This window comes from Saccharothrix obliqua, from assembly GCF_019375475.1.
GTDB classification, from domain to species: domain Bacteria; phylum Actinomycetota; class Actinomycetes; order Mycobacteriales; family Pseudonocardiaceae; genus Actinosynnema; species Actinosynnema obliqua.
In genome coordinates, this window is record NZ_JAHXGQ010000002.1 from 746,774 (window position 1) to 860,069 (window position 113,296).

A 113,296-nucleotide genomic window follows, 5' to 3' on the forward strand; every position below is an offset into this window, starting at 1 on the left:
GCGCAGCGGGGGTGGTCCGCCTGGCGTGGCGCGGGTGGCGGGCACGGCGTTGTTCTCCCCGCGCAGCGGGGGTGGTCCCGACCCGGAGCGGTGGGGTGCTCGGCTGGACGCGTTCTCCCCGCGCAGCGGGGGTGGTCCCGACGAGGGCAAGTCGGACCCGGTGGACGTCGGGTTCTCCCCGCGCAGCGGGGGTGGTCCCCGCGTCACGCAGATCCCGGGCCTGCGGCGTGAGTTCTCTCCGCGCAGCGGGGGTGGTCCACCACCAGCGCCGACCCCGACACCGCCCGCATCGTTCTCCCCGCGCAGCGGGGGTGGTCCCCGGATCGTGTAGCCGAGCGCGACCGTGAGCGGGTTCTCCCCGCGCAGCGGGGGTGGTCCGCTGGTCCCCGGGCTGCCCGACGAGCAGGCCCGGTTCTCCCCGCGCAGCGGGTGTGGTCCTCCGTTGGCCCCGATCGACATGGGCGCGCCAGCGTTCTCCCCGCGCAGCGGGGGTGGTCCGAGCGACGACGCGACCGCCCTCGTGGCGATCCGGTTCTCCCCGCGCAGCGGGGGTCCCTTACCGCGTCTACGTCGACAGCGTCGTTCTCCGTTCTCCCCGCGCAGCGGGGGCGGTCCCGTCATGTGGGACTCCGTCCCGTGGTTTGTCGGAGTTCTCCCCGCGCAGCGGGGTAGTCCAAACCGGGCGTGCTTACGATCCGGCTGGGCTCGTTCCCCCTGTGCAGCAGAGGTGGTCCCGCATCCCGGATGATGCGCCGTCCGTCGTCGCCGTTCCCCCGCAGCGGGAGTGGTCCTGCAGCTTTGGGCCCTCCACGGCACCGACCCAGTCTGGGTGGACCCCCGCGTGTTCTCGTGCTGCGTCTGACCGAAGCCGGCCACACGCCACGGGCCGCGGAGAATTGGGCGTGCCGCAGCATTCCCGCCTACAACGACGTCACCGGCGAGCAGCTCGACGCGTTCGCCGCGTACCTGGCCGGGATGTGGAGCTGCTGGGAGGCGGCAAGCTGGGCGAGCCACAGGCACCGTCATCCTGGTGGCCGTACGTGAATGAACACCGCGTCATGGCGGCGTGGCACGCGCACCCATAGCTACCTGTTGGTGTTCTTCGGCAGGTAGGCAGTCGCGGACCAGGTTTCCTCCGTCGGTCTTGGTGGCCTCCAATCACCACCGCTCCGGGGGGACCAGTGCGGGGTTCACGGTGGAGGGCCGACTGAGGGAAAACCTGGCGAACAGACCCGGAGCCGCGGGTCGTCCTGGTATGCCGGACCCGCCCGGTGAGAGCGGTGGCCAGGGGGCGCGGGATGGTGGTGGAGTTCAGGCTTCTCGGCGGCGTGCGGGCGCACCGGGACGGCACACCGGTGGACCTGGGGCACCGCCGGCAGCGCGGGGTCCTGGGTGTGCTGCTGGCCGAGGCCAACCAATCCGTGCCAGTCGAGCGGTTGCTGGACCGGGTGTGGGGTGAACCCGCGCCGCGGCGCGGACGCGACACCCTCTACAGCTACCTGGCCCGCCTGCGCGGAGCATTGGCTGGCCTTGACGGGGTCCGGTTGGAGCGCCACTCCGGCGGTTACCGCCTCAGCCTCGACGAACACACCATGGACCTGCACCGCTTCCGCGACCTGCTCACCCGCGCGCCAGGGCCACGCGGGACGACGAGCAGGCTTCGGCGCTGTACAAGCAGGCGCTCAACCTGTGGCGAGGCGAGCCGCTGCCCGAACTGGACAGCTCGTGGGCCGAGGATCTGCGGGCCACTCTGGAGCGGCACCGCCTGGCCGCAGAGCTTGACCACGCCGATATCGCGTTGCGCTTGGGCCGGCACAGCGATCTCCTGCCCTCGCTGACTGAGCAAGCTGGCCGTCATCCGCTGGACGAACGCCTCGCCGGTCAGCTCATGCTCGCCCTGTACCGCAACGGACGCCCAGCCGACGCGCTGTCCCACTATCAGCAGCTCCGCGCCCGGCTCACCGACGCACTCGGCACCGACCCCGGCCCGTCACTCCAGCGCCTCCACCAGCAAATCCTCACTGCCGATCCCGTCTTGGCTGAACCGACGGAGGTAGAGGACGGTTCACGGGTAGTGCCCCGCCAGTTGCCCGCCTTGCCCGGACCTTTCCTTGGCCGTGACATCGAACTGGCCGGACTGGATGACACCGCCCTGGAAAGCGGACCGGGCGCGAACCCGCCGGACGCGCCGCCCGACGTCTTACAGGCGACAGGGGCGGCGGTGCTCGTATCGGCGATCGGCGGCCTGGGCGGGATCGGCAAGACGTGGCTCGCCTTGACCTGGGCGCACCGCAACCTAGAGCGGTTCCCCGACGGTCAACTGTTCGTCGACTTGCACGGCTTCAGTCCCGCGGGCGATCCGGTGGAGCCCACGGTGGCGTTGCGGGGGTTCCTCGACGCTCTCGGCGTCAGCCCCGACCGCATCCCGAACGACCTCGACGCGCGGGCCGCCCTGTACCGCAGCCTGGTCGCGAACAAACGAATGCTGGTCGTGCTGGACAACGCCGCCACCGCCGAGCAGGTCGTCCCACTGCTCCCCGGCTCGCCGACCTGCACCGTGCTGATCACTGGCAGACACCGGCTCGCCTCCCTGATCGACCGGCACGGCGCCCGCCACCTGCCCCTGGACGTCCTGTCCCACAACGAAGCCTGCGCCCTGCTGACCGCCCGGCTGGGCGCCGACCGCGTCGCCGCCGAGTCCGATGCCGTGGACGAGCTGATCGAGCTGTGCGGGGGCCACCCGCTCGCATTGGCGATCACCGCCCGCATCGGCGCCACCCGCACCGCAGTCCCACTGGCCGAGGTCGCCGCCGAACTTCGTGAATTCGGACTGGAAATGCTCGACCACGACACCGACCTGGCCGCCAGCCTGCCCACCGTCCTGTCCTGGTCCCTACGCCGACTCACCGATCAACAACGCACCCTGTTCGCACTGCTCGGGATCTCACCCGGACCCGACACCACCCTGCCCGCCACCGCCGCCCTCACCGGCCTAGCAGGCCAGTCTGCCCGCAAGGCACTCCTGGCGTTGGAGGACGCCGCACTACTCGACCGGCGGCCGAGTGGCCGGTACGCAATGCACGACCTGATCCGCGCCTACGCCGCCACCACCGCACACAACCTGCCCGAACACGTGCGGGAGGCGGCCCTGGTACGGGTGACGGACTTCTACCTGCACACTGCCCACACCGCCGGGCGTCTCCTCGACCCCAACCGCACGCTGGCACACCCCGAGCCGCCCGCACTCGGCGTCCACCCGCACTCACTGCCTGACGCCGAGTCTGCGATGGCCTGGCTGTCCGCCGAGCACGCCACCTTGCTGGCCACTCAACGTGCTGCCACTACCCTGGGCCTCCACAGCGTGGTGTGGCATCTGGCCGCGGCGCTGGACACCTTCCACTTCCGGCTGGGACACCGACGCGACGCAGTGGCCGTATGGCAGGCCGCGCTGGAAGCCGCCCACCACCTGCCCAACCCCACCACCCGCATCCGCTCTCACCGCAATCTCGGCCGAGCCTGCGACCTGTTGGGTCGGCACGACGAGGCCATCGGCCACCTGGACCGCGCCCTCGTCCTGGCCGAACAGCACCACGACCCCACCGAACAGGCCATTACGCACCGGGCGCTCGCGATCTCCTGGGGGCAATGGGGGGACTACCGACGAGCTTTGAAGCACGCCCGCCACGCCCTCGACCTCCACCGCGCCCTCGACCAGTCGGTAGGAGAAGCCGCCGCGCTCAACCTGGTGGGCTGGTACGCCGCACAGCTGGGCGACTTCACCACGGCCCGCGAACACTGCCACACCGCTCTTGCCCTGCACCGCCACCACCATGACCTCGGCGGCGAGGCGGCCACCCTGGATAGCCTCGGCTTCATCGCCCGCCACACCGGCGAGCACCAGCAGGCTCTCGACTACTACCGACAGGGCCTCACTCTGCTCCGCACCCTCGGCCACTCCTATCAGGTCGCGAACATCCTCGACAACCTCGGCCACACCCACGCCGCCCTCGGTCAACGCGGCAAAGCCCGCGCAGTGTGGCGAGAGTCGCTTCATCTGTACCAGACCCAAGGCCGCGACGACGACGCCGACCGCATCCAACGGCAACTCGACGACCTCGACTCGACCAGAACTCCTTGACCCCGCAACTCGCCGCAGTATGAGAAGAGCGTGATCACCGCGGACAAGGAGGGCGATGTCTACGGACACCGCCCAGAAGTCCGCTGACCACCCGCATGGGCGGTCGCGTGCCAGTGGCGATCATGGGCACGTCGTCGCCCTGGTCGGGCCAGAACCCCTTGCAACACCACGGGCACCGGACGGCAGGCGGACACTCACGGCACCTGGGGGCACGGCTCTCGGCGTCCATGTGCCGGATCCGCTGGGCGAACCTCTTGTAGACGCCCGGATGCCTTCCCTGGCTGCCCTTGCCGTCGCTTCGATCGGTGGCCAGCAACGTGATCGCGCACAGCAGGGCTTCCAACACGTTCATCGCTAGAAACCGGAGCCGCAGCGTGATGCCCGGCGGCGAACGTCGTCAGCGCTGCCCACGGGTACCTGCCCAATTCGCCGATCTCACTGCGCTCGACAACCTCAACGCCGCAGCGCAGTCGCCGGAGATCGTCTCGGTGGGCGGTCACCTCGCTCATCCATCCGGATCAGCCCGGTTCGACGGTGAGCAGGGTCTCGCAACACAGCCGCGCGCGACACCCGCGGGGTGCCCTGCTCGGCTGGTATGGGCAGCCTGGCCGGACTCCGAGGCGCACGTATCGGTCTGCACCATGCCGAAGACTTGTTCCCACCTCCCATTCTCAATACGACTGCCCGCAACAAGGACGGGGTCCGGACTGCCTCGAAGGTGTCGTCACTCCTGCCGTATGCGGGCCGCCGGCGGGAGGGAGTCCATGGCGACAAGCTTTCACGCACCCAGTGCCCCACAGACGTACTACAGCCATTGTCACCGGACTCGCGGCACGAGGAGCCGAACGGCCAGCGGGCGGTCGTGTCAAGCGGCGCGCCGAGCAGGCCGAGCAGGCCGAGCACAAGGCCCCGCGATGTGTTCACCGACTTGCAGGCAAGCGAGTCTGGGTCGACCGCAGCCCGATCCCTTGCCCCTGACCGCCACCTTTGCCGTCCACAGGGGTACCGACCTAAGAGGTCCCCCAACCTGTCCTTCCATGTGATCCTCCATGTGCACCGCCACAGGACCCTCGCTACCGCACTGACCGTCACTTGTGCCGTGATGCGACCAGGTCGAAACGCTTGGAGTACGGAGGACGACTTCACCGATTGGCGCGATAGAAATCGAGACCGCCACTGCGAATGATGGGCGATACCGGCCGTAGCAGCGCACGTCCGCTCCATGGTACCCCGAATGAACTGTCCTGTTTGGACGCTACGAAGCGTATACAAGACAACAATCAGGCTAGGTCCAGGACCCGCTTCCCTTTGGGGGTCTTCATGGCGATCCGTCTTGGAGGGCGGTACCCCGCCGACCGCCGCGTCAGCCGAAGGCTGGGATGGGCAGCGGGCTTATGGCCAAGATGGTTCGGGTGTCTACGGTGGGTCGTGGCGCCGGCATAGCCGCTCGGCGAGGCCGACTGTCTGTGGTGTGGGTCGGTCGTCGAGTTCGGCGAGTCTGGTGGTCAGCAGGGTGAGTGTGCGTGGGACGGCGTCGAGGTGGCCGAGGCGTTCCTGTAGTCGCATGATGTCGCGGTAGATCAGTTCGTTGTGTGGGTCGAAGGCGCGCGCGGTCTCCAGCAGGTCCAGGGTCTGTTGCGGGTCGTGGGTGACCAGGGCGCGGGCGAGTGCGGCGACGGCGTCAATGGCGTCGCGGCGGGTGGCTTCTCGTGCGGTTTCGATCCATTCGGTGTTCATGCCGTCGGCCAGTGGGCCGCAGTAGGTGTCGACGATGCGCCGGTATGCCTCGATTCGCTGGTGGTCGGTGGTCGCGGTGCGGCGGGCGTGCACGGCGGTGGCGAAGTGCCAGTAGTCGACCTGGACCAGGTCGGGGGCCAGGTGGTAGCGGCCTTCGCCGGCGACTACCACTGCGGTGCCTGTGAGGGTGCCTTTGGTCGCGGTGGTGAAGGCGTGGCGTAGGCGGGTGAGGCTGGTGTTCATCGCGTTGGTGGTGCGCTCTGGCGGGCTTGTGGGCCACAGGGCGGCGGTGAGGGCTTCTCGGGTTGTGCCGTGCGGATGTAGTGCGAGGAACAGCAGTAGTTCACGCAGGCGGGGTTGGAAGGCTGCGGTGACCTCGCGTTCAGGGTCTGCCGGGTCGGGGCGCCACCACACTTGCGGCGGTCCCAGGGTTGTGATGCGCAGTGGTGCGGGCGCGGTTTCGCGTTCGGGGACGGCGGTGGTCGGTACGGCTTGGTCGATGTGAGGCGTGGGTTGTCTGGTCGTGGATTCGAGGATTTCCAGGCGGTGCGGGTGATCGCTTTGTCGCCCGGCTTGGTCGTGTGTGGTTGGCTCGGGGTGGGTGTCGCCGGTCGGTTCGTTGACCGTGTGCTCTGCGGTGGGTTCCTGGGCCTGGCCGGCGGTGGCGGGTTCGGCGCTGTGCAGCAGGGTGAGCAGGTCGGCGGTGTGGTCGTCGCCGAGGTGGTAGACGCGGGTGCCGCGCAGTGGTTCGCCGGGGCCGGGGTTGGTGGCGGAGATAACGCCGTCGTCACGGACGTAGGCGGTCACGCCGGAATTCCACTGGCCCAGCAGCAGGCCGGCCACGCCGACGGCCGATCCGTTGTCCAGCACGGCTTGCAGCCGGCGGGAGTTCCCGGTGGGCGTGGCGGTCACCAGTACGAGCGGCTTCCTCTGGCGGCCCGCCGCGGGAGCTTGGCCTATGCGCACGAGGGTTTCGGATTCCAGCATGTCGAGCGCGGTGTCGAGGTCGGTCGTCACGTGCAGGTTCGCTGGACGCGGTGCCTGCGCCGCGCGTCGGCCCAGGAGTGTTGTGAGGTGCTGTGCCGGGAGGACCACCGTGGCGTCTCCGTCCGCGGCGGTCAGGATGGTGACGAGCAGTGCGCGGGTGGCGTCGGTGGCACCCGCGCCGAGCAGTCCCAGGCCGTGTACAGCGGCCAGGTCCAAGGCGATCTCGCGGCCGTCGCGTACTCCGACCGGCAGGACGGGTTCCCTGCCGTCGAAAGTGCTGTCGTCGTGGCCGAGCACGACCGGTGGTGTCGGAACCAACCGCGTGCGCGGCTCCAACTGGTCAGAGTCGGCATCGGGCTCGGGGCATTCGTGGTCGGCGGGCAGGTGCGCCAACCTCAGTCGGTAGACGACTGGGGCGATGGGCAGGTCGCCGCGGTCTCCGCTGCCGGGGCGGTAGCGGCGTCGGTTGTGGTGACGGGCCACGACGAGGGCTGTGCTGACCGCTGCGACCAGGCCGAGGCCGACGAAGAACTCCGTCCCGCCGAACCCCGGCTCTCCGCGCGCGGCCGTGTCCGGCGGAGCGGAAGTGGTGGGCGGTCGTGGGACGACCTGGCTGCTGGGTGGCGGCGTGGTGGCGCGAGGGGGTGTCGGAGGCGGTGGAACGGGTGGTGCCGTGGGAGGAGTGGCGTCATCGGGCAGGGTCAGTTCTTCGCCGGGGTAGATGAGGTCGGGTCGGGTGAGGGTTCCGCCGTCGGGTTGGGGTTTTCCTTTGTTGAGTTCGTAGATTTCCGGCCAGCGGGTGCCGTCGCCCAGGATGCGTTGGGCGATGCGCCACAGTGAGTCGTGAACGCCGGTTTCGGGATCGCGCGGGAGCACCACGGCGGTCTTCGCGTAAGTGGGCTGTGTGTCGGCGGCGGTCTGGGCTGTCCGGTGCGGTCCGTGGTGGATGGTCGGGTAGTCGGATGTGTTGAGCAACGCGGGGATTGCCGCAGTGGCTACTGCCGCGCTGCCAGTCGGGGTGGATGGTGCCGAAGAGTGGATGCGCTGTCCGAGAACGGAGATCAGGACCGCGCCGACGAGCACGGCCGCGGTCCGGTGCACCGGTCCGGCCGCCGTCAGGTTCGGCAGTCTCGTGTCGCGGGCGATGCGGATCGCGCTGCGGACGACGTCGAGGGTGAAGAAGACCCAGGTAGGCCAGGCCAGGCAGGCGAGGACATTCAGTAGGAACGTCGTGGTCATCGGGCTGAGCAGCACGCGTTGGATCTCTGCCGGGGAGGGTGGATGGTCGGGCAGCGGCCAGCCGACGAAGTGCGTCAGTGCCCATGGCAGCCCCGCCAGCAGGGCGGTCAGGACGACGGCGGCCGGCACTCCACGCGCCAGCCGTACGGCGAACCCGAGCACGCGCCTCGCGCGGCGCCGTGCTGCACCGCGCGCTCGCCGCGGCCGGATCGGCACCTGGCCAGGGGGGTGCGTTGCGGCCATGGCGTACTCGTTTCGTTGACAGGACAGCAACCCTCGTGCTCGCCGTCCGAGGGGGGTGCCGGCACGTGGCTTCGCGCAGAGGGTCGACCCGGCGCGGCAACGGACAGGTGGGTCAGTTCACCGGAGCGGCTGTTCAGGCGGATGCGTGCTCCGTACCGGTGGAGTCCCGCTCTACGCGTGGAGCGGGTGTGTGGTCGGGTGTCGCCGTCCGCGGGTTCGTGACTTTCCTGCGTTTGCCGCGGCCGGTCTTGCGGCCCGCGAGCCACGTGGTGAGGTCGGCGGGCTTGAGGTCGGTGAACTCGGCCAGTTCGTCGACGTCGATGACGTCCTGGGCGGAGGCGAGCACATCGCCGAGTGCGCGCTCGACGTTGTCGAGCTGGTCGAGGATGGTGGCGCGGTGCTGGGCGAGTTCACCGATCTGCTGTGCGGCGGCGGCTCTGCGGGCGCTGCGGGCGGTGTCAGCCTGCTCGATGCGATGGCGGATCTCCTCGGGCGTTGCCATGACGCTTCCCTTCTCCTGGCTTCGTTTCGGGTGGGTGGTGTGGTCATGGGTCGGTCGCGGTCACCCCGTGTCGCGGCCGGGCGCTGCCGTGGCTGTGGACCTGGAGGGTGTCGATGCCGACCAGGGCCAGCAGTTGGGTGGTGCGGGTGGTGGTCACGGTGACCGTGACGGTGTCGCCGGCGACGGTCACGGTGCCGGTGGCGTTCTCGGTGGCCAGGTGCGCTTGGGCGTGGGCGATCGCCTGGGCGGGTAGCAGCCGCACGGTTCCGTTGGCGCGGTAGGCGGTCAGGTCGATGGCCTGGGCGCCGGCGCGGGCGGCGGCTTCAGCCTGTCCGGTGGCGCGGGTCTTCGCGGCCAGTGCGAGGCCGCCGTCGAGGGTGAGGCCGGCCAGGGCGAGGATGCCGGTGGTGAGCACCACGACGAACGCCGTCACGGGGTCCACCACCGTTTCGGCCTGCCGCGGCCTCGGGTGCGTCGGCGGGTCATGTCGGGTTCCCGGTGCTCGCTGTGGATCGCCACAGGTCGACGGGTTCGACGGCGGTGGCCTTCAGCGTCGTGGTGGCGGGCACGCCGAGGATGAGGGCGTCGCCGAGGTCGACTTGGCAGGACACGGTCACAGTCACGGTGCCGCCGGGTCGTAGGTCGCCGGTGGAGGTGGTCACGGCCAGGGATGCGCACGTCACGCCGGCGTTGGACAGCGCGTTCGCGGCGGTGGTGTGGGCGGCGGTGGTCGCGGCGGTCGGGGCGCGTTCGATGCCGGCGGCGCGGGCGGCCTGGTGGGCGGCGTCGTCGATGCGGATACGCGCGTCCACGCCGCGGTGGATCAGCACGGCCACGAAGACGAGCAGCATGACGAGGAACGGGGTGGCGATGGTGAGTTCGGCGGCGACGGAGCCGTCGTCGGACCGCCACCACTTCCGCCGTTCCTGGTGGTCGTGGCCGTGCCGAAATGGTGTCGTCGGTGTGGTCATGGGCTCTCACCCGCCTGTCGGGTCGGGGACGAAACGCTCGACCGGTCCAGCGGCCTCGGCGTGCACGTGCAGGCTCAGGAAGGGCACGAGCGAGGTCGCGGTGCCGGTGATGCGCACCGACGCCGACGTCATGCCGCGGTCGGTGCTGACGGTGGTGTCGCGTAGTGGGCCGGCGGCGAGTTGGTCGAGAATGTGCCGGGCGCCCGCCGTTCCCGCCGCCGAGGTCCCGTTCTGTGCTCTGGCCGCGGCCAATCCGTGTGAGGCGGCGGCTTGGGCGATGTGGGTGGCGTGCGACCAGAGCGTGAACTGCACGGTGGTCAGCAGCATCAGCATCAGCAGCGGCGTGGCGATGACCAGCTCGGCGCTGACCGATCCCCGCTCATCGCGCAAAGCCCGTCGAACCCGGTGTATGCGGTGGCCGTTCATGGGGTTCACATGGTGATGCCGTTGGCTTTCTCGGTGATTTTGGCGGCCACGATCGCGATCACCGCGAGCGCGGTCACCACGAGCAGCGCGGTCACCAGGACGGTCTCGGTGGAGTATCCGGCGTCGGGCTGCCGGCGCAGTTGTTCCCACCGGGCGCGCGCGACGGTCCGCAACGTTTCGATCTGCGGGTGCATGGTGTTCTCCTCCAAGGTGTCGGGCCGGGTGTCACAGTCCGGTCAGGACTTGGGTCAGCGCGGGATAGGCGATGAATGCCAGGAAGCCGAGGAACAGAGCCATGACCGGTAGCGACATGCGTTCGGTCGCGGCCTGGGCGCTGCCCTCGGCTTCGAGGGTCTGGCGGGTGCGCAGGGTGTGTGCCTTGGCGGCCAGCGAGCCGCGGACCCTGGCGCCCTCGGTGCCGGCCAGGCTGATCGAGGCGGCAAGTTCGGTCAGCTCGGTGACGTCCAGTTCCTCCCCGAGCCGGCGCAGGGTGGACCAGGGTGTCGTGCGGGTCAGGCGTGCGGTGTCCAGGGCGCGGTGGATCTGCTCGAACGCCGCACCGTGGCCGATGTTCGCCGCGTCGCCCAGGGCGCTGTCCACTCCGGCGCCGCCGGCCAGCGAGATCCACACCAGGTCGAGATAAGCCGACAGGGCGTGGCGGACTCCGACGCGCAGCCTGGCGGCGGCGGAGCGGGCCCGCAGGTCCGGTAGGGCGAATCCGACGGCGGCGAGCACCAGGCCGGCGACGGCGGGCAACTCGACGCCGGGACCGGCGCCGGCCACGGCGAGCACCACGACCGGCAGGGCGGGCACGAGCAGTCCGGCGACGGCGAGGGCGGCTTTTTCAGCCAGGTGGGTCGAGGTCGCCTTCCCGAGGACGGCGAGGTCGCGAGCCAGGCGCGGTCCGGGCAGGCCGAGCGCCCACAACAGCGCGACCGCAGGACGACCCAGCCGCGCGGCCCGGCCGGTGGCGTCAGTGGCGAGGATCGGCACGGGTGTCGGGGACGCGGTGGCACGGGCCAGGGCCTCGCCGAGGGCGGGGCGCGGTGGGAACAGGGAGACCGCCAGTGCCCACATCCCGATCCCGAGCCCGGCCCCCAGGGCGACGACGGTGATCACGATGCCACTCCTGCCTGCCGGTCACCCGGGAACGCCTTCCGCCCGTCGAGGGAAAGGAACCGGTCGGGCTGGGCGACGTGGGCGATGCGGGCCAGCCAGGCGAAGCCGACGGCGAACAACGCTCCGATGCCCAGCAGCACGAGTTGCCCGGTCGCGCTGTCGTAGGCGGCCATGTAGGAGCGGTTGAGCAGCACCACGGCGGCGGCGAAGACGAGGGTGGTGCCGACGATGACCCGCACCGAGGTGCGGGTGCGGGCACGACCCGCTTCCACCCGCATCCGCATCGCGGCCTGGCCGCGGGCGGCATCGGCCAGCGAGCCGAGCAGGTCGGCCAGCCGGCGGGTCTGCTGCTCGGCGGCGAGCAGCAGGGCGGCGATGACCAGGTCGCCGACCGGGTCGTCCAGGCGCTCGCCGAGGCGACGCAGGGCGGGCGCCAGGCGCTCGCCGTTCTCGATCCCGGCGGCGAGGTCGTCGATCTCTCCGCGGATCACGGCGGGGGCGAGCGGGACGGTGGCGAGGATGGCCTGTTCCAACCCGGCGGCGGCCGACAAGGTGTCGCGCAGCATCTCGGTCCAGGTGGCGACGGCCTCGGTGCGCGCCACCCGGCTCGCGTGCTCGGGGTCGCGGCCCAGCACCCGCGGCAGCGCCCAGGCGGCGAGCCCGGCCAACACCGCGCCGACGACCCACCCGGTCAGCAGACCGGTCACCACGGCAGCGGCCACCGTCAATGCCAAGCGCGGCGTCCGGTGCCGGCCCACCGCGCCGGTGCCGCGCGTGCGGGGCCGGTTCGGATCGGTGCCGCGCCGGCCGAGAACGACCAGCAGCAGGCCGATCCCGGTGCCCACGCCGAGCAGGGCAGCCACAGCAGTGGTGGTCTCCAGAGCGACGTCCGCCGTGGAGTTCATGGGGCCCACCAGCCTTCGGGGTTTTCCAGCACGGCGGGGTCGAAGCCGACGTCGACCAGGTCGTCGAGGGTGTCGCCACGCAGGGCCCCGGCCACCGGGCGGGCACGCCGGTCGGGGCCGGGGCGGTAGACCTCGTTGGAGATCACCTGGGGGCCGTCGGCACCCACCACCTCGCGGATCGAGGACACCACCCGGGTCCGGCGGTCGGCGGCGCGGGCCAGGTGCACCACGACGTGCACCGCCGAGGCGACCAGCAGGTTCGTCGCCTCCACGGGCAGCCGCTCGACACCTTGTGCGGCGTAGGACGCCAGCCGCGTGAACGCGATCCGCGAGCTGCTGGCGTGCAGGGTGGACATCGAGCCGTCGTTGCCCTGGCTCATGGCGTTGCACATCGGAATGACCTCGGGGCCGCGGATCTCGCCGACGATCACCCGGTCTGGGCTCATCCGCAATGCCCATCGGACGAGATCGGCCTGGCTGATAGCGCCGTGGCCCTCCACGTTGGGTTCGCGGGCCTGGAACGCGGTCACGTCGGCATGGATGTCCGGGTCGTGGTCCAAGCCGAGTTCGAAGGCGTCCTCGACGGTGACGACACGTTCCAGCGGATCCATCTCCGAGGCCAGCGCACGCAGCAGGGTGGTCTTGCCCGCGCCGGTTCCACCGGTGATCACCACGTTCCTGCGGGCCTTCACCACGGCCCGCAGGAACGCCTCCACACCAGAGTCCAGGGTGCCCCGGCACCGCAGCTCGGGCAGGGTAACGGTGAGGTAGCCGTGGCGGCGGATCGACAACGCCGTCACCCCACCCGCTGTCACGCCCATGACGGCGAACAGCCGCTCACCGCCGGGGAGCTGGAGGTTGACCGCCGGGGACCCCTGGTCGAACCGCCGCTCCTGGCTGCTCGCGCGGGCGGCGAGCAGCCTCACCAGATCGGTCAGCTCCTCGTTCGAACCCGCGATCGGCCCGACCCGGACGCGGCGGCCGTCGTCGTACTGCACGAACACCCGGTCGTACCGGTTGGCGTTGATCGTCTCCACGGACGGGTCGTCCAGCAGGGGCTGCAACCCGGCCATGCCGAACACCTCGTTGACGACCTCGCTCACGACCCGCTGCTCGGCCTCGTGGAGCAACAACTGCCGACCCGCGGCCAACTCGTTCTCGGTGTGCACCCGCAGCGCCTCGTCCAGGACGTTCCGCGCCAACTCCCGGCGGGCCTCGTGGGTGACGGTGACACCGCCGCGCTCCCGCTGGTCGGCCACCTGCCGCGGAAGATCGTCGGTCAGCCGCTCACGCAGGTACCGACGCAACCGCGTGGCGGCCGAGCGGTCGGCCTCGTCCTTGTTGTCGAACGGACCGGGCCCGTCGAGCCGCCGACGGACGTCCAGCGGCTGCTCGGCCACCGGGTGGTGACTGATGGGGTGTGTCATGACGCACGACCTCCCTGCCGTTCGTGAGGGTGCTGTGCCGACGACGCGGTCGGTCGGTCACACGCGGCGAGTCGGGTCGCGACCCGGTACGCAAAACGACCCAAGGCCGAGTGGGAAGGCGCGCCGCGGCGGAGCCTGTTCAGCCGCCCGCACAGCACGGCCGCGCCGACCGGGTCGTACGGCACACGCCCCAGCGGTGCCACACCGAGTTCACGAGCGACCTCGGCCTCGCCGTACCCCTCCCCCACCAACAGCAGCACGCAGTTCGGGCACCACCGGCCGACCGCGGGCAGCCTGCGCGGCAAGTGCGCGAGATCGTCGGCATGAGCCCGCGACAACAAGACCACCACGTCGCTGGACCGCACGAGCGGCGAAGCCGGTGACCCCGGATCCATTCGCCCGCAGTCGGCGATGACCACGACGCCTGGCTCACCGGCCACCGCGCGCAACACCTCCGGCTTACCGGTCGGATCATGGGCGAGCGCGGACAACGCCGCCCTGGCCTGCTCGGCATCCGGCGGTGCGACGACCACCGGCACACCACCGGGCAGCGGTTGGGCGTGCCGCCACACCAGACCGGCGTCGCCACCGCGACGCGCGGCGGCGGCCATGCTCACCAGACCGGGCGCCGAGGACAAAGAGAACCGCAGACCGAGATCTCCACCGGACGGGTCGGCTTCCACCACCAGCACACGGGCGGGCACCGGCCACACGGCGGCCAGCGCCACCACGAACGTGGTCACACCAGGCGACCCCTTCAACGACACCACCGACACCAACATCAACGACCTCCCGCAGCGGTGGAGAGCAACACGATCGCCAACTGCCCGACGGACACCGCGGCGACCTGCCGTGCGGCGGCCTCCGCCATCTGCACTGACACCACAGCGGCCTGCCCGTTCACCGCCGCGGTCACGCCGGTCACCACAGCGGGCCACGCCATGCCACCGCCGGCGGGTGGACCGGTCGCGGAGCCCGCCTGACCGGGGACGAACACCACCGACACCCGCGCACCCGCGGTGACCTCGGGTGGGAACTGGCCCGGTTTCAGCGCCAGCGCGGCGAGTGCCTGACCCTCGACGGGAACAACCGCACCACCCACCGCACCCGGCGTGAGCAGCGTCCCCGCCGACAGGCTGGTGGCCAACGGCCTGCCCACCACCGTGGCCGCCCGGTCGGCGTCTACCACCGCCACACCAGGGTCGACCGCGACGTCGACCTGCCGCAGGTCCTGCATAGCGAGCACCTGCCCCACCGCCACGTCGCGAGCCAACGAAAGCACCGCTCGACGGTCACCGGAATGCAGCGAGATCACCACGAACCCGCCCGCACACGCCAGCACGAGCAGCACCCCGAGCAGGAGGTGGGGAACGCTGCGGTGAAGGGGCAACCGCTTCCTGCCGTTGCCGACCCATCGACCGTCGCCTGCGGTCACGGGGCGGTCTACGCCTGTCCTGGCCGTGGTGTTCGTGCTCATGCCGGAACCTCCTGAAGGCATAGGGGAAGCGCGCCGCGTCGTCGAAGCGTTCAGCGAGCGGTCAAGGGTGTTGCTGCCGTTTGTGTTCTTGGACGAAGGCGAGCCGCCGGTCAGCCGCCGTTGTTCAGGGCCTGCGACTCCACCACGCGGAAACTGGTGCCACCGGTCGTGGTCATGTCCGGGAACGTTCCACCCTGGCCCGCCCCTGACCAGGTCACCACCCAGCGCACGGTCACCGTCACGGGAAACTCCTCTTCCGGTTGCCCTGCCGAGGAACGGTGGTAGACATGTCCGCAATCAGGCGAAGTCGCCCGAGGATCGGCACCCGCTGTGTAGGGCGTTCCCGCACCGGCACACGTCACCGTCGAGCCATCGCCCATCGACCAGGACACCGAGATCGGCTTGGCGGTCGCTGCCACGGAGACACCCGGCACCGACGCCGTCGCTGAGACTTCGCTCCACCCGCTCGACAACCACAACCACGTCGGCAGGTGCACCAACTGGTCACCGACCGGGCTTGCCGCAATGACCACAGAGGGCAACTGCAACCTGCTGCGTGCCGTGTCCGCCAACTCGGCCGGGGAAAACGTTGGAACCTCGTCTTTCTTCACCCAGACCGGCCCATGCGACAACGGGTCCTTGCCATCGGGCGAACACCGCACCATGAACCAATCTCCATCACCGGCATCCCCGCCGGGCGGCTCCTTCTTCACCGGCACGTATCGACAGGCCGCCTGTGCCGGGTCGATCTCGTCGGAGTAGCCGACCTCACCGGGCCGACCGATTACCTGCCCCTGGTGCTGTTCCATGGCGGCGCTCAGGTCACAAGCCGCCGACCCGACTCCGCATTCCACGTTGCCCCACAGGTCGGCCGACGCCGGACAGGCCGCGGCCAGCACCAACACCGTGGCAAAACCCGCTGCCTGCCTCAGCATGAGCCGATCTCCCTCACCACGAACCGGGAAACCTTCCACGACCGATCCGACTGCCTGGTCACCAACGCCTCGATCCGTCGACGCCCGGTCGGGTCGTCGGCCGCGCGTTCGCCGTTGTCGGCCCGGTGCCGGGTCCAGTTCGTCGAGTCCCCGCAGTCCCGCACCACGACCGTCGTCGGCGCCTCGGCGGGCTCGGCAGTGGTGGCAACGGGGGCGAGGTTCGGCTGTCCTCGCGAGACCACTCCTTGCTCATACGCGGCGTGCAAGCCCTGGGTCAGGCTCGTGAGCGCTTCCCCCACCGCGAACTTGCCCAAGGCCGCAGACCGCCAATCCGAGGTCGTACCGGCGTCGGCGTACGCCTGCCACATGCCGCGGTAGACATCCAGTGCCGAGCCCACCTCGTCGGAGGTGGTGGGCACCGGTGTGGACGCCTCGGAGGGGAAGGAGGCGTCCACACCGGCTAGGACGCCCGACGTTGCGGGCGAGTCCACAGTGGAGGGAGCGCAGGAAGCGACGACGAGCGCCGTGACAAGGACCGATGCCGTGCTGTGGAAGATCCTCATGCCTTGCCTCACTCGCTGGTGCACCGTCAGATGTGAAGAACCGTGTGGGCGACACCTGCGATCAGTGCCGGCCCGAGGGCGACGTGGTCGCCACGGCGGATGCGCCCGAAGGAGAGAAGTACGAGGGTCGTGGCGGCTGCGAACACAAGCCCGGTCATGAGTCCGGAGAGAACGTAGTGCCACCCGAACCAGCCGAGGTAGGCCCCTCCCGCGGCGGCCAAGGTGACGTCGCCGAATCCCAGAAACGGCTGTAGTCGCAGGTAGATGATCGAACCGATGATGAACACGAGGAGCGCAGCCGCTCCTGCCCGCATGAACGGCCCTGCGTCGCGCTGAAGGACACCGAGAACTCCGAACTGGGCCATGCCTCCCGCCAGCAGTGCGCCGACGATGCGGTGGGGCAGGCGGTGGCAGCTCCAGTCGATCAGGGCGAGCAAGAGACCGAGGATCACCAGCCAGGCAACGACCGTTGTCATGGTCGCAGGCACCATGTGCGCCACGTAGGTCAGCGATCCGGACAGGAATGCGCTCGCCGCGAGCAGTGGTATCCAGCCGACCTCCGCGACGACCTTCCACGACAGCGCCTCGCTCCACGCGATCGCGTGGCCGAAGATCATGGTCAAAGGACCTACTACCACGCCCAGCAGCCCGTAGAAATACAAGATCGTCACGACAACCCCCGACGGGGCAAGCAACCACTGTGCTCCACATCGGACGGACCGCCACGATCCGACATGCTGAACGATGACTACCGAGACTTGATGGTCGCCGAGACACGGTGTCCCCGATCGCCTGGAGGCCACCCTCAGGCAGCCTCGTCGAAGCAATTCAGGGATCAGCTCGATGGCGACAAAGCCAACCCAATCGGCACTGAGCCGATTGGCCTAGCGTAAGCAGCGATGCCAGACGCGTCAACCCCGGTGCGTGAACAACCCACCGCAGTAGGTCACCACCGCCTGGCCCTGCCCCTCCGACGGCCTCCGAGCAGTCGCGCGAGCGCCGGCACCAGGTCCTGGTAGTGGCCACCCACGACGCGTGCGATCACCGCGACGAGGCGCGCGTCGGAACCCACGAAGACCCGCGCCCGCCTACGTTCGACACCTCGCAGCACGATCATCGCCGCTTGCTCCGGCTCGGTGCGCGCAACCCGCGTCTCGAAGCTCTTCGTGACCGCGTCCGGGTTCTCACCAGCCGCGAAGAGGCCGTTGCGGACGATCGGCGTTCGGACACCGCCGGGGTACACGCACGTCACGGCAACCCGGTGCCCCGAAGAGGACACTTCCTGTCGCAACGACTCACTGAACCCGCGAATGGCAAACTTCGATGAATTGTATGCCCCGTACTTCGGGGCCGCCACCAGACCGAAGGCGCTCGCGAAGGTCACAATATGACCCTGCGAGGCGGCAACGTAAGGCAAAAATGCCTTCACCACGTGCACGGTGCCCAACCAGTTCACCGACATCACCCGCTCGAAATGCGAAACATCCGAATCGAGCAAGCCTCCCCGGTGGATTATCCCAGCGACAGAGAAGACCGCATCGATGCCATCAAGCTCATCGTTCACCACGACCGCGGCACGCTGCACGGCAGCCCAGTCGGTCACGTCGACAGCCTGAGCAAGAACGCGCACCCCGGCCGGTTCACATCGACGAGCGGTTTCCTCCAGTGCCTGATGGTCGTGGTCAAGCAGTGCCACGTGCGCGCCACGCCGCGACAGCTCGACCGCCAGCGCCCGCCCGATCCCGGAGCCGGCACCGGTGATCACGGAAACCTTGTGTTCGAAGCGGTTCATAGTCTCCGGTGCCTTCGCCGGGAGTGCTTCAACCGGGAGCGGTCAACGTCACCAGGGCCGCCGTGGTGTGCTGGTCGAGCAGCATGAGCGACGCCGTGACGACCACCTCCACCCAACTGCCGTCCTCACCGCGAAGACGCAGGGCACCACGGGCCCGCCCGCTGGAGGCAAGCTCCTCGGACATCCTGACAGCGGTGCGGAGATCCATGCGGTGAATCGCCGGGCGGTGCGCGGCGTCGAGCTTCCAGGCGATGCCGGGCGGAGCGTCGTCGAGCCACCGCAACAACCTCATCGTGCGCAGGTCCACGATCGCACGCCATCGACCAGGTGTCGCTTCGGCGGCGAGGACCTGCTGGGCCAACAGCACCGGCATCGACGGCGGAGCGGCCGGCACGCTCTCGGCCGGCCCGATGTCGTGGGTGATCCCGCGAACCACCAACTCGACCCGACCCCTGCTAACCGGAACCTCGACGCAACGACACGCGAAGTGGACTGCGCGTCGCACGCCATCGTCGCGCTTCACCGTCCACGTCGCCTGGTGTTCGGCCCCCGCGGTCGCGTTGACGAGGAGAGCGAGAGCCTTCGACTCGTCCGAGTTCGCCTGCAACCGCCCGTAGGCGAACAGCTCGGCGAGGTCGTGTTCGTTCCTCCAGTTCTGAGCACTTGTCCCATACAGTCGAAGGAGATCATCCGATCGGCTGCTGATGTGCCGCGTGAGGTTGATGTGCCAGGCACCGGCGGGATCTCGCGGCGGAGGTTCCTCGTCTCTTCGCCCCACCCAGACGTAGGCACCGTGAGCGCAGCCGCCATAGGCACGCACGGGATACCCGATCAGACGACGCTTCCCCGTCGAAGTCGCGACCTCCACCCTCTCCCCCGTCTCGACCACACGCGCGATCAAGGCCAAGGAGTCCGCGAGGAAGGGGCCGCGGCCGAGAACCGTCCGGAGCGGGACCATGTTCCTCGGACTGCGCCCCAAGGCCAACACCGATGGTTCGCGACGCTTGCCACCGAACGTCTCCACCAACAGCCAGTCCGTCGCCATCGCTCCACCCCTGGTCGATGATCAGCCCGAACAGGAGTTTATCGCCACTGTGGCGCTCGGCGCCCGTACACCAGGTTCCCCAAGATCGCAATGACGTCCATTTATTCTCCCGAAGGGCAACCCGCCGGGCCGATGGTTCGACCGATCGAGCGAGCCACGGCTCCGTACGACATGCGCCCTAGCTGTTGGACCTGCGTGGGTTCTTGTCGGGAGCACTGTGCGCCAACGCAGCTAGCCGTCCCTAGCCCGTTCGAGCCGCGTCGCCGACTCAGGTCGCAGGAGGCAGAGCCGGGATGGAGGCGACCTTCTCGGCGGGGGAATGCTCCCCTCCGAGGCCAAGGCTGCCTCCTCGCGGCGTCATGCACGTCCCACGTTCGTAGCGGTCGACCAGGCTGATGCTTTCGTCCCTGTTTTAGCAGGCCAAGGTGCATGACCGTGCCGGCAGCATCATCCCCGGCGGGGATCGACGGTTACTTTCCGCGCCCGCAGCTCGTCAGCCTGTTCCCCCGGACGGGTCAGGGCCGCTACCACAACCCGCGCCAACGTGTCTCCGCTTTTCCGGGGAATACAGGCGGTGGCATTGAGTTTCACCCGGATGGCATATCGCGGTTCTGTTGTCACTTCCGCAGGTCATTACCGTTGCCGCCCCGTTGCCGCCCCATCGCCGCCGCGCGCCCGCTCTGGTTCGGCGCGCGTCGCGGACGTTTAGATGCGTGGGCGGGTTTCACAGCGGCTCTACCGGCACCGATGCACCGGAACCCGCAACCCCTCCCGGTCCGACCGACCGATAGCCCAATGCTCGACGCTATGGGAGTAGCAGAAGTTCTGGACAAAAGTAAATCGGGACTCGCTGAGTTACGGAGTAGATGATGACACTCTCCCAGCGATTCGCGGAACCTGCGGTTCCGCGATGCCCACAAACAAAGCTCGCTGTGCCGCGTTTCCTCGCGCAGCCGGTGTGGGTACGGAGTTGGACCACCGCACAAGGCGGTGACGCGCGATGAACGACCGCGGACCGTGGGCGGTGACGTGCCGGGATATCGCCGGCCGCCCTCGGAGTTTGACGGTGCTCGTGCGTGGCTCGGACGTCGTAGTGATGGCTCCTCCGGGTGAGGTGGCCAGGCTCGACGCCGCTGAGACCGAGCAGTTCCGCTCCGTGTTCGCCACGGCTGTCGAGGTGGCCGCCACCCCTGCCCCCGGTAGGACCGGCCTCTCCGAGGAGATCGGCACAGCGAGCACGGTGAAGCAGCACGGCGACGGCGGACCCCCGGCCGTCGCGGGACGCCCTGCTTCGCCGTCATGTCGCGGCGGAACCACGACCCCGATAGCTGGTTCCGCCGCGATCCCCGCCCTGCGAGGTGGGGTGGCGTGATGTCGTTGGCTCTCGTCATCACGGCGATCGCCGCTGTGGTGTTCGTCAGTTGCCTGCGGTCGCGGGCCTTCCGGCGACGGCGCTCCGAGACCACCTCCGGCAGACACAGCCAGGCCGTGTCGTCCTACGTAGGCAGGCATTGGCGCGAGCCGAAGCAGCCACCGTCACCCGTGTTGTCGCACGCGCTGGCGACGGTCGGCACGCACGGCTTGGGCTTCATCAGGGAAAGCGAAGCCGCGTGAGCCGTCTCGACAACCGGCCAACAACCGTGCGCTCCGCATCCGGTCGGCCGGCACAGGGTCAGGGCGGTGCCTGACGTCCCCCTGATTCTCGAACTCGCGCCGACCGTTGATCAGCGCGATCCGCGCGGCCATGAGTGCCGCGTCCTCGATCACGGCGGGGCCGGGTTTTCCCTTGAGGCGCGCCTCGGCTCCGCCGCACCAACCTCTGCACGACGGGAGCCTTTCCATGACCACAGCAACCGCGACCGACCCCGAGCGGCACGACGACATCGAGCCGAGCGTGCTCCGGCGGTACTACACCAACCTGCTGAGCTGGCCGACAACGATCGACTCGCAAACCGGCGAAGTCCGTTTGTGCCTGGGCGAGACGGTCGACGCGCTGGTGATGCGGGCCGGGTTCGGCGGCGAGGTCAACCACGAACTCGTCCAGGCGATGATGCGCGCTCCGATCATCGTCGCGCCCGGCAAGAAGGCAGTCGACTGGGTCTTCCTGACCCAACCGCGCACGCACATGCGCCAGTCGACCCTCGACGACCTCATGGCCGCCCAGATCGGTTGGTACAAGCCGGGCGACACGGTCGCGCTGCCCGCCTTCGGCGAGACCGAGGACGGCCTGCGCTGGTTGCAGCGCCCCGAGGCGGGCGAGGAACTTCCGAGCTGGGGAGCCGTTGTCGGCGCGGTTCGGCGCACCTTCACGCGAGCGTGGTGACCGGCCATGAAGATCGACTGCCTCGAGCACCGCCACCCCGAGCACGCGGTCGTCATCGCCTCCGGCGGCCTGGACTCCACCGTGCTGGCCTACTGGCTGGCCGCCCGCCACTGCCGACTGACGCTGGTCTCGTTCGACTACGGGCAGCGCCATCGCATCGAACTCGACCACGCCGCCGAGATCGCACGGCTGCTCTTGAGCCCGCATCGGATCATCGACCTGACGAGCCTGGGCGCACTGCTGACCGGTTCGGCGTTGACCGACACCTCGGTGGCGGTGCCCGACGGGCACTACACCGACGAGTCGATGGCGGCCACGGTGGTGCCCAACCGCAACGCGATCATGCTCGACATCGCCGTGGCGGTCGCCATCGCCGTGCGCGCGGACGCGGTGGCCTTCGGCGCGCACGCGGGGGATCACACCATCTACCCCGATTGCCGGCCGGAGTTCGTGGAGCGGTTCGCCCGCAGCGTGCAGACAGCCAACGAAGGGCTGCTGGTGCCGGGGTTTCAGGTGCTCGCTCCCTTCCTGACGCTGACCAAGACCGACATCGTGCGCGTCGGCGAGGCACTTCAGGTGCCGTTCGCCCGCACGTGGTCCTGCTACCGAGGCCGGGCAGTGCACTGCGGCACCTGCGGAACGTGCACTGAACGCCAAGAAGCCTTCCGCGACAACGGCATGACCGACCCCACCGTGTACAGGGCCACCTGAGGGGCGTGAAGATCATGGACGCGAAGCCTGCGAACCCTGGGCTTGAACGGGGCCGTCTTTCCTTCGTTCACAGCTCGCGTGTGTTGGGTTGCGAGCCTGTTCTCAGTGATCGAGGGAGCGTGCCTGCCGCTCAAGCTGGGCCCACCCTAGCGCACCCGCGTGCCGTGCCACCAACCCCTGCCCCGCAGGCGCACTCGCTGATGTCGTTGCTGGACGAGAAGCATCTGCGAACCGCGTTGCGGCAGTGCGGACGGCGCACCTCGGCTCCTGGTGCGGATCGGATGACGCTTGGGGAATTGCGTCGGCGTTCCGCCGAACTGCTGCCCCAGCTGGCCGCGCAGTTGGCCGAGGGCACTTGGCAGCCGGGCCCGGTGCGAGAGGTGTTGTTCCCGACTTACACCGGCAAGCCGATGACGGTGTGCGTGCCCACGATGATCGACCGGTTGGTACACCGCGCGCTGCGCAACGCGATCGAGCCGATCCTGGAGACGCAAGTGCTGGCAGACTGGGTGTCCGGCTACCGGCCTCGCCGCAACCGCATCACCGCGCTACGCCACGCCGCGGCTCACATCGCGGCCGGCTTGCGCGCGGTCGCCGACGTCGACGTCGCCTCGGTGTCCGAGAACGCCACGGTCGAGCAGGTCGTCGACTGGTGCGCCCAGCACATCCACGACGGCACCTTCCTCAACCGGGTGCGCACCGCGCTGGCCGCGATGCCGTACCCGCTCGTGCCGGGTTCCGGACTCGCGCCGCTGCTGATCAACCTGCGCCTGTCCAATTCCGACGCCCTGCTGGGCGGGCTACGAGTGGTGCGGTTCGCCGACAACTACGCCGCCTTCGCCGCCGACGAGACCGAGGCCCACGCCGCCTTCACCGCCATCGCCGAGGCCCTCGCCCGATTCGGGTTGCGTCCCAATGAATCCAAGAGTCGCGTGCGGGCACGCGCCAACGTCGAAGACCTGTTCCTGATCGGGGGCTGACCACCATGCAGATCGAGTGGGTCGAGGTACCCGGCGGGACATGCCGGTTCGGCGACGACGCCCGGCCAGTAGAGATCCGCACGCTGCTGTGGACGCGCACCCCGATCACCTACGCCCAGCTTCGCGGCGAGCGCGGTGGTGACAGCGGGCTGCACCCGGTCACCGGGATGACCCATGCCGAGGCCGCCGAGAGCGCCCGCGCCCTGGGCGGGCGGCTGCCGACCTCGGCGGAGTGGGAGTGGATGGCGGGCGGAACCGCCCGGCGACGCTGGCCGTGGGGCGACCAGGACTGGACACCCGAGTTGGCGAACCTGCGCGACCGCGGCCTCGACACCACCAGCCCGGTCGACGCCCACCCCGATGGGGCGACCCCGGAGGGACTACTGGACGTGGCGGGCAATGTGTGGGAGTGGACCGCCCGCGCCAGGATGGGCGGCGGCGTCACGCTGCGTGGCGGCTCCTACGCCTCGCCCGCGCTGTACGCGCGCACCACTTTCCTCAACGCCGCGCCCGCCGAGCTGGCCTCGCCGGGCATCGGGATGCGGGTGGTGCGCCAGCCGTGACTCCCAGCAGCGGACTCGATCCCGAGCAGGGGCTGATCATCGTCTCCTGCAGTCGGGAGAAGCTGGTCACCACGACCCCGGTCCCGGCGCTGGAGCTGTACCAAGGCGCGCTCACGCCCCGCCTGCGCAACCACCTCTCAACCGAACACCGGGCACGGCTGCGCATCCTGTCCGGCGCGCACGGCCTGCTGCACCCCGACGACCTCGTGGGCACCTACGAGCGCAAGCTCCGCACCCGCGGCGAAGCGCAAGGGCTTCAGGCTCGCGTGTCCGAGCGCCTGACCACCGAGCTGCGGGACCAGGCGTTGCGGCACGTGTTGGTGGTGCTGGAGCCGCTGTACCTGACCGCCGCCGAGTGCCTGTTCGACCACGCGCCGCCGCTGTCGCTGACGTTGCTACCCGACCCCGTGGACTGGGCTGGGACGAGCGCCGTGTTGTCCGGCTGGGGCTGGCTGTGACCACGTCCGAGTTCGCCCCCGGCCAGCTGCCACTGCGGGAGGAGTTGCTGCGGCACGGCAACAACCACAGCTCCACCACCCATACGTGGGAGGCCCTCGCCGACGGAGTCGGCTGGCACGAGCCCACCCCGTCGGACTGCCGGCTGGCGTCCGCACGCACCGTCTCGGTGGTCATTCCCGCCCACCAGGTCGGCTACTGCCTGCCCACCGTGCTCGACGCCCTGGACGCCCAACACCATCAGTACGAGTTCGAGGTCATCGTCGTCGACGACGCCAGCACCGACGACACCGCCCACGTCGCCGCTCGGCACCGGGTGGTCGACCGGCTGGTGCGGTTGCCGCAGCGGATGGGCGCAGCCACCGCCCGCAACGTCGGCACCGCCCTCGCCAAAGGGCGAACCGTGCTCTACCTCGACGGCGACATGGTGATCCCGCCGCACGTGATCAACGACGTCGCCACTCGCGCCACCGACACCAGCGTGCTGGTCGGCTTCCGCCACAACCTGCGCTACGAGGTGCACTCGCAGGACGCGGCGATCCTGGGCCGCATCCCGAACCTCGCCGCCGACCACCGGGTCGTGTGGCGACCACCGCCGGACGTCGTGCTGCCCTACAGCGGGATCACGCTGCCCGAACCGCTCGACGGCCGACCGCTGGACGACACCCACGACTTCATCGACCTCGGGTACGGGCAGTCCTACTACGACTGGGACCTGCCCCGCATGGTCGTCACCGCCCTGGTCGCCGTACCCCGCGCCGCCGTGCTGGACGTCGGCGGCTTCGACCCGGAGTTCGGCCGCCTCGGGTGGGGCATGGAGGACACCTACCTCGGCGCGTGCCTGATCGCCGCCGGGCTGCTGGTCATCCCGCTGCGCCAGGCCGTCGGGTTCCACCTCGACCCGCCCGACGCAGCTGAGCAGTGGCAGCACAAGCTCGCCGGCTGGCCGCACACGCTGGCCCGCTACCGCGAGCTGCTGGAGCTGCCCGCGCCGCGAGGCCGCACCCACGCCTTCATCTCATCCATGTCCGAGCTGCTCACCCACTGCGAGGGACGCCCATGACCACGACAACCACGACCACAGGCCGAACCTCGGCGCGCCGGATGGTCGGTTCCGGCACGCGCGGCGGGACCGGTGTCGTCTACGACCCGCTCACCGGTCTGACCCACCGAACCGGCCAGCCGATCCTCACCGGACGCACCGCCCTGGCCCACGAGGGCATCACCTCGCTACCGGAAGTCCACCCCGGCGAGTTGGGCGACGTGATGCCGGTCAGCGTGTGCTGGTCGCCCATCGTGCGCTGCAACCTGGCCTGCCCGCAGTGCCTGGACGACAAGACAGTCCCGGAACTCGGCCGCGGCGAGCGCGCCGAGGTCGCCGCCAGGATCGCCTCTTCCGGTGTACTCGGCGTGGACGTCTCCGGCGGCGAACCGCTGCTCATCCGCGACCTGCCCACCCTGCTCGACGTGCTGGTCGACGGCGGCTGCGCGGTCAGCGTCACCACCAACGGCACCCACCTGACCCGCCGCGCCGAAGCCCTCGCCCGCCGGGTCGACGCCATCCGGGTCAGCTTCGACGGCCCCGACCCCGAGCGGCACGACCGGTGGCGCGGCGAGGGCAGCTTCGCCAAAGCCGTCTCCGGCACCCGCGCCGCCCTCGCCCACGGCATCCCGACCCAGATCCAGACCGTGCTCATGCGCTCCACCGCCGCCGGACTACCCGCGCTGGTCGAGCTGGCCGACCGTCTCGGCGTCCACGGCGTCACCGTCCTGCAGTACCTGCCCTTCGGCGAAGGCGCTCCCCTCGCCACCGCCGAACAAGTGCCCGACGAAGACGCCCGCCACCTGGTCGCCGCGCTCGGCACGACTCCGGTCCCGGTGCGGCTCCGCACCCGCGCCGACGCCGCCGGGTTCACCGTCGTGCGCGCCGACGGACAGGTCTGGCGCAACGCCCAGAACACCACCACCATCGCTGCCCTGCGCCCCCTGACCGGGCCGGTCAGCCTGGCCGTGACCGAACGGGACGGTTCAGCATGAACCGCACCGCACAGCGCGTGTTCGAGCACCAGCGCATCTGGAGGGTCACCCCCGAGGCCCTGAGCGACGCCTGCCTGCTGCTGTTCGCCGCCATCAGCCGCGATCACCCGAAGGTCGACCACGTCATCGGCATCGCCAACGGCGGCGTCGCCCCCGCCCGCATCCTCGCCGGCCGACTCCGCGTGAAACCCAGGAGCGTCCACGCCCGGCACAACGCCGACGACGGCCTCTACCGGCAGGCCACCGGCAGGGTCACCGTCGACTTCGACGCCTTCTGCCGCGACCTCGGCCTCAGCCGCCGCAAGCTCGACGGCACCATCCTCGTGGTCGACGACATCTGCGGCAGCGGCGCCACCCTGCACAAACTCCGCAACCTCCTCACCCCGGTCCTCGCCCCGGACGCCCGCGTGATCACCGCGACGTTGTGCCTGAACACCGGGGCGCAGACCTGCCCGGACTACTCGGTGTGGACCGTGTCGGACTGGGTCAGCTTTCCCTGGGAGAAACGCCCCGATCAGCCGACCACCGACATACCCCTTCCGAAGCGGGCGACCAGCCATGCCTGACGCCGGCAAACCGCTGACCATCGCGTTCGTCCTGGCCTCCTACACCCACGACGCCCCGGCCGGGATGGAACGCGCCACCGCCGCCCTCGCCCACGGTCTCCGCCGGCTCGGACACCGCGCCCTGATCATCACCGCCACCGAACCCGATCACGCCACCGATGAGGAGATGGACGGGGTGGTGCTCAGCTCGGTCGGGGTCACCTTCCCCGCCGACGACGATGAACTGCGCGAGGCGATCAGCACCCACGGCCAGGACGAGATCATCACCGCCGACCTGCGCGCCCTCTACCACCGCCACCGCGTCGACATCGCCGTCTACGTCGACGCCCTGTGGGGGCTGGGACGCCTTGCCCCAGAGTGCGACGGCGTACGCACGGTGCTCGCGATGCACGTCGTCGGCCACGACCAGGACCTCGTGCCCGCACTGCAACGCGCCGAGTTGGTGGTCGCGCCGTCGACCACGGTTCTCGGACAAGCCCACGCCCGAGGCTACGACAGCACCTGCTGGCGAACCGTGCCCAACGCCCTGCTCGACGAGCACAACGCGCCCGACACCCGCCAGCGCGAGGCGTTACGGCAGGGCGGACCCGTACGTGTGCTGGCCCGGCTCGGGCCGGAGAAGAACGTCCGCGCCCTGCTCGACGCAGGCCGCCTCGTCGACCGCGGCATCGAGGTCGTCCTCGCCGAAGCCGGGTTCGAGCACACCGCCGGCGCACAAGCCGCCGAGTACCGCCACTGCGCCCACTCCGCCGCCCACCTGCTCATGGGCAGCGTCCGCGACGACGGCCTGCCCTGGAACCAGGTTCAGCCGTGGCTCGCCAACGCCGCCGTGGTCATCGTGCCCTCGACCAAGGAGACCTTCGGCCTCATCGCCCTGGAGGCCATGAGCGTCGGCACCCCGGTCGTCGCCTTCGACGTGGACAACCTTCCCACCCTCATCGGCACCGACGACGGAGCGGGCGGAATCGTGGTGCCCCGCGCCCACGGCGAGTTCGGGCTCTGGGCTGCCGCCGAAGTCCTCCTCGACGATCCGGTACGCTACTCAGCGCTATCACGGGCTGCGTACTACCGCTCGCGGGACTATCTGCCCACCACAGTCGCCCATGACTTCCTCAAGGCGGTGCGGTGATGACCGATGTCCCACTTCTGCTGGTCGACGGCCACAACCTGCTCTGGCGCGGAGCCTTCGGCTTCCCCGCCGCGATCCACTCGCGCGACAAGACCCGCGATCTGACCGCCGAGTTCGCCTTCTTCGCGCTACTGCGAGTAGCCATACGCGAGGAGTTCACCTCCCCGCCGGAGGTGATCGTGGTATTCGACGGCCAGCACGGCGCTGCCGAACGCCAAGCCACCGACAGCGACTACAAGGCCAACCGCGGCCTCGACGAGGCCGCGCTCAAACCCATCCGCGCCATCCCGCACGTCCAGCAAGCGCTGACCGCCTACGAGCTGGCGTGGATCGAGATCGACACGGCCGAAGCCGACGACGTGATCGCCACCCTCGTCACCCACGTCCGCCGCGACGACCCCGAGCGCCGGGTGTGGATCATGTCCGGCGACCGCGACTTCTACCAGCTCATCGATGACCGCGTCCGGGTGCTCAACACCACCATGAAGCGAGGCCGCCGCCACATCGAGCCCGACACCGTGTTCGACCGCTACCGAGTCCAGGCGGCCCAGTGGGCGGACTTCCGAGCCCTCACCGGCGACCCGGCCGACAACATCCCCGGCGTACGCGGCGTCGGGACGGGTACCGCCGCCAAGCTCCTGGCCGGCGGCCTCACCCTCGGTCAACTGGCCGACGCCGGGCGGCTCACCGGCGCCAAGGGCAAGGCCGTCGCCGAAGCCTGGGACCAGCTCCTCGACTGGCGCGACCTGATCAGGATGCGCACCGACCTCGCCCTGCCCCTGCTGCCCACCGGCCACAGCAGCCGGCCCCTGCCCACGCCCGCCGAGGTCATCGACAAGCTTGGACTGTGGTGACGCCGGTGACCGCGACCGCGTTCATCCCGCCCGGCTCGGTCCTGACCGTGATGGCCCATCCCGACGACGCCGAACTCTGGGCAGGCGGCACGCTCGCCCTCTGCACCGCCGCCGGAGCCGACGTCACCATCGCCGTCCCACGCCACCCCGAGCCGCGTGCCAGTGAGGCCGCCGCAGGGGCCGCGGTACTCGGCGCGGGGCTTCACGAGATCAACGAGCCCACGGCGGCGGCCGTACGCGAACTGCTGCTGGACACCCGCCCCGAAGTCGTGCTCACCCACCCGCTACGCGATGTGCACCCCGACCACCGGCGCATCGCCGAAGCCGTGCTGGAAGCCCTTCCCGAGGTTGTCATCGCCACCGGAAAACCACGCCGGGTCTACGCCACCGACACCTACAACAGCCTCACCCTCGACGGCCCCGTTCCTGCGCACACCACCGTCGACATCACCACCACCTGGACCGCCAAGCAACGCGCCCTGACCGTGCACGCCTCCCAGCCCATCGCCGAACACTTCGGCCCGATGGCCGAGAACCTCGCCCGGCTGTGGGGCGCGCGCATCGGCGTCGACCACGCCGAGAACTTCGTCCCGCTGCCCGTACTCGGACGCCTGCCCGCCGCGGTCACCCTCTGACCTTCGCGGACTTCCGCTGGCTTGATAGTGTCGAATGGGCACGTCAGGTCGGGCCTGCCGTGTTCGACGGTCGGTGCCTGCGGTACTTCATCGCGGCACCGAGGGCTCGTAGACGGCGGCGTTGAGCCGGGTCTCGCGGACCAAGACCCGCTCGACCCTCGCGCCGTCAGCGCGAGGAAGCCCGGTCAAGACGCTCTCGGCGACCCGCCCCAGCAGGACCGCGACGGCCTCAACGGTGGGCCACGGCAGCCCGCGGGCGAACTGCTCGGCAACGTCCGCCGGGCGCTCAACCCCGAAGCAGAACACTCGACTGCCCTCCGCGGTCAGCGGCTCGATCAGCCGGTCGCACGCGCCGAGCATCGTGGCGTGGTCGAGGTGCTCGTCGATCCACCGCCGAAGCCCGACCTTGAGCGCGCCGAACTCCACCACGGTCACCTCGGGACTCAGCTCCGGGGCGGTCACCGTCACTGAGGCAGACCAGGAGTGGCCGTGGAGGCTCACGCACTTGCCACCCAGGTGCGGCAGCCGGTGTCCGGACTCGAACGAGTGCTCGACGGTGATCTTGTGCGCCATCAGCGGACCACCGTGCTCGACCAGTCGATCGACAGGGGCGGTTGCGGCAGTATCACCTCGTGCATCTGCACCGAACCCAGCTCACTTCCCGCAAAGTCAGGCGTCCGTGATCGAGAACGGCCTGCGGTGACCGGTCGTCGGGTGGGCCATCGCAGGCCCGAGGCCAGTCAACGGGCTCGCCCACCGCGATCACCAGAGCGACCGTGCGGCGGCTGCGAGGCGTCCACGGGGCGGCACCCCGCCTGATCAGGGATTTGGGGTTTCCCTGGCGGGTGAGCACGCATGGGCCGACACCGGCCGACGCTGCGGAAACGAACGAGTACCGTGCGCTATGGAGGGACCGGAGGAAAGGGACGCGCGATGGTGGCACGGCTACTCACTCCGCTGGCCGCTGCTCGCGAAGCCGCCGGTTACACCCAGGAAAGTCTCGCCGTCACGCTGAAGGTTGAGCGCACCACCATCGGCAGATGGGAACGCGGCGTCCAATCGCCTCAGCCGTGGCAGCGACCCGGTCTCGCCCGAGCCCTGCAGGTCTCCCTGGACGAGTTGGACGTCCTGTTGCGCCGCACTGCCCGGCGCTCCAGCAAGCCCACCTCGGCTGCGGTCCTGGCCCCAGCACCGATCGGCGTTGAGCTGATCCCGCCGGCACCACCCACCAGCGACAGCCACGAGCGCGAACCCGTCGCCGAGGTCGACGTCATCCACGCCGCGATCCCGCGCCTGCGCCGCGCCCTCGACCGACTGGACCTGCCCGACGACGGGCTCACCAGGACCCCGGCTGACCTTCACGGCGACATCGCCCGCGCCAGCGACGACCGGTTGCAATCCCGCTACGGCAGCCTCGCCCGCCGCCTACCCGCCCTCATCACCGAACTCGCCCGTGCCCGTCAGCTCGGCGCCACCGCCGACCGTCGCCACGCCGCAGCCCTGCTCACCCTGGCGCTGCGCGCCGCCGACGGCGTGGCCTTCAAGTTCGGCTACCTGGACCTGTCCGCACGGCTGATCGACCTGATGCGCTCGGCCGCCCGGCTCGCCGAGGACCCACTGCTGCTTGCCGCGGTGGCGTACGTGCGCACCGAGAACTTCTTCGCCAGTGGAGACCTGGACGCTGCCATCCGCGCCCTCGAACTTGCCGCCGACCGCGTACCCGACCTCGACACTGCCTCGGCCTTGGCCGCCTTCGGCGCCTTGCACATGCGCGCGGCGGTCGTCGCGGGCCGGGCCGGCAAGCCCGATCGCGCCGCCGACCACCTGCGCGAAGCCCGCCGCGCCGCAACCGCCGTCCCCGAAGGCGTCTACCAGGGCACCGCGTTCGGCCCTGCCTCCCTCCGCATCCACGAACTGGCCGTCGCCGTCGAACTGCGCGATCCCCTGGGGATCGAACGGGCGGCGGCCTGGCACCCGCCCGACACCCTGCCCGCCGAACGTCGCTCCCACTACTTCATCGACCTCGCCCGCGCCCAGCTCACGCTCGGCCGTCACGAGGACGCCTACCTGTGTCTGCAGGCCGCCCGCCAGGCCGCGCCCGAACACACCCGCACCCATCCCCAGGTCCGCCATTCGCTGTCGACCTTGCTGCGTACTCACAGCGCCCCGAGCACGGGACTGCTCGAACTCGCCGCCTGGGCCCGTGCTCGTTGATGCCCGACCGAACGCTTAGTGCGGAGCCAGCAGGTCGGGCAGGTCGTGCAGGGAGTCGATCACCCAATCGGCATCGCGACGCACCAGTGGATCGTCAGCCCAGAGGTACCCCCAGGGACCGCGCCGGATCAACGCCGTACGGAACCCCGCCGCCTTCGCCGCCACCACGTCGTTGTCCCGGTGGTCACCCACGTACACGGTCTCACCGGGTCCGTCGGGCACCATCTCCGCGACGCGCGCGAAGAACTCGAGCGAGGGCTTGGCGACACCCCACTCGCCCGAGGTCGCGACCTGGTCCACCGGCAGGCCCAGCGCACGCAGCAGCTCCGCCGCGCGGGAAGTCTGGTTCCCGGCCACCCCCACCCACAAGCCGAGCTCCCGCAGCCGCGCCAAGCCGGGCCGGACGTCGGGATAGAGGTCGCCGTCCTCGATGCGCTCACCCAGTCCGGCCTCTTCCCGTAGCCGCCGTTCGCGGGCGAGGTCGAAGCCCGGCTTGAAGTATTGGAACGTCTCGGCGTTGTCCCGTCCGGCAGCGGTGACCGCACCCAGCACGGTCGAGAAGGTATGACGTGGCACGCCGATCCAGTCGGCCCACGCACCCCACTCGCGCGAGTCGTCCAACAACGTCTCGCCCACGTCGAACACCACCGCGGTCACCATGCTTCTACTCCTACGTCACCCACAAACGCCGCGCCACAGAGGGCCCTATGGCCTGCACAGCTGCTCGGAGGCGGCCGAACGTCGATCGCGCCCAACTCCCAGCGCACCTCGTCGCCGGATTCCAGTTGGCGGGCGGTGAGGTAGACCAGCGTGTCGCCGTCGACCAGCGCCATGCGCCACCATCCCCTTACTGGATCGCACACCTCGGGTGGGACGTCGGCGTGGATCTCGGTTCGGCACACGCGGGTCGGTCACAGTCAGGCGGAGCCAGAGTCCGTCATGAGATTCGGTCCTGCTGATCGTCGTTCCAGACCATGCGGTGACACGCGACTGGTCGAGCACCCCGCGCAGCACATCGAGGTCTACGGGCTGACGCCCTCGCCTTGCTGGGTGCCGGTCTGTCGAGGGTGTTGGTCGCGGATTCCGCCTCGCTTCCGAATTTGATAAGTGGGTGAAGGACGTCAGTAGCGGAGGCTGGTGGTGAGCCCCGGCACGCAAGCTCTGGGCAACCTGCCAACGCAGCGAGGGCGACTACGAGCATCAGGGCGGTCTCAGTCAGGCCCTGGGAACACGTGCCCCCAAGGGACGTCACCGAGGTTGTGGTGCTGGCACTGGGAAACGCCTGATTCAGTGCTCGGTCTGGGAGTCGGTGTCACCTCGCGCCGGTCAGGATGTGCAGGCGGGTGGAGACGTTCCACCCACGTTCAGTGGCCGGGCCGTAGAGCGCGTCCATGCCGGCCAGAACCTTCTCCTGGGTGGTGCCTTCCGGCATCACCCACACCGGAGCCAGCCGGTGCTCCTCGACGAGCTGGGCGATCTCGTCGAAGTCGCGGTCAGGCTCGCTGACCACGAACTTGAACACCGCGCGGTCCGTCGCAACCAACGCCGACAAGGAATCGGCCTTGATTCGGGTGGAGTAGGCCATGCCGGAGTTCGCAAGTTTTGGGCTCACCACCCAGAGATCGACCAAGGAGGCAAGTTCCGGTGTGGGCGCAATCGTGCCGTTGGTTTCGACCTGCACCCGAACATCCGGCAGGCCGCGGGCCAGTGCAGCCATGGCGGGCTGCTGCAACATCGGCTCCCCGCCGGTGATCACCACCATGTCCACGCCGCGCTCAAGCACCCACGACACCAGCTCGGCGATAGGGACTCTGTCGCTGACGTCGGCCGGGTTGTATCTGCTCCAGTCCCAGCTCTCTGGGGTGTCGCAGTAGCCGCACCGGAGGTTGCACCGGGAGAACCGGACGAACACGCAGCGCTGCCCGGCCCACGGGCCTTCGCCCTGGAACGACTCGAACTTCTCCGTGAGAATTGCGGAACCCTCTACACGTCCGGGAGTCAAGGCCAGCGTGTTCACGAGGCATCGCCTCGCTCCCACAGACCGGTGGTCATCCCCGAGTCGACCCGTACGGATACGAGTCGGCCGCGGGTCTCCGGTTCGACGTTGTCGACGAACCATCCAGCCAGGTGGGCCACCAGCGCAGGGCCAGCAGCACGTAGCCCCGCGTCGGCGTCAGACGCCTGGAGGTATGTTTCGAACGGCTTCGAGTCGCCGAAATCGGTGATGAACCCAACCTTGTTGAGCCCGTCCGCCCTAAGAACCAGCGTGACGTCGCTGCGGCTGCTCTTGAAGGTCTTCGAGATCGTGACCTGGCTGGTGACGTCGTCACAGCGTGCTGACGTGGTCGCGGTCTCCGACACCACCATCTCGACCAGCGTGACCGACATCGCCGACTCAACGTTGTCCCGGAACCACCCGGCAAGGTGAGCAGCGAGAAGCTCGCTCGTCGGGTGGAAGGTGACCTGCTCGTTGAGCAACCGGTGGTCAAACGTCGCGGCCAGAAAGTCCCGGAGATGCGACAGATCACCGGGGGCGTCATCGTGCACGAGCGCCGAGGCGGTCACCGTGTAGTTGTGGCCGTGGTTGCGGCGACATTTATGACTGGCCGGCAACTGCATCAGCTCGTGGCTGGCACTGAAGCGGAACGACTGCGAGATGGTGATCTGGCCGTCCGCCATACACTTCTCCTCATTGGCCTTCATATGGCCCTCCTTATCCGGCCATGCCGAACGGCACTCGGACGATCTGCGCTGGCGGCGGAGCCGTCCATGCCGGGCCGGACGACGCAGCGGCCAGAAAGTTCGAGGGTGGAGTGGCACCAGCGGCGATCTGTCGACCAGTCCGGTGCCCCGAGCGATGTTCGCCTCGTGCGGACGATTGCGCATCGAGCGCGCCCACCAGCACGTCCGCGTGAACGGGAAACTCCCCATCGACAGGGAGGGTGGTCTGACCATCGGACATCCAGAGCCGCACGTTCTGGTGAGGCACTACTAGTCACTCGGGCTGTCGCTGGAGACAGCACCCCGCCCAGACCGCAGCGACCTCAGTCAACTTCCAATGATCAACGGCTGCCAGAGCGACGACGCGGCGGCAACGAGGCGGCAACGAGGCGGCACCGCCTCTGACCTGCAGAAACACCTTTTGCGCGGCGGTAGTCCGAACGGGTGCTGCTCGCCGAGCGAGTGATCAGACTTGACCGGTAGCTGGTTATCGTGGCATCGGGCCGACGGAGCGAGGTGGTGTTCATGGGCGACCGGCGAGAGGCGTTCGCGGCGCGGCGTGAGCTGATGGGCTACACCCAGGAAAGCCTCGCAGCAGCCGTCGGTGTGGAGTTCTCGACCGTGGGCCGCTGGGAGCGCGGTGATCTGACTCCGCTACCGTACCGGAGGCCACGTATCGCGAAAGCGCTGGGGATCGGCCTCGAAGAGCTGGGCACGTTGCTTACGCCGGCACCATCCCGGCAGATGACTGCTCCGCCCTCGGCCGCCGTACCAGCCCGAGCGGCGAATGCCGGCGCAGGAGGCCCGCTCGACACGCAGCCCACCGCGCACGGTGGCGCTCAAGCCCGTCTCGAAGCCGCAGCGCCACGAACGGGTGGCAGGCTGTCCGAAAGGGAGGCCGTCCCTGTTCAGCCCTACCTCGCGGAGACAGACGACATGGACCGTCGCGACCTGCTGCGCCTGTTCACCATGAGCGGTGCCCTGCTGGCGTTGCCTGCGATCGAACCTGTCCTCGACGACGTGGACAGGCTTGCCGCGGTGGCTCGAACCGGCGCGGTGGATTCCGCGGCGGCAGCCGAGTTCGCCCAGTTCAACAGCCACCTGTGGCGGGTCTACGCACTCGCGCCGACCAAGAGCGAGGTACTTCCCCTCGTCCGCGCACAGCTCGACGTGCTGTCGACGGGCCTGCGGCACCCGCAGACCCCGGCCATCCGGCAGCGACTCTGTGAGCTGTCCGCCGACCTCTTCCAGTTGGCGGGCGAGATCTTCTTCGACGGTGACCGATACACCGACGCCGCCCACTGCTACACCCTTGCCGCGACAGCAGGCAAGGAAGCCGATGCCCCGGACCTCTGGTCTTGCGCGTTGACCAGGCACGCCTTCATCGCCCTGTACGAGCGTCAGTTCGATGAGGCCGCTCCGCTACTGGAGCTGGCCGCCGCCCTGGCCCGCCGAGGCGATCCGGCACTCTCGACCCGGCAATGGATCGCAGCCGTGCAGGCAGAAACCTTCGCCGGTCTCGGCGACGTGGACGCCTGCCAGCGCGCACTCGACACGGCAGCCGAGGTCCAGCACCTTCAGGGGCCGGTTCACAACGGTGGCTGGCTTCGATTCGACGGTTCACGCCTAGCCGAGGAACGCGGCACCTGCTACGTCAATCTGGGCCGCTACGACCTCGCCGAGGCCGCCCTGACCGATGCCCTGGCTGGCAACCTGACCGCCCGTCGAAAAGCCGGTGTGCTCACCGACCTGGCGATGATCGGAGTGCACCGGCGTGATCCTGACCGGGTCGCGACCTATGTCGACGCCGCCCTGGTCACCGCCCGCCAGACCGGCTCCGGAGTCATCGCACGCAAGCTGCGCGGCCTACAGCCGAACCTGGCCCCTTTGCTCACCGACCAGCAGATCCAGCGACTCGATGCCGAGATCACCGAACTCGTCGGCAACCGCGCCGCATGATGGAGGACGACAGAATGCAGAACGACCGTGGCCGCGTGTTCCGTCAGGCGTGGATCGCCGGAGTCACAAAGCACTACCCCGGCGAGCCCAAGCCCGGCTACATCACCCCGTGGGAGGAGACCCCGGATTGGGAACGCGACGCCGCGACCGCCGTGTACGACCAGGTCCTCGCCTTCATCAAGGCCACCGACGGCGCCACCGCCAAGCTCACCTCGGACCAGAAGGGCCGCTTCGTCGCGCTGTGCTGGATCGGCCAGATCTACAAGCACTTCCCCGACCCAAAGCCGTCCTACGTCGCGGACTGGAGTGACCTGCCCGATTGGCAGAAGGCCACGGACATCGACATCTTCGAACGCATCGAACAGGACGCCTGACCTGTGTGACGGCATTGGCAGAATACGGCGTGGTCACTTCTCGTGCTGGGCCGGGTCGCTGTCGCCCCACCAGACGAACGCGACGGCCGTGGTGGTCGCGCCGGGATTGCCCGGCCCGATTTCGTACGACACGCGGATCACCGCCGCCGGCACGGTCCACTCCCGCTGCCGCTCGATCACCCGACCGATCTGCGAGCCCAGCAACGGCAGCCCGAACATGTCCGGCACGCGCTTGGACAGCAGGTGGAACAGCGGCGCGTACTCGAAGTACCGCGCCCGTGTCCGCGGTACGAAGGTGACGTTGACGTCGTCGAGGCGCGGACCGGCTGGGACCGTCGTCGATGGCCTGCCCGACAGGGATGTCGAGCAGGCCGTCGCGGACACGCACAGGCGCCCCACAGCCGGAACCACCGCCCGCTGGTTGACCAAGCCCGACCGCGTCAGCGGCCGGTGCGCCCACCCACGCCCGCACCCCGTCCCCGGTCGCCGACCCGAGCATCAGCCTGGCCGCCGCGATCACCTCGCCACTCGTAGGCGCGCTGGCCGTACGGAGAGGGAACACCCCAAGTGGGCCGGGACGGAGCCCGGCCCGACGGGCGCTACTCGGGCGCGGACAGCCGGAAAGAAGCCTCCACTACCAGGCTGCCGGTGCAAAACCCCTGTTCAACCCGGTCCCTATCCTTTGGTTCTCCCGCCGCGGAGCGTGCCTTGGCCGGGAGGAGGCGTCTCTTCTTCACCCCGCGGCTCAGCGGAGGAGCAGGAGGCGATCCCGCCAGGCCAGGCGCAGCAGGGTCACTGCGCCGGAGGACAGGCGCGTCTCAAGCCGGTCGATGGCCTCGGCCGTGAACGGAACGCCGATCCTGCCGTCGATCGTCACCACGCGGCCTTCGTCGTTGGCGTCGACGACGCCGCTGAAGAGCCGGTCGAAGACGTCACCGTCGATCACCGCGACGGTGCGTTGGCTCGCCGCCAACCTGAGCGGGTCCATGATCAGGCCGTAGTGCCACAGCCGGAAACGCCCTTCGTTGCGCGCGCGCTCGAACGACGCGAACGGCTCCTCGTTCCCGTAGTCGATGCGGCGGGCCCCGTTGCCGTCGTGTTCGGGGTTGCCGAGGAACTCCTCGGAGTATTCACGCATGATGTTGCGCCACAAGGAGAAGTCGTTGCGGATGTCGACAGTGGACACGGAGGAGGGCTGGAACTCCCCCGCCGGCATGAGACTGCAGATGTCGCGACCGTCGGCGACAGCGGCTCCGTCACGCTCGTGAAGGACGAATCTGTGGTCGCCCGTGCTGCTTCGTCGGATGGTGAGGGTGTTGATACCCGGGGACATCAGCAGCCGTGACGGGTCGAACGGGTCGCCGATCGCCGACCTCAGCGGCAGCGCGTCCCAGTGCGGTATCGCACCGCCCGCCGCGTACCACGCACTCTTGAACTCGTGAGCGAGAGACTCTTTGACGTCGAACACCTCGAAGAACGTGGTGGTCCCGAACGTCAGCGTCAGCCCGTCGGACGCGGATACGTCGAGAAGGCGGTAGCTGAGCCGGTTCTCCAGCAGCCGAGGCCGGACGAGGTCCCGCACCGCCCGGCTGTAGCCGGCGTAGCGATCACCTCGGGCGGTCAGCGGCAACACGTGATCCACCGGATCGAGCCGAGGCACCGGGTGCTCGGCGTCGGAGAACTCCAGGCGAACCGATTCCAGTTCCACAGGCTGGTCCAACAGCCAGCCCGGCCCGACCAGCACATGGCCACCGGGCGCCCGTTGTCCAGCCGGGTAAAGCCATGCGGCCAGTTCGGCCAACTCGCGCCCTCGGGCACCGGCAGCGCGGCGGATGCGAAGCCACTCCGCTTGGCTTCGCCGTACATGCTCGGCGACCGCGGGACCGAACGTCTCACCGGTCTCCGGCAGGACGGGCGACCGAGGTTCTCCGGCCAACAGAGCGTCGAGTTCCTCGATCGACACCCCCAGCGCCTTCGCGATTGCGGGACGCATCCACGGCTGCGGGTCCTGCGTCCCTCGTTCCCATCGGCCGACCGTCGACGGCTCCACCTTGACGCGGCGGGCGAACGTCTCCTGCGTGAAGCCCAGAGCTGCACGTCTGTTCACCAAACGCGTTCGCTTACGTGCCATTTCCGCCACCCCCGTCGGCTTTCCACCATAGCGTGTACCGATTAACCCACGTCAGAGGTCATGTAATCGTCACCCGGACGGGTGTGTCCGGCAGCAGCTCCGGAGTGTTCCCGAGCAAAGAACTTGGAAGACAGGACTGATGGGTGTCAGCGCTGTCGTTTGTCCCTGCCCCTGGGTAGTTCGGACGGCTCATCGTGACCAGATCGGAAGAACGGCGTGCCGCCGTGTGGCGCGGAACCACGTCACCGCTCTGGACACCAATACAGGCGCGGCCGTGGACCTTCTTCGAGGAGCGCATCCAACTCGCCGAGGGGCGCTTTCAACGCTCGGGCGATGTTCGGCCTGAACTGCACCTGCGGAACACCAGGCATCCCACGTCCACGGCGAGCTTTTGCACGAAAGACAGGCCCACCGAACCCGTCCCCGACCGGCCTCTCGCGGAACGTCCGGGCAGACGTACCCGTTCGGCGTACGTGCACCCGGTTCGCGTTCTCGCAGGTCAACGAGGCGGCCGACGTGTCGACGCCGTGAAGTCGACCGGTGGCCGACGTGGACGTTGGCTGCCGATCAATGTTGGGTGGAATTCGTCATGGAAGCACCGGGGTCGCCGCACCCATGTCCGGCCGGCCCGCTTCCCGGACCTTTGGATGTGGTGCAAGTGCCCTGTGCGAAGTCGAGGTTGCCGAACCCCTATGCGTCAAGTCGCCCGTGCCCTCTGCTGTCGCAGCGACGTGGGCAGTGCGCGTAATCGGCCGACCACCCACGGCCGCAGGTTCGTCATCGAAGCTCCCACGAACGGGCACTCGGCCGCGGAACGTCTGTGGTTACCGACCCGGACGGTTCCCGACAGCGTCTGACCACATTGGACTATCGGCCTGCTCCCGCGCGGGCAGGACGGTAACCGTGAAAGGCGAAACACGTGAGTCAACGATGCGAACAGACCAACCCCGCCACCGCTGCGGACATACCCGTCTCCGGTCTGTGGGGAGATGAAAGGCTGGCGATCTTCGCCGCGGACGACGTGCCGACGCTGTTCGCGATCGGGGCCGAGGATCTCGGGACCCACGAAGCGTGGATCATCGGGTGGGGTATCTCCTTCCCGGGTTCCACGAGGGTCGTAGCGACGGACGACGGCCACACGGTGAGCACCGTCCGGCCTGAGGACTCGCTGCGGTTCTTCGCCGAAGGCGGCCAGACCCGGCTGAGTCTGATCTACGCGCCCTCGATCCGCGACGCCCTTCAGTACCGAGTGCACCGGCCGGCGGAGTCGCCCGTCGAGGGGCCCGCCGGCAACCGGGCCTCGACCTGACACGACGCGCTGGACCAACCGGAACGCGTTCTCCGGGTGCAAGACATACGCCCTTGCACCCCCGGAGTTCTCACACGGACGAGACGACCAGGCGGACCGGGCACAGCCCGTTGGGAAGGACGGCGGCAGGTGAGCGAGCAGGCCAGGCGGCTGTTGCGGGATGTGGTGCGCGCACGGCGAATGCTCGGTCACGATGTCCGTGACGTCGTCACCCCAGGGCCTGCCTGGCCCACACCGACCGACAGGCCCGGTGGCCCCGGCTCCTTCCGCGCCGGTCCCCTGCTGGGCCCGGACACACCCGAAGGTGTTCGGCGGTGGATCACCGAACACGGGGACGAGGTGGTCGCCGCCGTGCTGGAGGCCGACGACATCGGGATCGCCTTGCTGGGTCACGTGTGGCGGGCGCTACCCGACGACGTGGAGGAGAGCTGGCCCCGTCGGCTCTACGAGTGCGCCGCACCTCTGGCCGTGCAACGCCCGTCGTCACGCGAGCTGGCAGGCGCGCTCCGGGCCGGAGCGGAAGTCCTGCGCCACCGCGGTTGGTTGCGACCGGCGGCCGGACTGGGCATACACGAACTCGCCATCCGGCGACTGCTCGACGACCCACAACCACACACGGACGCCCTCCATTCGCTGGCCGCCACCTACCGGGCGCAGCACCGGATGCACCGGGTGATCGAGTGCGCCGACGAGGTGCTGGAACTCAACGTCCGCCACGCCCGCCCCGACGGCATCGCACGTGCCCTGGCCCGGCTCGGCACGCTGATGACCGAAGTGGGTCGCCTGGACTCGGCGGTGAACTACCTGACCCGCGCCGACAAGGCGCTCGGCACCCTCGACGCCGAGGAGGAACGGGCCCGCGTGCAGGTCGACCTGGGCCGGGCACTGTGGCTGGGCGGCGACGAAGCCGCCGGCAGACGCAGACTCCGCCGCACCTTGCCCTATCTGCCAGATCCCGACGTTCAACGCGTTCGACAACTCCTCGACCTGCCCAACGGCAGCACGCTCAACCGACCCGAGCTGGGCGGCGGCTGACCGAACCGGTCGCCCTACCAGTCTCCAGCGAAAGGACCTCAGCCATGCCCGGTGCGACCGCCACCCCCCAGTCCAGGGTGTGGACGCACCGTGCCCGCCGGCCGGCGATTGCTGCGCGGGGAGGCGTGTTCCCCGGGCTCGCCCCCGTCGAAGCGCCGTCGCCGGCCCCGACGGTCCGCACCACCTGAGCCCCTGGTGCGGACCGTCCCCCTTACGTGAAGGAGCAAACGATGGAGACCACCCCTGGTTCCCCGTTTGAGGACCCTTCCCCCGACAGCTCCACGTCCACGACGCGCACCGATCCCGGATGGACCGCGGCGCGTGACCGCCTGATCGCCGCGCTAGCTCGAGCCGCCAGCCACGGTCGGTAAGTACGGGATGTCCCTCTCACTCGAATGTTGTAGGTCGACTTAGACACAACGGTCGAGCGTTCGACTGTTGCTCACAGGGCGCACCGGAGGTTGGGCAATTCGGTAGACCGCCTACGAGCCGACTCGGTACGTGAGAATTCTTCATAAGGTTGTGGGACCCACACGGCCGTGTGGAAAAGTCCGTGCTTCCTTGGGGGATGGATGCGGTTGTTGACACGTACGCGGTCCTTGCTTGCCGCAGTGGCGCTCGCGACAGTCCTGCCGGCGACCACAACGGTGCCAGCTGCGGCGGCGGAGTCCAGTGCCTGCCAGCGCCAGCCACGGGACGCGGTGGCGCAGATGTGTGCCGACCAGTCCCAGTACATGTACGGCGTGTTCGCCACATTCGCCTATCCCGGAGTTACTTTCGGCGGGGCGGCGAGTTGGCCGGTGGACTTCTACAACGAAACCGAATTTTTCACCGACGACCTGATGACCAAGTCCTTCGCTTTCGGCCTTGATGTGCGGCGACAGGGTACAGCGACGACCTACCAACCGTACTGGATCGACTACACGAACTTCTCCGGTTACCGGTCGATCGGAACCGCCGCAGGCGGCTCGGACCTCAAAGTGCACACCTTCATGGCGATCCCGTCGTGTAGCGGTTGCACCACCTGGGACATCTTCTACGACTACGTGCACGTCGGTACCACCGGCGGGCAGCCGTCGCCATCCTCGCACCACCTGATGACCGGCTGGCTATTGACGGGAATGTATGGGCCTTCCTCGTTCCCGCAGACCCGCAACAGGGTCATGTTCCTCGACGGGAACTACCAGTTCGTGCGGTTCGATCGGGCAGCGACGTCGGTGCGCGCGCCGGCAGGCGACTGCTCTATCGGCGCCCATCCGGACTACTGCTGGCGCTTCGACACAGCCGTGTCGACGGCATCCGGCGGCACCGCCCAGTACGTCACCTCTTGGGACGTGACCAAGCCGATGGTGCAGCCGGGGACATTCGCCACCACTGCCCCCGAGGCCGGCCAGAGGGCCGCGCAGGACGCCGACGACGAGACCGATCAACTCGTCGAGCGGGCCCAGCAGATCGTCGACCAGCGCCTGAAGATCCGCCGCTGATCCGCCGCACGCCAACCCGCCTGTCCGACCGACCACCGGCACGGCATTTACCGGCGTGCCCTCGACATCCTGGAGACACCAGTGACGCGCAAGCTCCTGTACTCCCTTGTCGCAACCCTCTGCCTGATCACCGGCACGATCGTCCCCGCTTCTGCGGCTTCTCCGGCCGCTGGGCCCATCACCGCCGCCGCGGCTGCGGACCTGAGACAGGACTGCGAAGCGCACCGCAACGAGGCGGCCGGGCAGCGCGGTTGGGCACGTAGCCGCTTCGAGCAGTGCCACCGCCAATCCAAGTACATCACCCTGTACGACACGAACACCCTGGAACCCAAGGGGCACTTCGAGTTCGACCTGTGGACGTTGGCCTTCGCCTACGACGGCACCAGGCGCGTGGATTACGTCATTTCGGTGGAGAACGCCAAACAGTCTCAACAGTTGAACGACCAATGGAGCCTGCTGACCGTGACCTTCACCGGCTGCGCAAGCCGCACAGACCTGACCTGCACCGGCCCGCAGGAGGTGGAGAAGACCATCGGTGACTGGTACTACCAGCCGCACATCGACACGATCAGCGTCACCTCTCCGGACACGGCGGGAGCTGCGCCCTTCGCCACCGTCGGCTTCGACGCTTCCATCGGGATAGTGGCCGAGTACCGCGATGGCCGCACCCGTCCTCTGGTCGACTCCTCCTCTCAGGTCAACAGGGTCCGGTTCGACTCCGCCGGCTCGGCATTGGGCAACGGCAAGTACAAGGGCACCGTCTTCCTCGACCACACCCCGACCCTCGTCCTTCCGCTGACCGGGGCCGGAATCGACGAGGAAGCCCGGCACGTCGACGACGCCCTGCACCACACCGAGCGCACCTTCCCCAGTTCGCTGGGCAAGAACGTCCCCGGCGAGACCAGGCCCCTGCACCGCCTGATGGACGCCACACAGCGCTCCAGCAACCACAGCGCTTCGGTTGGTATCTGCCGCAACATCTGGGGCGACGGATATGCCGCGGGTGGACAGGAATGCGACGAGTACCCGTTCCAATCCACCTACGAGGGCTCGGCCACCTCGACCAACAACCAGCCCTACACGTGGAACGGATCCGCCCGACCCATCAACGGCGACCACAACGGTGCCGGCGGCACCAAGCTCGCGAACTTCTACGGGGCCAACCGCATCCTGGACAACGACGCCTTCTACGTGAAGGTCAGTCCCTGACCGAGGACCCGACCGCCGCGCGTGGCCCGCTACCGTCAACATGGCGGGCCATGCCCGACCCGTCCTCACCCTGGAGGCACCGATGACCGAACCCATCGCTCACCTCGACTTCACCCTCATCCCCGCCTACAAGCTGATCACCCTGAGAGACGCGGACAACGACGCCGGAACCGACAGCGCGAACGCCGTTACGGCCGCCCGCCGCGACGGCATCCACTCCACCGGCTCCGAGCTGTACATCCACTGCCCCACCGACACCCAACCGATCACCATCACGCTCACCGTCACCGCCCAACCATCGCAACCCCACTCCCCGACCTTCGAAGTCGAATGCCCCAGCGGACTGATCGTGCTGGGCACACCGACCGGAGAACAGACCGACCTCACACTCCCCGGCGGCGCCGGCGTCTACACCGGACACGTCACCAACACCGCCGGACACTGCCGAATCCTGCTGTGGCGGACCAGCACCATCGCGGACTATGACGAGGACGAAGATTAACCTCCAGCACGCTCAAGCTAGCCCTGCAACCGGCGTTCGCGTCGCCGCCAACGCAGAGTCAACTCGAAGCGGGTTGCCGGGGCGTATTCCTGTTCCACCCCCACCGCGCCCGGAGCGCAGACGCTGGACAGGCGCAGCGTCACGTGGGGTGGCCGCAAGGAGCGGTCCGTCCGCGCGAAGGGTGAAGCGGGCCTGGGTGCCACAAGGCATTGCCGGGTGTCGAGGTAGCCAGCGGCGAGGTTGTTTGTCAGGCAGATTCATCGTCTTTCAGGATTCGACGGGCGCCACGTGCGTAGAGGGCGCCTGGCTAGCTGTCACACGTAGCCGCCACCATGGCGCTGCGCACACCCGCCTTGATCAAGCTTCTGGCCAATCGAGCACTCCAGCTCGTTCCCGCTTTCAACAGGTAGGAGGACCTGGCCGTCGAGCAGGACGGTGCCCGGTGACTGCGTGAGGTTACCTGATTTGTGGGCGCAGATCGCTTGGGCGGAGAGGTGCTCGGCGGAGAACGCAGTGTTCTCGGCCTTGGTGTACTTCCCGCCGCGGACAGGTGGGCCATTGACGTTCCGAAGACCATCTCTCCTGATCGAAGCCTCACCGCCTTGAGAAAGTGCTTCAGACTCCCAGGAACACCGATCAGATCAAGAAACCTCCCTATAAGCTATTCCGATGCAATACTTCCATTAGCACGGATGAGGCAGTACCAGCCGCCTTCATCTCCAGGGAGGCATCCATCGCGGCCAGCTGGCGACAGTACCCATCCAGTTGGCCATATGGAGGGAATATCGCCGCCGCCACGGGTACGAGCAGCACCAAATCCTGACCCTTTCGGGAGAGCAGCCCCCTCGAAGTCGGCTCGGCCACCGAATGTTGCCCCACGAAAGTCGGCGTATCCGCCGAATTTGACTTTGGAAAACCTCACATCTCCACCGAACACTGCCGCACGAAAGTCGGAGTATGCACTCAGTCTGGCCTGGGCAAACCGAGCGTCGCGCGTGAATTCTGCTGCCCGGAAACTGACATTTCCCCCGAACCTGGCCCTCTCGAATACGGCGCTCCCATCGAACCGGGCAGATCCAAAATTGGCATGGCGCACGTGACATCGATTCAGATTAAGCGCAAAGAGTGTAGCGCCCGCTAGATCGAGGTCCGTGTCAGGCCAATACTTCGGATTTACAGGAATACCATTCCGGTCGTAATCCGGCCTCAAATGGGCAGCTAGGATCCGCTGAGCGGTGAGTCGCACCTGATGTTCCTGACCTCGTATGGTCGTGATCACCGCCCGGTCCGGGAGGGCTGCCACCGCCGCGTCATCTGCATCCTCCACGGGGGCAGGTACATCACCTTTTTCCAGGTTGCCGGACGCCTCGTGAGGCATTCTCAGGTAGGCGCAAATGACATCAACGATTGTCTGCCGGTGGCTCTGATAATCCTGGGCGAGGCGTTCCAATGCATAGAGTCCACCCAGCCGCACTGGCGCCTTGTTCGAACCCAGTTGCTCGACCGCCTTGATGTAGAGGTCGGTGATTCGGCGTTCTGCCGCGTCGTGGCGAGCATCAGTTGCAGCGTCCCTCTTCTGTTCGAGATCGACATCTTGCAACTCCAACGCCACTTCGGTGGAGCGCTGACGCCGCACTGCCAGCAATAGGGCAAGCGCACCACCGGTCCCTGCAGAGGCCGTCAGAGCGATGCGTACAGCCTCTGCCCTGGCCCGCATCAAGTCGGGACCGCTTAGATCGCCCGTCTGCTCCCACAACCACCAGCCGATACCGATACCAACACAACCGACGATCACAGCGGAGGCTCCGACCCACCACCATCGAAGCGGCTTCAGACGTGCGCGGCGACGAGCCTTTGACGTACTCGGCTGATGGTCCACGTGCCCAGCATGACAGCGAAGCGCAACTGTCGGGTCCGACCCTCCGGATACTGCCAGCGCGCTTTGGCGCACTTGGACGAGGGATCGCGACTGCCGCGCCGTTCGATGCGAACCACCCTCAACTTTCATGTGCGTCCGGTCTCCGGTAGGTGTGAGAACGACCAAGTGTCAAGCAGCATCGAAAATGCCGTTCTGTCCGTGCGACTGGTGCGCACCACCGCGCATCTCGGCACTGCCCGTGGGCCGCCGTTCGCCGTACGACCACGGCTGGGAAGGCACCCTGCGTGCCTGCGCTGCCTTCTGGCAACCAGAAACGCACGGGGTCACTTTGGCCGGGGCAACAACTGCGGCGGGGCCTCGCCGGAGGGCGGGCCCCGGCCGCAGCACCGGTGGAGGCGGCGACGTCGCCAGTGCCAGCGCCGAGGTCTCGGCGGCGACCGACCTCTGGCTCGGCGAGCATGCGGGTGCTGTCAAGAAGGCCAGCGAAGCCGCAGCCCAACTCGCCGACGCCGGGGAACCGAGCACGCCGCGTTCTGGCGCTACGTGGAGGCCCACGCCCACTTCGATCGAGGACGCACCCAAGATCTCGTCGCCCGGCAGTTCCCGCGCGGCTTCGCCGAGCACTGCTGCCCTGCGCCGGGTGGGCGCGTGAGCGGGTCGAGGGCGACGACCAGGTCGTCTAGTGGCAGGTCGAGCAGCCGGGACAGGCGCACGAGCGTCGTCAGCGACACCGTGCGGTGGTTGGGGGCGCGGGACAGAGCGCTCAGGGTCACGCCGAGCCGGGCGTCCAGGCCGTGCGGCACCAAGCCGAGATCGGCGACGCGCGCCCGGATGCGCGGCATGTCCAACGCCGCACGGGTGACGACACCGGTGGACCGGACTGCGACGTCGTAGCCCGCCAGGTCCTCCCTGCGGCACCGGCCGGCGCCGCAGGGAGGGAACGGTCAGTCGTCCTCGTCACCCCAATGGTCGACAACGCGGGCGATCCTGTTGGGGTAGTGCCTGTCGAGCACCTCGCGCACCCGAGGGCTACTCCAGCCGGGCTATTCGCTCCCACCTGCACCGAGGCAGGCCACGAGGCGGCCGATCGTGCGCACCGACCCGGTCACGCCACTACCGGCGAGTTCCAGCCCGTCGATCTCCCGCAGAGGTGAGGGCGCGCTGGTCACACATCGGCCAACTCCAACTGCACGAGCACCCAAGGGTTCCAACACTCGCTCCGCGGCATGAGAGTGCGTTTGGGCCTAGTCTCGCCGAACGCAAGCCAGTCATATGTTACGGAACACGTCTCCACTGCGATGAACAAGAATCACCTGTTACGGAAGTAGTTGGGCGTGCCTCGCGTCGAGGTGGGGGTAGAAGTTCCCCAGCGTGGCGGAGGAAGAACTGACGGTATCTGCTCGTAGGTTCGACGTCGAGAAGAAGGGGGTGAGGGATGGCACGGCGCAATCCCGCTGCCCGGTTCCTGGGCAACCTCGATCCTGCACATCTCGGTGATCCGTCAACCGAGATCGGCCTGTTCCGTGTCTGTAGGACCGTCGCCGATGCTCGCGGGGTACTTCACGGTGAGGTGGTCGCTGAGGTCGATGAGATGCTCAAGCTCGTCGAGGATGCCGACGCGTTCGACGTCGTCGAGCTGATGCGCATGCGGGAGTTCCCGCCGGTCCCGGACCCGAACCTCCAATGGGACGGGGCAGCGCTCAACGTTGAGATCGTCGCTGCGATGCTGCTCGGCCGCGGGGCCCGCAAGCCCACAGACACGCCCAGGATGGATACCCGGCCGCACGAAGCCATCAGCGATCTCCATAGCCGGGCCCAACGCCTCGGGCGGCTGTCCATCTACCGGCAGCAGTTCGAGGCGCACATCAGCGACGATCCGCTCGCGCCGCTGGCCGCGGAGTACCAGGGCGCGGTTCTCCACATTCGCAACCTCCAGTACGACACCATCCGCGAGGCCCACGAGAGACAGCTGTTCGACAACGCTATCGTCGCCCCACTCATGGCCGAGCACCTCGGTTACACCTACCCCGACGTAATCGCGGTTCGCAACTCCATGGGCCAGCTCGGTAGCTCCAGGATGACCAGACTGCGTGACGACACCGGCGCGATCGTGATGCAGCACCACGGGACGCCACCAGACCAGATCCCCGACGGGGTGAAGCAAGAGTTCATGGCAGCGATGGTCTCTTTCATGTTCCTGCCCGCAGACCGAGCCATCATCACCGCCGAGGACATCGCCGCTGACACTGGCGCCGACGTGGAGGTGGTCCGGGCAGTCCTGGAGTCCTACGCCCAGACGTTCGACAACAGCATCCTGCCCGCCCGCCGGGTCTACGACCTCCTCACGAGTGGCAACCCGTTTCAGATCACGCCTCTGGTTTCGGACGGTGCCGGCAACTACGTGGAGACTGCGACCGGTGTGGGACTCGACTCGCTCCGACGGATTGTGGAGACTGCTCTGGCCGGTACGAAGCAGTTCCACCGCTACGACCAGAAAGTCCGTCAGGTCGTCAGCGAACGACTTGCAACCTCCTCGCTCGAAAGGGTACTGCGGACCCCGGCGAGGCTCACTGGGTTCACGTACTACGCACCCAACGACAACGAAACCCACACCCTCCTCAGTCGCGATTGTGCAAGCCTGAAGTCCGTCGGGAAGCCGGTCGAAGGAGATGGCCTGTTCGTCGTTGGCGACGTCGCCATTTGTGTCGAAGTCAAAGGCAAGTCGATGGCGTCAGCCGCACGTCGAGGCGACGTCAGGCGACTCTGGAGCGACCTCAAGGCCACCATCGGCGACGGCTGCAAGCAAGCCGCACGCCTCCAAGCACTCATTGAGACCAATGCTGGCCTCTGGCTCGAAGACGGCTCCTGGCTCGACTTGTCCGAAATTCGCGAAGTCCGTTCTGTCGTCGCACTCCTCGACGACATTGGCCCTCTCGGCACCAGCCTCGGCGACCATCGCAAAACCGGACTACTTCCCGCCGAACGCACACCCTGGGTCACGTCCCTGCACGACCTCGAAACCATCGCTCAGGTCTGCGACCGCCCCTCCGAGTTCCTCCTGTACCTACGCCGCCGCACTGACTCCGATATCGCCACCTACTACAAGGCATCCGACGAACTAGACCTCTTCATGCTCTTCATGAACGCCGACCTCTACGTCGAACCCGATCCCGACAAACTCCGCGAGGAACACCCGACGAGCGGCCGGGTCGCAAACCGTGATCGGAAAGAGCGCGTCCGAAGCGCTATCCCCACAAGAGTCGGTGAACAGTGCCTCCGCCTCAACGCCTGGATGGCCCGCGATCAAACTTACGACTCCGCCGACGACGTTCACCTCTTGAAACCGACCTATAGCGCCCTGCCGCGCGTCCTCCAGCTCATCGACGTAGTCGACGCTCACAGCAATGGCATGATTCGCTTCGGCGCTGACCTCCTCGCCCTATCCGGCAGCGGCCAGCAACGTCTTCTTAATACCATCGACAAGTGTATCCGCCGCGCCCGCAACGACGGCCGACTACACGACGGCATGTTCTCCTTGGCAGGAACCTGGGGCCATCCAACTGTGTTCATCGGCTCCCGCCCACGTGGAATCTCTCTGGAACCAGCCCGACAGCGCCTCCAAGCGTACATACACGTCAAGCGCCACCAGATGAAGTCGGACCGGTCATACGGCCTGCTTTTCAACGAAGCCGGCAACCTCGAGCTCGTCGTTTACAACAACCATCCGGTTGGCGAAGACGCCGAACTCGATGCACTCGTCGAAGATCTTGGCTTGAGGACCATGGCCTATACCTCGTCACCAGATTCGTGGTCTACGCGGCGCACCACACGCCGCCGACGGAGCAAGAAAAAGCGCCGGAAGTAGTTCCGAAACCGAGAATTCTGAATAGCGTCCTGGTTCTCATAGGCGCATCCACCCGACGGGGCTGGACGTGGAGAACGCGACCGCTCATCGGCAATAGCGGGTGTTCGCGGCACGGTGAACTAGACCACCAGTGATGGCCTGGTCCGTCATGCGGCCCCGGGACTTCCCACGGCACGCCGGTCTGCGACACGTCACAGCGCGAATCGCGCCGCAACTACCAGACTGCCGGTACGAATCCGCTGGTCAGCCCTGTTCCCATCCTTTGGTGCTCCTGCCGGGGACACGAACGCACACTTCGTGCCTCGGTCGTCTCAACGGAGGCTGACGCCGGTCGTGGCCCCACACCGCCGAGCGGGCTTCAGCGGCGGAAGGGTCGCCTGGGGTCGCGCGGTTGCGCGTGGTCGAAGGTGGTGAACCAGGCGTTGGGGCGGTAGTCGCCTATGTCGAGACGGCGGTTGTGGTCGTCGTCGGGGTCCTCGATGCCGTCGCGGCCGGGATCGAACAGTTCGAGGATGTCGTGGTCGGTGAACAGCACGTCGGACAGCAGTGCCCAGTCCAGGTCGTCGCCGCGTTCGGGCAGCCCGGCGAAGCGCGTGTCCAGGCCGGACCAACCGTCGTCCACCGCCGACTCCGCGTAGCGCAGAATCAGGTGCAGGGCCATCTCCTCGGCCGCGCACCGGGGTCGCGGGCACTCCCCCGCCGCCAGGTCGGCGGCCAGGTCGTCGAACGAACGGGCCGCCTGACGCCGCCACAGCGCGTCCTGACGCCAGGTGATCCGGGGGAACTCGCCGAATACCGACCACAAGCCGCCCGCCGGGTCCACCGGGCCGTCACCGAACTCCAGCACGTCACCGTAGGCCAGATCCGCCAACATCCCCGCGGCCGACCACAACACCGCGACCGTCCGCGGCGTCAGCATCCCCGCCGCGCACCTCTCGCAGTCCCCGCCACCACAGCCGCACTCCGGGAACAACGCGGCGAAGTCCGGCCACACCTCCCCCTGACCATCGGCCTCGACGGCCCAGTACCGCGCACCGACAACCTCCACACCCTCGCAGTCCACGATGGCGACCGGGTCGACCACGGCCTCCAACGCCGCCACCGGGTCACCACGCACACCCTCGGACCCGTCCCGACGAAACCGCACCACGGTCCCACCGGAACCGCCACCGACCACAAAGACGGACCCAACAACCGACCGCACCGCCGACCGCTCCAGCGGCGCCTCACCGACCACCTCGACCAGCACCTCGGCGGTCACCTTGAAACGACGCCGCACCCCACCACTGTCGACCACCCCACGACCCTACGACCAACACCCACCCACGGAACCCTCCGAACCAGGTCGGTTCACGTCGATCCGCGCACGTCAGACCCGGTCCAGGCAGGTTCAACAGAACCACCCATTCGGGTGGCGACCCCATTCGGTGCTGGCAAAAAATCAGGAGCGAGTCGCTCCCGATTCGCTCCTCCACCATCCTCATGAAGATCGTTTCGTTACCGCCCCGTGACCACTTCCAAGATCGACACAGGCGCACGAAAAAGCCCACCGACCTGGGCTTTCGCTCCAGAGCCAGCGGGCTTTCTCAGACCGTCGGGACGACAGGATTTGAACCTGCGACCCCTTGACCCCCAGGACGTCCTGGTAGCCATCTAGCTGGGAAAAGACAGTCTCCACTGTCGACTCACGCAGGCTACCGTCTCAGGTTTCGCTGTCATTTCTGGGTTTCTGGTCCACGCGTGGTCCACGAGCGCCGCGCCACTTGATCCGGCGGCAAGCGCACCGTTGACTCAAGGCAAGTTTTTTAATCCCGTTCGAATGCCCTCCATCATCTCCGGTCCTGTGAGATTCTGAAATACATCTTCACGGTACCGGAGTGCAACAGGCAGGCGGGGGAGCAGTTTTTGCGCGGCCGCAACTTCGGTCAGGATTGCGTCATCCAGAATTTTTGGATCACCTTTAGTGATTAGCACTAGGACGGGAATAACATCACGGTTTGCATTATTGCGCATGCCATTCAGGCTATCGGCAACGAGTGCCAATTTTGTTAAGGCGCGAGCAATTACCGGCCGGGGTGAAACTTTCGGATCTACGTACTTCACCTCGAATGCGTATGCATCATGACTCATTGCGGGCCGCACGTAGACATCGGCCTCAAGCGCCGGGCCATTCGTGCGACCAATCCGAACGCCAGCAAAGATCTCGTCGGATTTGAAAATTGTTGAGAGCTTGCGGGTCAACTCTATTTCGAAGGCGAGCATCTTGTCTCGCAGTTCGCGTACCGTTACTTGCCTTCGTTCGAAGGGGGCATTTTGTGAAGCTTGCCCTGTTGACTGGTCCGCTTGGTGATTTATTTTCGGAAGTGGGTCCTCTCTAGGCTGTTCACCAGTCGACGAAATCGAATCGTTAGTTGGTGCAACAACGGCCGAAGCCTCATGGTCGACCCCTTGTTCCTGCACCAAGTCGTTCGCTTCCGTCTCGGCTTTCTCTTCTTTTTCTTCTTGCGTCAACCGGGTAAATTCAACAGATAGCTTGTCAAGTTCAATATCATCCCTCCGGTCCTGCACTTTCTGTCTTTTGCTCCATCCACTTAAGCCGAAAACTGTAAGCGTGAGCCCCATTAAAGTGAGACCCACAACGGCGTACGGTACGACTTTCGTTACGGTGAGAATTATTCCTTGCTTTCGTCGTATGGCCTCTTGTGCCGCCGGAGTCAACTTCGATAGTTTTTCCTGTTCAATCGACAGGTCTCCTTGAGCCTGCAGAAAAAACCGCCTAATCCGATCGATCCAACGATGATGGCTACACCAAGAGTCGTTAGATACTTTCGAAAGTGCCCTTGGTCGGCAGGTGTAAGCATCGCTCTCCCCTGTACAAGATGCGCAGCGCCTATAGATCAATCTACCTCCCAACGATCTTGGATGGCGCTCCCGGTCTCCTGATCACGCTTCGTGACATCGCTGCCGACACGAGGTGCCACGGTCCGCTTGATGGCCTGTCAGGTGAGCACAGCTGCGCGGCCGACGTCGCCTCACTTGATTCGCGGACGTCCATGTAGCCATACCTGGGAAAACATGGTCTCTGACATCCACACTCAAGTGCGCCACGATCTCAGGTCTTGCTGCAATCGCTGGGTTCCGGTCCACGCGCGGTCCACGCGAGCCGTTGGACTTGATCGAACGTCAAGTGATCAGCATGGGCGCTGCGTCTCCCGAGCAAGACACACAGCCCCATCGCAAGCTGCACACTCTTACTGCTGGCTGTAGACCAGACCCGGCCCGCCTCAGGGACGCCACTACGGCGTCCAACATCACGGACGTCTCCCCTGGCGAAGCCCTGGGTGGGCAACGCGGCAAGATGGGTAGCTGAACACCATCTCAATAAAGAGACTGTGGTGAACCGAATCAAAACGGCTTACTTACCAGGTAAAGTGCCAGGTCAAGAAGTGTCTTCCCCGCACACGCGGGGGTGGTCCGGGGCTCGACACCCCGGCATGTCGTTCCCCGGCGTCTTCCCCCCACACGCGGGGGTGGTCCGATCCCGGCGCTCGGGCAGACGGGCACCACGCAGTCTTCCCCGCACACGCGGGGGTGGTCCGCACGACCACCCCGCCGAGTCCGACGGGCAAAGGTCTTCCCCGCGCACGCGGGGGTGGTCCCGAGGCCAAGGCCCGCGGCACGCCGCCCGGCCTGTCTTCCCCGCGCACGCGGGGATGGCCTTGCTCTCGCGCGGCGCGAAGCCTATTAGTCAGGCAACAACCCGCCAATACCCAAGAACGCGAGCACCGCCACCCCGATCAGCCACCACGGCGAGAACCAGCCCAGAATTACGGCTGTCAAGATCAGACCAGAGGCGAGCAGGAGCATGACCCCGAATTTTCGCAGCTGCCGTGCCTCTGTCCGGTCAGCCCTCCGAAGCTCAGGGATGCTTGCCTCAAACTCCAGCATCTCCTCAGTGAGCCGGTCAATCTCGTCCTGAAGCCTCAACCAGACCGACCCTTTATAGCTGGTTTCATCACGTAACCTCGCCTTGTCTTTGATCTTCCGCCGGAACTCCTCAAGCTCTTCTTCGTACGGATCGGTGTCTCTTACGGCCATGTGCCCCTACCTCGCATCCCGGTGCAGAATCTCCCTGCGGTGCGACCACGCGAGGTGGATCGCGGCAGAGGCACCTGGGGACAACTGCCCCGACTGACATAGCCGCTCGATCGTGTTGCCTTCGAACGGCAACGCCCTGGCAGGGATGGTGCCCTCGTCGTTGCTGTCCACAGCGTCCCTGAACATCTCGTCATAGGTGGTCGGCTCGATCACCGCGACTGTGAGGATGTCGCCGGTCAGCGTGAGTGCATCCAGCGTCACGCCCAGGCAGTACACGCGGATACGGCCGTCTGTCAGCGCCTGGTCAAGCGAAGAGAACGGCTCGACACGCTCGTAGTCGATGGGCTGTCCGCTGCCGTCGTACTCGGCGTGCCCAAGAAGCTCTTCCGCGAACTCGCGCTGGATGTTGCGCCAGATTGAGAAGTCGTTCGCCACCGACTCGGGGAGCACGCTGGACGGCTGGAAGATCCCTGCGGGAAGCAGGTGGGCCATGCTGCCGCCGCCCGCGACGCGGCCTCCGTCCCGCTGATGCAGGATCATGCTGGGGCTCTCCCCCGCCCTGATGGTGAGCGTGCCGATCGCACCCATGAGCGGGCGGCGGGTGAGGTCGAACGGGTCTCCTATCAGCTTGCGGAAGGCGAGCCGCCGCCACGACGGGCGGGTCAGGGTTACGTCGCCGTGCTGGTCGCGCGAGAGGTGGTGCATCGCCATCTCGTGCGCCAACGCCTCGTTCGTGTCCATGGAGTCGAAGAAGCCCATGACACCGAACTGGAACTGGATGACCGGCAGCGTCCAGTCCATGCCGACCAGGCGGAAGCACAGGCGGTTCTCGAACAGCCGCGGGGACGCCAGGTCGCGGATGGCGTGGCTGTAGCGCCGGTAGCGATGTTCGGCCGACGCCAGCGGGCGGACCTGGGCACTCTCGGCTTCGGAGCCATTGACGGCCGGCGAGTCCGAGTGGGTGTCGAGGTCCAGTACGACTTTGCCGAGCGGTACGGGCTTCGGCGGAATCCACGACGGGTGTGCGATGACGCCTGTTCCTTCCAGGCCCGGCACCTGGCCGTCGGGGTAAAGCTGCTGCGCCGCGACCGCCAGGGCACGGCGGTGCCCGCCCAGCAGTTGCCGGGCTTCCTGCCAACGCTTCTGGTCCTGCTCAACTCTTGGATCGAGGGCGCCTGGCGCGGCCACAAGCGTCAGCAGCTCGTCGGTCGTCGTCATCGCGGGCGCGGATGCTCGTTGCGGGCGACGGAAGCCGAGTTCGTCCACCGCTCGGTCGAAGTGCTCGGCGAGCAGCCGGCGGTAGAACGGCTGCGGCCAGTCGACCTCGCCGCGTTCCCATCGCCCCACCGTCTTCTTGGTGATGTTGGGGTGCTTGCCGTGCTTGCGCGCTGCTCGGTCGTTCAGCTCGCGGGCCAGGTCCTCTTGGGAGAGGCCCGCGTCTTCCCGCAGTGCGATCAGCGCGAGGTTCGGCGTTCGGGCGTCAGGGGCCACAACCATGTGGTCACGCTAGGACCTTGAGCGGCCCCGAGCCCGCGATGTCCCCTCAATGTCCCCCGTCTGGCCTCAGATCGGGCGATCGCCGTGGTCGAAGGGCTCGCGACTACTTGCTGTGATCATTGCATGACCAAGAGCACAGTTTTGGCGGACCTTCGGGCCAGCGCGAACGCCCTCTCGGCTGCGATCGACAAGCTCATGATCGCGCGTCGCCGTCAGCTTGCCGCCGCTCGATCGCTTCGAGCCGGGCGGTGATCGAGTTGACCTGCTCCCGCAACTCCGCGAGCTGCTTCAGCACCGGGTCGTCGGCATCCGGGTCGCCAGGGTCGTGCCCTTCGAGCACCAGCCACAGGTGGTCGCGGGGCCACTTGAGCGCTTCCGACAACGCTGCCAGCGTCCGCTTGCTGCGATCCCGCGGCTGGAGGTTCTGCTGGATCTCCCGGACGGTCTGCAACGACAGGCCGGACTCCGCCTTCAACTCCGCCTGCTTCATGTCCAGCTCCGCCATACGGGTGGTGATGGCCGTTGCGACGGCCGCCCAATCCTTGGCCACAGACCCTCCTGAGCTGCTGGTTTCAGCACGAACATTAGCGCTTGCCGATCGCTCGCCTCCTCCACCGGCTCAGCCGCGTGTTGACACTGCTAGTTTCAGCACTAATGTCAGCACTAGCACTAGTTGCTTGTCTCTCAGGAGTCGCAGACAGGAGCACTACGTGGAGACGAACACGCCCCGGATGTTCCGGGTGAAGGCGGTGGCCGAGCTGCTGGACGTCTCGGCCGCGACGATCTACCGGGCGATCGAGTCCGGCGCCCTGCGGGCGCTCAAGGTCGGTACCGGGAAGGGCGCGCTGCGCATCCCGGAGGACGCGATCGCGGAGTACGTGAAGGCGTGCCAGGAGGCCGCGTTGGCGTCGACGCCGCAGCTGCCGGTGGTGGCGTGATGGGCGTTACGACGTTGCAGGGCCTCACGGGCTGGCCGGACCGGCCGTGCAGGAACACCAAGGCGGAGTTGTGGTTCGGCCGTTCGTCGAACGTGGCGGACCACTTGAGGGAGTCGCCCAACGAGATCGTTTTGCGTCTCAGGACGGCCAAGGCGATCTGCGCCGGGTGCCCGATCCGGGTCGAGTGCCTGGAGGAGGAACTGGCGTTCGGCACCGACAACCAGTACGGCGTGCGGGGCGGGCTGACCGCGAAAGAGCGCGTGGCCTTGTTGCGCGGACGCCGCAAGGCGGCTGGCCGATCGAGGGGCGAGGTGGCGTGATGAGCCTCGCGAAGAACATCGCTGCCGCCGCGCACCTGGTGCGGTCGCACGCGGAGCTGGCGGCGGAATTGCCGGACGTGTTCGTGACCAACGGTGGCGGGTCCAGCACCGACATCACGTTGCAGTTGGACCACCACGGTGACGAGTTGGTGACGGTGGCGCGTTGGGCGCTGGCGCTGGGCATCTCTCACGTCTCGCTGGAGCCGCAGCGGGAGTACGTGCGGGTGTTGTCCCGGGGCGAGGTCGAGACGCCGGTGGGCGTTGTCCAGGTCAAGGTGTGGACGCACTTGGACGTGTGGAAGGCCGCGCCGAGGGTCGCCTCGCAGTTCCAGTTGACGTTGTCCCCGGACAGCGGGCCGGTGTTCCTTGAGGCCGCGCAGGTGGTTCGGGCCAGCGAGGCGGCGGCGTGATGGGTCGTCGGTCGCGGGTCGAGTTCCGCACGGTGGTGTTGCCGTGGAACGGGATGGCGGTGGTCAGCCGCGGTGTCCGGGACGGGTTGCCGGTGTTCGGGTGGCGTGGCCGCCCGGGAGCGGTTCCCGCCGGGCTCTACACGCGGCGGCAGCTGAGGGCGAAGGGGTTGCAGCCCGGCACGGCGGACCCGGACGCGCTGTTGGTGTTCCGGCACCGCGTTCCGGCGCGCACCGAGGAGGTGTGCGAGCTGTGGCGCGAGGAGATCGCGGTGCCGGTTCGCGCGATGACGCCGGGCATGTGGAGGGCGCACCAGGCAGCGATGCGGGCTCGCCGCTTCTGCCAGGCGCACCAGGGCTACGTGGACCACGTCGTGCGCGGTCCGCGCAGGCTGTGTTCGGCCTGCTTCTTCGCTGACGCCAACGAATCCGTGGGGAGGGCTGCCTGATGATGACCACCACCGTGTGCATCGCGGTCAGCTGCGACACCTGCGGTGACGCGTGCCGCGACGAGGAGCGGGGGCGCACCGTCTACTTCGGCACCGAGTCCGAGGCGCTGGAGTGGCTGTCGCGGTCCGGGTGGCACGTCACCGGCAACGGGCGGGCGTTGAGCTGCGCGCAGTGCGTGGCTGAGCGCACGTGCGCCGAGCACGGGCACGTCACCCGGCACTGGGCCGACTGCGAGTGCTCCCAGTCGTCCGGGCACCACCAGGACGACGACGGCCGGTGCACGAGGCAGTTCACCTGGTGCGAGCGGTGCCTGACCCTCGTTCACCGCGACCGCCCCGCGGTTCCCGGCACGCGGGAGGTCGCGTGATGGCCGCGCAGAACAAGCCCGACGACCAGGCCGGCGGCGTGGCCGTCGCCCCGAAGTGCGTCAACTGCGGCCTGGTCGAGGCCCGCAACCACTGCCCGAAGTGCGGCGGCTGCAAGGTGTCCAACTCGCACTCGTTCAGCTGCCCGCGCAACCCCGACAACCAGCGCAGTCGGTGAGGGGACAACCAATGAAGATCCGTATCGGGAGCACCGAAGTGGAGATCGCGCCCGCGATCGAGTCGAGCGAAGGGAGCCGATCGTGAAGACGGGCGGGAATGGCGGCTGCGTCCCGGAGTGGGACGAGCACGCCAACTTCTCGGACACCGGGCAACGCGGGATCAACGAGTTGACCGGCAGCACGTACGAGGTCTGGGTCTGCGAGTGCGGCGGGCGAACCTTCGACCGGTTCCCGACCGGCCCGCTCGTCCAGGTGTTCTGCCGGGACTGCCGGGGCAGCGGCCAGCAGTGGGACGAGAACGCCTACGTGGACTGCTCGACCTGCGACGCGCGCGGCTGGTTGTGGACCGACCCGGCCAGCGCCGAGGGCTACACGACCGACTGCCCGACCTGCGGCGGCTCCGGCACCTCGTCGGACGGCCGCGCCGACTGCGCGGTCTGCGACGGCAGCGGCGAGGCCGTTGTCTGGGGCACCGCCGGCGAGGACGACTCCGACGAGGACGGGGAGCGGTGATGACGCTCGGACGCATGTTGACGCTGCCGCTGTGGATCGCGCTTGGCCTGGCCCAGTTGGTGATCGCCCCGGTGCTCTTGGTGGCCGTGATGTGGTGGCTGGCCCCGCTCGGGTGGACGGTGATCGCGGTGCTGGTGGCGCTGCTCTACCTGCTGTGCGTGAGGTGGGCGGCGCGGGCCTCGCACGGCGGTGTCGTGCGGATGGTCGCCACGCGGGCGGTAACCCGCTCGGAGATCCGCGCCGCCGCCCGTGAAGCCCGCCGTGCTCGCGACGATGACGAGTTCGACGGCGTCACCGCGGCAGGCCCGGTCACCGGCGAGGTGCAGCGGTGACCAGGCGGCGCAAGGACTGGCGCAAAGCGGCGTTGTTCGCGGTGATGACCGGCGCGTTGGCGTTGACCGTGAACGGCGAAGTGCGCGCGGTCGCCCCGATGCTCGGTGTCGGGTTCGGCGTGGTGCTGGCCCTGGTGTTCGCGGTGTCCACGTTGCTGGCGCTGAACTACGTCATCGACGGCAGCGGCCCGGTACGGCGTTGGGCATGGGCGGTGCTGCTGTTCGCCGGTGGCATGGAGTTGGGGCTCAACACCTGGCACGCGGTCACCAGCGTCGCCTTGGACGACCAGGGACGGCCGCTGTTGATCGACGGTGGAACCGTACCCGCGCTGCCGTTGGGCGCGGCGGTCGCGGTCGGTGCCGGGCCGGTACTGCTGGCCGGGTTGCTGTCGCACCTCGTGTCGCTGGCGGTGAGCGCTACCGCGCCGGTGCTGGTTTCGGTACCGGCCCCGTCGTCACAACCGGTGCCGGTGCGGTACTCCGCCAAGCGGGAATCGGGTACTGCCGATGCCGGTACCGACTTCTCCGGTACCGATCACCGGGCGGCCCTCACCACCGGTACCGCCGCTCCGGCCGGCGACCAGCCGGCCGCCACCTCGGTTCAGGCCACGCCCACCGAGGACCGACCGACCGGTACCGACCAAGCCCACGCGGAGGACCGCGACCCGCGTGAGGTGTGGGGGCCGGAGCTGTGGGACCGCGCCGTGCGGACCGCTCGCGACTACCACGACCAGCACGGCAGCCACGTGCGCGTGGACGACGTCCAGGCGCTGGGCATCGGCCGCAACCGCGCCGTGGCGCTGCGCCGCGATGTCCTGGCCCACCTGCTCTCCCAGCCCGCCGCCTGACCGGGACGGCTTGCGAGGACGACAAGTTCAACAACCGACCGAAGAGGAGGTGATCCACATGGCCCAGACTGTCGACGCGGTACCGGACACCAACCGCCCGGTACCGAACACCGGTACTGAAGCTCCGAAGGTCCAACGGGAACAGCCCGGCATCGCCACCGCGTCGCCCGCCCGTACCGCTTCACGCGGCGCAGCCGGTACCAAGTCCACGCCCGCGCCGTTGGTGGTGCCGGGAGTACCCGCGGCCGTGACGGCTGCGGAACTGGCGACCATCGCGGGCAGTACCGCCGCGTACGCGGGTGGGGTGCCGGGGCTGCTGGTCGCCGGCGCGGTGGCGGGGACGACCGCCGCCGTGGCCGGTGTTCGGCGGAGCCGCGCCCGGCGGGCCGCCCGGTCCCGGGCTGCCGGTACCGCCGCCGCCCGTGCGGGCGGCCGTGCGGGCAGTCGGGGCGGGGCTCGCCACGCCGGGCGCGGCGTCGCGGGACTCGTGAACAGGGCACGTGCCGCGATGGCCGGCCGCCGTGCTGCTGCGGCTGGCCGTGGTGCCGCCGGGGTCGCCGGGAAGCGGACCGGACCGGGCGGGCGCGCGGCAGCGGCCTATGCCCAGCAGGCCGGTCGTGGTTCCCAGGCGGCCAAGAAGACGGTCCCGCCCGGTGGACGTAACGGCAGCGTCGCCGACCGGCGCGGGCCGCTGAAGCGGTTGTTCGGCGCAGGCCGCGCCGGTGGGCGTGGCGCGATCGGCCATGGCACCGGTGGAAGTGGCTTACCGGGTCGCCGGCGCGGCGCTGGTCGTGCCGTTGGTGGCCTGGGTGGTCGCGGCGGTACTGGTGTCGCGACGGGCCGCAAGCACGGTGTCCGGAGCAGCAGCCTCGCCGCTACCGGCGGCAACGGCGCGGGACTGCGGAGTCGGCGCGGTTGGCGCGGCGCGGCGGCGGGCGCCGTACGCGGTTGGTCACGTGCCGCCCATGGCGTGCTGCGCCAGGTGACTGGTGAGCGTGCGGCATTGCACGACACCGCACGGCGGGCGTACCAGGAAGCAGAACGAGCCCGCCGCCACCGGCGGATGGTGCGCGAGGTCATCGCCGAAGCGTCCACCGCACGCGCCGCAGCGTCAGCGACCTACCGGATCGTCTACGGCCGCACCGCTGTCCTCGACCGGCCGCCGATGCTCGCGCCGGTGCGCATGGCGCGGGCGGTTGGCTGGGCGGCCGGAGCATGGGTCGCGGCCACCGGTTACGCGGCCTGGCAACAGCACTGGCAGGCACAGCTACTACTGGCGCTGGGGTCCGCCGACGTCCACCGCGGCTACGTCGTGGCCGACCGGGTCCGCCTCAGCCCCGCCCACAGCGGCCCGTTCGTCATCCGGGTTTCCGTGCCCGCGCCCAAGCCCCTGCCCCTGCGGCGGCCCGCGTGGCTACGCCGCACCACCAGCGACAACCCGGCAGCGCCGGAGTCGTTCATCCCCACCAGCACAGGAGGTACGACCGTGTCCCGCTTCAACATCTCCGACCTGGCCATGGAGCAGGCCGCCCGCGCCGCGCGCTACGCGCCGGAGTCCATGGCCTACTTCGGCGGGGACCTCCAGCAGTGGCCCGAGGCGATCGGCCACCTGGCGTTGGCGCTGTCCACGTTCGTCAAGAGGGGCAGCGCGGAGTACCCGGTGCACCCGGTGGTGATGGAGAAGCTCGCCGAGGTCTACCGGGCGCTCGGTGTCGCGGCGTCGGCCGCGAACGAGGTCCCCGGCCTGTTCTCCCGAGCGCACTCCATCGACCTCGCCCGCCACCAGGCCCCGCGCCCGGGTGAGCACCTGTGGAACGTCGCCCGCTGATCCGAAGCACCACCAACCGTTGCGGCACAACAATTCCGGGAGGGAACCGACCATGAACGCCAGGACCACGCGAGGCGGCCTGGACTGGGCCGGCAAGCACAACGCCATCACCGGCACGGTCAACACCGCCGGCGGTGTGCTGGCCACCAGCATGGTCGGTTCCCTGCTGGACATGCCGCCGACGTGGGCGCTGGGTGGCGCTGCGGTCGGCGCGGTCGCCCACGCGGTGACCGCCGCCGGCCGTGGCACCTCCCGGCCCGGTGTGCTCGCCCGCGCCGCCGGGTGGGTCGCCGGTGGTGGGTGGATGGTGTGGGCGCTGGAGACCTCGCCCTGGTCGTTGGCGTCGGTGTCGTCGCTCGCGGTGCTCGGCGTGGCCGGCGGGATGACCGCCACCCTGGTCCGCTCCACCACGACCAAGCGAGAGGAGATCAAGCGCGAAGTCGTTTTCACCCGCCAACGAGCCCGCGCCGCCGGTGAGTGGGAAGCCCGCATCGAGCGCGTGTGCGGCATCAAGAACGTGCAGATCATGGGCGTGCAGAAGTGGGAACAGGGCACCGGCTACACCCTGGACATCAACCTGCCGCCGGGTGGCCACTCCTGGCGCGACCTGGCCAAGTTCCAGGGTCAGCTCGCGGCCGACGCTGACCTGCCCAACGGTTGCACGGTCGAAGCGAAGCCCGGTTTGTCGCGGCGGGCGGCGCTGCTGCGAGTGGCCACAAAGGACGCTTGGGAAGAGGTCATCGCCTATCCCGAGGACTGGTCGCCGCTGTCGATCCTCAACCCGATCCCGATCGGCGAGCACCGCGACGCCTCCGTGGCTTCGCTGGAACTGCGCAGCGACACCGTGATCCTCACCGGGCAGAAGGGCGGCGGCAAGACCAACGAGTTGCAGGTGCTCAACGCCGGACTCGTGCGCTGCGTGGACAACCTGGTCTGGCACATCGACCTCAACGGCGGCGGCATGTCCCTGCCCTGGGTACGCGCCTGGCTGGCGGACACCGGCGACCAGGTGCCCGCCCCGGCGGTCGACTGGGTGGCGTCCACCGCGGGCGAGGCGAAGAAGATGACTGAGGCCGCGTTGCGCATCGCCAAGGGGCGCAAGGTCGAGTACCAGCAGTTGTGCGAGCAGCACGGCACCGACAAGCTTCCCGTCTCCCCCGATATCCCGCAGATCACCATCGTGGTAGACGAGTGCGCCGAGATCATGGGCCAGAGCACCAAGCACCCCAAACTCCGCGACGACTTGGAGGAGATCCAGCGCATCGCCCGCGCCATGGCGGTCAACCTGGTCTTCTGCGGGCTGTCCGCCACCGCCGACGTGATCGGCTCGACCAACGTCCGCAAGCAGGCCCGCGCCCGCATCTCCATGCGCGTGTCCGATCCTGAGGAGCTGAACTACCTGTTCGGCTGGAACTGCAAGGCCGACCCCCAGGACATGCCCTACGAGGGCTGCGGCCTGTACTTGCAGGACACCAGCGGTCAGCCCACCGGGTTCAAGGGCTATCGGCTCGTCGGCACGGCCCTGGCCACCGGCGCCCGCGCCGTCGCCGCGCTCCGCCCCGGCTTGGACGCGGTCAGCACCCGCCTCGCCGGGAACGACTACGCCACCCGCTGGGAACGCGCCGCCCACCTGGTCGCCGACAAGGCCATGGCCCCCGACCGTCCCGACGCATTGGAGGCCCCCGACACCGACCACGCCCTTCCCGAGGGGTTCGACCTCGCCCAGCTGCACGCCGGCGCGGCCGTGTTCACCACGGCGGCAGCGGTTGGGTTCGACCCGCTCGACCCCAGCACCTGGCCGCCGATCGACGTCCCCGGCGTCGGCATACCCCCCGCCGTGGAACCACCCGCCCTGCTGACCCGGCTGTTGGAGGTGTTCGCGCGCGGCGGGCACGACCGCCTGCACACCGCCACGCTCGCCGCCGAGATCGGCACCACGCCGACCGTGCTGGGCAAGCTGTTGCCGCAGATCGGTGTGCAAGCCCTGCCCAACGCCTTCTACGTCGGCCCCGACCGCAACCGCGGCTACGCCCGCGCCGACCTCGACACGGTCGCGGAGCGTATCCGTCGCGGCGAAATCGCGGTGCCCGCCGACGTGGCCACGTGGACGCCCGACACCGCCGCCTGACCGGCACACCTCGGGTGTGCCGTGGGTGTGCCGGTCAGCACACCTGCACACCCACCGGCACACCCGTGACACACGGGCTCTGACCAGCGCCGACACGGTACGGCACACCCCGGGTGTGCACCTGTGCAGGTGTGCAGCCGACACCCCCGTCACCAGCGCGAAACCCTGACGCCCGGGGTGGGTGCCAACCACCTGCACACCTGCACACCCGACCCGTTCCCGACCGCCAGGCCGCCACTGCGCGGCTCGACCACGCACACCTGCACATGACTACGCACCGTCACCAAAGCGGTGCCAGGACACCCACTACGGAGGTCGCCATGACTGGCCAGCCCACCGCCCACCGCGACGCGATGCTCGCCGTCGCGCTGGACGCCGTGGCGCGCGGCTGGCACGTCTTCCCGCTGCGGGCGAACTCCAAGAAGCCACCGGCGTTCCACAGCGAGGACAACTGCCCGCACACCGGCATCTGCGCCGCCACCCACCAGACCTGGGAGCAGCGGGCCACCAACGACCCTCGCGAAGTCCGTTGGTACTGGAACAGCCGTCGCTACAGCGGCAGCAACGTCGCCGTCGCCACCGGCCCCAGTGGGCTGTTGGTGGTCGACCTGGACACGCCCGACTCGCCGGACGACCTCCCACCGGAGGGCTCTAGACGGGAGGGGGTCCGGGACGGGCTGGACGAGTTCGCCTTGGTCTGCGACCGGGCAGGCGAACCCTTCCCGCACGACACCCTGACCGTGCAGACGCCGTCCGGCGGCCTGCACCTGTACTTCCGTGCGCCCGCCGGCGTCCGCCTCGGTAACACCCAGGGCAACCGCGGACGCGCACTCGGCTGGAAGGTCGACACCCGCTCCGCCGGCGGCTACGTCGTCGCGCCGGGCTCGACCACTCCCAGCGGCCTCTACCGGCTCGTGCACGACCGGCCCGTGGCGGAACTGCCCACCTGGTTGGTCCAGCGCCTCGCGGCTCGGCCCTCCACGGCCACCACAGCGCCCGCTCAGATCGCCACGGACCGGCTGCCCGCCTACGTGGGCGCCGCACTGCGCGGCGAGGCTGACCGGGTCGCCAGGGCCACCCCTAACGCCCACAACATCGTGCTGTACACCGCCGCCGTCGCCCTCGGGCAGCTCGTCGCCGGGGGACTACTCCCCTCGTCTAGAGCCGAAGACACCCTCTACTCCGCCGCCACGCACATGATCAGCGGCGAGTGCGGATGCACCGACCGCGAAGTCCGGCGCGTCATCGCCCGCGGCTTGCAAGCCGGACACGACAAGCCCCGAACCGCGTCGAAGCGGGGTGTCGCGTGAGGGCACGGTTCTTCTTGGGCTTCCACCAGCCAGCCGGATTGGCTCGTGCCGGGGTGCCGCTGTTCGTGTCCGACACCAGGCTTCGGGAGTACAAGACCCTGCCGCGCGCGGCTGCGCCGTGGGCTCTGGACTCCGGTGGCTTCACCCAGTTGCAGAAGTACGGGGAGTGGACCGTGCCGCCACGCGAGTACGTGGCGCGGGTCCGGCGCTACCGCGACGAAGTCGGGCGCATGGAGTTCGCCTCCATCCAGGACTGGATGTGTGAGTCCATCGTGATTTCCGGTGGCCGGGCCGGACGCATGTTCTTCGTGGGTACCAAGTTGTCGGTTCCTGAGCACCAGAACCGCACCGTGTACAACGCGGTCGAGCTGGAGATGCTCGCCCCGGATCTGCCTTGGCTCAAGGTGGTGCAAGGAGACAAGCGCGACGACTACCTCCGCTGCGCGGACCTCTACGAACGCGCCGGGATCGACCTCACTAAAGAATCCCTTGTCGGGGTAGGCAGCGTGTGCCGCCGCCAAGGCATGAAAGAGGCGCACGACATCATCCAAGCGCTACGCGAGCGCGGCCTGCACCGGCTACACGGGTTCGGAGTCAAAACCAAAGGACTGGCCATGTTCGGCGATCTGTTGGACTCGGCGGACTCGCTGGCCTGGTCTGAGGATGCACGCCGCAAGAAGCGCGTCATTTGCGGCACGGTCCACCCGCGCGGCGGCAAAACGTGCGCCAACTGCCTGCCCTACGCGCTCCAATGGCGCACCCGCCTACTCGCGCAGGGAAGCGAAACCCCCGCGCAGCTGCGGCTTTTCGACGGAGAAGCAGCATGACCACTTCGATCCGACCGCTTCGGGCAGTCACCGACCCGGACGTGGACGCGGCCGAAGCGCGGGCGCACGTCGAAGTCGCCCGCGCCCGTGCCGAGTTGCCGCCGCTCGACCCGGCGGTCTACGAGTGCTACCTCGGTGACGCCGTCGAAAAGCTCGCCGCCTCGACCGAGGGCGACCCCGTGGGCATCCTCGCCTCCCTGATCTGCGCCGCCGGAGTCCACATGGGACAGCGCCCGCACATCCGGGCCGGTGACGACCCGCACCCGCTGCTGGTGTGGCCGCTGATCGTCGGGCGCACCGGTGGCGGGCGCAAGGGCGCGTCCTGGTCCACGCCGAAGCGGTTGCTCGCCGCGACCGATCCGGACTTCACCAGCACCAACATCCGCTCGGGCCTCACCTCCGGCGAGGGCCTGGCGGCGGTGTTCGCGGAGGAACCGGATGAGGAGGCCACTGGTCGCGGCCGGAAGCCGGCTGGTGCCGGGCTGCTGCCGCCCGGCGACCTGCGGTTGTTGGTGTTCGAGCCCGAGTGGGCGGGTGTCATGTCCCGCATGAAGCGCGAGGGCAACGCCCTGTCCGCCACCCTGCGCCAGGCGTGGGAGGGCGGGGACCTGTCCACCCTCAACGTCTCCGCCCGCATCGCACCCAGTTCCCACGTCGGCCTGCTCGCCCACATCACCCCCGACGAGTTCCGCGCCAAGGTCTCCAGCTCCGACCTCGCCGGGGGCACCTACAACCGCTTCCTGCCCATCGCGGTCGCCCGCTCCAAGTTCCTGCCCCTGGCCACGGGCGCCGCACCGGCCCTGGTCGCCGACCTCGGCCGCGGCTTCGCCGAACGGCTCCGCGACGGGGCGCGGATCGGTGCGCTCGGCTTCACCGAACGCGGCGCGCAACTGTGGCGCGGCCTCTACGTCGAATTCGGCATCGACCACGGCGACGGCGGCCCGGTCGAGCAGTTCCTGTCCCGCACCGCCCCGAACTGCCTGCGCATCGCCGGTGTCCACGCCGCCCTGGACGGAACCGACCTCATCGACACCCACCACCTCACCGCGGCTGCCGCCCTGGTCCGCTACTCCATCGCGTCCGCCCGCTCGATCTTCACCGCCGACCCGACCCTGACCCGCCTCACGGCCTGGATCAGCGAGGCCGGCAACACCGGCCGCACGCGCGAAGAGATCCGCTCAGACTTCTTCAAGCGCAACAAGAACGCCAACGAGGTCACCACCCTGCTCGGACAGCTCATCGACGCCGGACAGGTCACCCGCACCACCCGCCCGGCAACCGGCGGCAGGGGCGGCAGGCCCACCGAGGTCTACGCCGCGACCGCACCGCCACGCGGTTGACGCGGTAACGCGTAAACCCGCTGACCAGCACAAACAGGCAAGTGCCCACGCGCGAAGCGCGTACCTACGCGGTTTGCTCTGATCGGGAAGCCCAGCTCAACGCCGAACCGCGTAACCGCGTCAACCGCGCCCGACCGAACGGACACCATGAGCACGAACCACCGCAAGCGCCGCCCACCACTCGGGGTGAAGCTGTCGGACGACATCGAGTACCTGCCGAACCGGCCGACGCCATGGCGCGCCCGCGTCCGGTGGGCCGACCCGGCGACCGGCAAGCGGCTCTCGCTGTCGGAGTCGTGCCAGACCAGAGACCAGGCGCAAGCCTGGATCGACGACATGAAGCACTACGTGGCCGGTGGCACGGACCCCGACGCCGGAGCGATGAAGCTCACCGACTACGGCAACGCCAACATGGAGTTGGCGCTGCGAGGTTTGGAAGCCAAGACCCGTGACCCCTACCTGGCCGGTTGGCGCAAACGCGTCGTGCCGACCATCGGGCACATCGAGGTGCAGGCGATCACCTACGGCGTGGTGGACCGCGCCGTGCACGGGTGGATCGCCGACGAGTGCGGACGCTCGGTGGTCAAGAACAGCATCGCCGTCCTGGTACGCGTCATGGAACAGGCGTTACGGGACGGCCTGGTCGACCGCAACCCGGCACGCATCAGCGGGTGGCAGCGGGAGTACGCACGCGCCGAGGACGAACTGGACGACCCGCGCTCGCTGGCGCTACCGGACTGGGCCACGCTGACCCGCCTCGCCGACGCGCTGGTGGACCGCTCGTCCAACGAGTACCCGGGGTGGCGCGATGTCGTGCTGTTCGCCGCCTGCACCGCGGCCCGCATCGGCGAGGTGTCCGGATGCCGCGTGAAGGACATCGACACCAGCGAGTGGACCTGGACCGTGCGACGCCAGACCACCAGCGGACCCGGCGGCCTGATCGACAAGGGCACCAAGGGCAAACGAGCACGCAAGGTCCCGATCATCGAAGAGATCCGCGACCTGGTGCAGCGCCGAATCAGCGAGACCGACGGAACCGGCGACGCCCGCCTGTTCACCGGCCCCCGCGGCGGCCGGATCACCACCGCCGTGCTGCGCGACGCCACCCACTGGGACGAGGTCGTCAACCAACTCGGCTACGAACACCTGCGCCGTCACGACCTGCGCCACACCGGCCTGACCTGGATGGCCGACGCCGGAGTCCCCGTCCACCACCTCCAGCGCATCGCCGGACACGGCTCGCTCACCACCACCCAGCGCTACCTGCACCCCGACCGCCGATCCGTCACCGACGCCGGCGCACTGCTCTCCCAGCACCTCCAACGACCCGGGGGAACACCACGGCTGCGGGCGGTTTGATCGTCTCCCAAATTTCTCCCAGGTCCACGAACGGTCCACAAAAACGCCCCGGGATGACCTTCGGCAAGATCCACCCCCGCACACGAAAAAGCCCCGCTGACCAGGCTTGATGCCTAGATCAGCGGGGCTTTCGCGACCGTCGGGACGACAGGATTTGAACCTGCGACCCCTTGACCCCCAGTCAAGTGCGCTACCAAACTGCGCCACGTCCCGGCCGCATCCCGTTGTGGGGTGCGCGCACAGCTTAGCGCACCCGACAACGGGCCCCCGACACGGCCCCCCGCATTGTCGATCTCAAGGGGCTGACCTGGGCCGGAGGCCCGTCGAGCGGGCCTCCGGGGTTTCCCTGGTCGATGCCGTTCCCCCGGATCGACGGGCCCCACTATGCGGTGACGCCGGTGGGGGTGCTACCGCCGAAAGTCGAGTCATCTCCGCCAACTTTCGACGGACCCGTGGGTAGGTCGGCTTCCAGGACCCAGGCGCCGTTCTCCCACGCCGCGGTCAGGACGCCGCCTACCAAGCCCACGCGTTCGGACAGGCCCGGTAGGCCGGAGCCGCCTGTGCCGGTTCGGGGAGCGGGGGCGGGGGTGGGGTTGGTCGCCGTGATCCGCAGGTGGCCGTCCCGGTGGGACAGTCGCACGTGGACGGGGGCGCCCGGCGCGTGTTTCGTCACGTTGGTCAGCGCTTCCTGCACAACGCGGAACGCGGCTCGGCTCACCGACGGCGGCAAGGGGCCCGGGTGGGTGGACTCCAGGGTGGCGGCCAGGCCGGCTGCCCTGGCTCGCTCGACCAGGGCCGGGATGGTTTCGTGGCCCTGGGCCGGCTCGGGGTTGAGCAGGCCGAGGGCGGCGCGCATCTCGGACAGCGACTCCTTCGCCAGGGCTCTCAGGCGCAGCGCCGTGTCGCGGACCTCCGGTTCGTCCGTGGTCGCCGCCAGGGCCGCTGCCTCCACGGCGATCAACGTCGCGTGGTGGCCCACGGCGTCGTGGATCTCCCGTGCTATCCGGGCGCGTTCCGCCGACCTGGCGTTCGCCTCCCGCGCCTGGACCTCCGCCTCCCTCGCGCGGGACGCCTCCGACAGGCTCTCGGTGAGCCTGCGCCGGGTGGTGATGAGGGCGCCCAGGGCGGTGGGTGCGCCGGACAGGAAGAGGCTGAAGGCGTAGGTGAGGACCATCGCACCCGGGGTCAGGTGCTGGGTCGCGACTACCAGGGTGGCGGGCACGGCCGTGGTCGCCGCGACCCAGGCGATCATGGCGCGGGCGCTCGACTTGCGCCCCACCCGGTAGAGGGCGACCACGCCGGGCGGCCAGCCCAGGCCGCCGGCCAGGGCGGGCAGGCAGGCGGCCGCGGCCACGGCGGGCCGCCACCGGCGCAGGGGCAGCAGGGCGCACGCGACCAGGGCCGCGGGCAGCGACCACGGGAACGGGCCGCCGTCCGCCATGAGCACCAGGGCGGCGGGCAGCACCACGGCCGCCACCTCGACCAGGATCACCACGCGCCGACCTGGTGGGCCACCAGCGCCGCCTGCACGCGGTTCTCCACGCCGAGCTTCGTCAGCACGGTGGACACGTAGCTCTTGACCGTGGCCTCGCTCAGGCCGAGCGCGCCGGCTATCGCCCCGTTCGACTGGCCGCTCGCCAGCAACGCCAGCACCTGCTTCTCGCGGGCGCTCAACGCCTCCAGGTGGGCGTTGCCGCGGAACCGGACCGCGCCGCGCAGCCTCGGCAGCAGCCGCGCGGTGATCCTGGGGTCCAGCACCGCGCCGCCGGCCGCCAGGTCGACCACGGCCCGGACCAGGGCCTCCGGCTCGGCGTCCTTGAGCAGGAAGCCCTGGGCGCCCATGTCCAGGGCGGTGGCCACGTAGTCGTCCAGGTCGAACGTGGTCAGGATCGCCACGGCGGGCGGGTCGGGCCACGTCAGCAGGGTCCGCACGGCGGTCAGGCCGTCCACGCCGGGCATCTGGACGTCGACCAGCGCGACGTCGGGGCGGTGCCCGCGCACGGCGTCGAGCAGGCCCGCCCCGTCGGCCGCCTCGGCGACGACCTCCACCCGGCCGCCCGCTTCGAGCAGCACGCGCAGCCCCCGCCGCAGCAGCGCCTCGTCGTCCGCGAGGACCAATCGCACCGGCACGAGGTCAGGCAACCGCATCCGCCCGGCCGGGGCAACAGGTCACTTCTTCGGCTTCTTCTCCCGCACCCGCACCGAGATGCGCACCGGGCTGCCCTCGAAGCCGAACTCCTCGCGCAGCTTCCGCTCGACGAACCGGCGGTAGCCCGCCTCCAGGAAACCGGTCGTGAACAGCACGAACGTCGGCGGCCGGGTGCCCGCCTGGGTGGCGAACAACACCTTCGGCTGCTTGCCGCCGCGCACCGGCGGCGGGGTGGCGGCGATCAGGTCGCCGAGCCAGGAGTTCAGCCTGCCGGTGGGCACGCGGGTGTCCCACGAGTCCAGCGCGGTGCGCAGGGCGGGCGCGAGCTTGCGCACCGCGCGGCCGGTGAGCGCGGAGATGTTGACCCGCTCCGCCCACGGCACGCGCACCAGGCCGCGGTCCAGCTCGCGCACCATGGCGTTGCGCCGGTCCTCGTCCACCAGGTCCCACTTGTTGAACGCCAGCACGCACGCCCGCCCGGACTCGACCACCGTGGTCAGCACCCGCAGGTCCTGCTCGCTGATCGGCTCGGACGCGTCCAGCAGCACGATCGCCACCTCGGCCGACTCGATCGCGGCCTTGGTGCGCAGCGACGCGTAATACTCCGCGCCGGACGCGAAGTTCACCCGCTTGCGCAGGCCGGCGGTGTCCACGAACCGCCACACCTCGTCGTCCAGCTCGACCAGCGAGTCGACCGGGTCGACGGTGGTGCCCGCGACCGCGTCGACCACCGACCGCTCCTCGCCGGTCAGGCGGTTGAGCAGGGACGACTTGCCCACGTTCGGCCGGCCGACCAGCGCGACCCGCCGGGGACCGCCCGAGGTCGGCTCGAACGTGTCGCGGGGCGTCTCGGGCAGCGCCGCCAGGACGCGGTCGAGCAGGTCGCCGGAACCGCGGCCGTGCAGGCCGCTGACCGGGATCGGCTCGCCGAGCCCGAGCGACCACAGCGCCGCGACGTCGGCCATCAGCCGCTCGTCGTCCACCTTGTTGGCGACCAGCAGCACGGGCCGCTTCGAGCGCCGCAGCACCTTCACCGCGGCCTCGTCGGTGGTGGTCGCGCCGACCGTGGCGTCCACCACGAACAGGATCGCGTCGGCGGTCGACATGGCCAGCTCGGCCTGCGTCGCGACGGACGCCATCATGCCGGTCGCGTCGGGTTCCCAGCCGCCGGTGTCGACGACGGTGAACTTCCGCCCGTTCCACAACGCGTCGTAGGCGACGCGGTCCCGCGTCACGCCCGGCACGTCCTGCACGACCGCCTCGCGGCGGCCGATGATCCGGTTGACCAGGGTCGACTTGCCGACGTTCGGCCGGCCGACGACGGCCAGCACGGGCTGCGGCACGGCGCCGCCGCCCTCGTCACCGCCGGCCGACCCGTCGTCGAACGCGGCCCACTCGGACTCGTCCGCCCAGGTGCCGTCCAAGTCCGTCATCACGCTTCTCCACTCGTGCTTCGCCTGCTGTCCAGCTCGGCCACCAGCGTGGCCAAGCGGTCGCGCACCTGCTCGGTCGCCTTCTCCAGCGCCTGCCTGCCCCGTTCGGCGGGCACCTCGAACGGCTCGCCCACGAGCACGTCCACCACGGGCCGGAACCGCCGGCCCGAACCCTCCGGGCGCCGGGTGCCCCGGCACGCGACCGGCACGACCACCGCGCCCGCCGACCGGGCCAGCCACGCCGCGCCGCGCTGCGCCTCGGACACGTCACCCGCGCCGCGCGTGCCCTCCGGGAAGACACCGACCACGCCACCCGCCTTGAGCACCCGCTGGGCCGCGAGCAGCGGCTCGCGGTCGGGTTCGCCGCGCCGCACGGCCAGCTGGCCGATCCGCCGCAGGAACCACCCGGCCGGGCCGCGGAACATCTCCTGCTTGACCAGGAACACCACGGGGCGGGGCGCCGCGCCGAACAGGATCGGCCCGTCCACCATCGAGCTGTGGTTGGCGACCAGCACCACGGGCCCGGTGGCGGGCAGCGCCGACCAGCCGGTCGAGCGGACCCGGAACGCCGCGGCGAACGGCACCCGGCCGATCCAGCGGCCGAAGTCGGTCAGCCGGGGCGACGCGCCGGGTGGCAGCGCCGCGGTCACCCACGCACCGCCGCGACCCGCAGCCCGCGCTGCTCGACCAGGTCCAGCAGGGCCGCCAGCACGCCCGGCAGGTCCAGCTCGGTGGTGTCCAGCTCCACCGCGTCCGCGGCGGGCCGCAGCGGCGACACGGCGCGCGACGAGTCGTACGCGTCACGCCGCCGCACGTCGGCGAGCGTCGCGTCGACCGTGGCCGCCCGGCCGGACGCGTGGTCCTGCCGGGCACGCCGCTGGGCGCGGGCCTGGGCGTCGGCGGTCAGGTACACCTTGAGACCGGCGTCGGGCGCGACCACCGTGCCGATGTCGCGGCCCTCGACGACGATGCCGCCCGCGAGCGCCAGGGCGTCCGCGATGATCTCCCGCTGCCGCGCCACCAGCAGCTCGCGCACCTCCGGCACGGCCGACACGGGCGACACCGCGCGGGTCACCTCGGGACCGCGGATGTCCGCGCCGACGTCCACGCCGTCCAGCGTGGTGGTCGACGCGCCGGGGTCGGCGGCCTGCTCGTACCGGGCGGAGCGGGCGACCTCGGCGACGCGCGCGGCGTCGGCCGGGTCGACGCCGGCGCGCAGCACGGCCAGCGTCACCACGCGGTACATCGCGCCCGTGTCCAGGTAACGCGCGCCGAGCGCGCTCGCCAGCTTGCGCGCGGCGGAGGACTTGCCGGTGCCGGACGGCCCGTCCAGGGCCACCACGCCACGCAGCTCACCGTGTCCCACCGGGGTTTCCTCCTCGAACGCGACCGTGCCCGTCAACCCCACATTGTGCCTGGTGCGGACGCGCGCACCCGCACCGCGTCCGGTCAGTCCAGATCGGCCAGCAGCAGGCCGCTGCGCGGCTTGGGCGTGAAGTACGTGCTCTTGCGCGGCATCCGGCCGCCCGCCGCGTGCACCGCCAGCACGTCCGCCACCGGCACCGGGGCGATCAGCAGCAACGCGTCGGCGTCCAGCGGCACGCCGTCGGTCACCGGCCGCACGCGGGGGCTCTCCGGGTCCAGGCCGAGCGCGCGCTCCAGCAGGTCCGACTCGACGAACGCGTGGTCGACGCCCGTCGAGGGCAGCGTCACGCGCAACGCGCGCCCGCCGGACACCGCCACCACGACACCGGGCGCCGGGCGCTCGGACGCGTCGACCTCCACCACGTCGAGCCCGATGCCGCGCCACGCCGCGGCCAGGTCGTCCACGCCCAGGCCGGTGCCGACCAGGGCGCGGTGGATGGGGCCGACCCGCAGGTCCGGGCCCGCGGTGACCAGGGCGAGCAGGCCGGTCAGCCCCGCCGCCGCGGCGGCGGCCACCCGGTGGTTGCCGTCCGCGACCAGCAGGGGGTGGGCGCCCGCGGCGGCGAGCAGGGCGTCCTGCCGCGGACCCGGCCCGACCAGCCACAGCCAGTGCCGCCGCCCGCCCGGGTCGACCACGGACGCGGCGGGCTCGTCGTCCACCTCCGCCACCAGGCGGGTCAACTCGGACGGTTCGGGCGAACCGGTCACCGGCACCAGCAGTGCGGCGGAGGTCACACAGCCGAGCCCGGCCAGCACGCTCGCGCGCTCCGCCACGACCTCCGGGTAGACCTCCTCGGTGTGCCCGACGGCCGCCGGGTCCACCAGGCACAGCAGCCCGTAGGCGGTGCCGTCCGGCCCGTCCACGCGGTACGGCGCGACGACGTCGGACACCTGCCGGTACGCGCTGCGGCGCAGGTAGCCCAGCTCGGCCCGCGCGCCCGGCAACGCGTCCCGCAGGTCCAGCCCGGCGGCCAGCGCCGCGGGCGTGCGGTGCGGGTGCTGCACGGCGAGCAGCGTCCCGTTGCGCGCCCGCGCGAGCGCCGCCTCGACCCGCTCCGGCTCGGCGAACTCGTCCACGTCGGGACCGGGGACGCGCTCCCTGACCACCCAACCGCCGCGAATCGCGCGCGCCCGCCCCGTCATGACGATTATGATGCCCGTTCATGAACGTGGAGGTCACGCCCCTGCCGGGCATCGGCACCCGACAGGACTTCATGATCCGCGCGGGCCGCCGGATCGGGGTGATCACCTACCGCGACGGCAAGTTCGAACTCATCGTCTCGCGCAAGGACGACCCCGACGACTGCTCGGCGTCCATCGCGCTCACCCCGGTCGAGGCGGGCACCCTGGCGGGCCTGCTCGGCGCGCCGCAGCTCGTGGCGCACCTGGAGGAGCAGCACCGGGACGTGGCGGGCATCTCGACCAGGCAGTTCCCGGTGGTGCCGGGCTCCACCTACGACGGCCGCACGCTCGGCGAGACCGAGCTGCGCACCCGCACCGGCGCGTCCATCGTGGCCGTGGTGCGCGCGGGCGCCGTGCACCCGTCGCCGCGACCGGACTTCGTGTTCGCGGGCGGTGACCTGGTCGTCGTGGTCGGCACGGCCGAGGGCCTGGCCAAGACAGCCGACATCCTGGACGGCTGAGCCGTTGCACGACACAGCGATCGCCCTGGTCCAACTCGGCGCGGTCTTCTTCGGCCTGGGCCTGCTGGGGAAGATGGCCTGGCGGATCGGCATCTCGCCGATCCCCCTCTACCTGATCGGCGGCCTGGCCTTCGGCGAGGGCGGCCTCGTCCCGCTGCACGGCATCGAGGACTTCTCGCACATCTCCAGCGAGATCGGCGTCATCCTGCTGCTGCTCCTGCTCGGCTTGGAATACTCGGCGGCGGAGCTGGTGACCGGCCTGAAGCGGTCGTGGATGGCGGGTGTCGTGGACATCGTCCTCAACGCCGCGCCGGGCGCGGTGGCGGCGTTGATCCTCGGCTGGGGCCCGGTGGGCGCGCTGGCGATGGCGGGCGTCACCTACATCTCGTCGTCCGGGATCATCGCGAAGGTCCTCGGCGACCTCGGCCGGCTGGGCAACCGGGAAACCCCGGTGGTGTTGTCCGTGCTGGTGTTCGAGGACCTGGCGATGGCGGTCTACCTGCCGATCCTGACCGCCGTGCTGGCGGGCGTGAGCTTCCTCGGCGGGCTGAGCGCGGTCGGCATCTCGCTGCTCGCGATCACCGTGGTGCTGGTGATCGCGTTGAAGTTCGGCCGGTACGTGTCGGCGGTGGTGGACAGCCCCGAACCCGAGGTGTTCCTGCTGAAGCTGCTCGGCGCCGCCCTGCTGGTGGCGGGTGTGGCGTCGCAGTTGCAGGTGTCGGCGGCGGTCGGCGCGTTCCTGCTGGGCATCGCGATCTCCGGTTCCACGGCGGAGAACGCGACGCGGATGCTGGAGCCGCTGCGCGACCTGTTCGCGGCGATGTTCTTCGTGGTGTTCGGGTTGAACACCGACCCGCGGTCGATACCGCCGGTGCTGGGCCTGGCCGTGGCGCTGGCCGCGGTGACCACCCTGACCAAGGTCGCGACCGGCTGGTGGGCGGCGCAGCGGCAGGGCATCGGCAAGCTCGGCCGGGCGCGGGCGGGCGCGGCGCTGGTGGCGCGCGGCGAGTTCTCGATCGTCATCGCGAGCCTCACCGTGGCCTCCGGCGCGGTGGCGGGCGAGATGGCGGCGCTGGCCACGGCCTACGTGCTGCTGATGGCGGTGCTGGGTCCGGTGGCGGCACGCGTGGTCGAGCCGCTGGCCCGGTTGGTGACCCGGAAGCGTGACACCCGCACGGCGACAGCCTGAGGTTTTCCCGGTCACGGGTGGCAATCCCCGGTTCACGCGCAACAAACCACTTATGGCCGCTTGTACCAGGGCGACCTGCGGGGTTACACCGGGATTGCCGCCCTACCCCGGAGGGGGTCAGTCATGCCAGAGGAAACCAAGACCACGACCGGTCGCTACCTCGTGCTCCTCGACGACAGCTCGATCACCGCCGGCGCGCGTGAGATGAACCGCGTCGCCGGCATCAACGCGGCCAGCGCGGTGGAGTCCGTGTCACCCGCCGACCTGGAAACCGCGGACGGCGTCATCTTCCACGACCTCGGCATCGCCGTGGTCAACGCGGCGCCGGAGCAGGTGACCCGGCTGGCCCGCGCCGCCGACGAACCCGGCCCGATCACCGTGGTGGAGCCGGAACGGATCGTGCACGCGCTCGCCGCGCCCGCCGCCGAGGAGGCGGCCGGACCCACCGCCGTCGACGAGAGCGTCTTCACCTGGGGGCTCCAGGCGATCGGCGCCACGCTCAGCTCCGCCACCGGCGCGGGCGTCCGGCTCGCCGTGCTGGACACCGGGTTCACCGTCGACCACCCGGACTTCGCCGGTCGCACCGTGCTCACCAACTCGTTCATCAAGGGCGAGACGGTGGACGACGCGCACGGCCACGGGACGCACTGCATCGGCACCGCCGCGGGTCCCCGCAAACCCGCGAGCGGCGGCCCCGGCTACGGCGTCGCCCACGAGTCCGAGGTCTACGCGGGCAAGGTGCTGTCCAACTCCGGGTACGGCGACGACGGCGGGATCCTCAACGGCATCGCGTGGGCCGTCGCGAACGGCTGCGCGGTGGTGTCGATGTCCCTCGGCGCGGCCGTGCGGCCCAACACGCCGTACTCGCAGATCTTCGAGCAGGCCGCGCAGCGCGCGCTGGCGAAGAACACGCTGATCATCGCGGCGGCCGGCAACGAGAGCCGCCGACCGGCCAAGGTGGCGCCCGTCGGGCACCCCGCGAACTGCCCGTCGATCATGTCCGTGGGCGCGGTCGACGACCAGCGCGGCGTCGCGTTCTTCTCCTGCGGCACCGTGGACGCGGTCGGCCAGGTCGACGTGACGGCGCCGGGCGTGAACGTCTACTCCAGTTGGAACGGCAAGACCCCCGACACGCGGCACAAGCGCATCCAGGGCACCAGCATGGCCACACCGCACGTCGCGGGTCTCGCCGCACTGCTGGCGCAGCAGTACAACGCGCGCGGCTGGGAGCTGTGGGCGCGGCTCATGCAGTCCGCCCGGCGGCTGGGCTGGTCCTCCGCGGACGTCGGCGCGGGTCTGGTGCAGGCCCCTTGACCGGGCCGGACGCGCGGGTCGTGGTCTCCATCGCCGACGACCGGGTGGGGACCACGACCGTCGTGGCGGACCTGCGTGCCGCCGGGCTCGTGGTGGACGCCGTGCTGGACGTGCTGGGCGTGGTCACCGGGTCGGTCGCCCCCGAGGCGATCGACGCGCTGCGGACCGTGCCCGGCGTCACCGGCGTGGAGCGGCAGCGCGGCGTGGGTGTCCCACCGCCGGGTAACCCGATCGCCTGACCCTGGGTTGGCCAGGTCCGGTCGGGGTAACCGGGGCGTGACATGAACCACTCCCCCGAGGAGGTCCACCCATGAATGCCCTGCTCGTCGCGCAGACGGCGCAGGCCCAGGGCGTCGGAGAGGCCACCGGCGACGCCTTGAGGTCCGTGGTGACGTTCCTGCCCAAGCTCGTCGGTTTCCTCGTCGTGCTGCTCATCGGGTGGGTGGTCGCACGCCTGCTCCGCACGGTCGTCACCAAGTTGCTGGAGCGGGTGCACTTCGACCGGGCCGTGCAGCGCGGCGGCCTGGGCGACGCCATGGCGAGGTCCAAGTTCGACGCGTCCGGCCTGGTCGCCCAGATCGTGTACTACGCCGTCCTGCTGATCGCGTTGCAGATCGCGTTCGGCCTGTTCGGGACGAACCCGGTGAGCGTGCTGCTGACCGAGATCGTGGCCTGGCTGCCGAGGGCGATCGTCGCCATCGTGATCATCGTGGTGGCCGCCGCCATCGCGCGTGCCGTGCGGGACATCGTCTCGCGGGCGCTGGGCGGCGCGTCCTACGGGCGACTGCTGGCCAACATCTCGTCGTGGTTCATCATCGCGCTCGGCGTGATCGCGGCGCTGAACCAGATCGGTGTCGCCACCACGGTCACCACGCCGGTCCTGGTCGCGGTCCTGGCCACCGTCGGCGGCATCCTCGTCGTCGGCGTCGGCGGCGGTCTGGTGCGGCCGATGCAGCAGCGCTGGGAGGGCTGGCTGACCCGCGCCGAGAACGAGGTGCCGCAGGCGAAGGCGCAGGCCGAGGCGTACCAGCGGGGCCGGGAGGACGTGCGCCGGACGCACGAGACGACCGCCGCGGGCCAGCAGCAGCAGGTGGGTCAGCAGCAGCCCGCGCACACCGCGGCGACCCGCGCGGACGCCACGGCGGACGTGCCGACCTCGCCGGTCGGGACGCCTGCCCAGCCGTACCCGGGTCAGCAGCAGTACCCGGGACAGCCGCCGCGGTCGTAGGGACGGCTCGGGGAGGGGGCGGCGGCGCTCGGCGCCGTCGCCCCCTCATCACGCTTCCATCGCGGGCTCGTCCGCGTTTCGCGCCAACGCGCACACGGCCGCCAGCCGCAACGTCGTCCAGTCCGCCGTCGGCCACTCCACGACGGGCGGCAGCCGCCACCCGACCGCCGCCGCCTCGTCGAGCACGCCCTTCGCGTACCCGGCGAGCAGCACCGCGGCCGCCGCCGCGGGCGCGCCCACCGCGAGGATGTCCCGCACCGCCGCCGCGTGCTGGTCCACCGCCGCGAGCACCCCGACCGGGAGCGCGCCGAAGGAGATCGCCATACCGATATCGCCACCTAGCCGGTCCAGGAACCGGCGGGCGGACATGTCCCACCATCCGCTCACAAGGCCGACACCCTACGCTGTGCGGGGCGACCGACCCGACGTCGAACACGTGTTCTAGGATCACGCCGGGTCGAGCCGGACGCAGAGAGGGAGACCGGATCGTGGAGGCGGACACGCTCGTGGATCAGCAGGACCAGGCGGACGTCGAGGCGGTGCGGCAGGACGCGCCTGCCGAGCCCCAGCCGGAGGCCGCGCCCAAGCCGGCCGCCGAGCCGGCGGCGACGCCCGCGCCCCAGCAGCAGGAAGCGCCCGCGCCCAAGCCCGCGAAGGCACGGGCCACCAAGAGCACGGCGAAGAAGACCCGCACCGTCGAGCTGACGCTGACCGTCACCGGCACCGCCGACGGCGAGTGGCAGGCGGACCTGGTGCACGGCACCAGGCGGGTCGTGCAGGGCCTCGTGATCTCGGCCGCGGCCGTGTCCAAGGCGGCCAAGGAGCTGCACGAGGACATCGCGGGCGGTATCGAGGAGGTCATCGAGGCCGCCCGGTCCCAGCACCGCACCCGCATGGAGGAGCTGGAGGCCGAGCTGGCGAAGGTCAAGGCCGCGCTGGCCGAGCTGAGCGACGACTGACGTGGTGGGGCCGCACCACGCGGCCCCACCCCTCAGCGCGCCGGGTCCAGCACCAGCTTCCCGGTGGTGCGGCGCGACCGCAGGTCCTCGTGCGCCCGGCGCACCTCGGACAACCCGTACTCCCCGCCCTCGACGGCCCGCAGCTCCCCCGCCTCGACCAGCTCGAACAACTCGGCCACGGCCCGGTGCACGACCCGTCCGGGCAGGCGGAACGCGTGTGGCAGCCACATGCCCGCGACGGCCGTGGAACGGGCCAGCAGGTCACCGAGCCCGATCGGCGTCGGCCGTTCCCGGCTCGCCATCCCGTAGAACGCGAGCCGCCCGAACGGGGCGAGCGCCGCGATGCTCTGGTCGGTGACCGAACCGCCCGTCATGTCCAGCACGACGTCCACCGGCCGCCCGTCGTTGGCCTCCCGCAACGCGCCCGTCACGTCCTCGGCCCGCGAGTCGACGGCGGTGTCCGCGCCCAGTTCGAGCGCGAGCGCCCGCTTCTCGGGCGAACCGGCCGTGGCGATGACCCGGCCCGCGCCCCACTTCCGCGCCAGCTGCACGGCGATCGACCCGACACCGCCCGCGGCGGCGTGCACGACGACGGTCTCCCCCGGCTCCAGGTGGGTGCTGCGGCGCAGCAGCAGCCACGCCGTCGCGCCCTGCACCACCATGCTCAACGCGGTCAGGTCGTCGATGCCGTCCGGCACGTCGAACGCCGTGGCGGCGGGCACCGCGGCCTTCTCCGCGTAACCGCCGGAATCGGTCAGCGCGACCACGCGGCGCCCCTCCGGCGTGCGGCCGACGACCTCGCTGCCCGGCACCAGCGGCAGCTCCACCCCGGCCAGGTAGGAGTTCTCGGTGTGGTGGGTGTCGGCGTAGTTCAGCCCGGCGCGGCTGACCGCCACGAGCAGCTCGCCGGGACCCGCGACGGGGTCCGGCAGCTCGACCTCGCGCAACACCTCGGGGCCGCCGAACTCGGTGATCTGGATGGCGCGCAACGGATCCGACCTCCTCGGTCGTGCCGATCGCCGCCCGCACCGGGCGACCCGGACGATCCTGCCCGCGAACGCGGCCGGCCGCGCGTCGAGCAATCCGGAACATGGTTCCCCGGCCGGCGGGCCGGTAGCTTCGGTGCCGAGGAGGTGCCAGGTGATCGGATCGGACGCGCGGGTGGCGATCGTCACCGGGGCGGCGCGCGGTATCGGCGCGGCCGTCGCGGCGCGGCTCGCCCGGGACGGCTTCGCCGTCGCGCTGCTGGACCTGGGCGAGGACGGTTGCGCCGACGCGGTCGCCCGCATCACCGCCGAGGGCGGGCGTGCCCTCGCGGTGGGCGTGGACGTCACCGACCGCGCCTCCGTCGACCGGGCCGTGGCGCGGGTCGCGGACGAACTCGGCGCGCCCGTGGTGCTGGTGAACAACGCCGGCATCCTCCGCGACAACCTGCTGTTCAAGATGACCGACGACGACTGGGACGCGGTCATGGCCGTGCACCTGCGTGGCGCGTTCCTGATGAGCCGGGCGGTGCAGCGGTTCCAGGTCGAGGCGGGCTGGGGCCGCGTCGTGAACCTGTCCAGCACCAGCGCGCTGGGCAACCGCGGCCAGGCCAACTACGCCGCGGCCAAGGCGGGCGTCCAGGGTTTCACCAAGACCCTCGCCCTGGAGCTGGGCCGGTTCGGCGTGACCGTGAACGCCATCGCGCCGGGTTTCATCGAGACCGACATGACCGCCGCCACCGCCGCCCGCCTCGGCATCCCGTTCGAGGACTTCAAGAAGGCCGTGGCGGCGAACGTCCCGGTCGGCCGCGTCGGCACCCCCGACGACATCGCGCACACCGCGTCGTTCCTCGTCAGCGACGGCGCGGGGTACGTGTCCGGCCAGGTGCTCTACGTCGCCGGCGGACCGAAGGACTAGGCCGTGCGGAGGTTCGCGAACCTGGACGAGCTGGGCGCCGCCGAGGGCGAGCACCTGGGCCGCGGCGGCTGGCACGAGGTCACCCAGCAGGAGATCGACCTATTCGCCGACGCCACCGGCGACCACCAGTGGATCCACGTCGACCCGCGGCGCGCGGCGGCGGGACCGTTCGGCGCGCCCGTCGCGCACGGTTTCCTGACGCTGTCGCTGATCCCGCGGCTGATGCGTGACGTCTTCACCGTCGAGAAGCTGAAGATGGGCGTGAACTACGGCCTGGACAAGGTCCGCTTCCCCAGCCCGGTCACCGTCGGCTCCCGCCTGCGTGCCGCCGCGGAACTGGTGGGGTTCCAGGACGTGCCGCCGGGCAAGCGGGCGGTGCTGCGGGTGACGGTCGAGATCGAGGGCAACCCCAAACCCGCGTGCGTCGCGGAAACCGTGGTGCTCTACGTCGCCTGACGCTACGCCCCGCCGATCGTCGCGCCGCCGTCGACGACGAACGTCGCGCCCGTGGTGTACCCGCCGGCCGCCGACGCGAGGAACACCACGGCCGCCGCCAGCTCCGCGGGGTCGCCCAGCCGGCCGATCGGCAGGCGTGCCACGTGCGACTCCAGGTAGCCCGGCGGGTACTGGTCGGTCATCTCCGAGGCGAAGTAGCCGGGCGCGAGCGCGTTGACCCGGATGCCCTTGCGGCCCGTCCACTGCTGCGCCAGGTCGCGCGTCAGGCCGAGGACGGCGGCCTTGGACGCCGAGTAGGCCGCCTGCGGCAGACCCGCGGACACCAGCCCCAGCACGCTGGAGACGTTGATGATGGACCCGCCGTCGGTCATCACCGCGGCGGCGGCCTGCGCCATCCAGTACGCGCCGTGCAGGTTCACGTCCACGACGCGGCGGAACTCCTCCGGCGTCTCGCGGGACGCGGGCACCGCCGTGCCCACCCCGGCGTTGTTCACCAGCACGCCGACGCGCCCGAACCCGGCGGCGGCGCGGGCGACCTCGTGGCAGTCCTCGGGCCGCGCCACGTCCGCCGGCACCACGAGCGCCCGCCGCCCGGCCCGCTCCACCAGGGCCGCCGTCTCCGCCAACCGGTCCGCGCGGCGGGCGGCGAGCACGACGTCCGCGCCGGCCTCCGCCAGGCCGCGCGCGAACGCCACGCCCAGTCCCGACGAGGCGCCGGTGACGATCGCCACCCGGCCGTCGAGGCGGAACATGTCCAGGACACCCATGCTCACTCCATTGTGGACGGTCACAGGCCGAGGTCGCGGCCGATCAGTTCCTTCATGATCTCGTTGGAGCCGGCCCAGATCTTCGTCACGCGGGCGTCCATCCACGCGCGCGCCACGCGGTACTCCGTCATGTAGCCGTAGCCGCCGTACAGCTGCACGCACGCGTCGATGACCTCGTTCTGCACGTCGGCGCTCCAGAACTTCGCCTTGGCCGCGTCCACCGCGGTCAGCTCGCGGCGGGTGTGGGCGAGCGTGCACTGGTCCAGGAACGCCTGCGTGACGTCCACTTTGGTCACCAGCTCGGCGAGCGTGAACTTGTTGTGCTGGAAGGAGCCGATGGACTGGCCGAAAGCCTTGCGCTCCTTGGTGTACTCGATCGTCTCCAGCAGGACCTGCCGGGCGTGCGCCAGGTTCGAGATCGCGCCGCCGAGCCGTTCCTGCGGCAGGCGCTCCATCAGGTGGATGAAGCCGCGGTCGACCTCGCCGATCACGTTCGCCGCGGGCAGCCGCACGTCCTCGAAGAACAGCTCGGCGGTGTCGGACTCGGGTTGGCCCACCTTGTCCAGCTTGCGGCCGCGGTGGAAGCCCTCCATGCCCGTCTCGACGGCGAACAGCGTGATGCCCTTGGCTTTTTTCTCCGGGCTGGTGCGCGCGGCCACCACGATCAGGTCGGCCGAGTGGCCGTTGGTGATGAAGGTCTTGGCGCCGTTGAGGACCCAGTCGGAGCCGGCGCGCACGGCGGTCGACCGCAGCGCCGCGAGGTCCGACCCGCCCGACGGCTCGGTCATGGCGATGCCGGTGGTCAGCTCGCCGGTGCAGAAGCGGGGCAGCCACCGCTGCTTCTGCTCCTCCGTGCAGAGGTCCACCAGGTAGGGCGCGACGACGTCGGCGTGGATGCCGAGGCAGCTCGCGACGCCCGCGCTGACCTTGCACAGCTCCTCGCCCAGGACGGCGTTGAACCGGTAGTCCCCCGCGCCGCCTCCGCCGTACTGCTCCGGGACCTCCAGGCCGAGCAGGCCCTGGCGCCCTGCTTCCAGCCAGACGTCGCGGTCGATGTGGCGCTGTTCGACGAAGCGGTCGTAGTTCGGCCGGATCGTGCGGTCGACGAAGGCGCGGGCGGTTTCGCGGAACGCGTCGTGGTCGGCGTCGAACAGCGTGCGGCGCACTGGCCCTCCCGGGCGAAGCGGTTGCTCAGGCGTCGCTCAGCCTCGATCGCCCCGGGGCCGCTTGTCAAGGAGGGTTCCGGGGTGTCGGTCGCCGGTGTTCTAACGAACTTGCTTGCGACCCCAGAGGCCCGCCGCGAGGCTCACCCCGAGCGCCGCGACGGCGATCTGGAGGATGAGTTCGATCCAGTCGATGCCGGGCGTGTCCTCGACGCCGAACAGGCGGGCGATGAACGTGCCGATGAAGGCCGCCACGATGCCGACGACGATGGTCAGCCAAATCGGGATGTTCTGCTTGCCCGGTGCCACGGCTTTGCCGAGGAACCCGATGATGAGACCCACGATCAGCGCGCTGATCACACCGCCGATGCCCACGATGCCTCCTGCGGGTTAGTCGCCCCCGATCCCGTCGGGGGCCTGCGGCCATCATCCCACCGAAAGTCCGGGCCGCAGCGCCCGCGAGAGCCGCGTGCGGGGCGGGTTCGCCCGCGATCGGCCGCGTCCGGTCGGGTGGGAAACCGGGTTTCGCGTGCGAAGATCGCCTCTCGGTGCCTCGGGCGCGGCTGCTGCCGGGGGTGTGCGTTCAGGCTCGCGGATCACCTCATCGTGCGACATACACTGCGCCCGATCGGGTCATTTCGCGACGTGCTTACGGTTCAAGTGCGGCCGGCCGGGTCCCGGATGCGACCTCGCCGGTGGATGGTTCGGCGAAGTGCGCGTGGTCGCGCTGGCCCGTCCACCCCGTCGTCCCTCGGCTGTCCATCCACAGTGGACTTGACGGGCGCACCGGTGTCTGAGGCGCGTCGGCCGACCAGAAGGCCCCCGCGGGCCACGGGGGCTGTGCAGGCGCGGCGGGCGGTGCGACGGCGCGGGCGGTGCGACGGCGGATGGGCGAACAGCGGTGACATGGCGAGCAGGCGGCTCGACAGCCAGCGCTCGGCCGACACGCGGCAGGTGCCACGCAACAGGCCCGCGGCAGGCGAAACGCCGACCCGCGCAGCGTCGAACAGCGCCACATCGACCGCAAGGCGGCGGCCAGCCGGCACACCGGGGACCCACGGGCCTCCGGCGGCCTGCTCTTCCGCGGCTCGCGGGCTTGCGGACGCCGGTGGCGTGCGGGAAGGCGTCCGAGCGCGGAGACCGGAAGCGACCGGACCCGTGCCCGATGGGGTCGGCCCGTCCCGGTGGGGTCGGCCCGCTTTTGCGGCGTGATTCGGTTGGCGCAGCCATGCGGGTCGGCGTGGTCGTCCGGCTGCGGGCGGCGGTGAGCGCTGTTCCTCATCCCCGCGCTGTGGGCGGCGGGTGTGGGGCGCGGTGGCCGCGGGGTGGTGAGGCGGAGGCGGGTGCGGGGCCGTGGTGGGGCGGTCCGTGTTTGGGCATGGGGGTGCCCTTGCTGGGTGCCCTGCCTTGCTCCCTCCGCCGTGCCGCCTCCTTCTCTCCCGGCAACGAAATGATCACGCCCGAAGTGCCCGATATCCACCCACTTCGCCCGATCGAGTGATCAAATCGAGGCGAATACGCAGGTCAGAGGGCTGAAAGAGCGCTGCTACTTGCGTCGGACCAGTTTGACCAAGCTCTTGAAGGTCTCCTCCAGCCCCGACGAGAAGGGGTTGTCGTTGACCAGGTACGTCCAGGTCGTGTTGGGCCGCTGGACGCCCGCCTCGGCCAGGTGCGCGCCCTCCTCGTCGATCTCCACCTTGGCGAACGTCTCCTCCGCCTCGTCCCACGCGTCGGGCACGACCTTGTGGTACGCGGGAATCGCCTCGCGGTGGAACTCGTCCAAGGGGTTCTGCCTGGCCAGTGCCCTCAGGTGGATGCCCTCCCGCAGGTCGGTCAAGAACGTCAGGTGGTCGCTCCACCGCTGGTCCAGGTGGTGCAGCGCGATCAACCTCGCCGCCTTCACCAGCACCTCGTGGTCGATCTCCGCCAGCTCCTCCGCCCGCTCGGGCCGCCGCTTGGACAGTTCCTCCCACGCCGCCTCGGTGGTGAGCAGCCGGTCGCGGAACTCCAGGAGCAGCAGGCGCTGGTGCTCGATCAGCTTGTTGTACCGCCACGTGTTCCGGTGGATCTCCAGGTGCACGCCCTCGGCGACGCGTTGCGCGTGCTCGACCGTGTGCAGCGTCCCGACATCGGTGACGCGCCCGTCCTCCTCCACCTCGCCGGGCTCCTCGTGGTCGGGCACGTACTGCGCCACGAGTTCGTCCTGCAACGACGAGAAGAACACCGAACCACCGGGGTCGCCCTGGCGGCCGGCCCGGCCGCGCAACTGGTCGTCCAGCCTGGACGACGGGTGCCGCCCGGTGCCGATCACGTACAGCCCGCCCAGCTCGGCGATGCGCTCGCGGTCCGCCGAGTCGTGGCCACCCAGGCGGATGTCCGTGCCGCGACCGGCCATCTGGGTGGACACGGTGATCCGCTGGAACGAGCCGGCGTCGGCGATGATCGCCGCCTCCTCGGCGTCGTTCTTGGCGTTGAGCACCACGCACTCCAGGCCCGCCTCGGCCAGTTTGCGGGACAGGCGCTCGGATTCGGCGACGTCCAGGGTGCCGACCAGGATGGGCCGCCCGGTCGCGTGGACCTCCTCGATCTCGGCGACGATCGCGGCTTCCTTCAGCTCCAGCGTGGTGTACAGGCGGGGCGCCTCGTCCTCGCGCACGCACTCCACGTTGGCCGGGATGACGAGCACCTCCAGCCGGTAGAAGTCACGCAGCTGCTCGGCGACGGCGACGGCGGTGCCGGTCATGCCGCACACCTCGGGGTACCGGTTGAGCAGGGCCTGCACGGTGATCGAGTCGAGCACCTCGCCGGAGTCGGTGGTCTGCACGTTCTCCTTGGCCTCGACGGCGGCCTGGAGGCCGTCGGGCCAGCGCTGGAGCTTGGCGATCCGCCCGCGGGTGTCGTTGATCAGGTGGACCTTGCCGTCGCGGACGATGTAGTCGACGTCGCGGTGCAGCAGGACCTGCGCGTGCAGGGCCACGTTGACCTTGCTGAGCGTGGTGGACACGTGCTCGTCGGAGTACAGGTCGATACCGCCCAGGGCGCGTTCGACCAGCTCGGAGCCGGCGCCGGTGAGGTAGACGTTGCGCTCCTCGTCGTCCACCTCGAAGTGCAGGTCGCGACGCAGGCGCTTGACCAGGTCGGCGAGCGCCGGGTCGGCGGACGGTCCGGCGGTGGAACCGGCGAGCACCAGCGGCACGCGGGCCTCGTCGACCAGGACCGAGTCCGCCTCGTCGACCAGCGCCACGCGCGGCGCGGGGACGATGCGGTCGGCCTCGTCGGTGGCGAGGCGGTCGCGGAGGACGTCGAAGCCGATCTCGGACACCGACGCGTAGCAGACCTCGGCCTGGTAGGCGGCGCGCCGCTCCTCGGGCTTGCTGCTCTGGCTGAGCCAGCCGACGGACACGCCGAGCAGCTCGTAGAACGGACCCATCCACTCGGCGTCGCGCTGGGCCAGGTAGTCGTTGACGGAGACCACGTGCACCTGGTCGCCGCGCAGGGCGAACCCGGCGGCGGCGATCGCGCCGGACAGGGTCTTGCCCTCACCGGTGGCCATCTCCACTACGTGGCCCTCCAGGAGGCCGAGCGCGCCGAGGACCTGCACGTCGAACGGCCGCAGCCCGAGGGCGCGGTCCGCCGCCTCGCGGCCGAGGGCGCACACCTCGACCAGCTCGGCACGCCCGAACTCGGACCGCTCACGCAGGTCGGCCGCCGCTCGGGCCAGCTCTTCGTCGCTGAGCGCGCCCACGCGGTCCGCCTGCTCGTTCACGTCGGCGAGGAGCTTGCGGTACGGCGACAGGTCGGCGGAGCCGGGCTTCTGCGCGAACCGGCGCAGGCGCTGCTTGAACCGTCCGAGAAGAGTGGTCACGGTCGGGCAACGTACGGCACGCGGGCAACGTTCCGCACGTCACCCGGTTGACCGTTCACGGTCACCGCCGGCCGCGTCGCCCGCGACCTGCGACTTCCCCCGGCGGCGCGGCGGTTGACCTGCGGGAACGGCCTGGTCGCTAACGCGCGGGGACGGCGTCGTCCACGGGTTCGGCCTGGCGGGGGACGGCGGCGGGTCTGCCGCGGCGCGCGGCGACCGCCTCCTCGGTGAGCGAGCGGATCTCCGCGAGGATGTCGAGGTGTTCCTGCGACGGGGGCGGACCCACCAGGTTCGAGCGGTTGAACGCGGTGCGTTCGGCGCGGCACGCCAGGTTCTGGATGCGCCGGATGAGGTCCGATTCCCCGTCGGTGGGCAAAGAGCGCCGTTGCTCAGTCACCCCGGAAGCGTTCACCTCACGCCGGGTGAAGGTAAATCACCTGGGAGTGCGAACCTGACCGGAGCCTCCCGGCGGTTTCGGCGTGCCCGGATGAAATGCCCCGAACGTGCTACCCGAGACCCGTTGGTGCGCCGGCTCGCGGGGTGGTGCGGGATTTCTTTTCGCGTGCTCAGGCGGTGGGTGGCGGGGTTGCGGGAGGCGTGCCTCGGGGATCAGCCGGTTGGCCGTGACCCGTATTGGTGAAGCGCTGGTTGGGGTTGTTGGTGACGTGTTGTCGGTCGGGTCGCTCGGGTGGGGGTCGCCCGGGTTGGCGTCCACCAGGTCGGGCACGGGGCGCGGGGGTCGGGTGTTCGGGCTGTTCACAGTGGGCGGCGGGGGTGACGGGGTGGTTGGTGGCGTGGTGCCGGACGGTGACGGCGGTGGGCTGGGCGGATCGGCGGAAACCGTTGCCGCGCACCGGTTTCCGGGCTCTGGGCGACGGTGGTGAGGTGGCGCTGGGGGGTGGAGAGGGGCCGGTGGGACCGGGGTGCGACAGGGGCCTGGCGCGAGGCGGGGCGGCGAGCGGGTGGTTCGGCGGTCGGGACGGCGGGGTGCGGGGCGGGGAGGACGCGGCAGGGCGGCTTGGCGCGCGACGGGGGCGGCAGGGCGCGACGGTGAAAGGTGGCGCGGCGCGGCAGGGCGGCGCGGACACGGCGGGCGCGCAGGGCGAGCGCGGTGGAGAGGGCGCGGCAGCGCGGGCACGGGGAAGAGGGTGTGGCGGCGCGGGCGCGGTGGAGAGGGTGTGGCGGCGCGGCGCAGGAGCGCGGGAGTGGGTGGCGTGCGCCACTTGAGTCCGGACAGCGAGGGCGGGACCTGCGGGTTCGGCGGGGGTTCAGCCGGTGGTCAGCCCGCGCCGCTGTGGGATCTTCAATACCGGGTGAAGCGGACGGCGTGGCGTGAGTAGTCTGCTTTGGCCCGATCGGGGGATGAACCGGACTTTGGGGGTTACCAAGTGTCACTCACGCCGATCTACGACGACCTGCTGCGCGAGTTCGAAGGCATCATCGAGGCCAGTGCCGACGTCGAGGCGGCCAGTGCGGAGGACGCGCCCGCCGACGCCGAGGGCTGACCGCCACGCGGTCGCCCGACGCGACCGCGGCGGACCCGACCACGGGGACCGGGTCCGCACCGCGCGGCTCAGCCGGGCTGCTTGACGAGGTCGGCGGGCACCGGCTCGTCCTTCTCCAACGCGCCGAACAGGCGCAGGGCGTTCTCCCGGTCCCACTGCACGACCGAGCCCGCGCCGGGCACGGTTGGCGTCGCGCCGACCGGCACCGTCACGTTGTCCACGCCGCCGCCCATGCCGAACGCCATGCCCACCAGGTGGTGCAGGTGGTCGCCGTCGGCGATCGAGGTCGAGTCCGTCGCCGAGAACAGCAGCGGGAACGCGCGGAACGGGTTGGCGAGGGTGCCGAAGCTGGTCGCCTTGTCCGACAGGGCGGCCAGGAACTCGCGCTGGTTCTGCACGCGCTGCAAGTCCGCCGTGGCGAACGCCCGGGTCCGCACGTAGCCCAGCGCCTGCGCGCCGTCCAGCTCCTGGCAGCCCGCCTGGAGGTCCAGGCCCGCCAACGGGTCGTTCATCGGCTCCTTGATGCACATGTCGACACCGCCGACGGCGTCCACGATGCCCGCGAACCCGCCGAAGCCGATCTCCATGTAGTGGTCGATGCGCAACCCCGTCGCGCCTTCCACGGTCTGCACCAGCAGCGGCGCGCCGCCGATCGCGAAGGCGGCGTTGATCTTGCTCTTGCCGTTGCCCGGGATGTCCACGTAGGAGTCCCGCGGCACGCTGACCAGGGTCGCCTTCCCGGACCCGGACGGGATGTGCAGCACCATGATGGTGTCGGTGCGCCGGCCGCCCGCGTCGCCCGTGGACAACGCGGCCTTCTGCTCCTCGGTCAGCCCCTCGCGCGCGTCGGACCCGACCAGCAGCCAGTTGGTGCCCGGCGTGTCGGCGGGCCGGTCCGGGTAGTCCGGCAACGCGTCGATCCGGCGCAGCGACGAGTCGACGTAGACCCACATGCCGACCACGAAGGCCAGCAGCAGCACGAGGACGACCAGGACGACGCGGCCGATCCGCGGTTTGCGGCGCTTGGGCGCGGGCCGGTAGCCGGCCCGCTGGTAGCCCTGCTGGTAGCCGGCGCTCATGTCAGCGACCCCGATCCCATCTTTCGGCAACAGCTCACACCTAATGACGCGGTGCGCGTCGAGAGGTTGCCAGCCTAGTGCTCGGGTGGCAGCACGAGCGCGCGCAGCAGGTGGTCGAGCGACTCCGCCGGGTCGTCGGTCAGGCCGGTGTGCGCGGGCGAGGTCTGGATGATGGTGCTGCGCGGCGCGGTCAGCCAGCGGAACCGCTGCCCCGGCGTGGTACCCGCCACGGGACCCGCCTGCGGGTCGCCGTCGCAGGACACGCCCAGGTGCGCCAGGTTGGCCCGCAGCAGCTCGACGTCCAGGAACGGGTCCAGCGCGCGCAGGCGCTCCTCGTCGACGTGCACGCGCGCGCCGAGGAAGTCCAGGTCCTTGCAGTAGACGAGGACGCCGACGTTGACGAACTCGCCGCGCTCCTGCCGCGGCACGGCGCGCAGCAGCGCGTACTCAAACACGTGCGGCACGGGCGGCCTCCAGGGCGTCCACCCAGGCGCGCGGCTGCGCGAGGCGGGCGGCGAAGAACTGTTCGTATGCGTCGCGGACCTTATCGGGCGTGCCGAACGCCTCGTCCCGCGCCAGCCACTCGTCCGGGACCAGCGCCAGCACCTCGCGCACCAGCTCCGGCGTGACGCGGGCGGACAGCTCGGCGTCGACCTCGGCGAGCGGGCCGGCGAACGGCAGCATCAGGTGGTCGGCGGCGTCGAAGCGGTAGGTGGCGGCGGGGAACCGGTCGGGCCGCCACGAGTGGTGGAAGTACAGCGCGGCGCCGTGGTCGATCAGCCACAGCTCGCGGTGCCACAGCAGGGTGTTGGGGTTGCGCCACGAGCGGTCGACGTTGAGCGTCAGGGCGTCCAGCCACAGCAGCCGGGCGGCGGTCTCCGTGGACGGCTCGCGCACCACCGGGTTGTAGTCGAACGAGCCGGGCAGGTAGTCCAGGCCCAGGTTGACGCCCCCGCTGGCGCGCAGCAGCTCCTGCACCTCCTGGTCGGGCTCGGCACGCGCCAGCTCGGGGTCGAGGTCGACCAGGACGATCTCGGGCACCCGGAAGCCCAGCCGGCGGGCCAGCTCGCCCACGACGACCTCGGCGACCAGGGCCTTGACGCCCTGGCCCGCGCCGCGGAACTTGAGCACGTACATGCCGAGGTCGTCGGCCTCGACCAGGCCCGGCAGGGAACCGCCCTCCCGCAGGGGCGTGACGTAGCGGGTGGCCGCGACCGCGCGCAGCCCGTTCGTGTGTTCCACGCCGGGCATCATCGTCGGTGGCGGCCGGGTACCGCCAACGGGTTACCCGCCGGTGGTGACGCGCTCCAGGACCGGCAGGTAGCCGAGGCGGTGGCCGGCGCCGTTGGGGTGGAAGGAGTCGGCGACCGGGAAGGACAGGTCGTTGACCCACGGGTTCGGGCCGCACGCGCCGTGCCCCTCGAACGGCTCGCGCACGTCGCCGAACCGGAACCCGGCGGCCTGGGCCCGCGTCCGGACCACGTCGACGAGCAGGTCCGCAGCCCGGTTCACCGCCGCGCGCTGGGCCTCGGTGAGCAGGCACCGGCCGGTCGGCGCGAACAGGCGCGGGTAGCCGAGCACGACCACCGGCGCGGACGTGCGCGCCCGGATGGCCGCGTGCACCGCGTCGAGCCTGGCGGGCAGTTCGTCGCGGGTGAACCGCTCGGCCTGCTCGACCCGCTGCCGGCAGGAGTTCTCGCCGCCGAGCACGCACTTGGTCATCACGTCGGCGAAGCCCGCGTCGTTGCCGCCGACGGTGAGCGTCACCAGGGACGTGCGGGGCGTGATCTGCTCGGCCTGGGTGGCCACCTCGGCCGTCGTCGCGCCCGAGCACGCCGCGAACCGCAGCTCCATCCCGCGCGCGGCGGCGAACAACGCGGGGTGCGCGGCGTCGCTGCGCCCGCACTCCGCGCGGTGCGCGCCGACCCCCGCCGCGTAGGAGTCGCCGAGGGCGACGTACTCGGGTGCGACGGGGGTCGGTGCGGGTGCCAGTGCCGCGACCAGCAGTGCTGCCAGCAGGTTCATGCAACCGGCGTACCACCGCGGGCGGGCGCGACGTCGGTCGAGACGCCGATGTTGCCCCTATAGTGCGACGCCTACAGGGCGACGCACACCGGGATCGGGGCGGGGAAGGTGCTGGTGAGCTTGAGCCCGCCGGTCGCCTGGTCCACCGCGAACGTGGTCACCGAGTTGGAGTTCTGGTTGGCCGCGAACAGCAGCTTCCCGGACGGGTCGAGCGCGATGTGCCGGGGGAAGTCGCCGCCGACCGGGACGGCCTCCAGCAGCCGCAGGTCCGCGCCGCCGTTCTCCGCGGCGAACACCGCCACGCTGTCGTGGCCCCGGTTGGACAGGTACGCGAACCGCCCGTCCGCCGACACCACGACCTCCGCCGGGTAGTTGCGCGGGGTGGTCGGCGCGCCGGGCGGCAGCGTGCCGAGCTTCCGGACGGGGGTGAGCACGCCGTTGGCGTAGGACGCCACGACGACCGTGGAGTCCAGCTCGTTGGCGATGTAGGCGTACCGCCCGGACGGGTGGAACGCCAGGTGCCGGGGGCCCGCGCCGGGGTGGAGCTTGGCCGTGGCGACCCGGGTGAGCTTGCCGTTGGCGCCCAGCCGGTAGCTGAACACCGCGTCCGCGCCGAGGTCGACGGCGAGCACGTGCTCGCCCGCCGGGTCGACCGCGACCTGGTGCGCGTGCGGCCGGTCCTGCCGGTCGGGGTCGGGCCCGGAACCCTGGTGGGTCACCAGGTCCGTGCGCGCGCCGAGCCCGCCGTCCGCGCGCACCGGGTGCACCGAGACGCTGCCCGAGCTGTAGTTCGCGGACAGCACGTGCCCGCGGTGCACCACCAGGTGGCACGGGTCCGCGCCGCCGGTGCTCTGCGTGTTGACCACCTTGGGCACGCCGTCCGCGCCGACCGCCAGCGCGGTGACCGTGCCCCTGGACTGCTCGTTGACCGCGTAGACCCGGTTGCCCGCGGTGACGACGAACGACGGGTTCGGCACGCCCCGCACGACACCGGTCGACCGGAGCCGGCCGGTGGTCACGTCGTACGCGCCGAGCCCGAGGCCCTGGCCGCCGCCCGCCCAACTGGTGTAGGTGCCCAGGTAGACGCGGGCCTCCGCGCGTGCTTCGGCGACACCTTCGGTCATCAGCAACCCCGCTCCAACGCCAACGGCCCCCAGGAACCGCCGCCTGTCCACTGTCACGCCAGACCTCCCGCTGCACCGTGCCCGCGGCGGTTCCCACAGTGGACTAGACCACTACGGGATGACAATAGGTGCAACCGATATTGCGCCTGGTGCAACGGCTCGGCGTTCCGGGGGCGAACCATTCCAACCCGGGGATCGTACGAGTGCGCCACGACCACCGGCCCCTCGCGGCACCCGGACCGGTGGCGCCGGCGCGCTGCACGGCGCGCAACGTTTCTCCGCTGGTTCGACCAATTGCGCAATGAACGCACCCGATGCGCAACACCTCACGGATGAAATCGCCGTGACATGCCCCTTAGCCTGGTGACATGACCGCCACCGCCGCACCCACCACTGGGCAGTTCATCGCGCTCGACGAGCAGTGGAGCGCGCACAACTACCACCCGCTGCCGGTCGTGATCTCGCACGGCGAGGGCGCGTGGGTGACCGACGTCGAGGGCCGCCGCTACCTCGACTTCCTGTCCGGGTACTCGTCGCTCAACTTCGGCCACCGCCACCCCGCGCTGGTCGCCGCCGCCGTCGAGCAGCTGGGCCGCGTCACGCTCACCAGCCGCGCGTTCCACCACGACCAGTTCGGCGCGTTCTGCCGCGAGCTGGCGGAGCTGACCGGCACCGAGATGGTGCTCGCCATGAACTCCGGCGCGGAGGCCGTCGAGTCCGCCGTCAAGGTCGCCCGCAAGTGGGCGTACCGGGTCAAGGGCGTGCCGGAGAACACCGCGGAGATCATCGTCGCGGGCTCGAACTTCCACGGCCGCACCACGACCATCGTGTCGTTCTCCACCGACGAGACCGCGCGTGCCGACTTCGGCCCGTTCACCCCCGGCTTCCGGGTGGTCAAGTACGGCGACCTGGACGCCGTGCGGGACGCCATCGGCCCGCGCACCGCGGCCGTGCTGATCGAGCCCGTCCAGGGCGAGGCGGGCGTCGTCGTGCCGCCCGCGGGGTACCTGCGGGGCATCCGCGAGCTGTGCGACGAGCACGGCGCGCTGCTCATCGCCGACGAGGTCCAGTCCGGGCTCGGCCGCACCGGCGACCTGCTCGCGCTGGACCACGAGGGCGTGCGCGCCGACCTGTACACGCTGGGCAAGGCGCTGGGCGGCGGCATCCTGCCGGTGTCGGCGGTGGTCGGCTCGCGTGCCGTGCTGGGCGTGCTCAAGCCCGGCGAGCACGGCTCGACGTTCGGCGGCAACCCGCTGGCGTGCGCGGTGGGCCGCGCCGTGGTGCGGCTGCTCGCGACCGGCGAGTTCCAGCAGCGGTCCCGCGAGCTGGGCGCCCGGCTGCACGGCGCGCTCGGCGAGCTGGTCGGCCGGGGCGTCGCCGAGGTGCGCGGGCGCGGCCTGTGGGCGGGCGTGGAGATCGCCCCCGGCGGCCCGCGCGGGCGGGAGGCGTCCGAGGAGCTGGCGCGGCTGGGCGTGCTGTGCAAGGAAACCCAGGACACCACGCTGCGCGTCGCGCCGCCGCTGGTGATCACCGAGGCCGAGCTGGACCGCGGTGTCGACGCCATCGCGCGGGTGCTCGCGCGGTAGACCCGCCGCGACCGCTCGGGCACGGTCGGCGACGGCCGTGCCCGTTATGCGCGTTCCGCCCGATACCGCAGGTCACAGCCTCGCGGCGGACGACTTCCGCCGGGCATCATGCGCGCCATGGGTGAACACAGGCGGGCCGAGGCGGCCCGCGCGCTGGGCCGGTGGACCGAGCCGGAGGAGGTCCTGGCGCGGGGGCGGGCGCTGCGCGCGACCACGCCGCACGAGGCGCACCGCGCGGTGGCGCTCGCGCCGGACCGCCCGTCGGTGGTCGAGTACGTCGAGGCGACCAACGAGGGCAGGCTGCCGCACCTGGCGCCGCTGCGGGTCGGGCGGATGCTCGCCTCGCCGTTCGCGTTCTTCCGGGGCGGCGCCGGCCTGATGGCGGGCGACCTCGCCGCCGGCGCCCGCAGCGGGCTGGACGCCCAGCTGTGCGGTGACGCGCACGCCGCGAACTTCGGCCTGTACGGCACGCCCGAGGGCCAGATCGTCATGGACGTCAACGACTTCGACGAAACCCTGCCCGGCCCGTGGGAGTGGGACCTCAAGCGGCTGGCGACGTCGCTGGTGCTGGCGGGCCGCGAGGGCGGCGTGTCGGAGAACGGCTGCCGGGACGCGGCGGGCGACGCCGTGCGCGCCTACCGGGCCGCGGCACGCCACCTGGCCGAGATCCCGTTCCTGGAGTCGTGGAGCGCGTTGGGCGACGAGTCCGTGCTGTCCCGGGCCAGGGCGGGCGACCTGCTGGACGAGTTCGACAAGGCGGCGGCCAAGGCACGCCGGAACACCAGCGCGCGGCTGGCCGCGAAGTGGACGCGCAAGGAGGACGGGCACTGGCGGTTCATCGCCGACCCGCCGGTGCTCACGCGCATCCCGGACGAGGAGGCCCGTTCCGTCGTGGCCGCGCTCCCGTCCTATGTGGACACCCTGCGCGAGTCGCGGCACGAGCTGATCATGCGTTACGGCGTGTCCGACGTGGCGTTCCGGGTCGTCGGCACCGGCAGCGTGGGATTGCGCAACTACCTGGTCCTGTTGCACGGCAACGGGGACGAAGCCCTCGTGCTCCAGGTGAAGGAGGCCCGACGGTCGGCGCTCGCGCCGTTCCTGGCGGTGCCGGGGGCCGCGCACGAGGGCAAGCGGGTGGTGCACGGCGCGCGGCTGGTGCAGGCGGAGACCGACATCCTGCTCGGCTGGACCACCGTCGCCGGCCGGCACTTCATCGTGCGCCAGTTCCGCAACCGCAAGGGCGGGATCGACCCCACCGCGCTCAAGCGGTCCGACCTGGACGACTACGGGCGGCTCGCGGGCGCGTTGCTGGCCCGCGCCCACTCCCGCACGCTGGACCCGCGCCTGCTCGCCGGGTACTGCGCGCGTGGCGAGCGGCTGGACGAGGCGTTCACCCGGTACGCCGTGGACTACGCCGACCGGACCGCCGCCGACCACGAGGAGCTGACCGCGGCCGTCCGGTCCGGCCGGCTGACCGCGGTCGACGGCTAGCTTGGTTGGATGGGCGCATGACGACCGTGAGCCGGGCCGCCACCGCGGCGGGCGCGTTGTTCACCGACCCGGCCGGCCGGGTGCTGCTGGTGGAGCACACCTACCAGGAGCCCTGGGGCATCCCCGGCGGCCTGGTCGAACCCGGCGAGACACCCGCCGAGGGGTGCGCGCGGGAGGTCGCCGAGGAGCTGGGCCTCGCGTTCACCCCCGGACCGCTGCTGGTGGTGGACTGGGCGCCCACCGCCGAGGACGGCGACAAGGTGTTGTTCGTGTTCGACGGCGGCGTGCTGCACGAGCCCGACCTGGCGGCCCTGCGCGTCGACGGCGTCGAGATCCGGGCGTGGCACCTCACCCGGCCCGACGCCCTCGGCGAGCACCTGACCCCGCGCCTGGTGCGGCGGCTCACCGCCGCACTCGCCGCGCGCCACGCCGCCACCACCCGCTACCTGGAGCACGGCGTGCCGCGCCCGTGACGGTCAGCGGGCGCGGCGCACCCGCTGCTCGTCCCACACCGGCTCGCCGACCTCGACCACCTCGCCGTCCGAGCGGAACAGCAGGTACCGGTCGAAACCACGCGCGAACCACCGGTCGTGGGTGACCGCGAGCACCGTGCCGGTGAACTGCCCCAGCGCTGCCTCCAGCGCCTCGGCCGAGTTCAGGTCGAGGTTGTCGGTGGGCTCGTCGAGCAGCAGCAGCGTCGCGCCGGACAGCTCCAGCAGCAGCACCTGGAACCGGGCCTGCTGGCCGCCGGACAGCGTCTCGAACCGCTGGTCGCCGGACTTGGCCAGGCCGTAGCGGTCCAGCGCCGCCATCGCCGCGCCGCGGTCCCGGCCCGCCCTGCCCTCCTCGCCGTGCCACAGCACGTCGACCAGGGTGCGGCCGATCCACTCCGGGTGCTGGTGGGTCTGCGCGAACAGGCCCGGCACCACCCGCGCGCCGAGCTTCCACGACCCGGTGTGCGGCACGTCGCCACCCGCGAGCAGCCGCAGGAAGTGGCTCTTGCCGGAGCCGTTGGACCCGAGCACCGCCACCCGGTCGCCGAAGAACACCTCGACGTCGAACGGTTTCATCAGACCCGTCAGCTCCAGGTCCGCGCACGTCACCGCGCGCACCCCGGTCCGGCCGCCGCGCAGCCGCGGCGCGACCCGCTCGTCGGTGGGCAGCTCCGGCGGCGGTCCCGCCTCCTCGAACTTCGCCAGCCTGGTGCGCGTCGCCCGGTACTTCTGCGCCATGTCCTCGCTGATCTTCGCCTGCACGCCGAGCGTGCGCACCAGCTCCACCAGCCGGTCGTGCTCCTCCGCCCACCGCCGGTGCCGCTCGGCGAGCCGTTCGATCCGCGCCGCGCGTGCCTCGTGCCAGGTGCCGAACGACCCGACGTGCGTCCACGCGGAGTGCGCCTCCACCGTGACCACGTGCGTCGCCGCCACCGCCAGCAGCTCCCGGTCGTGGCTGACCAGCAGCACGGCCTTGGCGGACTCCGCCAGCCGCTCCTCCAGCCACCGCTTGCCCGGCACGTCCAGGTAGTTGTCCGGCTCGTCCAGCAGCAGCACCTGCTCGGGACCGCGCAGCAACGCCTCCAGCACCAGCCGCTTCTGCTCGCCGCCGGACAGCGTCCGCACCTCCCGGAACCGGGCCCGGTCGAACGGCACGCCCAGCGCCGCCACGGTCACCGTGTCCCACAGCACCTCGGCGTCGTAGCCGCCGACCTCGCCCCACTCGGCCAGCGCGTCCGCGTACCGCAGCTGGGTCGCCTCGTCGTCGGACTCCATCAGGGCGAGTTCCACGGCGTCCAGCTCGGCCGCCGCCGCCCGCAGCGGCGCGGGCGACGCCGCCAGCAGCAGGTCCCGGACCGTGCTGCCGTCCCGCACCGAGCCCACGAACTGCGGCATCACGCCCAGGCCGCCCTGCACCCGCACACCGCCCGCCGCCGGGGTCAGCTCACCGGCGAGTATGCGCAGCAACGTCGTCTTGCCCACGCCGTTGGCGCCGACGAGCGCCGTCACCGCACCCGCGCCCACCTTGAACGACACGTCGCGGAACAGCTCACGGCCGTCCGGCAGGCGGTAGGCGAGCCCGTTCGCGTCCAGATATCCCACACCGCGCATGGTCGCCCGGACGGGCCTTCGGACGCCAACGTGTTTCCTAACGGAGCGTGAAACCCCGCAGCAGGTAGACGGCCGCGGCGCAGGCCAGCGACGCCAGGCCGGGCCCCACCGACCCGAGCACCAGCAGCAGCACGCCGAGCACACCGAACGTGATCACCAGCGCGTAGGTGCGCGCCGCGTGCCGTGGGCGGCCGGCGACCAGCGCGTCGGCCAGCCCCGGCTCCTCCACCGAGAGCCTGTGCTCGATCTCCTTGAGCGTCCGCCGCTCCGCATCGCTCATCACGAGCTGTGGATACCCCCGCCGCACCCCCCAAAACCAGCGCAAACAGGCTCCCGGGGGCCACCCGAAGGGACGTTTCCACTACCTCGAAAGGGCGACCAGGCGGGACACCGCGCGCAGGTACTTCTTGCGGTAGCCGCCCCGCAGCATCTCGTCGGTGAACAGCTCCGACAGGCGTGCGCCGGACACCGCGACGGGGATGTCCCGGTCGTAGAGCCGGTCACCGAGAGCGACCAGCCGGAGGGCGACCGCCTGGTCCGCCGCGGGCCGCACGCCACGCAGGTGCACCGCCGTGACGCCGTCGAGCAGCCGGCCGTACCGCGACGGGTGCAGCCCGGCCAGCCGCGCGCACAGCTCCGCGAAGTCGTCCAGGGTCGCGCCGGGCGTGCTCTCCGCCTTCGCCACCAGTTCCTCGTCCGGCATCGGCTCGGGCGCGTCCGGCAGGCCCCGGTGCCGGTAGTCCGGCCCGTCCACCCGCACCACCGCGAACTTCGCCGCCATGGACTGGATCTCACGCAGGAAGTCCGCCGCCGCGAACCGGCCCTCGCCCAGCTTGTCCGGCAGCGTGTTGGACGTCGCGGCCACCGCCACGCCCGCCGCCGTCAACTCCTTGATCAGCCGGGTGACCAGCATCGTGTCGCCCGGGTCGTCCAGCTCGAACTCGTCGATGGCGAGCAGCTTGTGCGCCGACAGGCGGCGCACCGCCTCGCCGAACCCGAGCGCGCCCACCAGGTTCGTCAGCTCCACGAACGTGCCGTACGCCTTGGGTCCCGGCACGGCGTGCCACGTCGAGGCGAGCAGGTGCGTCTTGCCGACGCCGAAGCCGCCGTCCAGGTACAGGCCCGGCCGCCCGGCCGGCGCCGACCGGCGGAACAGGCCGCCCAGCAGGCCCTTCGGCCCCTCCGACACGCGTTCCGCGAACGCCCGGCACGCCTGCACCGCGGCGGCCTGCGACGGCTCGTCCGGGTTGGGCAGGTAGGTGTCGAAGCGGACGGCGTCGAACCGGGGCGGCGGGACCAGCGCCCCGACTAGTTCGTCCGCCCCGACCCGGGGGTCGCGGTCGGACAGGCGCGGGGCTGACATGCCCGCAGCCTAACGGCGTGCTGGGATGGTGACGTGCAGATGTTGTGGCCGCCACGCGCCCCGGAAGACGCGGAGATCACCGATGCCGAGCTGGAGCGGCTCTACGACTACCCGACGGGCCTGGACCGGCCCTGGGTGCAGGTGAACTTCGTCTCCAGCTCCGACGGCGCGGTGACCGTGGCGGGCAAGTCCGGCGGGCTCGGCAACCCCGCGGACAAGAAGGTGTTCGGCCTCGGCCGCGACCTGGCGGACGTGGTGCTGGTCGGCGCGCGCACCGCGCTCATCGAGGGCTACCGCGGGGTGAAGGCGGGCGAGGTGCGGCGTGAGCGGCGGGCGCGGCTGGGCCTGTCCGAGGTGCCGCCCGTCGCCGTGGTCACCGCGCGCTGCTCGGTGGAGCCCACGTCGCCGTTGATCACCGACACGACCGTGCCGCCGATCGTGCTCACCACCTCCGCCGCGCCGGAGTCGCGGCGGGACGCGCTCGCCCGCGCCGGCGCGGACGTCGTCGTCGCGGGCAGCGACGCGGTGCACCTGCCGAGCGCGTTGCGCGCCCTGGACGAGCGCGGGCTGCGGCGCGTCGACTGCGAGGGCGGGCCGACGCTGTTCGGCGCGCTCATCGCCGAGGACCTGGTGGACGTGCTGTGCGTGACGTACGCGCCGATGCTCGCGGGCGGTGACGCCGGGCGCATCGCCACCGGTCCCCTGCCCGCCGCGCCGCGCGACCTGGAGCTGGCGTCGGTGCTGCGGCACGAGAGCGCGTTGCTGCTGCGGTACCGGCGCGCATGACTTCGGACCAGCAGCTGCTGGCCGCGGCCGTCCGGGGCGACGGCGCCGCGTTCGACGAACTCGTCCGCCGCAACACCGGGCGGATGTACCGGGTGGCGCTGCGCGTCGTCGGCGACCCGGTCGAGGCCGAGGACGTCGTGCAGGACGCGTGGATCTCGGCGTGGCGCGCGTTGCCGCGGTTCCGCGGCGAGGCCGCGCCGGCCACGTGGCTGTACCGGGTGGTGACCAACGCGGCGCTCGCGCACCTGCGGCGGAAGAAGCCGACCGTGCCGCTGGAGGCCGCGCCGGAGTTCCCCGCGCCCGGCGGGCCGGAGGCGTCGGTGCTGCGTGACGAGACCGCGGACGTCGTGTCGCGGGCCATCGCGACCCTGGAACCCTCCCAACGCGTGCCGCTGGTGCTGCGTGAGCTGGAGGGGCTGAGCTACGAGGAGGTGGCCCAGGTGCTGGGCATCCCGGTACCCGCCTTGCGCGCGCGGTTGCACAGGGCGAGGGTGGCGCTCATGGCGAAGCTGGCGGAGCAGCGGTGAGCCCGCTGCCCTGCGGGCACTCGGTCGACGACCTCGTGGCGCACCTGGCGGGCGACGCCCCGGAACTGGCCGCGCACGTCGCCGCGTGTCCCCACTGCGCCGCCCGGCTGGCCGAGTTGGAGCGCCGGTGGTCGGCCGTGCGGGAGACGGCCGTGACGCCCGTGCCCACGCCGCCCGGTCTGGTGGAGCGGGTGCTGGCGGCCGTGCGCGGCGTGCGACCCAGGCCGGCGGGCGCGCCCGTGGAGGTCGACCGGGAGGGCGGGCGCACGAGCGTCGCCGAGCGGGCCGTGCTGGCGGTGTGCCGGCAGGCCGCCGTGGACCTCGCGGGCGACCTGGGGCTGCACGTGCGGGCCACCGCCGTCGAGGACGGTGAGTTGCAGGTGCTGGTCACCGCCCGCTACCCCGCGCCCGCCGTCGTGGCGGCCGACGACCTGCGCACCGCCCTGGACCGCGAACTCCGCGCCCGCCTGGGTGTCGCCCTGGTCGTGCACGTTCACCTGATCGACGTCCACTGAGTGATAGAGGTCACATTGCCGTGATGGTCCGGCGACGGTCCGCATCCGAACCAGTGCAGACCGATCTCCTCTCCGGGAAGGGACCGCCATGGCCAACACACCCAGCACCAAGCCCGAGACCTCCACCTCCCCCGCGCGCCTGGCCGACGACACCGCGCAGGGCAAGACCACCATCGCGTCGTCGGTCGTGCAGAAGGTCGCCGGCATCGCGGCCCGCGAGATCTCGGGGGTCCACGCGCTGGGCGGCGGCGTGTCGCGGGCGTTCGGGGCGTTGCGCGAGCGGATCCCCGGGGCGGGGACGTCGGCGACGTCCGGCGTGACCGTCGAGGTGGGCGAGAAGCAGGCGGCGATCGACCTGGACATCGTGGTCGAGTACGGGGCCGGGATCGTCGACCTCGCGCGGGCCGTGCGGCGGAACGTGATCACGTCCGTCGAGCGGATCACCGGGTTGGAGGTCATCGAGGTGAACATCGCCGTGAACGACATCCACCTGCCCGACGAGGACGGGGAGGGCGCCGAGGAGTCGAACCCGTCCCGGGTCGAGTGACGGATGACGGTCGCGGAGGTCGCGGAGCGGATCGAGGCCGTGCTGCTGGCGCACCCGTCGGTGGTCCGCCTCGGGGCCGGCTACGCGTCGTACCTGCCCGGCCGGCGGGTGGTCGGGGTGCGGGTGGAGGAGCGGGTCGGGGTGGCGGTGGTGCTGCGCCCGGGGCGGCCGATACCCGAGGTGGTCGACGAGTTGCGGGCGGCGGTGGCGGAGCACGCGGGCGGGCGGCCGGTGGACGTCGAGGTGGCCGATCTGGAGGAGCCGTGAGCCGGGTCGTTTTTTCGAGGGGGCGGATTTCGTACATGATCCGCCCCATCGTGCGTACCTGCGGCGATGGTGGCTTTTTCGGGCATTTTCGGGGGCAGAATCGCGTTGCCGGAAACAAGGAGCGCGGCCACCCCGGCGAAGCAACGCGCCCGGCCCGCGACCGCCCTACCCAGCCCCGCCCCGCTCCCCCGTCCCCCTCGTCGCCCCGCCAACCCAGCCCACCGCCGACCCGCCGTCTCGCCACCTGCCTCGCCGATCTCCCGTCCAGCGCCTGCCCGTCCAGCACCTGGTCGCCCAGCGCCTGCCCGTCCAGCGCCTGGTCACCGCGCGCCGACCCGCGCGCCCATTCGCGGCGCTGGCTGGGGATCGAAGCGGCCGGGTTCGCCTGGGTTCGCGAGGCTCACCTCGGATCGCGGACCGCGATGGATCGCTCGCGAACCAGTTGGCCGCCGGTCGCTGCGTCGCCCTCCGCAGCGCTGCGTCACCCCAACCGCCCGGTGTGGACGGTCGGGACTTGTTGGCGTGCGAGCGTTTCCCCGTTCACGGCTCCGCCGATCGTTCGAGGTCGGGCGACGTGGTCGGTGGAGGGGTTGTGTTCGCGGTGCTTTCCGTTCCGCGGGGGCTTGCTGGGCCTTGGACGGTTGCGGGCGCAGGGAGTGGCGAGTGGCGGGTTTGGGTCGGGGGTGGGGGCTGGAGCGCGGGGCGGAAGGTGCGAGTGGAGGTGGGTTCGTGGATCGGCGGGCGGAGGTTCGGGCGTTTGTTCGGGCCAACCATCCGGATGTCGGGGGTGATCCGGAGGTGTTTGTGCGGGGGTTGGAGGCGTTGCGGCGGGGGTTGCGGGAGGACGGTCGGGACGGGGCTGGTGGGGCGCCTGGCTGTGAGCGGGTGGATCGGTGGGATGCGCCTGTTGTGTTCGTGGCCGGGGGGCGGTGGCGGCGGGTGGTTGGTTGGGTTTGGAGGCGGCCTCGGCGTCGGCTGGAGTAGCGCGGATCGGGCTGGAGCGGGTGGTTGAGGTTGGGTGCTCGGCTGGCTCGGGTGGGACGCCGGGGGCACGGTGGGTGAGACGCCGAGGGCGGGTTGCGGGAGCGGGTGGGTTGCGGGAGCAGGTGGGTGGTGGGCGGGTTACCGGGCGGAGCAGGGTGCGGGAGTGAGCGGGGAGCAGGGGCAAGGGATTGAGCGCAAGGCGGGGTTCTGGGTAGCGGCTACGGGTGTTGGGAGTGGGTTGGGATGGGTTGGACTCGGACTGGCTTGTTGGCCGGGTTGGTGTTGGGGGTTGCGGCTTCCGTTGGGTTCACGGCGTTTCTCGTGACGGTCGCCCTGGGGGTGGTGGGGTTGGTTGTCGGGCGTGTGCTGGACGGTGACCTCGACCTCGGCGACCTGCTCGGGCGGGGGCGGGATCGGTGAGCGGGGCGATGGTTCCCGGGGTGGATGACGAAGTTGGCTCGCGAGGGGCGTTGGACATCCGGCCCGGCGTGCTGCGCAAAGTCGCCACTCGGGCTGTGTCGCTTGTGGACGGTGTCGGGCACGGCCCCTCGGTCAAGGTGCACGACGAGGGCGGGGTGCTGGACGTCGCGGTCCGGATCGCGCTCCACTACCCGTCCCCCGTCCTGCCCGCGGCCACGGCGGTGCGGCGATCCGTTGCCGGCGAGGTGGAGCGCATCACCGGCTACCGGGTCCGCGACGTGACCGTGACGGTGGCGGCGCTCCGCCCCGCTCCCCGACCCCGGGTGGGGTGAGCGCCGGTGCGTGGCTTCCTCCGGTTCCTCTCCCCCTTCCTCGGCCTGGCCGTCGCGGCGCTCGGGGGGCTGGTGATCGCCGACGTCCTGTGGCACTGGGCGGGCAACGGGCACGTCGTCCCCTGGCCCCGCGACCTCGCCTGGACCGACGACCGGGTGCGCACCGCGGGCCTGATCACCGCCGCGGCCGGGTTGGTGCTGCTGGTCATCGCCGCGGCCGCCCGCTTCCGGTACGTCCGGCTGCACGACCCGGCGGACGGCGTCGTGGTCACCACCTCGCCGACCGCGCTGGCACGCGTCGTCGGCCACCGGGTGCGTGCCGAGGAAGGCGTGTCGTCCGCATCGGTCACGGTGTCCCGGCGCAAGGTGCACGTCCGCGCGACGAGCGCGCTCTACGACGAGGCGACGCTGCGCCCACGCCTGCTGGAGGTCGTGGGCGACACGGTGCGCGGCCTGCCGATCGCCCGCACGCCGAAGGTCTCGGTGGTGGTGAGTTCGCCGAAGGACCGCCGCCCGGTCGGCAACCCCGTCGGCAAGCCGGAGGTGGCGCGGTGATCGCCCGCTCGTACCGCACCGAACGCGTGTGCGCCACGCTGCTGGGCCTGGTGGCGTTGCTGGTGGGCGTCGGCGCGGTGGTGCTGCACGCCCGCCACGTGAACCGACCGGTGCTGGACCCGACAGCCCTGGACTGGGCGCGCGACCACCTGTTGTGGGTGCGGGTCGGGTTGTTGTTGCTCGGGCTGCTGCTCGTGGTCATCGGCCTGCGGTGGGTGTGGCGGGCGGTGACGCCGGAGCGGCACCCGGACCTGACGTTGGAGCGGGACGTGGTGGTCACCTCCGGCGCGCTCGCGGACGCCGTGCGGGCCGACGCGGAGGCGGTCGAGGGGGTGTCCTCGGCGCGGGTCAAGGTGATCGGCGAGCCGGCGTTGCGGATGAAGCTGACGCTGCGGCAGGGCGCGGACGTGCGCGTGGTGTGGCGGGAGCTGGACGGGGTGCTGGGCCGGGCGCGGGAGGCGCTGGGCGTGTCGACGCTGCCGACCGCGGTGCGCCTCGACCTGGCGGCGCGTTCCCGGCAACGCGTGCGCTGAGCACGACCACCAGGCAGGATGTGCCGCGTGGTGCTTCCGCTGAACCCGCCCGTGCAGCCGATGCTGGCGACGGCGGTGGACGAGATACCGACCGGCGCGGACTGGGTGTTCGAGCCGAAGTGGGACGGTTACCGCTGCCTGGTTTTCCGGGACGGGGACGAGGTGTTCCTCCAGTCCCGCAGCGGCAAGCCGCTCAACCGATACTTCCCGGAGGCGGTGGCGGCGCTGGGTCGCGCGTTGCCGGACCGGGTGGTGGTGGACGGCGAGCTGGTGGTGGCGAAGGACGACCGGCTGGACTTCGACGCGTTGTCCGAGCGCATCCACCCGGCGGCGAGCCGGGTGCGGTTGCTGGCGGAGCGGACGCCGGCGAGCTTCGTGGCGTTCGACCTGCTGGCCGCGGGTGACGAGGTGTTGCTGGACGTGCCGTGCGCGAGCCGCCGGGAGCGGCTGGAGAGCCTGGTGACGCCGGGTGACTCGCTCTACCTGACGCCCGCGACGGCGGACGCGGCGGTGGCGGCGCAGTGGTTCGAGCTGTTCGAGGGCGCGGGCCTGGACGGCGTGATCGGCAAGCCGGCGAAGGCCGGGTACACGCCGGGCAAGCGGACCATGGTGAAGGTGAAGCACGCGCGGACGGCCGACTGCGTCGTGGCGGGTCTGCGGTGGCACAAGGACACCGAGCCGGGCACGGCGGTGGGCTCGCTGCTGCTCGGCCTGCACGACGAGCGCGGCGTGCTGCACCACGTGGGTGTCGTCGGGTCGTTCAAGGCGGCCGAACGGCGGGAGTTGGCGCGCGAGCTGAGCGGGTTGATCACCGAGGGCGAGCACCCGTGGTTGGTGGAGCCGGACGGCAGGCGGTTGCCGGGTGAGATCAACCGGTGGCGCGGGAAGCACGCCGACTGGGTGCCGCTGCGGCCGGAACGGGTGCTGGAGATCGCCTACGCGCAGACGGAGGGCGCGGCGCCGGCGCGGTTGCGGCACAACGGCCAGTTCCGGCGGTGGCGGCCGGACCGGACGCCCGAGTCGTGCGGCTACGACCAGTTGGAGCAGCCCGCCCGGTACGACGTGGAGTCGGTGCTGCGGGGCGAGGTCCGCCCGGCCTGATGTGCACCGAACCCCGGGCCGGTGACGGCGTGATCGCGTACCGTGCACGGACGTGGGGGATGTCGAGGTCCTCGTCCGGGAACTGGACGAGCGGATGTTGCGGGATTGCACGCGCCTCACCAAGTGGGGCTGGGTGCACCGAGCCACGGGTGTGGTCTACACGGTGGTGCTGATCCTGGTGCCCGCGGTGCTGGCGGTCGGTTTCACGTCGTCGGAGACGGCGATCGGCAAGGCGTTGCTGCTGGTCGCGGCGGTGGTGGGTGGGTTGAACGTGACGTTCAAGCCGTACGTGCACAGCCAGAAGCGGCGGGCGGACGTGAACACGATGCGGCGGCTGCGGGACCAGTTCCGGGCGGAGGTCGCGCGGGCCGACGACGTGGTCGCCGTCTACGACCGGTACTCGGCGCAGTACGCGGCGGTGTTCGAGGCGCGTGGCCGGGACCTGGTGGACGGGAAGCTGAGCGCGGAGGCCGACGCCGCGGGCAAGGCGCCGGCCGGCGGGCGTTAGACGTCGGGGCGGGCGGTCCGGGTCGCGCCGATGGAGGCCAGGACGACGCAGCACACGGCGACCCACTGCGCGGGTCGCAGCGCCTCGTGCAGGAGGATCAGCCCGGCGAGGGCGGCGACGGCGGGTTCCAGGCTCATCAGGATGCCGAACACGCGTGGCGGGATGCGGCGCAGCGCCTCCAGTTCCAGCGAGTAGGGCACGACGGAGGACAGCAGCGCGACGGCCGCGCCGGCGATCAGCACCACGGGGTCGAGCAGGGCGGCGCCCGCGTCGGCGATGCCGAACGGCAGCGCGAGGGCGGCGCCGAACACCATGGCCAGCGCGAGGCCGCGCCCGTCGGAGGTGCGGCTGCCGAGCGCGGCGGCGAGCAGGATGTAGCCGGCCCAGCAGGCCGCGGCGGCGAGGGCGAACAGCACGCCGGTCAGTTCCAGGCCGCCGTCGGCCCTGGTCAGCAGCAGCACGCCGGCGGCGGCGAGCAACGCCCACAGGCCGTCGAGCCAGCGGCGTGACCCGAGCACCGCGACGGCGAGCGGCCCGAGGAACTCGATGGTGACGGCCGCGCCGAGCGGGATGCGTTCGATGGCCTGGTAGAAGGTCAGGTTCATCGCGCCAAGCACGAGGCCGTAGCCCGCGATGACCAGCAGGGTGCGGCGGTCCACGCGCAGCGACGGCCGCCACACGGCGACGAGCAGCACGGCCGCGAGCACGAGGCGGAGCGTGACGGTGCCCGCCGGGCCGGCGAGGGTGAACAGCTGCTTGGCGACGGCCGCGCCGACCTGGACGCTGACGATGCCCACCAGCACCAGCGCGGGCGGGGGTATCGCGCCGAACGCGCGCGCGGCGGCGGCGAACGGACCGGAGTCGCGGAACCGACGTTCGGGGATGCCTTCCACGTGCACCATGACCACGTCGCCCATCTTGCTCCGCTCACCGAAGTCTCACCTGCGTTGTGTGAGGCTTTGCACGACCGTCGGGAGAGAGTGGGGAAGATCGTGCCGCGTCGGCGTCACGCCGCCCTGTTGCTGGTGGCTCTGAGCGCGCTGGCCGCGTGCAGCGCGGGTCCGTCGTCACGGCCGGTGATCGCCGTGCACGGTGACGGCGCGCAGACGCAGACCCAGGCCCCGGCGGGCGCACGGGACATCCCGCCGCTGGGCGCCATGAAGTCGAACCTGACGTGGTCGCAGTGCACCGAGTCGACGCGGCTGCGGATGGGTGCGACGGCGCCGGCGGGCGACCAGTCGTACGAGTGCGCGCGGCTGGTGGTGCGGCTGGACGCGCCGAGCCGGCCGGGTCGCGGCAACCTCGGCCTGTCGTTGCTGAAGGTGGGCACGGGCGGCAGCGCGCTGGTGGTGGTGGGTGACGCGGGTGGCGAGCCGGGCACGGTGAAGGCGGCGCGGTTGGCGGCGTCGCTGCCGCCCGCGTTGTTGAGCACGTTCTCGCTGATCGGCGTGGACCGGCGGGGCACGGGCAAGTCGGACGGGGTGCAGTGCGTGCCGGAGGTGGCGCGGGCGGGCATCGTGGAGGCCGACCCGGCCGACCCGTCGCAGGAGGACCTGCTGGCGGCTGTCGGGCGGGCCAGCCAGGAGTGCGTGCTGGACCTGGAGAACCGGCTGCCGGCGGTGGACTCGTGGCGGGCGGCGGCGGACCTGGAGGCCGTGCGCGAGGCGCTGGGCGCCGACCACCTGAACGCGATCGGCGTCGGTGACGGGTCGAAGGTGCTGACCCTGTACGCGGGCCGGTTCCCGGACCGGGTCGGCCGCCTGGTGTTCGACGGCGCGCCGGACCCGACGATGGACGTGCCGTCGGCGGCGGAGGCGCGGGCGGCGGCCGCGGAGGACGCGTTCGAGGCGTTCCAGAAGGACTGCGTGGTGCGCGGGTGCGCGTTGGGCGCGGACGCGACGAGGCGGTTCACGGAGCTGCTGTCGGCGTTGCGGGACAGGCCGTTGCGTGGTGGCGAGGTGGACCTGACGCCGGGTGCGGCGGTGTCGGCGGTGCTGGCGGGGCTGGCGGACCGGCCGCGGTGGCCGGCGCTGGCGGACGCGGTGGTGGCGGCCGAGACGGGCAACGCGGGTCCGCTGCTGGAGTTCGTGCGGCCGCAGGTGGTGGACCGGGACGAGAACCCGGCGTTGTTCGACGCGGGTTTCGTGACGGCGTGCAACGACACCACGACGCGCGTGCCGCCGGAGCGGGTGGCGGGCATCGCGGAGGACTGGCGGGGCAGGCACCCGTTGTTCGGCGGGTGGTTCGCGCGCCGGATGCTGCTGTGCGGGCCGTTCCCGGTGCCGCCGCTGCCGGAGACGCCGAAGGTGGGTTCCGCGCCGCCCGTGCTGGTGCTGACGACGGCGGCGGACCCGGTGACGCCGCGGTCGGGCACGGAGCGCGCGGCGCAGGCGTTGCCGGCCGGTGTGGTGGTCGGTTGGCAGGGCGGCGGGCACGGCGCGCTCGGCCAGTCGTCGTGCGCCGCGACGGCCGCGCGCGAATTCCTGGTGGACGCCGTGCTGCCCACGAACGGCACCGTCTGCCCGCCGTGACGGCGGTTTCCGATTAATCGCCGAAGCATTTTTTCCGGTTTGCGCGTGCTCGTCGGGAACCGAATTAACCGCACATTTCCGGCGGGTGACGCGGTACGGCCCCCGGCGGGTGTTCCCACCGGGGGCCGTGCCGGGTCGTGCACGCGGGTCAGCAGCTGGAACAGCACCCGCAGCCGGGGCCGGTGCAGCCGCCGCAGCAGCCGCAGCCGGCGGCCTGGGGCTGTTCGACCGTCGTGATCTCTACCGCCATGATGTCCTCCCGGTGATCGCGCGGATTTCGAGCACTGGCAAGGTATGACGGCCCCCACAATGCGCCCCGCCGCCGGGCGAGGGAAGCCCCGTCACCCGATCGCGGGCATTTGTCAGCGGAACGTCGCAGTACGTGCCCGTATTTCAGCCGGTCAGCTCATCCAATGCGCGTTGGGCGGCTTCCAGCTCCGCCCGGAGCTGTTCGACGCGGGCCAGGTGGCGTTCGCGGGCGGCGCTGAGCACCGTCTCGACCGCCTCGTCGACCTCCGGCAGGAGCAGCTTCGCGGCGCGGGACACGGCGGACGCGGCGATCGGCGCGCCCCGGAGGACCCGCTTGGCGCCGGACTGCACGTCCACCGTCCACTCGCCCTCCGCGGAGGACGTCAGCGTGACGGTCACCTCGGCGGGCTTGGCGTGCTTGCGCGCCGGCGGGCGGGCGGGCGCGGGATCGGGCTTGGCGGGCGCCGGTTTCGGCTTGGCGGGCACGGGCTTCGGCTCCGGGGTGTAGATGTGCTCGACGGGGGTCGGCGCGGGCGGCGGCGGTGGCGGCGGCGTCTTCTTGCGGGGCGCGGGCTTCTCCAGGGTCAGCTCGGCGGGCGAGAAGGACAGCTCGTCCCGCGACCCGGTCGGCCGCACCTGGATGTAGTCGCCCTCCGGCGGGTCGGTGAAGGCCAGCACCTTCGCCGATCTGCCCTCCTCCACCCCGACCGCCGCCGAGGTGAACCACACCGCGGGCGGGCGGCCCTCGGCGAGTTCCCGGCGCAGGTGGTCGAGGTCCTCCGCCGACAAGGAATTCTGCTTGGCCTTCGCCATCGGGCACCTCCGCTGCCGATCAAGATCCGTCGCGTGCAGCTTGCCCTACGGGACCGACAATTCCGCGCGCCGCCCGCGCGCGGGACGCCGCGCCGGCTTCTTCAGTCCACAGTGGACAGTCCGCTGTGGACGGTCAGTCCTCGACGCGCAGCCGGTACTCGCAGCCGTACTCGACGGCGTACTGGAGGTCGTAGTGGTGCACGATCTTCGGGCCGCCGTGCAGGTGCACGTGGGTGACGGTCGGCTTGGGCGCGTCGTCCGGCATGTCCACCGAGTCGACGCGACCGTCGAGGGGACCGCCGACGAACCGCACCACGTAGGCATCCGCCATGGCCTGCTTCCCTCTCCGTCGATGACGCCGTTCATGGTACGAGAGGGCCGCCGGGATCGCGTCCGACCGGCCGCGACAACTAGCCGGTCGGACCAAACCCGCAGGTCGGACGCACACCGGGCAACGCGGGAACCGTCACCCGCCCGAAGCAGGTCGCATGATGCGGTGATCGGGTGATCGCGCTGCGGCGAACGGTGGACGCTCGCGGCGACGCCGGACGACTGCCACCGGCCTCGCGGCGTGAGACGCGGTGGCCCTTTTTCGCGACCTAGTTGCGCTTCCTGCTCGGCTGCACGCGCGGCGGCTCGCCGGGCATCTTCGGGTAGTCCGGCGGGTACGGGAGTTCGCCTCTCTCGTCCGACGCGTACCAGTCGAGGAGGGTCTCCAGGCCGAACGCCTCGTCGTCCAGGCTCGCGTGCGGGTCGCCGTGCTCGGCCAGGTACGCGGGCACGGTGAGCACGTCGAAGTCGTCCGGGTCCACTGTGGACAGGCGGTCCCAGGTCACCGGTGTCGACACGGTCGCCCGCGGGGTGCCGCGGACCGACCACGCCGACGCGATGGTGCGGTCGCGCGCGGCCTGGTTGTAGTCCAGGAACACGCGTTCCCCGCGCTCCTCCTTCCACCACGACGTGGTCGCGAGGTCGGGCACGCGGCGCTCCACCTCGCGCGCCAGGGCGATCACGGCGTGCCGCACGTCGATGAAGTCCCACTCCGGCCGGATGCGGACGGCGACGTGGACGCCTCGACCGCCGGAGGTCTTCGGGTAGCCGGTCATGCCCAGGTCGTCCAGCACCTCGCGCAACACCTCCGCCACGCGCACGGCGTCGGCGAAATCAGTGCCGGGCTGGGGGTCCAGGTCCACCCGCAACTCGTCGGGGTGGTCGGTGTCGGGCCTGCGCACGGGCCACGGGTGGAAGTCGAACGTGCCCAGGTTCGCCGCCCACGCGAGCACGGCGGGCTCGGTGGGGCACACCTCGTCGGCGGGCCGGCCGGAGGGGAACGCCACGCGTGCCGTCTGCACCCAGTCCGGCGCGCCCTTGGGCAGCCGCTTCTGGTAGAACGCCTCGCCGGTGACGCCGTCCACGTACCGCTTGAGGGTGGTCGGCCGGTCGCGCAGGACGTTCAGCAGCGGTTCGGCGACCGCCACGTAATACTCGACCACCTGGCGCTTGGTGATGCCGCGCTCGGGGAAGTACGGCTTGTCGGGGTTCGACACCCGCACCACGCGGTCGCCTACGGTCAGCTCAACAGCCTGGGCCACGTCGGGGAGCCTAACCCGGTCACGGGCGCAGCGCGGTGAGCATCTGCGCGCGGACGCGGGCCAGGTGCTTGCGCATCACCGCGG

At 70.5% G+C, this 113,296-nt stretch carries 115 protein-coding genes and 1 tRNA gene (1 of these 116 only partly in view); 60 read left to right on the forward strand and 56 right to left on the reverse strand.

All coding sequences use genetic code 11. The annotated features are described in order from the left end of the window. The first annotated feature begins 25 nt into the window (after positions 1-25). Positions 26-331, forward strand: a complete 306-nt coding sequence (locus KZQ38_RS37590; protein ID WP_443706234.1) for a hypothetical protein — start codon at positions 26-28, stop codon at positions 329-331. Positions 332-1,687: 1,356 nt separating this feature from the next. Continuing rightward, the gene (locus KZQ38_RS09300; RefSeq protein WP_308258326.1) at positions 1,688-4,138 is read left to right on the forward strand and encodes an ATP-binding protein; all 2,451 of its coding nucleotides are present in this window, start codon (positions 1,688-1,690) and stop codon (positions 4,136-4,138) included. Positions 4,139-5,554: 1,416 nt separating this feature from the next. Here the strand turns inward: KZQ38_RS09300 and KZQ38_RS09305 are convergent. The 16 genes from KZQ38_RS09305 to KZQ38_RS09380 all read right to left on the reverse strand — a co-directional run bounded on the left by KZQ38_RS09305 (position 5,555) and on the right by KZQ38_RS09380 (position 19,506). Further along, on the reverse strand, positions 5,555-8,263 hold the full coding sequence (locus tag KZQ38_RS09305) for a BTAD domain-containing putative transcriptional regulator (RefSeq protein WP_308258316.1): 2,709 nt from the start codon (positions 8,261-8,263) through the stop codon (positions 5,555-5,557). Between the two features lie 214 nt (positions 8,264-8,477). Continuing rightward, the gene (locus tag KZQ38_RS09310) at positions 8,478-8,846 is read right to left on the reverse strand and encodes a hypothetical protein (protein WP_219440235.1); all 369 of its coding nucleotides are present in this window, start codon (positions 8,844-8,846) and stop codon (positions 8,478-8,480) included. Positions 8,847-8,889: 43 nt separating this feature from the next. Next, positions 8,890-9,279: a pilus assembly protein TadG-related protein gene (locus tag KZQ38_RS09315; protein WP_219440236.1), complete on the reverse strand. Its 390-nt coding sequence runs from the start codon at positions 9,277-9,279 to the stop codon at positions 8,890-8,892. A gap of 49 nt (positions 9,280-9,328) precedes the next feature. Beyond that, positions 9,329-9,817, reverse strand: a complete 489-nt coding sequence (locus tag KZQ38_RS09320; RefSeq protein WP_219440237.1) for a TadE/TadG family type IV pilus assembly protein — start codon at positions 9,815-9,817, stop codon at positions 9,329-9,331. Positions 9,818-9,823: 6 nt separating this feature from the next. Beyond that, complete coding sequence (locus KZQ38_RS09325) at positions 9,824-10,243, reverse strand: TadE/TadG family type IV pilus assembly protein (protein ID WP_219440238.1); 420 nt, start codon at positions 10,241-10,243, stop codon at positions 9,824-9,826. A gap of 5 nt (positions 10,244-10,248) precedes the next feature. Continuing rightward, on the reverse strand, positions 10,249-10,437 hold the full coding sequence (locus tag KZQ38_RS09330; protein WP_219440239.1) for a hypothetical protein: 189 nt from the start codon (positions 10,435-10,437) through the stop codon (positions 10,249-10,251). Between the two features lie 31 nt (positions 10,438-10,468). Beyond that, positions 10,469-11,362 carry a type II secretion system F family protein gene (locus tag KZQ38_RS09335; RefSeq protein WP_219440240.1) on the reverse strand — a complete coding sequence of 298 codons (894 nt, stop codon included), beginning with the start codon at positions 11,360-11,362 and terminating at the stop codon, positions 10,469-10,471. Then, positions 11,359-12,267 carry a type II secretion system F family protein gene (locus KZQ38_RS09340; RefSeq protein ID WP_219440241.1) on the reverse strand — a complete coding sequence of 303 codons (909 nt, stop codon included), beginning with the start codon at positions 12,265-12,267 and terminating at the stop codon, positions 11,359-11,361. Before KZQ38_RS09340 ends, KZQ38_RS09335 begins: the two co-directional genes overlap by 4 nt. Then, positions 12,264-13,694 (reverse strand): TadA family conjugal transfer-associated ATPase, encoded by a 1,431-nt coding sequence (locus KZQ38_RS09345; RefSeq protein WP_219440242.1) that lies wholly within the window; start codon positions 13,692-13,694, stop codon positions 12,264-12,266. Before KZQ38_RS09345 ends, KZQ38_RS09340 begins: the two co-directional genes overlap by 4 nt. Continuing rightward, positions 13,691-14,476, reverse strand: coding sequence for a CpaE-like family protein (locus KZQ38_RS09350; protein ID WP_257900980.1), 786 nt, complete (start codon positions 14,474-14,476; stop codon positions 13,691-13,693). The genes KZQ38_RS09345 and KZQ38_RS09350 overlap by 4 nt, the downstream gene beginning before the upstream one ends. After that, positions 14,476-15,171 carry an SAF domain-containing protein gene (locus tag KZQ38_RS09355; protein WP_219440243.1) on the reverse strand — a complete coding sequence of 232 codons (696 nt, stop codon included), beginning with the start codon at positions 15,169-15,171 and terminating at the stop codon, positions 14,476-14,478. The genes KZQ38_RS09350 and KZQ38_RS09355 overlap by 1 nt, the downstream gene beginning before the upstream one ends. A 110-nt stretch (positions 15,172-15,281) precedes the next feature. Further along, positions 15,282-16,106 (reverse strand): hypothetical protein, encoded by an 825-nt coding sequence (locus tag KZQ38_RS35970; protein ID WP_257900981.1) that lies wholly within the window; start codon positions 16,104-16,106, stop codon positions 15,282-15,284. Further along, positions 16,100-16,669 carry a hypothetical protein gene (locus tag KZQ38_RS09365; protein ID WP_257900982.1) on the reverse strand — a complete coding sequence of 190 codons (570 nt, stop codon included), beginning with the start codon at positions 16,667-16,669 and terminating at the stop codon, positions 16,100-16,102. Before KZQ38_RS09365 ends, KZQ38_RS35970 begins: the two co-directional genes overlap by 7 nt. A 26-nt stretch (positions 16,670-16,695) precedes the next feature. Then, the gene (locus tag KZQ38_RS09370) at positions 16,696-17,340 is read right to left on the reverse strand and encodes a prepilin peptidase (RefSeq protein ID WP_219440244.1); all 645 of its coding nucleotides are present in this window, start codon (positions 17,338-17,340) and stop codon (positions 16,696-16,698) included. Positions 17,341-17,615: 275 nt separating this feature from the next. Continuing rightward, positions 17,616-18,461: an SDR family NAD(P)-dependent oxidoreductase gene (locus KZQ38_RS09375; RefSeq protein ID WP_219440245.1), complete on the reverse strand. Its 846-nt coding sequence runs from the start codon at positions 18,459-18,461 to the stop codon at positions 17,616-17,618. 28 nt (positions 18,462-18,489) lie between these two features. Beyond that, positions 18,490-19,506 (reverse strand): GAF domain-containing protein, encoded by a 1,017-nt coding sequence (locus tag KZQ38_RS09380; protein WP_219440246.1) that lies wholly within the window; start codon positions 19,504-19,506, stop codon positions 18,490-18,492. Between the two features lie 1,371 nt (positions 19,507-20,877). Here KZQ38_RS09380 and KZQ38_RS09385 point away from each other — a divergent pair. The 12 genes from KZQ38_RS09385 to KZQ38_RS09440 all read left to right on the forward strand — a co-directional run bounded on the left by KZQ38_RS09385 (position 20,878) and on the right by KZQ38_RS09440 (position 29,760). After that, positions 20,878-21,120, forward strand: a complete 243-nt coding sequence (locus KZQ38_RS09385) for a hypothetical protein (RefSeq protein WP_219440247.1) — start codon at positions 20,878-20,880, stop codon at positions 21,118-21,120. Between the two features lie 226 nt (positions 21,121-21,346). Further along, positions 21,347-21,829: a hypothetical protein gene (locus tag KZQ38_RS09390; RefSeq protein WP_257900983.1), complete on the forward strand. Its 483-nt coding sequence runs from the start codon at positions 21,347-21,349 to the stop codon at positions 21,827-21,829. A gap of 6 nt (positions 21,830-21,835) precedes the next feature. Continuing rightward, positions 21,836-22,540, forward strand: coding sequence for a 7-cyano-7-deazaguanine synthase QueC (queC, locus tag KZQ38_RS09395; RefSeq protein ID WP_219440248.1), 705 nt, complete (start codon positions 21,836-21,838; stop codon positions 22,538-22,540). A 200-nt stretch (positions 22,541-22,740) separates the two neighbouring features. After that, positions 22,741-23,520, forward strand: coding sequence for a reverse transcriptase domain-containing protein (locus KZQ38_RS09400; protein ID WP_219440249.1), 780 nt, complete (start codon positions 22,741-22,743; stop codon positions 23,518-23,520). Between the two features lie 5 nt (positions 23,521-23,525). Next, positions 23,526-24,083 carry a formylglycine-generating enzyme family protein gene (locus KZQ38_RS09405; protein ID WP_219440250.1) on the forward strand — a complete coding sequence of 186 codons (558 nt, stop codon included), beginning with the start codon at positions 23,526-23,528 and terminating at the stop codon, positions 24,081-24,083. Further along, positions 24,080-24,541, forward strand: coding sequence for a DUF6884 domain-containing protein (locus tag KZQ38_RS09410; RefSeq protein ID WP_219440251.1), 462 nt, complete (start codon positions 24,080-24,082; stop codon positions 24,539-24,541). The genes KZQ38_RS09405 and KZQ38_RS09410 overlap by 4 nt, the downstream gene beginning before the upstream one ends. After that, positions 24,538-25,602 (forward strand): glycosyltransferase family 2 protein, encoded by a 1,065-nt coding sequence (locus KZQ38_RS09415; RefSeq protein WP_308258317.1) that lies wholly within the window; start codon positions 24,538-24,540, stop codon positions 25,600-25,602. The genes KZQ38_RS09410 and KZQ38_RS09415 overlap by 4 nt, the downstream gene beginning before the upstream one ends. After that, a complete protein-coding gene (locus tag KZQ38_RS09420) occupies positions 25,599-26,576 on the forward strand; it encodes a radical SAM protein (protein WP_257900984.1) in 978 nt (325 codons plus the stop codon). Before KZQ38_RS09415 ends, KZQ38_RS09420 begins: the two co-directional genes overlap by 4 nt. Continuing rightward, a complete protein-coding gene (locus KZQ38_RS09425; RefSeq protein ID WP_219440252.1) occupies positions 26,573-27,142 on the forward strand; it encodes a phosphoribosyltransferase in 570 nt (189 codons plus the stop codon). The genes KZQ38_RS09420 and KZQ38_RS09425 overlap by 4 nt, the downstream gene beginning before the upstream one ends. 64 nt (positions 27,143-27,206) lie before the next feature. Next, entirely contained in the window at positions 27,207-28,271 is a 1,065-nt protein-coding gene (locus KZQ38_RS09430; protein ID WP_257900985.1) for a glycosyltransferase family 4 protein, read from the forward strand. Next, complete coding sequence (locus KZQ38_RS09435) at positions 28,271-29,125, forward strand: 5'-3' exonuclease (RefSeq protein WP_219440254.1); 855 nt, start codon at positions 28,271-28,273, stop codon at positions 29,123-29,125. Before KZQ38_RS09430 ends, KZQ38_RS09435 begins: the two co-directional genes overlap by 1 nt. A gap of 5 nt (positions 29,126-29,130) precedes the next feature. Further along, the gene (locus KZQ38_RS09440) at positions 29,131-29,760 is read left to right on the forward strand and encodes a PIG-L deacetylase family protein (protein ID WP_219440255.1); all 630 of its coding nucleotides are present in this window, start codon (positions 29,131-29,133) and stop codon (positions 29,758-29,760) included. An 87-nt stretch (positions 29,761-29,847) separates the two neighbouring features. Here the strand turns inward: KZQ38_RS09440 and KZQ38_RS09445 are convergent, their stop codons facing one another. Continuing rightward, positions 29,848-30,333 carry a 6-pyruvoyl trahydropterin synthase family protein gene (locus tag KZQ38_RS09445; RefSeq protein ID WP_219440256.1) on the reverse strand — a complete coding sequence of 162 codons (486 nt, stop codon included), beginning with the start codon at positions 30,331-30,333 and terminating at the stop codon, positions 29,848-29,850. Between the two features lie 360 nt (positions 30,334-30,693). On the opposite strand from KZQ38_RS09445, the gene KZQ38_RS09450 reads away from it, so the two are divergent. Continuing rightward, entirely contained in the window at positions 30,694-31,974 is a 1,281-nt protein-coding gene (locus tag KZQ38_RS09450; protein ID WP_257900986.1) for a helix-turn-helix domain-containing protein, read from the forward strand. A 15-nt stretch (positions 31,975-31,989) separates the two neighbouring features. On the opposite strand, the gene KZQ38_RS09455 is transcribed toward KZQ38_RS09450, so the two are convergent. The 3 genes from KZQ38_RS09455 to KZQ38_RS09465 form a co-directional block, all read right to left on the reverse strand. Continuing rightward, complete coding sequence (locus KZQ38_RS09455) at positions 31,990-32,634, reverse strand: HAD family hydrolase (RefSeq protein ID WP_219440257.1); 645 nt, start codon at positions 32,632-32,634, stop codon at positions 31,990-31,992. A gap of 652 nt (positions 32,635-33,286) precedes the next feature. After that, positions 33,287-33,991 (reverse strand): 7-carboxy-7-deazaguanine synthase QueE, encoded by a 705-nt coding sequence (locus KZQ38_RS09460; protein ID WP_219440258.1) that lies wholly within the window; start codon positions 33,989-33,991, stop codon positions 33,287-33,289. Beyond that, positions 33,988-34,677, reverse strand: a complete 690-nt coding sequence (locus KZQ38_RS09465; RefSeq protein WP_219440259.1) for a 6-carboxytetrahydropterin synthase — start codon at positions 34,675-34,677, stop codon at positions 33,988-33,990. Before KZQ38_RS09465 ends, KZQ38_RS09460 begins: the two co-directional genes overlap by 4 nt. 543 nt (positions 34,678-35,220) lie before the next feature. On the opposite strand from KZQ38_RS09465, the gene KZQ38_RS35975 reads away from it, so the two are divergent. Continuing rightward, entirely contained in the window at positions 35,221-36,654 is a 1,434-nt protein-coding gene (locus tag KZQ38_RS35975) for a helix-turn-helix domain-containing protein (RefSeq protein ID WP_257900987.1), read from the forward strand. Between the two features lie 14 nt (positions 36,655-36,668). Further along, a complete protein-coding gene (locus KZQ38_RS09480) occupies positions 36,669-37,028 on the forward strand; it encodes a hypothetical protein (RefSeq protein ID WP_219440420.1) in 360 nt (119 codons plus the stop codon). Between the two features lie 33 nt (positions 37,029-37,061). Here the strand turns inward: KZQ38_RS09480 and KZQ38_RS09485 are convergent, their stop codons facing one another. Then, entirely contained in the window at positions 37,062-37,427 is a 366-nt protein-coding gene (locus KZQ38_RS09485; RefSeq protein WP_219440260.1) for a hypothetical protein, read from the reverse strand. Between the two features lie 346 nt (positions 37,428-37,773). Continuing rightward, positions 37,774-39,159, reverse strand: a complete 1,386-nt coding sequence (locus KZQ38_RS09490) for a helix-turn-helix transcriptional regulator (protein ID WP_219440261.1) — start codon at positions 39,157-39,159, stop codon at positions 37,774-37,776. A gap of 1,021 nt (positions 39,160-40,180) precedes the next feature. On the opposite strand from KZQ38_RS09490, the gene KZQ38_RS09495 reads away from it, so the two are divergent. From KZQ38_RS09495 to KZQ38_RS09515, 5 genes are all read left to right on the forward strand, one after another. Next, a complete protein-coding gene (locus KZQ38_RS09495; RefSeq protein WP_219440262.1) occupies positions 40,181-40,468 on the forward strand; it encodes a hypothetical protein in 288 nt (95 codons plus the stop codon). Between the two features lie 339 nt (positions 40,469-40,807). Next, entirely contained in the window at positions 40,808-41,503 is a 696-nt protein-coding gene (locus tag KZQ38_RS09500; RefSeq protein WP_219440263.1) for a tetratricopeptide repeat protein, read from the forward strand. Positions 41,504-42,114: 611 nt separating this feature from the next. Continuing rightward, a complete protein-coding gene (locus KZQ38_RS09505) occupies positions 42,115-42,987 on the forward strand; it encodes a hypothetical protein (RefSeq protein WP_219440264.1) in 873 nt (290 codons plus the stop codon). A gap of 81 nt (positions 42,988-43,068) precedes the next feature. After that, positions 43,069-44,196, forward strand: coding sequence for a NucA/NucB deoxyribonuclease domain-containing protein (locus KZQ38_RS09510; RefSeq protein ID WP_308258318.1), 1,128 nt, complete (start codon positions 43,069-43,071; stop codon positions 44,194-44,196). An 82-nt stretch (positions 44,197-44,278) separates the two neighbouring features. Continuing rightward, positions 44,279-44,698 carry a hypothetical protein gene (locus KZQ38_RS09515; protein WP_219440265.1) on the forward strand — a complete coding sequence of 140 codons (420 nt, stop codon included), beginning with the start codon at positions 44,279-44,281 and terminating at the stop codon, positions 44,696-44,698. Positions 44,699-45,359: 661 nt separating this feature from the next. Here KZQ38_RS09515 and KZQ38_RS09520 read toward each other — a convergent pair. After that, on the reverse strand, positions 45,360-46,493 hold the full coding sequence (locus KZQ38_RS09520; protein ID WP_219440266.1) for a pentapeptide repeat-containing protein: 1,134 nt from the start codon (positions 46,491-46,493) through the stop codon (positions 45,360-45,362). 623 nt (positions 46,494-47,116) lie between these two features. Then, positions 47,117-47,419, reverse strand: a complete 303-nt coding sequence (locus KZQ38_RS09525) for a hypothetical protein (protein WP_219440267.1) — start codon at positions 47,417-47,419, stop codon at positions 47,117-47,119. Positions 47,420-48,012: 593 nt separating this feature from the next. On the opposite strand from KZQ38_RS09525, the gene KZQ38_RS09530 reads away from it, so the two are divergent. After that, positions 48,013-50,442 (forward strand): hypothetical protein, encoded by a 2,430-nt coding sequence (locus KZQ38_RS09530; RefSeq protein ID WP_219440268.1) that lies wholly within the window; start codon positions 48,013-48,015, stop codon positions 50,440-50,442. A 358-nt stretch (positions 50,443-50,800) separates the two neighbouring features. Here the strand turns inward: KZQ38_RS09530 and KZQ38_RS09535 are convergent, their stop codons facing one another. From KZQ38_RS09535 to KZQ38_RS09555, 5 genes are all read right to left on the reverse strand, one after another. Continuing rightward, positions 50,801-51,721: a hypothetical protein gene (locus KZQ38_RS09535; RefSeq protein WP_219440269.1), complete on the reverse strand. Its 921-nt coding sequence runs from the start codon at positions 51,719-51,721 to the stop codon at positions 50,801-50,803. Between the two features lie 512 nt (positions 51,722-52,233). Then, positions 52,234-53,079, reverse strand: a complete 846-nt coding sequence (locus tag KZQ38_RS09540) for a hypothetical protein (protein ID WP_219440270.1) — start codon at positions 53,077-53,079, stop codon at positions 52,234-52,236. 1,107 nt (positions 53,080-54,186) lie between these two features. Next, on the reverse strand, positions 54,187-54,540 hold the full coding sequence (locus KZQ38_RS09545; RefSeq protein ID WP_219440271.1) for a hypothetical protein: 354 nt from the start codon (positions 54,538-54,540) through the stop codon (positions 54,187-54,189). Between the two features lie 6 nt (positions 54,541-54,546). After that, complete coding sequence (locus KZQ38_RS09550; protein WP_219440272.1) at positions 54,547-56,037, reverse strand: helix-turn-helix transcriptional regulator; 1,491 nt, start codon at positions 56,035-56,037, stop codon at positions 54,547-54,549. Between the two features lie 193 nt (positions 56,038-56,230). Continuing rightward, positions 56,231-56,587, reverse strand: a complete 357-nt coding sequence (locus KZQ38_RS09555; RefSeq protein WP_219440273.1) for a hypothetical protein — start codon at positions 56,585-56,587, stop codon at positions 56,231-56,233. A gap of 127 nt (positions 56,588-56,714) precedes the next feature. Here KZQ38_RS09555 and KZQ38_RS09560 point away from each other — a divergent pair, with 127 nt between their 5' ends. From KZQ38_RS09560 to KZQ38_RS09630, 15 genes are all read left to right on the forward strand, one after another. Next, entirely contained in the window at positions 56,715-56,975 is a 261-nt protein-coding gene (locus KZQ38_RS09560) for a helix-turn-helix domain-containing protein (protein ID WP_257900988.1), read from the forward strand. Further along, positions 56,975-57,295, forward strand: coding sequence for a WhiB family transcriptional regulator (locus KZQ38_RS09565; RefSeq protein WP_219440274.1), 321 nt, complete (start codon positions 56,975-56,977; stop codon positions 57,293-57,295). Before KZQ38_RS09560 ends, KZQ38_RS09565 begins: the two co-directional genes overlap by 1 nt. Next, on the forward strand, positions 57,295-57,705 hold the full coding sequence (locus KZQ38_RS09570; RefSeq protein WP_219440275.1) for a hypothetical protein: 411 nt from the start codon (positions 57,295-57,297) through the stop codon (positions 57,703-57,705). Before KZQ38_RS09565 ends, KZQ38_RS09570 begins: the two co-directional genes overlap by 1 nt. Then, positions 57,705-58,151, forward strand: a complete 447-nt coding sequence (locus KZQ38_RS09575) for an RRQRL motif-containing zinc-binding protein (RefSeq protein ID WP_219440276.1) — start codon at positions 57,705-57,707, stop codon at positions 58,149-58,151. The genes KZQ38_RS09570 and KZQ38_RS09575 overlap by 1 nt, the downstream gene beginning before the upstream one ends. Then, positions 58,151-58,519 carry a hypothetical protein gene (locus KZQ38_RS09580; RefSeq protein ID WP_219440277.1) on the forward strand — a complete coding sequence of 123 codons (369 nt, stop codon included), beginning with the start codon at positions 58,151-58,153 and terminating at the stop codon, positions 58,517-58,519. The genes KZQ38_RS09575 and KZQ38_RS09580 overlap by 1 nt, the downstream gene beginning before the upstream one ends. Next, the gene (locus KZQ38_RS09585) at positions 58,519-58,695 is read left to right on the forward strand and encodes a hypothetical protein (protein ID WP_219440278.1); all 177 of its coding nucleotides are present in this window, start codon (positions 58,519-58,521) and stop codon (positions 58,693-58,695) included. Before KZQ38_RS09580 ends, KZQ38_RS09585 begins: the two co-directional genes overlap by 1 nt. Positions 58,696-58,777: 82 nt before the next feature. Then, positions 58,778-59,209, forward strand: coding sequence for a zinc finger domain-containing protein (locus KZQ38_RS09590; protein WP_219440279.1), 432 nt, complete (start codon positions 58,778-58,780; stop codon positions 59,207-59,209). Continuing rightward, positions 59,209-59,541 (forward strand): hypothetical protein, encoded by a 333-nt coding sequence (locus tag KZQ38_RS09595; RefSeq protein WP_219440280.1) that lies wholly within the window; start codon positions 59,209-59,211, stop codon positions 59,539-59,541. Before KZQ38_RS09590 ends, KZQ38_RS09595 begins: the two co-directional genes overlap by 1 nt. Continuing rightward, positions 59,538-60,389, forward strand: a complete 852-nt coding sequence (locus tag KZQ38_RS09600; RefSeq protein WP_219440281.1) for a hypothetical protein — start codon at positions 59,538-59,540, stop codon at positions 60,387-60,389. Before KZQ38_RS09595 ends, KZQ38_RS09600 begins: the two co-directional genes overlap by 4 nt. 1,003 nt (positions 60,390-61,392) lie before the next feature. Further along, complete coding sequence (locus tag KZQ38_RS09605) at positions 61,393-62,217, forward strand: hypothetical protein (RefSeq protein WP_219440282.1); 825 nt, start codon at positions 61,393-61,395, stop codon at positions 62,215-62,217. Positions 62,218-62,269: 52 nt separating this feature from the next. Next, positions 62,270-64,345, forward strand: a complete 2,076-nt coding sequence (locus KZQ38_RS09610; protein WP_219440283.1) for a hypothetical protein — start codon at positions 62,270-62,272, stop codon at positions 64,343-64,345. A 320-nt stretch (positions 64,346-64,665) separates the two neighbouring features. Then, entirely contained in the window at positions 64,666-65,655 is a 990-nt protein-coding gene (locus tag KZQ38_RS09615) for a bifunctional DNA primase/polymerase (protein ID WP_257900989.1), read from the forward strand. Continuing rightward, entirely contained in the window at positions 65,652-66,482 is an 831-nt protein-coding gene (locus KZQ38_RS09620; RefSeq protein ID WP_219440284.1) for a deazapurine DNA modification protein DpdA family protein, read from the forward strand. Before KZQ38_RS09615 ends, KZQ38_RS09620 begins: the two co-directional genes overlap by 4 nt. After that, positions 66,479-67,822, forward strand: a complete 1,344-nt coding sequence (locus tag KZQ38_RS09625) for a DUF3987 domain-containing protein (protein WP_219440285.1) — start codon at positions 66,479-66,481, stop codon at positions 67,820-67,822. Before KZQ38_RS09620 ends, KZQ38_RS09625 begins: the two co-directional genes overlap by 4 nt. A 147-nt stretch (positions 67,823-67,969) precedes the next feature. Next, complete coding sequence (locus KZQ38_RS09630) at positions 67,970-69,181, forward strand: tyrosine-type recombinase/integrase (RefSeq protein ID WP_219440286.1); 1,212 nt, start codon at positions 67,970-67,972, stop codon at positions 69,179-69,181. A gap of 139 nt (positions 69,182-69,320) precedes the next feature. Here the strand turns inward: KZQ38_RS09630 and KZQ38_RS09635 are convergent. The 7 genes from KZQ38_RS09635 to KZQ38_RS09665 form a co-directional block, all read right to left on the reverse strand. After that, positions 69,321-69,394, reverse strand: a tRNA-Pro gene (locus tag KZQ38_RS09635). 169 nt (positions 69,395-69,563) lie between these two features. Further along, entirely contained in the window at positions 69,564-70,676 is a 1,113-nt protein-coding gene (locus KZQ38_RS09640; protein ID WP_308258319.1) for a sensor histidine kinase, read from the reverse strand. Beyond that, complete coding sequence (locus KZQ38_RS09645) at positions 70,670-71,329, reverse strand: response regulator (protein WP_219440287.1); 660 nt, start codon at positions 71,327-71,329, stop codon at positions 70,670-70,672. The genes KZQ38_RS09640 and KZQ38_RS09645 overlap by 7 nt, the downstream gene beginning before the upstream one ends. Positions 71,330-71,350: 21 nt before the next feature. Continuing rightward, a complete protein-coding gene (gene der / locus KZQ38_RS09650) occupies positions 71,351-72,763 on the reverse strand; it encodes a ribosome biogenesis GTPase Der (RefSeq protein WP_219440288.1) in 1,413 nt (470 codons plus the stop codon). Next, the gene (locus tag KZQ38_RS09655) at positions 72,763-73,413 is read right to left on the reverse strand and encodes a lysophospholipid acyltransferase family protein (protein ID WP_219440289.1); all 651 of its coding nucleotides are present in this window, start codon (positions 73,411-73,413) and stop codon (positions 72,763-72,765) included. Before KZQ38_RS09655 ends, der begins: the two co-directional genes overlap by 1 nt. Next, positions 73,410-74,129 (reverse strand): (d)CMP kinase, encoded by a 720-nt coding sequence (cmk, locus tag KZQ38_RS09660; RefSeq protein WP_219440425.1) that lies wholly within the window; start codon positions 74,127-74,129, stop codon positions 73,410-73,412. Before cmk ends, KZQ38_RS09655 begins: the two co-directional genes overlap by 4 nt. Before the next feature lie 83 nt (positions 74,130-74,212). After that, positions 74,213-75,331: a DUF1015 family protein gene (locus tag KZQ38_RS09665; RefSeq protein WP_219440290.1), complete on the reverse strand. Its 1,119-nt coding sequence runs from the start codon at positions 75,329-75,331 to the stop codon at positions 74,213-74,215. Positions 75,332-75,351: 20 nt separating this feature from the next. Here KZQ38_RS09665 and KZQ38_RS09670 point away from each other — a divergent pair, with 20 nt between their 5' ends. The 5 genes from KZQ38_RS09670 (at position 75,352) to KZQ38_RS09690 (ending at position 79,562) form a co-directional block, all read left to right on the forward strand. Further along, a complete protein-coding gene (locus KZQ38_RS09670; protein ID WP_219440291.1) occupies positions 75,352-75,831 on the forward strand; it encodes a cation:proton antiporter regulatory subunit in 480 nt (159 codons plus the stop codon). Between the two features lie 4 nt (positions 75,832-75,835). Next, on the forward strand, positions 75,836-77,020 hold the full coding sequence (locus tag KZQ38_RS09675; RefSeq protein WP_219440292.1) for a cation:proton antiporter: 1,185 nt from the start codon (positions 75,836-75,838) through the stop codon (positions 77,018-77,020). Positions 77,021-77,143: 123 nt separating this feature from the next. After that, a complete protein-coding gene (locus KZQ38_RS09680; RefSeq protein ID WP_219440293.1) occupies positions 77,144-78,334 on the forward strand; it encodes a S8 family serine peptidase in 1,191 nt (396 codons plus the stop codon). After that, on the forward strand, positions 78,331-78,573 hold the full coding sequence (locus tag KZQ38_RS09685) for a hypothetical protein (RefSeq protein ID WP_219440294.1): 243 nt from the start codon (positions 78,331-78,333) through the stop codon (positions 78,571-78,573). Before KZQ38_RS09680 ends, KZQ38_RS09685 begins: the two co-directional genes overlap by 4 nt. 71 nt (positions 78,574-78,644) lie before the next feature. Further along, positions 78,645-79,562, forward strand: coding sequence for a mechanosensitive ion channel family protein (locus tag KZQ38_RS09690; protein WP_219440295.1), 918 nt, complete (start codon positions 78,645-78,647; stop codon positions 79,560-79,562). Between the two features lie 48 nt (positions 79,563-79,610). On the opposite strand, the gene KZQ38_RS09695 is transcribed toward KZQ38_RS09690, so the two are convergent. Continuing rightward, positions 79,611-79,886: a DUF6401 family natural product biosynthesis protein gene (locus KZQ38_RS09695; RefSeq protein ID WP_257900991.1), complete on the reverse strand. Its 276-nt coding sequence runs from the start codon at positions 79,884-79,886 to the stop codon at positions 79,611-79,613. A gap of 164 nt (positions 79,887-80,050) precedes the next feature. Between KZQ38_RS09695 and KZQ38_RS09700 the strand changes: the two genes are divergently transcribed. Then, on the forward strand, positions 80,051-80,521 hold the full coding sequence (locus KZQ38_RS09700) for a DUF6319 family protein (RefSeq protein WP_308258320.1): 471 nt from the start codon (positions 80,051-80,053) through the stop codon (positions 80,519-80,521). A gap of 32 nt (positions 80,522-80,553) precedes the next feature. Here the strand turns inward: KZQ38_RS09700 and KZQ38_RS09705 are convergent, their stop codons facing one another. After that, a complete protein-coding gene (locus KZQ38_RS09705) occupies positions 80,554-81,510 on the reverse strand; it encodes a quinone oxidoreductase family protein (RefSeq protein ID WP_219440296.1) in 957 nt (318 codons plus the stop codon). 151 nt (positions 81,511-81,661) lie between these two features. Between KZQ38_RS09705 and fabG the strand changes: the two genes are divergently transcribed. Both fabG and KZQ38_RS09715 read left to right on the forward strand, forming a co-directional pair. Next, positions 81,662-82,423 carry a 3-oxoacyl-ACP reductase FabG gene (gene fabG, locus KZQ38_RS09710; protein ID WP_308258321.1) on the forward strand — a complete coding sequence of 254 codons (762 nt, stop codon included), beginning with the start codon at positions 81,662-81,664 and terminating at the stop codon, positions 82,421-82,423. Positions 82,424-82,426: 3 nt separating this feature from the next. After that, complete coding sequence (locus KZQ38_RS09715; RefSeq protein ID WP_219440298.1) at positions 82,427-82,879, forward strand: MaoC family dehydratase; 453 nt, start codon at positions 82,427-82,429, stop codon at positions 82,877-82,879. 2 nt (positions 82,880-82,881) lie between these two features. On the opposite strand, the gene KZQ38_RS09720 is transcribed toward KZQ38_RS09715, so the two are convergent. From KZQ38_RS09720 to KZQ38_RS09765, 10 genes are all read right to left on the reverse strand, one after another. Continuing rightward, complete coding sequence (locus KZQ38_RS09720) at positions 82,882-83,646, reverse strand: SDR family NAD(P)-dependent oxidoreductase (RefSeq protein WP_219440299.1); 765 nt, start codon at positions 83,644-83,646, stop codon at positions 82,882-82,884. A 20-nt stretch (positions 83,647-83,666) separates the two neighbouring features. After that, positions 83,667-84,812 carry an acyl-CoA dehydrogenase family protein gene (locus KZQ38_RS09725; RefSeq protein WP_219440300.1) on the reverse strand — a complete coding sequence of 382 codons (1,146 nt, stop codon included), beginning with the start codon at positions 84,810-84,812 and terminating at the stop codon, positions 83,667-83,669. A gap of 99 nt (positions 84,813-84,911) precedes the next feature. Further along, positions 84,912-85,184 (reverse strand): GlsB/YeaQ/YmgE family stress response membrane protein, encoded by a 273-nt coding sequence (locus KZQ38_RS09730; RefSeq protein WP_219440301.1) that lies wholly within the window; start codon positions 85,182-85,184, stop codon positions 84,912-84,914. Positions 85,185-86,355: 1,171 nt separating this feature from the next. Then, positions 86,356-88,674, reverse strand: a complete 2,319-nt coding sequence (gene secA2, locus KZQ38_RS09735; RefSeq protein WP_219440302.1) for an accessory Sec system translocase SecA2 — start codon at positions 88,672-88,674, stop codon at positions 86,356-86,358. A gap of 139 nt (positions 88,675-88,813) precedes the next feature. Continuing rightward, positions 88,814-89,071 carry a hypothetical protein gene (locus KZQ38_RS09740; RefSeq protein ID WP_219440303.1) on the reverse strand — a complete coding sequence of 86 codons (258 nt, stop codon included), beginning with the start codon at positions 89,069-89,071 and terminating at the stop codon, positions 88,814-88,816. A gap of 1,176 nt (positions 89,072-90,247) precedes the next feature. Further along, positions 90,248-91,258 carry an LCP family protein gene (locus KZQ38_RS09745; RefSeq protein ID WP_219440304.1) on the reverse strand — a complete coding sequence of 337 codons (1,011 nt, stop codon included), beginning with the start codon at positions 91,256-91,258 and terminating at the stop codon, positions 90,248-90,250. Positions 91,259-91,332: 74 nt separating this feature from the next. Further along, the gene (locus KZQ38_RS09750; RefSeq protein WP_219440305.1) at positions 91,333-91,722 is read right to left on the reverse strand and encodes a DUF3037 domain-containing protein; all 390 of its coding nucleotides are present in this window, start codon (positions 91,720-91,722) and stop codon (positions 91,333-91,335) included. After that, the gene (locus tag KZQ38_RS09755; RefSeq protein WP_372452217.1) at positions 91,706-92,500 is read right to left on the reverse strand and encodes a HipA family kinase; all 795 of its coding nucleotides are present in this window, start codon (positions 92,498-92,500) and stop codon (positions 91,706-91,708) included. The genes KZQ38_RS09750 and KZQ38_RS09755 overlap by 17 nt, the downstream gene beginning before the upstream one ends. Positions 92,501-92,542: 42 nt before the next feature. Next, complete coding sequence (locus KZQ38_RS09760; protein WP_219440307.1) at positions 92,543-93,283, reverse strand: SGNH/GDSL hydrolase family protein; 741 nt, start codon at positions 93,281-93,283, stop codon at positions 92,543-92,545. A 71-nt stretch (positions 93,284-93,354) separates the two neighbouring features. Beyond that, positions 93,355-94,407, reverse strand: a complete 1,053-nt coding sequence (locus tag KZQ38_RS09765) for a lactonase family protein (protein WP_257900992.1) — start codon at positions 94,405-94,407, stop codon at positions 93,355-93,357. A 368-nt stretch (positions 94,408-94,775) separates the two neighbouring features. On the opposite strand from KZQ38_RS09765, the gene rocD reads away from it, so the two are divergent. From rocD to KZQ38_RS09780, 3 genes are all read left to right on the forward strand, one after another. Continuing rightward, entirely contained in the window at positions 94,776-95,993 is a 1,218-nt protein-coding gene (gene rocD / locus KZQ38_RS09770; RefSeq protein WP_219440308.1) for an ornithine--oxo-acid transaminase, read from the forward strand. Positions 95,994-96,110: 117 nt separating this feature from the next. Beyond that, positions 96,111-97,484: a DUF2252 domain-containing protein gene (locus KZQ38_RS09775; RefSeq protein WP_219440309.1), complete on the forward strand. Its 1,374-nt coding sequence runs from the start codon at positions 96,111-96,113 to the stop codon at positions 97,482-97,484. A gap of 17 nt (positions 97,485-97,501) precedes the next feature. Further along, positions 97,502-97,957 (forward strand): NUDIX domain-containing protein, encoded by a 456-nt coding sequence (locus KZQ38_RS09780; RefSeq protein ID WP_219440310.1) that lies wholly within the window; start codon positions 97,502-97,504, stop codon positions 97,955-97,957. Positions 97,958-97,960: 3 nt separating this feature from the next. Here the strand turns inward: KZQ38_RS09780 and KZQ38_RS09785 are convergent, their stop codons facing one another. From KZQ38_RS09785 to zapE, 3 genes are all read right to left on the reverse strand, one after another. Further along, a complete protein-coding gene (locus KZQ38_RS09785; RefSeq protein ID WP_219440311.1) occupies positions 97,961-99,589 on the reverse strand; it encodes an ABC-F family ATP-binding cassette domain-containing protein in 1,629 nt (542 codons plus the stop codon). A gap of 37 nt (positions 99,590-99,626) precedes the next feature. After that, the gene (locus tag KZQ38_RS09790) at positions 99,627-99,869 is read right to left on the reverse strand and encodes a DUF3040 domain-containing protein (RefSeq protein WP_219440312.1); all 243 of its coding nucleotides are present in this window, start codon (positions 99,867-99,869) and stop codon (positions 99,627-99,629) included. Between the two features lie 81 nt (positions 99,870-99,950). Then, the gene (gene zapE, locus KZQ38_RS09795; protein WP_219440313.1) at positions 99,951-100,952 is read right to left on the reverse strand and encodes a cell division protein ZapE; all 1,002 of its coding nucleotides are present in this window, start codon (positions 100,950-100,952) and stop codon (positions 99,951-99,953) included. Positions 100,953-100,991: 39 nt separating this feature from the next. Here zapE and KZQ38_RS09800 point away from each other — a divergent pair, with 39 nt between their 5' ends. The 10 genes from KZQ38_RS09800 to KZQ38_RS09845 all read left to right on the forward strand — a co-directional run bounded on the left by KZQ38_RS09800 (position 100,992) and on the right by KZQ38_RS09845 (position 108,027). Further along, entirely contained in the window at positions 100,992-101,738 is a 747-nt protein-coding gene (locus KZQ38_RS09800) for a pyrimidine reductase family protein (protein WP_219440429.1), read from the forward strand. Beyond that, a complete protein-coding gene (locus KZQ38_RS09805; RefSeq protein ID WP_219440314.1) occupies positions 101,735-102,265 on the forward strand; it encodes an RNA polymerase sigma factor in 531 nt (176 codons plus the stop codon). Before KZQ38_RS09800 ends, KZQ38_RS09805 begins: the two co-directional genes overlap by 4 nt. Further along, on the forward strand, positions 102,262-102,780 hold the full coding sequence (locus KZQ38_RS09810; protein ID WP_257900993.1) for an anti-sigma factor family protein: 519 nt from the start codon (positions 102,262-102,264) through the stop codon (positions 102,778-102,780). The genes KZQ38_RS09805 and KZQ38_RS09810 overlap by 4 nt, the downstream gene beginning before the upstream one ends. A gap of 88 nt (positions 102,781-102,868) precedes the next feature. Beyond that, complete coding sequence (locus tag KZQ38_RS09815; protein ID WP_219440315.1) at positions 102,869-103,327, forward strand: Asp23/Gls24 family envelope stress response protein; 459 nt, start codon at positions 102,869-102,871, stop codon at positions 103,325-103,327. Positions 103,328-103,330: 3 nt separating this feature from the next. Then, positions 103,331-103,594 carry a hypothetical protein gene (locus KZQ38_RS09820; RefSeq protein WP_219440316.1) on the forward strand — a complete coding sequence of 88 codons (264 nt, stop codon included), beginning with the start codon at positions 103,331-103,333 and terminating at the stop codon, positions 103,592-103,594. 1,424 nt (positions 103,595-105,018) lie between these two features. Then, positions 105,019-105,330 (forward strand): Asp23/Gls24 family envelope stress response protein, encoded by a 312-nt coding sequence (locus KZQ38_RS09825; protein WP_308258322.1) that lies wholly within the window; start codon positions 105,019-105,021, stop codon positions 105,328-105,330. 6 nt (positions 105,331-105,336) lie between these two features. Beyond that, the gene (locus KZQ38_RS09830; RefSeq protein ID WP_219440318.1) at positions 105,337-105,885 is read left to right on the forward strand and encodes a DUF6286 domain-containing protein; all 549 of its coding nucleotides are present in this window, start codon (positions 105,337-105,339) and stop codon (positions 105,883-105,885) included. After that, positions 105,882-106,418 carry an alkaline shock response membrane anchor protein AmaP gene (locus tag KZQ38_RS09835; protein ID WP_219440319.1) on the forward strand — a complete coding sequence of 179 codons (537 nt, stop codon included), beginning with the start codon at positions 105,882-105,884 and terminating at the stop codon, positions 106,416-106,418. Before KZQ38_RS09830 ends, KZQ38_RS09835 begins: the two co-directional genes overlap by 4 nt. A 27-nt stretch (positions 106,419-106,445) precedes the next feature. Further along, positions 106,446-107,519: an ATP-dependent DNA ligase gene (locus KZQ38_RS09840; protein WP_219440320.1), complete on the forward strand. Its 1,074-nt coding sequence runs from the start codon at positions 106,446-106,448 to the stop codon at positions 107,517-107,519. A gap of 52 nt (positions 107,520-107,571) precedes the next feature. After that, the gene (locus KZQ38_RS09845; RefSeq protein WP_219440321.1) at positions 107,572-108,027 is read left to right on the forward strand and encodes a hypothetical protein; all 456 of its coding nucleotides are present in this window, start codon (positions 107,572-107,574) and stop codon (positions 108,025-108,027) included. Here KZQ38_RS09845 and KZQ38_RS09850 read toward each other — a convergent pair. After that, positions 108,024-108,944 (reverse strand): EamA family transporter, encoded by a 921-nt coding sequence (locus KZQ38_RS09850; protein WP_219440322.1) that lies wholly within the window; start codon positions 108,942-108,944, stop codon positions 108,024-108,026. The genes KZQ38_RS09845 and KZQ38_RS09850 overlap by 4 nt on opposite strands. Positions 108,945-109,007: 63 nt before the next feature. Here KZQ38_RS09850 and KZQ38_RS09855 point away from each other — a divergent pair, with 63 nt between their 5' ends. Continuing rightward, on the forward strand, positions 109,008-110,558 hold the full coding sequence (locus KZQ38_RS09855) for an alpha/beta hydrolase (protein ID WP_308258323.1): 1,551 nt from the start codon (positions 109,008-109,010) through the stop codon (positions 110,556-110,558). Positions 110,559-110,951: 393 nt separating this feature from the next. Here the strand turns inward: KZQ38_RS09855 and KZQ38_RS09860 are convergent, their stop codons facing one another. The 4 genes from KZQ38_RS09860 to KZQ38_RS09875 all read right to left on the reverse strand — a co-directional run. Beyond that, positions 110,952-111,620: a DUF6319 family protein gene (locus KZQ38_RS09860; protein ID WP_219440323.1), complete on the reverse strand. Its 669-nt coding sequence runs from the start codon at positions 111,618-111,620 to the stop codon at positions 110,952-110,954. 133 nt (positions 111,621-111,753) lie between these two features. After that, positions 111,754-111,951, reverse strand: a complete 198-nt coding sequence (locus KZQ38_RS09865; RefSeq protein WP_219440324.1) for a DUF8847 domain-containing protein — start codon at positions 111,949-111,951, stop codon at positions 111,754-111,756. 268 nt (positions 111,952-112,219) lie between these two features. Next, complete coding sequence (gene ligD, locus KZQ38_RS09870; protein ID WP_219440325.1) at positions 112,220-113,212, reverse strand: non-homologous end-joining DNA ligase; 993 nt, start codon at positions 113,210-113,212, stop codon at positions 112,220-112,222. A 19-nt stretch (positions 113,213-113,231) separates the two neighbouring features. Then, positions 113,232-113,296, reverse strand: the end of a protein-coding gene (locus KZQ38_RS09875; protein ID WP_219440326.1) for a GntR family transcriptional regulator. It continues 583 nt past the right edge of the window; the window shows 65 of its 648 coding nt (coding positions 584-648); the start codon falls outside the window, past its right edge; its stop codon occupies positions 113,232-113,234.

Excerpts from the sequence above, each read along its gene's own strand:
- KZQ38_RS09310 (WP_219440235.1), bottom strand. The coding sequence starts at position 8,846 with ATGGCAACGCCCGAGGAGATCCGCCATCGCATCGAGCAGGCTGACACC.
- KZQ38_RS09320 (WP_219440237.1), bottom strand. The coding sequence starts at position 9,817 with ATGACCACACCGACGACACCATTTCGGCACGGCCACGACCACCAGGAA.
- KZQ38_RS09325 (WP_219440238.1), bottom strand. The coding sequence starts at position 10,243 with ATGAACGGCCACCGCATACACCGGGTTCGACGGGCTTTGCGCGATGAG.
- KZQ38_RS09330 (WP_219440239.1), bottom strand. The coding sequence starts at position 10,437 with ATGCACCCGCAGATCGAAACGTTGCGGACCGTCGCGCGCGCCCGGTGG.
- KZQ38_RS09340 (WP_219440241.1), bottom strand. The coding sequence starts at position 12,267 with ATGAACTCCACGGCGGACGTCGCTCTGGAGACCACCACTGCTGTGGCT.
- KZQ38_RS09345 (WP_219440242.1), bottom strand. The coding sequence starts at position 13,694 with ATGACACACCCCATCAGTCACCACCCGGTGGCCGAGCAGCCGCTGGAC.
- KZQ38_RS09350 (WP_257900980.1), bottom strand. The coding sequence starts at position 14,476 with ATGTTGGTGTCGGTGGTGTCGTTGAAGGGGTCGCCTGGTGTGACCACG.
- KZQ38_RS09355 (WP_219440243.1), bottom strand. The coding sequence starts at position 15,171 with ATGAGCACGAACACCACGGCCAGGACAGGCGTAGACCGCCCCGTGACC.
- KZQ38_RS35970 (WP_257900981.1), bottom strand. The coding sequence starts at position 16,106 with ATGCTGAGGCAGGCAGCGGGTTTTGCCACGGTGTTGGTGCTGGCCGCG.
- KZQ38_RS09365 (WP_257900982.1), bottom strand. The coding sequence starts at position 16,669 with ATGAGGATCTTCCACAGCACGGCATCGGTCCTTGTCACGGCGCTCGTC.
- KZQ38_RS09375 (WP_219440245.1), bottom strand. The coding sequence starts at position 18,461 with ATGAACCGCTTCGAACACAAGGTTTCCGTGATCACCGGTGCCGGCTCC.
- KZQ38_RS09380 (WP_219440246.1), bottom strand. The coding sequence starts at position 19,506 with ATGGCGACGGACTGGCTGTTGGTGGAGACGTTCGGTGGCAAGCGTCGC.
- KZQ38_RS09385 (WP_219440247.1), top strand. The coding sequence starts at position 20,878 with ATGTCGTTGGCTCTCGTCATCACGGCGATCGCCGCTGTGGTGTTCGTC.
- KZQ38_RS09390 (WP_257900983.1), top strand. The coding sequence starts at position 21,347 with ATGACCACAGCAACCGCGACCGACCCCGAGCGGCACGACGACATCGAG.
- queC (WP_219440248.1), top strand. The coding sequence starts at position 21,836 with ATGAAGATCGACTGCCTCGAGCACCGCCACCCCGAGCACGCGGTCGTC.
- KZQ38_RS09400 (WP_219440249.1), top strand. The coding sequence starts at position 22,741 with ATGTCGTTGCTGGACGAGAAGCATCTGCGAACCGCGTTGCGGCAGTGC.
- KZQ38_RS09405 (WP_219440250.1), top strand. The coding sequence starts at position 23,526 with ATGCAGATCGAGTGGGTCGAGGTACCCGGCGGGACATGCCGGTTCGGC.
- KZQ38_RS09420 (WP_257900984.1), top strand. The coding sequence starts at position 25,599 with ATGACCACGACAACCACGACCACAGGCCGAACCTCGGCGCGCCGGATG.
- KZQ38_RS09425 (WP_219440252.1), top strand. The coding sequence starts at position 26,573 with ATGAACCGCACCGCACAGCGCGTGTTCGAGCACCAGCGCATCTGGAGG.
- KZQ38_RS09430 (WP_257900985.1), top strand. The coding sequence starts at position 27,207 with ATGGAACGCGCCACCGCCGCCCTCGCCCACGGTCTCCGCCGGCTCGGA.
- KZQ38_RS09435 (WP_219440254.1), top strand. The coding sequence starts at position 28,271 with ATGACCGATGTCCCACTTCTGCTGGTCGACGGCCACAACCTGCTCTGG.
- KZQ38_RS09445 (WP_219440256.1), bottom strand. The coding sequence starts at position 30,333 with ATGGCGCACAAGATCACCGTCGAGCACTCGTTCGAGTCCGGACACCGG.
- KZQ38_RS09450 (WP_257900986.1), top strand. The coding sequence starts at position 30,694 with ATGGTGGCACGGCTACTCACTCCGCTGGCCGCTGCTCGCGAAGCCGCC.
- KZQ38_RS09455 (WP_219440257.1), bottom strand. The coding sequence starts at position 32,634 with ATGGTGACCGCGGTGGTGTTCGACGTGGGCGAGACGTTGTTGGACGAC.
- KZQ38_RS09465 (WP_219440259.1), bottom strand. The coding sequence starts at position 34,677 with ATGAAGGCCAATGAGGAGAAGTGTATGGCGGACGGCCAGATCACCATC.
- KZQ38_RS35975 (WP_257900987.1), top strand. The coding sequence starts at position 35,221 with ATGGGCGACCGGCGAGAGGCGTTCGCGGCGCGGCGTGAGCTGATGGGC.
- KZQ38_RS09480 (WP_219440420.1), top strand. The coding sequence starts at position 36,669 with ATGCAGAACGACCGTGGCCGCGTGTTCCGTCAGGCGTGGATCGCCGGA.
- KZQ38_RS09490 (WP_219440261.1), bottom strand. The coding sequence starts at position 39,159 with ATGGCACGTAAGCGAACGCGTTTGGTGAACAGACGTGCAGCTCTGGGC.
- KZQ38_RS09515 (WP_219440265.1), top strand. The coding sequence starts at position 44,279 with ATGACCGAACCCATCGCTCACCTCGACTTCACCCTCATCCCCGCCTAC.
- KZQ38_RS09525 (WP_219440267.1), bottom strand. The coding sequence starts at position 47,419 with ATGCCGCGCATCCGGGCGCGCGTCGCCGATCTCGGCTTGGTGCCGCAC.
- KZQ38_RS09530 (WP_219440268.1), top strand. The coding sequence starts at position 48,013 with ATGGCACGGCGCAATCCCGCTGCCCGGTTCCTGGGCAACCTCGATCCT.
- KZQ38_RS09545 (WP_219440271.1), bottom strand. The coding sequence starts at position 54,540 with ATGGCCGTAAGAGACACCGATCCGTACGAAGAAGAGCTTGAGGAGTTC.
- KZQ38_RS09550 (WP_219440272.1), bottom strand. The coding sequence starts at position 56,037 with ATGGTTGTGGCCCCTGACGCCCGAACGCCGAACCTCGCGCTGATCGCA.
- KZQ38_RS09565 (WP_219440274.1), top strand. The coding sequence starts at position 56,975 with ATGGGCGTTACGACGTTGCAGGGCCTCACGGGCTGGCCGGACCGGCCG.
- KZQ38_RS09570 (WP_219440275.1), top strand. The coding sequence starts at position 57,295 with ATGAGCCTCGCGAAGAACATCGCTGCCGCCGCGCACCTGGTGCGGTCG.
- KZQ38_RS09575 (WP_219440276.1), top strand. The coding sequence starts at position 57,705 with ATGGGTCGTCGGTCGCGGGTCGAGTTCCGCACGGTGGTGTTGCCGTGG.
- KZQ38_RS09580 (WP_219440277.1), top strand. The coding sequence starts at position 58,151 with ATGATGACCACCACCGTGTGCATCGCGGTCAGCTGCGACACCTGCGGT.
- KZQ38_RS09585 (WP_219440278.1), top strand. The coding sequence starts at position 58,519 with ATGGCCGCGCAGAACAAGCCCGACGACCAGGCCGGCGGCGTGGCCGTC.
- KZQ38_RS09595 (WP_219440280.1), top strand. The coding sequence starts at position 59,209 with ATGACGCTCGGACGCATGTTGACGCTGCCGCTGTGGATCGCGCTTGGC.
- KZQ38_RS09610 (WP_219440283.1), top strand. The coding sequence starts at position 62,270 with ATGAACGCCAGGACCACGCGAGGCGGCCTGGACTGGGCCGGCAAGCAC.
- KZQ38_RS09615 (WP_257900989.1), top strand. The coding sequence starts at position 64,666 with ATGACTGGCCAGCCCACCGCCCACCGCGACGCGATGCTCGCCGTCGCG.
- KZQ38_RS09625 (WP_219440285.1), top strand. The coding sequence starts at position 66,479 with ATGACCACTTCGATCCGACCGCTTCGGGCAGTCACCGACCCGGACGTG.
- KZQ38_RS09630 (WP_219440286.1), top strand. The coding sequence starts at position 67,970 with ATGAGCACGAACCACCGCAAGCGCCGCCCACCACTCGGGGTGAAGCTG.
- KZQ38_RS09645 (WP_219440287.1), bottom strand. The coding sequence starts at position 71,329 with ATGCGGTTGCCTGACCTCGTGCCGGTGCGATTGGTCCTCGCGGACGAC.
- der (WP_219440288.1), bottom strand. The coding sequence starts at position 72,763 with ATGACGGACTTGGACGGCACCTGGGCGGACGAGTCCGAGTGGGCCGCG.
- KZQ38_RS09665 (WP_219440290.1), bottom strand. The coding sequence starts at position 75,331 with ATGACGGGGCGGGCGCGCGCGATTCGCGGCGGTTGGGTGGTCAGGGAG.
- KZQ38_RS09670 (WP_219440291.1), top strand. The coding sequence starts at position 75,352 with ATGAACGTGGAGGTCACGCCCCTGCCGGGCATCGGCACCCGACAGGAC.
- KZQ38_RS09680 (WP_219440293.1), top strand. The coding sequence starts at position 77,144 with ATGCCAGAGGAAACCAAGACCACGACCGGTCGCTACCTCGTGCTCCTC.
- KZQ38_RS09690 (WP_219440295.1), top strand. The coding sequence starts at position 78,645 with ATGAATGCCCTGCTCGTCGCGCAGACGGCGCAGGCCCAGGGCGTCGGA.
- KZQ38_RS09695 (WP_257900991.1), bottom strand. The coding sequence starts at position 79,886 with ATGGCGATCTCCTTCGGCGCGCTCCCGGTCGGGGTGCTCGCGGCGGTG.
- KZQ38_RS09720 (WP_219440299.1), bottom strand. The coding sequence starts at position 83,646 with ATGGGTGTCCTGGACATGTTCCGCCTCGACGGCCGGGTGGCGATCGTC.
- KZQ38_RS09745 (WP_219440304.1), bottom strand. The coding sequence starts at position 91,258 with ATGAGCGCCGGCTACCAGCAGGGCTACCAGCGGGCCGGCTACCGGCCC.
- KZQ38_RS09760 (WP_219440307.1), bottom strand. The coding sequence starts at position 93,283 with ATGAACCTGCTGGCAGCACTGCTGGTCGCGGCACTGGCACCCGCACCG.
- KZQ38_RS09765 (WP_257900992.1), bottom strand. The coding sequence starts at position 94,407 with ATGACCGAAGGTGTCGCCGAAGCACGCGCGGAGGCCCGCGTCTACCTG.
- rocD (WP_219440308.1), top strand. The coding sequence starts at position 94,776 with ATGACCGCCACCGCCGCACCCACCACTGGGCAGTTCATCGCGCTCGAC.
- KZQ38_RS09775 (WP_219440309.1), top strand. The coding sequence starts at position 96,111 with ATGGGTGAACACAGGCGGGCCGAGGCGGCCCGCGCGCTGGGCCGGTGG.
- KZQ38_RS09780 (WP_219440310.1), top strand. The coding sequence starts at position 97,502 with ATGACGACCGTGAGCCGGGCCGCCACCGCGGCGGGCGCGTTGTTCACC.
- KZQ38_RS09785 (WP_219440311.1), bottom strand. The coding sequence starts at position 99,589 with ATGCGCGGTGTGGGATATCTGGACGCGAACGGGCTCGCCTACCGCCTG.
- KZQ38_RS09790 (WP_219440312.1), bottom strand. The coding sequence starts at position 99,869 with ATGAGCGATGCGGAGCGGCGGACGCTCAAGGAGATCGAGCACAGGCTC.
- zapE (WP_219440313.1), bottom strand. The coding sequence starts at position 100,952 with ATGTCAGCCCCGCGCCTGTCCGACCGCGACCCCCGGGTCGGGGCGGAC.
- KZQ38_RS09800 (WP_219440429.1), top strand. The coding sequence starts at position 100,992 with ATGTTGTGGCCGCCACGCGCCCCGGAAGACGCGGAGATCACCGATGCC.
- KZQ38_RS09805 (WP_219440314.1), top strand. The coding sequence starts at position 101,735 with ATGACTTCGGACCAGCAGCTGCTGGCCGCGGCCGTCCGGGGCGACGGC.
- KZQ38_RS09815 (WP_219440315.1), top strand. The coding sequence starts at position 102,869 with ATGGCCAACACACCCAGCACCAAGCCCGAGACCTCCACCTCCCCCGCG.
- KZQ38_RS09820 (WP_219440316.1), top strand. The coding sequence starts at position 103,331 with ATGACGGTCGCGGAGGTCGCGGAGCGGATCGAGGCCGTGCTGCTGGCG.
- KZQ38_RS09850 (WP_219440322.1), bottom strand. The coding sequence starts at position 108,944 with ATGGGCGACGTGGTCATGGTGCACGTGGAAGGCATCCCCGAACGTCGG.
- KZQ38_RS09860 (WP_219440323.1), bottom strand. The coding sequence starts at position 111,620 with ATGGCGAAGGCCAAGCAGAATTCCTTGTCGGCGGAGGACCTCGACCAC.
- KZQ38_RS09865 (WP_219440324.1), bottom strand. The coding sequence starts at position 111,951 with ATGGCGGATGCCTACGTGGTGCGGTTCGTCGGCGGTCCCCTCGACGGT.